This window comes from Agromyces sp. NPDC052230 (genome assembly GCF_040679595.1).
Taxonomy (GTDB): domain Bacteria; phylum Actinomycetota; class Actinomycetes; order Actinomycetales; family Microbacteriaceae; genus Agromyces.
On record NZ_JBFAVC010000002.1, the window covers coordinates 226,395 to 341,220 of the forward strand.

Below are 114,826 nucleotides of genomic sequence, written 5' to 3' on the forward strand. Positions count from 1 at the left end.
ATCGTGCAGAAGCGCGCCGTCGAGTTCGCCCGCCGCCTGGCCAAGCCCGTCATCGTGGCGACCCAGATGCTCGAGTCCATGATCCACAGCCCGGTACCGACGCGCGCCGAGACCTCGGATGTCGCGAACGCAGTGCTCGACGGCGCCGACGCCGTCATGCTCTCGGGTGAGACGAGCGTGGGGGAGTACCCCGTCGTCACCGTGGAGACCATGGCGCGCATCATCGAGTCGACCGAGAAGCACGGCCTCGAGCGCATCCCCGCGCTCGGCACCAAGCCGCGCACGCAGGCCGGCGCGATCACCCTCGCCGCCGTCGAGGTGGCCGACTTCGTGCAGGCGAAGTACCTCTGCGTCTTCACCGAGACGGGCGAGTCGGTCAGGCGGATGGCGCGCATCCGCTCGGTCATCCCGATCATCGCGTTCACCCCGTATCCCGCCATCCGGCGGCGCATGGCGTTGAACTGGGGCGTGGAGTCGTTCGTTGTGGCGCGGGTCACGCACACCGACCAGATGGTCGGCCAGGTCGACGAGGTGCTGGTGAAGACCGGCATGGCGGAGGCGGGCGAGAAGGTCGTCATCATCTCGGGTTCCCCTCCCGGAATCCCCGGCACCACCAACGACGTGCGCGTGCATGTCGTTGGCGAAGTGCTGTAGGCGCACCCCCGCGGCGCCGGCACGGAGCATCCCATGGAGATCGCGTTCGTCGGTGACGTGATGCTCGGCCGGCTCGTGGCGGAGGAGTTTCGACGACAGCCGCCCGAGTTCCCGTGGGGAGACACCCTTCCGCTGCTGCGGAAGGCCGACGTGCTCGTGGGCAACCTCGAGTTCGTGCTCGCCGACGACGGGCGCCCGTGGCCCGGCAAGACCTTCCACTTCCGTGCCGATCGCGAGGCCGTGCGCAGTCTCGAGGCTGCCGGGTTCTCGATCGTTTCGGTGGCGAACAACCACGTGCTCGATTTCGGCACGGATGCCGCACTGGAATCCCTCGAGACGCTCGCCGACCGCGGCATCCGCTTCTCGGGTGCCGGACCGGATGCCGCAGCGGCACGTCGCCCCGCGGTCCTCAGCCGCGACGGCATCACGATCGCGATGCTCGCCGTCACCGACAACGAACCCGGCTGGGAGGCCGGCGTCGACTCGCCCGGCGTGCGGTACCTGCCAATCGACCCTGACGACGCTCGCGCGCGCGAGCTGCTCGATGACGTCGCCCGCGAACGGGAGGCGGCCGACCTCGTCATCGTGTCGGCGCACTGGGGCGGCAACTGGGGCGTCGGCGTGCCGCGCAGCCACCGGCGATTCGCTCGCGCGCTCGTCGACGCGGGCGCCGATGTCGTGTTCGGGCACTCGCCGCACATCGTGCGCGGCGTGGAGGTCTACCGTGGCCGTCCCGTCCTCTACGGTGCCGGGGACTTCGTCGACGACTACGCGGTGGATCCCGTCGAGCGCAACGACCGCTCCTTCGTGTTCGTGCTGCGCACCGACGGTGCGGTGCCGGTCGAGCTGCGGCTGCATCCGACGGAGATCGTGGACTTCCACGCCCGCCGCGCCGGCCGGCATGCCGCCGAGATCGCACGCGAGATGGCGCGACGCTGCGCCGCGCTCGGCACACGAACCGTATGGGACGACGACGACGGATGCCTCGTCATCGCGATCGGGCACGGCTCGACGTGAACCAGTTCGGTGCCGGTGGTGGGGGTCGAACCCACACGCCCTTTCGGGCAAAGCATTTTGAGTGCTCCGCGTCTGCCATTCCGCCACACCGGCCAGAGGCCCTGCCAAGGATACCGTAGGCTTTCCTGCGTGACAGACAGCGAACAGACCCAGCCGGCGCCGCGCCGCGTCGTCGTGGCGGAGGATGAGTCGCTCATCCGCCTCGATATCGTCGAGATCCTGCGCGACAACGGCTACGAGGTCGTCGGCGAGGCCGGCGACGGCGAGACGGCGGTGGCGCTCGCGACCGAGCTGCGGCCCGACCTCGTCATCATGGACGTGAAGATGCCCCAGCTCGACGGCATCTCGGCGGCGGAGCGCCTCTCGAAGGGCCACATCGCGCCGGTGGTGCTCCTCACGGCGTTCAGCCAGAAGGAGCTCGTCGAGCGGGCCAGCGAGGCCGGCGCCCTCGCGTACGTGGTGAAGCCGTTCACCCCCAACGACCTGCTGCCCGCCATCGAGATCGCTCTCGCGAGGCACGCCCAGATCATCGCGCTCGAGGCCGAGGTCGGTGACCTCGTCGAGCGTTTCGAGACTCGCAAGCTCGTCGACCGGGCGAAGGGCCTCCTCAACGAGAAGATGGGCCTCACCGAGCCCGAGGCGTTCCGTTGGATCCAGAAGGCGTCGATGGACCGCCGCCTCACCATGAAGGACGTCTCCCAGGCGATCATCGAGCAGCTCGCGCCCAAGAAGTAGGACTTCCGTCCCTCCCTCGTTCCGGCTCCGTGGAATGATGTGCGTGTCCGGGCCACGCCGCCCGGCGACGGTCGAGTCGGGGGAGCACCCATGCCGGGCGATGCGCGGTCCACACTGGTCAGTCGGTTCGAGGAGCTGCGTCTCGGTGACGCTGCATCCGTCGGCGGAAAAGGTGCCAATCTCGGCGAGATGACCTCCGCCGGCCTGCCGATCCCCCCGGGATTCGTGGTCACGGCGGAGGCGTACCTCGAAGCCATCGACCACGCCGGGATCCGGCAGCAGCTGCTCGACGGGTTCCGCGAGGCCGCCGCTGGGGCCGACGATCCGGCGAGGCTGACGAGCTCCGCGGCCGCCCTTCGCGAGGCGGTGCGCGGTGTGCCGATCCCCGATGACGTGCGCGTCGCCATCCTCGGGGAGTACCACCGGCTCGGTGACCGCCTCGCGGTCGCCGTGCGGAGCTCCGCGACCTCGGAGGACGCCGAGGGCACGTCCTTCGCGGGCATGCACGAGACGTACAACAACGTCGTCGGCGACGAGGCCGTGCTCGACCGGCTCCGCGAGTGCTGGGCCTCGCTGTACGGCGATCGCGTCATCTCCTACCGAGCAAGCCAGGGGATGGACGAGGAGCCCGTGCTCGCCGTCGTCGTGCAGACGCAGATCATCTCCGACCGTTCGGGGGTGATGTTCACGATCGATCCGTCGACCGGCGCTCGCGACCACCTCGTCATCGAGGCGGCGCTCGGACTCGGCGAGGTCGTGGTCTCGGGTGCGGTCGAGCCCGACACGTACCTCGTCGCGAAGGACGGGCCGCGACTCCTCTCGGCGCGCGTCGGCCGGCAGACACATCGACTCGTTGCCGACGACGACGGCACGGTTCGCCGTGAGGATCTCGAGGCCGAGCGCGCCGACGCCCGCGTGCTCACCGACGCAGAAGTGCTCGAAGTCGCCGCGCTGGGCCTTCGGGTCGAAGCGCACTACGGCCAGCCGCAGGACACCGAATGGGCCTACTCGGGCGGGCGGCTCTTCATGCTCCAGTCCCGCCCGGTCACGACCCTCGGCGGCGGGCCGATGCCGGCCGAGGGAACCGATGCGACGGGAGCGGCAACCGCACCCGCCGGCACCGTGCTGCTGCGTGGGCTCGCCGCCGCCCCGGGGCGCGTCACCGGTCGCGTCCGGATCCTGCAGAGCCCGAGCGAGGGTGCGTCGCTGCAGAACGGCGAGATCCTCGTCGCGCCCATGACGAACCCCGACTGGGTCCCCACCATGCGCCGCGCCGCAGCGGTCGTCACCGACGGGGGCGGCATGACCTGCCACGCCGCGATCGTCGCCCGCGAGCTCGGGGTGCCCGCCATCGTCGGCGCCCGCACGGCGACGACCCTCCTGCGCGACGACGAGCTCGTCACGGTCGACGGGGCGAAGGGCGAGATCATCGAGGGCGCGGATGCCGCGGCATCCGGCCAGCCCGCAGGGCCGGCCATGGCCTCGGCCGTCGCCGCCCCTGCCGCACCCGAGCCGTTGGCGACCAAGCTGTACGTCAACCTCGCCATCGCCGAACGCGCGGAGGACACCGCTGCACTCGACGTCGACGGCGTCGGGCTGCTGCGCGCCGAATTCATGATCACGGATGCGCTCGGCGGCATGCATCCGCGCGAGATGCTCGCCCGCGGTCAGCGGGAGGAGTTCATCCGCCGCATGACGGAGTCGCTGCTGTCGGTGACGCGGGCCTTCGGGAGCCGGCCGGTGGTGTACCGCACCATCGACTTCCGCAGCAACGAGTTCCGCGGGCTCGAGGGTGGTGAGCGCTTCGAGCCGCAGGAGAACAACCCGATGATCGGCTATCGGGGCGCCTACCGCTACGTCAAGGAACCCGAGCTGTTCAACCTCGAGCTCGAGCTCCTCGCACGGGTGCGCGAGGAGACCCCGAACCTGCACATCATGCTGCCGTTCGTGCGCACCACCTGGGAGCTGGAGGCGTGCCTCGAGCTCATCGACGCGAGCCCGCTCGGCCGCCAGCGCGGACTGAAGCGCTGGGTCATGGCCGAAGTGCCGTCGATCGTCTACCGCATCCCCGAATATGCGGCCATGGGCATCGATGGCGTCTCGATCGGCTCGAACGACCTCACCCAGCTGATGCTCGGCGTCGACCGCGATTCCGAGATCTGCGCGGAACTGTTCGACGAGGCGGATGCCGCGGTGCTCGACGCGATCGAGCGCATCATCACGGCGTGCCGGTCGGCCGGCATCACCTCCTCGCTGTGCGGCCAGGCGCCCTCCAACAACCCGGCGTTCGCCGAACACCTCGTGCGGTACGGCATCGACTCGATCTCGGTGAATCCCGATGCCGCCGACCGCACCCGGCGGGTCGTGGCGGTCGCCGAGCGGCGCGTCCTGCTCGAGGCCGCACGTGGGAGCGCACGGGGCTGAGCAGGGGTCGGATGTCGCGGGGCACCCGTCGATCACCGTGGTTCGGGAACGGGCCATCCGTGTCTGTGGCCGCTTGTAGTCTTGGTGGGTGCCGGACCCAGACAAGCCCACCCTCCTCGTGATCGACGGCCATTCCCTGGCCTTTCGAGCCTTCTACGCCCTCCCCGTCGACAGCTTCTCCACGCGCGACGGGCAGCACACGAACGCCATCCACGGGTTCCTCTCGATGCTGCTGCTGCTCCTGCAGAACGAGAAGCCCACGCACCTCGCCGTCGCGTTCGACAAGTCGCGCGTCTCCTTCCGCACACGCGAATACGCGGAGTACAAGGGCAACCGAAGCGAGACGCCGGCCGAGTTCAAGGGCCAGGTGCCGCTCCTGCAGGACGCACTGCAGGCCATGAGCATCCGCACGCTCGAGATCGACGACTACGAGGCCGACGACATCCTCGCCACCCTGGCCAAGCGGGGCCAGGCCGAGGGGTACCGGGTGCTCCTCGTCTCGGGCGATCGCGACACCATCCAGCTCGTGAACGACGACGTCACGCTGCTCTACCCCAACACGCAGGGCGTCTCGCAACTGAAGCGCTACGACGTCGACGCGGTGGTCGAGCGGTACGGCATCCGTCCCGAGCAGTACCCCGATGTGGCGGCGCTCGTCGGTGAGACGAGCGACAACCTCACCGGCATCACGAAGGTCGGCGAGAAGACCGCGGTCAAGTGGCTCGGCCTCTACGGCGATCTCGACGGCATCATCGAGCATGCCGACGAGATCAAGGGCGTGGTGGGGCAGTACCTGCGCGATCAGAAGGAGAACGCGATCCGCAACCGGCGGCTCAACAAGCTCGTCACCGACGTCGAACTCGACGTGGTGCTCGACGAGCTTCGCGCGCAGCCGATCGACCTGGAGACGGTGCGGCCGCTCTTCGAGCGGCTCGAGTTCCGCACGCTGATGGAGCGGCTGACGAAGATCGCGGCGGGGGAGGCCGGGGTCGATGGCGCTGTGGCCGGTGCGACGGGCGCGACCGCCACGGCGACCGCCCTTCCGGCCGAGCCGGCTGCCGACGCACTCGTCGCGCCGACCCCGGCTCGCCTCGAGGGCGAGGAGCTCGGCGCCTGGCTCGAGCGCGCGAAGGCCGCCGAGCCCGCGGGGCTGGGTCTCAGCCTCGAGGTGTTCGGCGGTCGCGTCGTCGGCGCCGGCATTGCGACCTCGAGCGAGACGGTGCATCTCGTGTGGAAGACCGGCCGCCCCGAGCTCGCGCCGTTCGAGGCGTGGCTCGCGAGCGACGCCCCGAAGATCATGACCGACGCGAAGTCGCAGGTGAAGGCCCTCAGTCGCTCGGGGCTCACCTTCGACGGGCTCGTGGTCGACACCCTCATCGCCGGATGGCTCGTACGCCCCAACCTCACCGAGAAGACGCTCGCCGACCTCGTGTCCTTCCACCTCGGCGAGACCGTGCCCCAGGCCGATCCGACCCAGCTCCTTCCCGAGGAGGGCACCGACTCCGGCGCACCCGAGTACGCCTGGTACTCCCTCCGCCTCGCGCCCGTCGTGCTGCGGGCGCTCAGCGAGAGCTCGCGACGGCTGCTCGCCGAGATCGAGATGCCGCTCGTCCCGGTGCTCGCTGCCATGGAGCTCCGCGGCGTCACGGTCGACCATGAGGAGCTCGCCACCCTGTCGTCGGAGCTCGGCGAGCGTGCAGCGGCGCTCGCGGCATCCGCGTATGCCGAGATCGGCCGCGAGGTGAACCTGGGTTCGCCCAAGCAGCTGCAGGAGGTGCTCTTCGACCAGCTCGGCATGCCCAAGACGCGTGCCACGAAGACCGGCTACACCACCGACGCCAGCGCTCTCGCCGACCTGCAGGAGTCGAACCCGCACCCGTTCCTCGGATTCCTGCTCGAGCACCGCGACGTCACGAAGCTGCGCCAGATCGTCGAGTCGCTCGACAAGTCGATCGGCGCAGACGGCCGGATCCGTACGACGTACTGGCAGATCGGCGCCGCCACCGGCCGCATGTCCTCGAACGACCCCAACCTGCAGAACATCCCCATCCGCACCGAAGATGGTCGCCGCATCCGCAAGGCGTTCCGGCACGGACCCGAGTTCGCCGAGCTCCTCACGGCGGATTACTCGCAGATCGAGATGCGCATCATGGCGCATCTCTCGGGCGACCCGGGGCTCATCGAGGCGTTCAACGTCGGCGAAGACCTCCACCGGTTCGTCGGCGCCCGGGTGTTCGGGGTCGACCCGGCCGACGTGACACCACTCATGCGCACGAAGGTCAAGGCCATGTCGTACGGACTCGCCTACGGCCTCAGTGCCTTCGGCCTTTCGAAGCAGCTGCGCATCGAACGCGCCGAGGCGACCCAACTCATGCGCGAGTACTTCCAGCGGTTCGGCGCCGTCCGCGACTACCTCAGAGGCGTCGTCGAGCAGGCGAAGATCGACGGATACACCGAGACCATCTTCGGTCGACGCCGCCCGTTCCCCGACCTCGCGAGCCCCAACCGGGTGCTGCGTGAGAACGCGGAGCGCGCGGCGCTCAACTCCCCGATCCAGGGGTCGGCCGCCGACATCATGAAAGTCGCGATGGCGAACGTCGAAGCCGCCATCGCCGACCGCGGGCTCGAGAGCCGGATGCTGATGACCGTGCACGACGAGCTCATCTTCGAAGTGGCGCCTGGCGAGTCCGACTCGCTCGAGGCGATCGTTCGCGACCGGATGGCGCACGCGGCCGAGCTGCTCGTGCCGCTCGATGTGCAGCTCGGCCGCGGCGCCAACTGGGACGACGCGGCGCACTGAGCACGACGCATACGCGACGCGGCATCCGTTCGTCGATCGCCAGCAGGATCCCGACGACGCGCGTCGGTGGCGTGCCCTAGGCTCGCTCCCATGGCATCGAGTGAGCGCACCCCGACCGACGTCGACCGCATCGCCGAGCAGTGGGTCGACACGGCCGTCGAGCTGAACCCCACCCTCGGCACGTACATCGGCAGGAGGGAGGCCGACACCCGATTCGGCGACTACTCGCCCGAGGGGCTCGAACGCTCGGCCGAAGCGGTTCGACGCACGATCGCCGCGCTCGACGCGGCGACGCCGGCCGACGATGTCGACGTCGTCACCGTCGCCGACCTGCGCAGCCAGCTCGACCTCGATCTCGAGGCGCACGAGGCCCGACTCCCGCTCCGCGACCTCAACGTGATCGCGAGCCCCGCGCAGGAGCTGCGCGAGGTCTTCGACCTCATGGCCGCCGATGGCGCCGACGACTGGGCGATCATCTCGACGCGGCTGGGAGCGCTGCCCGCCGCGCTCGACGGCTACGTCGAGACGCTGAGACTCGGCATCCGGGAAGGCATCGTTCCGGCGAAGCGCCAGGTGCGTGAGGTGGCGGCCCAGGCCCACAAGCACGAGCGCAGCGACGGCTTCTTCGCCGAGTTCGTCGGCGGAGCTCCCGGAGACCTCCCCGGCGCCCTTCGGAGCGACCTCGACGCCGGCGCTGCGGCGGCCGGCGCAGCCTACGGGCGCCTCGCCGCATTCCTCGAGCAGGACCTGCTCCCCGTCGCCGGCGAGCACGACGGCGTCGGCCGCGACCATTACGCGCTCCAGTCGCGCCGGTTCCTCGGCGCCGTGATCGACCTCGACGAGACCTACGAGTGGGGCACCGAGGAGCTCGCTCGCATGGTCGCCGAGCAGGAGGCCATCGCGAAGGAGATCAAGCCCGGGGCATCCGTCGCCGAGGCCATCGCGTTCCTCGACGGCGACCCGACGCGCAAACTGCACGGCACCGACGCGCTGCAGCGGTGGATGCAGGAGACGAGCGACCGGGCGGTCGCGGAGCTCGGAGCCACGCACTTCGACATCCCCGCCGAGATCCGCACGCTGGAGTGCCTCATCGCCCCGACCCACGAGGGCGGCATCTACTACACCGGCCCCACCGACGACTTCAGTCGCCCGGGCCGCATGTGGTGGTCGGTGCCCGACGGCGTGACCGAGTTCGACACGTGGCGCGAGCTCACCACCGTCTACCACGAGGGCGTGCCGGGCCATCACCTGCAGATCGGGCAGGCGGTCGTGAATCGCGGCAGGCTCAACACCTGGCGGCGACAACTCGCCGGCACCTCGGGGCACGCAGAGGGCTGGGCGTTGTACGCCGAGCGGCTCATGCAGGAGCTCGGCTACCTCGACGACCCCGCCGATCGGCTCGGCATGCTCGACGGGCAGCGCATGCGAGCGGCACGCGTGGTGCTCGACATCGGGGTGCACCTCGGCAAGCAGCGACCCGACGGCGGCGGCGTCTGGACGGCAGAGTACGCGTACGAGTTCCTCCGCGAGAACGTCAACATGAATGACGGGTTCGTGCGCTTCGAGGTGAACCGGTACCTCGGCTGGCCCGGTCAGGCCCCGTCCTACAAGGTCGGCCAGCGCATCTGGGAGCAGTTGCGCGACGAGTTCCGGCGTCGCGAGGGCGACGCCTTCGACATCCGGGAGTTCCACCGCCGCGCGCTCGACCTGGGCGGCGTGGGGCTCGACACGCTGCGCACGGCGCTGCTCGGCTGAGCAGCGCCGTCGCGGCCGGCGGGCCAGGGGCGGGCATCCGCGCGGTTGCCGGACGCTCCGGCGTTCGGCTAGGATAGAGCGTCACTCGTGTGACATCCCTGTCCGCATGCCCATCGCGGAACCAACAACGCTCTACCAACGCGATGGGCTCGATTCTGTCCTTTACGGAGCATTCACTACATGACAACCGCAACGACCAAGGCGCCCAAGCAGGTCGCGATCAACGACATCGGATCTGCTGACGATTTCCTCGCCGCGGTCGAGAAGACTTTGAAGTTCTTCAACGACGGCGACCTCATCGAGGGCACCGTCGTGAAGATCGACCGCGACGAGGTCCTCCTCGACGTCGGCTACAAGACCGAGGGCGTCATCCCCTCGCGTGAGCTTTCCATCAAGCACGACGTCGACCCCAGCGAGGTCGTCGGCGTCGGCGACACCGTCGAGGCCCTCGTTCTCCAGAAGGAGGACAAGGAAGGCCGCCTCATCCTGTCGAAGAAGCGCGCTCAGTACGAGCGTGCATGGGGCGACGTGGAGAAGATCAAGGAAGCCGATGGCGTCGTGACCGGTACGGTCATCGAGGTCGTCAAGGGCGGCCTGATCGTCGACATCGGCCTTCGCGGCTTCCTCCCGGCCTCGCTCATCGAGCTCCGCCGCGTTCGCGACCTCACGCCGTACCTCGGCCAGGAGATCGAGGCGAAGATCCTCGAGCTCGACAAGAACCGCAACAACGTCGTGCTCTCGCGCCGTGCGCTGCTCGAGCAGACCCAGTCGGAGTCCCGCTCGACGTTCCTCGCGAACCTGCACCCGGGCCAGATCCGCAAGGGCGTCATCTCCTCGATCGTCAACTTCGGCGCGTTCGTGGACCTCGGTGGCGTCGACGGTCTCGTGCACGTCTCCGAGCTGTCGTGGAAGCACATCGAGCACGCCAGCGAGGTCGTCGAGGTCGGCCAGGAGGTCACTGTCGAGGTGCTCTCCGTCGAGCTCGACCGCGAGCGCGTCTCGCTGTCGCTCAAGGCGACGCAGGAGGACCCCTGGCAGGTCTTCGCTCGCACGCACGCCATCGGCCAGGTCACCCCGGGCAAGGTCACGAAGCTCGTTCCGTTCGGTGCGTTCGTTCGCGTCGCCGACGGCATCGAGGGCCTCGTGCACATCTCGGAGCTGTCGGGCCGTCACGTCGAGCTCGCCGAGCAGGTCGTCTCCGTCGGCGAGGAGGTCTTCGTCAAGGTCATCGACATCGACCTCGAGCGTCGCCGCATCTCGCTCTCGCTCAAGCAGGCCAACGAGGGCGTCGACCCCGAGGGCACCGAGTTCGACCCGGCGCTCTACGGCATGCTCACCGAGTACGACGAGCAGGGCAACTACAAGTACCCCGAGGGCTTCGACCCCGAGACCAACGAGTGGCGCGAGGGCTTCGAGTCCCAGCGCGAGAAGTGGGAGCAGGACTACGCTGCCGCCCAGGCTCGCTGGGAGGCGCACAAGAAGCAGGTCGCCCAGGCGAACGCTGCCGCCGTGGCCGACGACTCGTTCTCGGCCGGCGCTGCCTCGTTCTCGAGTGAGTCGACCGGTGCGGGCACCCTCGCCGACGACGCCTCGCTCGCGGCGCTGCGTGAGAAGCTCTCGAGCAACTGACGCACCCGCGCGGGTGATCGCGAACCGGAAGGCCGGCTCCCTCGGGAGCCGGCCTTCCGGCGTTCCGGCCGGAAGCCGGTGCCGATCACGAGGGCGGCGGGGCGCCGGCGGCGCGCCGCGTGCGCCGCCGGCGCACGAGCATGACGACGAGGACCGCGACGAGCGCGATGCCGAGAATCACGAACACGGGCGCGAGGAGCGCGGCGAACGCCAGCGTGAAGCTCCCGGCATCCTCGGCGGCGCTGGCCACCGGGCCCCCGATGCCTCCGGTCGCGGCGTTCAGGATCGGTCGCGCGGCGGCCTTGGCCAGGTGCATCCCGAGCGCGAGCACGACACCGACCGCCACGGGCACCCACTGCTGCGACGTGAAGAACGTTTCGGGGTCGGTCACGGCGACCGTCGACGCATCCACTCCCGAACCGAAGGCGATGCCGCCCGCTGTGGGACGGATGACCGTCTGCACGACGTCGTTGACCGAATCGAGGCCCGGCACCTTGTCGGCGACGAACTCGAACACGAGCAGTACCGCAAGGATGAGGAGCACCCATTCGTTCGAGAGCCACGCCCACGCCGGCGGCAGTTCGACGAGTTCGGTGAACCGGTCGAGCGCGCCGATGACGACGAGGGGGATCCAGGCGTTGAGGCCGGCCGCGAGGGCGAGTCCGGTCCCGGTCAGCAGTTCGAGCACGAGTCACCTCCGGCATCGGTGGCCTTCGGGTCGAGTTTCCCACGGATAGAGTGGAGGACGTGTATCTGATCGGTCTCACGGGCGGAATCGCCTCAGGCAAGTCCACGGTCGCGCGACGGCTCGTCGAGCACGGAGCGGTGCACATCGATGCCGACGAGTTGGCGCGTCGCGTCGTCGAGCCCGGCAAGCCCGCCCTCGCGAGGATCGTCGAGGAGTTCGGCGCCGAGGTGCTCCGACGAGACGGCACGCTCGATCGCGCGAAGCTCGGGGAGATCGTGTTCGGCGACGACGCGGCAAGAGCGAAGCTCAACGGCATCGTGCACCCCGCCGTCCGCGAGCTCACCGGCAAGATCATCGATCGCGCGGTCGCCGAAGACCCCGACGCCGTGATCGTGTACGACGTGCCGCTCCTCGTCGAGGCATCCGTGCCCGACGACCTGCAGTTCGATCTCATCGTGGTGACCAGCGCGCCCCGCCCCACGCAGGTGAAGCGCCTCGTCGAGGAGCGCGGGCTGGACGCGACTCAGGCGGAGGCTCGTGTGGACGCGCAGGTCGGCAACACCGAACGCCTCGCGATCGCCGACGTCGTGATCGATACCGACGCGTCGATGGCGCACACCATGAGCCAGACCGACGCGCTCTGGCACCGGATCAACCAGGAGCGCCGCTCGCGGGCCTGACGGTCGCCGCCTCGACCAGCACCCGTGCCACCGCCTTGGCTTCGGCGGCGGTGGCAGGGGAACCGGTGATCGGCGCGGTGACCATCGCCCCGTTCGCCACGATGTAGAGCCGCTCGGCGAGCGCATCCGCGTCGTCGGCGCTCAGTCCGAGCTCGTCGACGAGCCGGCGAAGCACGCTCCGGAAGGCGCGCTTGTGGTCGCGCACGGCTTCGGCGACGGGGGCGGCGTCATCACCGAGCTCGCCGAACGCGTTGACGAAGGCGCATCCGCGGAACGAGTCCTCGGCGAACCACTCGTGCAGCCAGTCGAAGACCGCGAGGACGCGTTCGGTGGGGGAGTCGCCCGATCGCGCGTCGAGGAATCGGCGAACGGATGCCGCGATGCCGGCGTCGCGGTCGCGCAGCGTGGCCTCCACGAGGTCGTCCTTCGAGCGGAAGGCACGGTAGACCCGCTTGAGCGGAACGCCGGACGCGGCCCGCACGGTGTCCATGCCGACGGCTTGGATGCCGTGCGCGTAGAACAGCTCGGACGCAGCGGCGACCAGCGAGGCCCGGTCGTCGTCGGCGTCGATCGCGGCGCCGCCGCGGGATGGATCGCTCACAGGCCCTCCTGGATCGCAGTTGCGGGAAAACGATCGTTCTCATACTATGGCATCTCGCCGGAGAACGTACGTTCTCCGAATCGCAACCCAACTTGGAGGACCTCTCATGTCGAAGGTGCGCTACCGCACAGCCGTGGTGGACGGCCACACGCTGGCCTACCGCGAGGCGGGCGACCCAGCCCTGCCGACCCTCGTGCTGCTGCACGGATTCCCGACGAGCTCGCACATGTTCCGCGGACTGCTCGACGAACTCGCGGACGAGTACCACCTCATCGCGCCCGATCACCTCGGCTTCGGAGCCAGCGACGCGCCCGACCGCGAGCGGTTCGACTACGGCTTCGAGCCGCTCACGCAGCTCACGCTCGGCCTGCTCGACCGCCTGGGCGTCGACCGGTTCGCGCTCTACGTGCAGGATTACGGCGCGCCCATCGGCTTCCGCATCGCGGCGCGGCATCCGGAGCGCGTCACCGCGATCATCACTCAGTCGGGCAATGCGTACGCCGACGGGTTCACGCCGTTCTGGGAGCCCCTGGTCGCGTACGCGAAGGCCCGGGCGGCCGGAGAGCAGCACGACGACACCGCGGTCCGTGCGCTGCTGACGATGGACGCCACGCACTGGCAGTACACCCACGGCGTGCCGGCCGACCGAATGGACCGGATCGCACCCGACACCTGGGTCCTCGATCAGGCGCACCTCGACCGGCTGGGCAACGCGGCCATCCAGCTCGACCTCTTCGCCGACTACCTGTTCAACCTCGACGAGTACCCGGCCTTCCACGAGTACTTCCGGAGCCACCGGCCGCCGCTGCTCGTCGCGTGGGGCCGGAACGATGAGATCTTCGGGCCCGACGGGGCGACGGCGTTCAGCCGCGATCTCCCCGACGCCGAGGTGCATCTCCTCGATGCCGGCCACTTCGCCCTCGAGACGCATCTCGAGGAGATGGTCGCGCTCATCCGGCCGTTCCTGCGATCGGCGCTCGCTGCTGCATGAGGACGCCGGAGTGTGAGCCGCGGATGTCCCGGCCGGGCGGTGGACCGTCCGGCCGGGGTGTCGGTGGGCGAACCTAGACTGGAACGCATGCAGGCCACGCGATCCGTACGCCCGTTCGAGGTGGTGAGCGAGTACCGACCCAGCGGCGACCAGCCCACCGCCATCGCCGAGCTCGCCGGGCGCATCAATGCCGGCGAGACCGACGTGGTCCTCCTCGGAGCCACCGGAACGGGCAAGTCCGCGACGACTGCCTGGCTCATCGAGCAGGTCCAGCGACCCACGCTGGTGCTCGCGCACAACAAGACGCTCGCCGCACAGCTCGCGACCGAGTTCCGCGAGCTCATGCCGAACAACGCCGTTGAGTACTTCGTCTCGTACTACGACTACTACCAGCCCGAGGCGTACGTGCCGCAGACCGACACCTTCATCGAGAAGGACTCGTCGATCAACGCCGAGGTCGAGCGGCTCCGCCACTCCACCACGAATTCGCTGCTCAGCCGGCGCGACGTCGTCGTGGTCTCCACGGTGTCGTGCATCTACGGCCTGGGCACGCCAGAGGAGTACCTGGCCGCGATGATGCCCTTGCAGGTGGGGCAGCGGGTCGATCGAGACTGGCTCATCCGCAAGTTCGTCTCGATGCAGTACCAGCGCAACGATGTCGACTTCTCTCGCGGCACGTTCCGGGTGCGCGGCGACACCATCGAGATCATCCCGATCTACGAGGAGCTCGCGATCCGCATCGAGATGTTCGGCGATGAGATCGAGGCGCTCTATTCGCTGCATCCGCTCACCGGCCAGGTGGTGGCCAAGCTCGACGCAGTGCCCGTGTTCCCGGGTTCGCATTACGTCGCCAGCACCGACGTCATGCAACGCGCGATCGGCACCATCCGGCTCGAGCTCGAGGAGCGCCTCGCCGAGCTCGAACGCGAGGGCAAGCTCCTCGAGGCGCAGCGCCTCCGCATGCGCACGACCTTCGACCTCGAGATGATGGAGCAGATCGGCTTCTGCTCGGGCATCGAGAACTACTCCCGGCACATCGACGGGCGCGCGCCGGGTGAGGCGCCGCACTGCCTGCTGGACTACTTCGCCGACGACTTCCTGGTCGTCATCGACGAGTCGCACGCGACGGTGCCGCAGATCGGAGCGATGTACGAGGGGGACTCCTCGCGCAAGCGCACGCTGGTGGAGCACGGGTTCCGGCTCCCGAGCGCCCTCGACAATCGCCCGCTGAAGTGGGACGAGTTCAAGGCCCGGGTCGGCCAGACGGTCTACCTCTCCGCAACGCCCGGCCGCTACGAGATGGGCATCGCCGACGGGGTGGTCGAGCAGATCATCCGTCCCACCGGCCTCGTCGACCCGCAGATCGTGGTGAAGCCCTCGAAGGGACAGATCGACGACCTGCTCGAGGAGATCCGGGTACGCGCCGAACGCGACGAGCGCGTGCTCGTCACGACACTCACCAAGCGCATGGCCGAGGAGCTCACCGACTTCCTCACCGAGGCGGGCGTGCGGGTGCGGTACCTCCACTCCGATGTCGACACCCTTCGACGGGTGGAGCTGCTGACCGAGCTGCGCGCGGGCGTCTATGACGTGCTCGTCGGCATCAACCTGCTGCGCGAGGGCCTCGACCTCCCCGAGGTGTCGCTCGTTGCGATCCTCGACGCCGACAAGGAGGGCTTCCTCCGATCGTCGACCTCGCTCATCCAGACCATCGGCCGCGCCGCCCGCAACGTGTCAGGCGAGGTGCACATGTACGCCGACGTCCTCACCGACTCGATGAAGTCGGCGATCGACGAGACGACACGGCGTCGAGACAAGCAGCTCGAGTACAACCGCGCCAACGGCATCGACCCGCAACCGCTGCGCAAGCGCATCGCCGACATCACCGAGGTGCTCGCCCGCGAGGAGGCCGACACGGCGCAGCTCCTCGCCGGCCGTGACGCGCGCAAGAAGGCGCCGGTGCCGAACCTGCGTCGCGAGGGCATCGCGGCGGCCGGCGCGAACGATCTCGAGGAGCTGATCCGCGACCTGAACGAGCAGATGCTCGAGGCGGCGGGCGAGCTGAAGTTCGAGCTCGCGGCCCGGCTCCGCGACGAGGTCTCCGAGCTGAAGCGCGAGCTTCGCCAGATGGAGAAGGCGGGTCACCTCGGCTGACGGATGCCTCGCGGTCGCGGCCGCCGACGTGCAGGCTGGGAATTCCACGGAATCGAACGTATGTTCGCTGAGAGCGCGCGCCGCCGCGGAACCCGTGTCGGTGGCGCTCTCTAGACTCGTAGAGTGCCAGTTTCACGTCTCGATGCCCATTCGCGCCTGAGTGTCCGCGGTGCTCGCGTGCACAACCTGCAGAATGTCGACGTCGAGATCCCGCGCGATGCGATGGTCGTGTTCACGGGCCTGTCGGGCTCGGGCAAGTCGTCGCTCGCGTTCGACACGATCTTCGCCGAGGGGCAGCGTCGGTACGTCGAATCCCTCTCGGCCTATGCCCGCCAGTTCCTCGGACAGGTCGATCGCCCCGACGTCGACTTCATCGAGGGGCTCAGCCCTGCGGTCTCCATCGATCAGAAGTCCACGAACCGCAACCCCCGTTCGACGGTCGGTACGATCACCGAGATCTACGACTACATGCGACTGCTCTGGGCACGCATCGGCGTGCCGCACTGCCCCGTGTGCGGTGAGCGCATCCAACGCCAGACGGTGCAGCAGATCGCCGACCAGCTCATGGAGCTGTCCGAGGGCACCCGCTACCAGGTGCTCAGCCCCGTCGTCTCGAAGAAGAAGGGCGAGTTCGTCGACCTGTTCCGCGAGCTGGCCGCCGGCGGCTACTCGCGCGCGATGGTCGACGGCGAGCTCATCCGCCTCGACGAGCCGCCGACGCTCAAGAAGCAGGTCAAGCACGACATCTCGGTGGTGGTCGACCGGCTCGTCGCCGGTCCCGACGTGCTCGGCCGACTCACCGACTCGCTCGAGACGGCGCTCCGACTCACCGACGGCCTCGTGCAGGTGAACTTCGTCGACGAATCCGGCCCCGAGGCCTGGGCGACGTTCTCCGAGAAGCTCTCCTGCCCGAATCAGCACCCCATCCAGCTCACCGAGATCGAACCGCGCACGTTCTCGTTCAACGCGCCGTTCGGAGCCTGCCCCGAGTGCTCGGGCCTCGGCACGAGGATGTCGGTCGACGAGGCGCTGCTCCTCGGCGACCCGACGCTCAGCATCGGCGAGGGCGTCATCATCCCGTGGACATCGCAGGGCAAGAGCCTCTACAACTACTACGAGAAGCTGCTCGACGGCCTCGCGCGCGACCTCGGGTTCTCGCTCGACACGCCATGGGAGGAGCTCGACGAGGCGGCACGCGACGCGGTGCTGCGCGGCGACAACTTCGAGGTCAAGGTGCGCTGGCGCAACCGCTACGGCCGCGAGATGAGCTACACCTCCGGCTTCGAGGGCGTGGTTCCGTACATCGAGCGCCAGTACGTCCAGGCCGAGACCGACGTACAGCGGGCGCGCTGGGCGGAGTACCTCCGCGAGGTGCCCTGCCCCGTCTGCCACGGCAAGCGGCTGAAGCCCGAGGTGCTCTCGGTGCTCATCCACGAACACAGCATCGCCGACGTGGGCCTGCTGAGCCTCACCGACGCACGGGCCTTCATGGACCGACTCGCGCTCACCGACCGCGAGCAGGCCATCGGCGCTCAGGTCCTGCGCGAGATCAAGGTGCGGCTCGACTTCCTCATCCGGGTCGGTCTGAGCTACCTCGACCTCGCCCGAGCAGCCGGCACGCTGTCGGGCGGCGAGGCGCAGCGCATCCGGCTGGCCACCCAGATCGGCTCGGGGCTCACCGGCGTGCTGTACGTGCTCGACGAGCCGAGCATCGGGCTGCACCAGCGCGACAACCGCCGCCTGATCGACACCCTGATCGCCCTGCGCGACCTCGGCAACACGCTCATCGTCGTCGAACACGATGAAGACACCATCCGCACCGCCGACTGGATCGTCGACATCGGCCCTGGCGCCGGCGTCAACGGCGGCACCGTCGTGCACTCGGGCAGCTACGCCGACCTCCTGAAGAACACGCGATCACTCACGGGCGACTACCTCTCGGGCCGCAAGGAGATCCCGCTTCCCGCACGTCGGCGATCCATCGACCCGCAGCGCGTGATCTCGGTGCAGGGCGCCGAGGCGAACAACCTGCGCGGCATCGACGTCGACTTCCCGCTCGGCACGTTCACCGCGGTCACGGGCGTCAGCGGCTCCGGCAAGTCCTCGCTCGTGAACGACATCCTCTACCGTGTGCTCGCCAACCGCCTGAACGGTGCGCGAAAGGTGCCGGGCAAGCACCGCCGAGTGACCGGCCTCGAGCAGCTCGACAAGGTCGTGCATGTCGACCAGGCGCCGATCGGTCGTACCCCGCGGTCGAACCCGGCGACCTACACGGGCGTCTTCGACCGCATCCGCACGCTCTTCTCCGAGACCACCGAGTCGAAGGCACGAGGCTACCTGCCCGGCCGGTTCAGCTTCAACGTCAAGGGCGGCCGGTGCGAGGCGTGTTCCGGCGACGGCACGATCAAGATCGAGATGAACTTCCTGCCCGACGTCTACGTGGCCTGCGAGGTGTGCGGCGGCAAGCGGTACAACCGCGAGACGCTGCAGGTGCACTACAAGGGCAAGAACATCGCCGAAGTGCTCGAGATGCCCATCAGCGAGGCGGCCGAGTTCTTCGAGCCGATCTCGGCGATCCACCGGTACCTGAAGACCCTCGTCGACGTCGGTCTCGGCTACGTGCAGCTCGGTCAGAGCGCGACCACGCTCTCCGGCGGCGAGGCGCAGCGGGTGAAGCTCGCCACCGAGCTGCAGCGACGGTCGAACGGCCGCAGCGTCTACGTGCTCGACGAGCCGACCACCGGGCTCCACTTCGAAGACGTCCGCAAGCTCCTGAAGGTGCTCGGCAAGCTCGTCGAGAAGGGCAACACCGTGATCGTGATCGAGCACAACCTCGACGTCATCAAGTCGGCCGACTGGATCATCGACCTCGGTCCCGAGGGTGGCTCCGGGGGCGGACAGCTCGTCGCGACGGGCACGCCCGAACAGGTCGCCCGCATCCCCGAGAGCCACACCGGCTACTTCCTGCGCGAGATCTTCGACGCGGCATCCGTGCACGCCGAGGTCGCCAGCTGAAGTCGATGAGCACAGCGTTACCGAAGAACGAGGGCGTTCCCTATCGCCCGAAGGCGGGGGAGATCCCCACCGCCCCGGGCGTCTATCGCTTCCGCGACGCCGAGCGACGCGTGCTGTACGTCGGCAAGGCGAAGAACCTGCGTTCGCGTCTGTCGAACTACTTCGCCCCCCTGCACACGCTGCACGAGCGCACGCGGCGAATGGTCACGAGCGCCGCCTCCGTGGAGTGGACCGTCGTCCGCACCGACGTCGAGGCGCTGAACCTCGAGATCACGTGGATCAACGAGCTCAAGCCGCCGTTCAACGTGCGGTTCAAAGACGACAAGTCGTATCCGTACCTCGTGGTCACCCTTGCCGACGAGGCTCCCCGTGCGATGGTCTCCCGTCGGCGCGGCATCCCGGGGGCGCGGTACTTCGGCCCGTATCCGAAGGTGTGGGCCGTGAACGAGACGCTCGACCTGCTCATCAAGCTGTTCCCCATCCGTACGTGCAAAGACAGTGACTATCGTCGTGCCATCGCCTCGGGCAAGCCGTGCTTCGCCGGCCAGATCGGACGGTGCTACGGCCCCTGCTCGGGCCGGGTCACGATCGAGGAGCATCGGGCCAACGTCGACCGGTTCGTGGCGTTCATGCAGAATCAGGACCCCCGGATCCTCGACGACCTCGAGCGCGAGATGCGTTCTGCGGCCTCCGTGCAGGACTACGAGACCGCCGCGCGTCGGCGCGACCAGCTGCAGGCGGCGAGGGCCTTCTTCGAGAAGAGCGCGATGGTGCTCGGCGACCGCGTCGACATCGATGTCTTCGGCATCGAGCACGACGAGCTCGCCGCCGCGGTGCAGCTGTTCGTCGTGCGAGGCGGCCGGGTGCGCGGCGTGCACACCTGGACCGTCGACAAGGAGCTCGACGTACCGCTCACGGAGCTGGTCGACTCGGTCGTGCAGAACGCCTACGTCGACGGGCTCAACCCGGCCCGCGAGGTCGTGGTACCCGAGCTTCCCGACGACGCCGAGGCGCTCGAGTCGTGGCTCGCCACGCTCGCCGGCCGAAAGGTGCGGCTCCGCGCCGCGCAGCGTGGCGACAAGGCGGCACTGCTCCAGACCGCGACCCAGAACGCCAAGCAGTCGTTGATGCTCTACAAGACCCGGCGCAGCGCCGACTTCACGACCCGCTCCCGCGCCCTCGAGGACATCCAGGAGGCGCTCGGCATGGCCGACGCCCCGCTGCGCATCGAGTGCTTCGACGTGTCGCATCTCAGCGGCACCAACATCGTCGCCTCCATGGTCGTCTTCGAAGACGGGCTGCCTCGCAAAGACGAGTACCGCCGGTTCACCATCCCGAAGTCGACCGACGACACCGACTCCATCCACCAGGTGCTCACGAGACGTCTCGCCTATCTCTCGCCCGGTCGGGCGGATGTCGCGTCGAATGGCGGTGGCACGGGCGCCGCAGCGCCGCGAGCCGACGAGACAGCCGCGCCATCCGAGATGCCCGAGACATCCGAGGCATCCGAGACGACAGAGGCATCCGAACGACGGAAGAAATTCGCCTACCGGCCGAACCTCCTCGTCGTCGACGGCGGCCAGCCGCAGGTCGCCGCGGCGGCCCGCGCCCTCGAGGAGTCGGGCGTCGACGGCATCTACCTGTGCGGCATCGCCAAGCGGCTCGAGGAGATCTGGACGCCCGAGGCCGACTTCCCGGTGATCCTGCCGCGCAACAGCGACGCGCTCTTCCTCTTCCAGCGCGTGCGCGACGAGGCGCACCGCTTCGCTATTGCACATCAGCGCCAGCGGCGCAAGCGGGACATCGGCACCGTTCTCTCGGAGATTCCCGGGCTCGGCCCCGCACGCGTCAAGGAGCTGCTGCGGCACTTCGGCTCCGTCGCCCGGCTGCGGGCGGCGAACGAGGACGAGATCGCTGAGGTCAAGGGCATCGGGCCGACCCTCGCGGGCACCGTGCACGGGCACCTGCACGCCGATCGCGCGCCGGTGCCCCGGTAGGCTGGAGTGTCGACGCGCGGAAGGGGGCCCGAGACGATGGCAGCCGAGGCTGAGCAGCAACAAGAGGTGCTCATCGTCACCGGGATGTCGGGCGCGGGCCGGTCGACCGTCGGCAACGCCCTCGAGGACCTCGGCTGGTACGTGGTCGACAACCTCCCGCCGCAGATGCTCCGTCCCCTCGTCGAGCTGGTGGAGCGGGCGGGCGCGTCACTGCCCCGCATCGCCGCCGTCGTCGACGTGCGCGGGCGCGATTTCTTCTCGGAGCTGCAGGACATCATCCAGGCGCTTCGCACGGGCATCAGCGTGCGGGTCGTCTTCCTCGACGCCACCGACGCGGTCCTCGTGCGTCGCTTCGAGTCCGTGCGCCGCCCGCACCCCCTGCAGGGCAACGGCACGATCCTCGACGGCATCGAGGCCGAGCGCACCCGCCTCACCGAGCTCCGCGAGTCGAGCGACATCGTCGTCGACACCTCCGACCTCAACATCCACCAGCTCGCAACCCTCATCACCGAGACCTTCGCCGAGGAGGGCCGCGCGGGACTCCAGGTGACCATCCTGAGCTTCGGATTCAAGTACGGACTCCCCGCCGACGCCGACCTCGTCGCCGACGCACGATTCCTGCCGAACCCGTTCTGGATCCCCGAACTGCGCCATCTGAGCGGCGAGGACGCCGCCGTCTCCGACTACGTGTTGAGCAGGCCGGGGGCGCGCGAGTTCATCGACGCGTACGCGACGGCGCTCGAACCGGTGCTGGCCGGCTACCAGCGGGAGAACAAGCGGCATGCGACGATCGCGGTCGGCTGCACCGGCGGCAAGCACCGATCGGTGGCGATCGTCCGCGAGCTCGCGAAGCGCCTCGATCAGATGCCCGGCGTGGTGGTGAACGTGAAGGATCGCGATCGGGGCCGCGAATGACGGCCTGGCGACACGATGACGAGTCGATCGACCGAGGAGAGGACGTGACGTGGCACTGACGGCCGACGTGAAAGAGGAGCTCGCGCGGGTCGAGGTGTCGAAGACGAGCGTTCGGGCAGCCGAGCTGGCCTCGGTGCTCCGATTCGCCGGAGGGCTGCACATCATCTCCGGGCGCATCGCGATCGAGGCCGAGGTCGACTCGCCCACGATCGCCCGGCGCGTGACGCGCGACCTCGGCGAGCTCTACGGCGTGCGGCCGGATGTCTCGGTCATCTCGCCCTCGGGCATCCGCCGCTCGAACCAGTACCTCGTGCGCGTGCTCGACGGCGGCGAGACCCTCGCACGGCAGACGGGCCTGCTCGATGCCCGTCGTCGTCCCGTGCGTGGACTGCCGAACAAGCTCACGACCGGCTCGCGCGACGATGTCGCCGCGGTCTGGCGGGGGGCGTTCCTCGCCCACGGCAGCCTCACCGACCCCGGCCGTTCGGCGGCGCTCGAGGTCACGTGCCCGGGCAACGAGACGGCCATGGCGCTCGTGGGCGCCGCCGGTCGCCTCGGCATCTCGGCGAAGGCGCGCGAGGTCCGCGGGGTGCACCGCGTCGTCATCCGCGACGGCGAGGCCATCAGCGCGATGCTCGCGCTCATGGGAGCGACCGACACGGTGCGCAACTGGGAGGAGCTCCGTCAGCGCCGCGAGGTGCGGGCCACGGCCAATCGCCTGGTCAACTTCGACGACGCCAACCTCCGTCGCTCCGCGCAGGCGGCGGTCGCGGCGTGCGCACGCGTCGAACGCGCAATGGAGCTGCTCGGTGACGACATCCCCGAGCACCTGCGCTACGCCGGTGAGCTCCGCCTGGCGCATCGCGACGCGAGCCTCGATGAGCTCGGCCACCACGCCGACCCGCCGATGACGAAAGACGCCGTCGCGGGCCGCATCCGCCGGCTCCTCGCAATGGCCGACAAGCGCGCGGTGGAACTGGGCGTTCCGGGCACCGAGGCGAGCCTCCCCGCCGACCTCGACGACGTCTGACGTCGCCCCTTCGAGCGAGCGGATGCCGCAGCATCCGCTGTCCTGCACGCCATGCGTCAACCCCATCGCTCCATTCGGGCCCGGGCATAGACTCGACCATGCAGCCGCGGAACACCGGGCAGGAGCTCGGCAGGCCCGGCATCTGACAAGGAGAAGCAATGGCTGACTACACCCTCCCCGATCTGCCCTACGACTACTCGGCGCTCCAGCCGGCGATCAGCGGCACGATCATGGAGCTGCACCATTCGAAGCACCACCAGGCCTACGTGACCGGTGCCAACACGGCCCTCGAACAGCTCGCCGAGGCGCGCGATTCGGGCAATCTCGCCAACGTCAACAAGCTCGAGAAGGACCTCGCGTTCAACCTCGGCGGCCACGTGAACCACTCGATCTTCTGGACCAACCTCTCGCCCGACGGCGGCGACAAGCCCACCGGCGATCTCGCCTCGGCGGTCGACGACCAGTTCGGGTCGTTCGACCAGTTCCAGGCCCACTTCACCGCGACCGCGCTCGGCGTGCAGGGCTCAGGGTGGGCGGTGCTCGCCTGGGATTCCATCGGGCAGCGGCTCATCGTGCTGCAGTTCTTCGACCAGCAGTCGAACATGCCCGCGGGCGTCGTGCCGCTCCTCATGCTCGACGTGTGGGAGCACGCCTACTACCTCGACTACAAGAACGTCCGGGCCGATTACGTGAAGGCGTTCTGGACCATCGTCAACTGGGAGAACGTGCAGCAGCGCCTCGCGAACGCACGCGAGAAGACCTCAGGGCTGCTGCTACTGTCATAGCGAGTGAGTCCCCGGGTGCATGCCCGGGGACGCACTCACGGCCCGATCAGCACCTTGCAAACGCGCTCTCGCGCTCGTTGAACAGGAGACTTCCGTGTCCGTCAAGATCGGCATCAACGGCTTCGGCCGCATCGGCCGCAACTACTTCCGCGCCGCCCTGGCCCAGGGCGCCGACCTCGAGATCGTCGCGGTGAACGACCTCACCGACAACAAGACCCTCGCTCACCTGCTGACGTTCGACTCCGTGCTCGGCCGTCTCGACGCGACGGTCGACTACGACGACGAGCACATCATCGTCGATGGCAAAGCGATCCGCGCCTTCGCGGAGCGCGACCCGGCGAACCTGCCCTGGGGCGAGCTCGGCGTCGACATCGTGATCGAGTCGACGGGCTTCTTCACGAAGGCCGCCGACGCACGCAAGCACCTCGACGCGGGTGCCAGGAAGGTCCTCATCTCGGCACCGGCCAAAGACGAGGACGCCACGTTCGTGATGGGGGTGAACGAGCAGACCTACGATCCCGAGAATCACCACATCATCTCGAACGCCTCGTGCACGACCAACTGCCTCGCACCCCTGGCGAAGGTGTTCAACGACGCGTTCGGCATCGAGCGTGGCCTCATGACGACGGTGCATGCGTACACGGCCGACCAGAACCTCCAGGACGGCCCTCACAAGGACCTCCGTCGGGCTCGCGCGGCCGCGATCAACATCGTCCCCACCACGACCGGTGCGGCGAAGGCCATCGGCCTCGTGCTTCCCGAGCTCGTCGGCAAGCTCGACGGGTTCGCGCTGCGCGTGCCGGTGCCCACGGGCTCGATCACCGACCTCACCGTCGTCTCATCGCGTCCGGTGACCGTCGACGAGGTGAAGGCCGCCTACCGGGCCGCGGCTGAGGGACCGATGGCGGGCATCCTCAAGTACAGCGAAGACGAGCTGGTGTCGAGCGACATCGTGTCCGACCCGTACTCCTGTATCTTCGACTCCGGGCTCACCCGGGTGATCGGCGACCAGGTGAAGCTGTCGGGGTGGTACGACAATGAATGGGGCTACTCCAACCGTCTCGTCGATCTGACCGAATACGTGGCCGAGCGCCTCTGAAACGAGTGAATGTGACCCTGCGAACGATCGCGTCCCTCGGTCCGCTCGCCGGCAAACGCGTCGTCGTCCGTTGTGACCTGAACGTGCCCCTCAAGGGCGAGGTCATCACGGACGACGGCCGTGTGCGGGCGTCGGTGCCGACCATCCAGGCCCTCACCGGCCAAGGAGCCCGCGTGATCGTGGTCTCCCATCTGGGCAGGCCAGAGGGCGCCCCCGACCCGAAGTACAGCCTTGCGCCCGTGGCGACGCGCCTGGGCGAGCTGCTGGAGGTGCCGGTCGCCTTCGCGTCCGACACCGTCGGTGCGGATGCCGCGGCCAAGGTCGAGGCGCTCGGCGACGGCGAGGTGCTCGTGCTCGAGAACCTCCGCTTCAACCCGGGCGAGACCTCGAAGAACGAGGCCGAACGCACCGCGTTCGCGGGCGAGCTCGCCGGATTCGCGGACGCCGTCGTCTCCGACGGCTTCGGCGTCGTGCACCGCAAGCAGGCGAGCGTCTTCGAGCTCGAGGAGCTGCGGCCGAGCGCGGCCGGGCTCCTCATCGCCTCGGAGCTCGACGTGCTCGACCGACTGACGGAGTCGCCCGAGCGGCCGTACACGGTCGTGCTCGGCGGGTCGAAGGTGTCTGACAAGCTCGGCGTCATCGCCCACCTGCTTCCGCGCGTCGACACCCTCCTGATCGGCGGCGGCATGCTGTTCACGTTCCTCGCCGCGCAGGGCCACAAGGTCGGGTCGAGCCTCCTCGAGGCCGACCAGATCGAGACGGTGAAGGGCTACCTCGCCGAGGCTGAGGAGCGCGGCGTCTCGATCGTGCTGCCCACCGATGTCGTGGTGGCCGCGTCGTTCTCGGCCGACGCCGCGCACGTCGTCACCGCGGCGGACGCCATCGAGGGGACGCCCTTCGGGGCATCCGGCCTCGGGCTCGACATCGGCCCCGAGACGGCGTCGGCGTTCGCCGCCCGCATCCGCGACTCCAAGACGGTCTTCTGGAACGGGCCCATGGGCGTCTTCGAGCTGCAGCCGTTCGCGGCGGGTACGCGCGCCGTCGCGGAGGCACTCACCGACGTCGACGGCCTCAGCGTCGTCGGCGGTGGCGATTCAGCCGCGGCCGTGCGCCAGCTCGGGTTCGCCGACGACGCATTCGGACACATCTCGACCGGCGGAGGCGCGAGCCTCGAGTTCCTCGAGGGTAAGAAGCTCCCCGGACTGGAGGTCCTCGGATGGCAGTGAAGCGCACCCCGTTCATCGCAGGCAACTGGAAGATGAACCTCGACCACCTGCAGGCGATCGCGTTCGTGCAGAAGCTCGCATGGGGCCTCGCCGACGCGAAGCACGACCTCGCCGATGCCGAGGTGGCCGTGTTCCCGCCGTTCACCGACCTCCGTTCGGTGCAGACCCTCGTGGCTGCCGACTCCCTGCCCATCGCGTTCGGCGCGCAGGATGTCTCGGCCCACGATTCGGGCGCCTACACGGGCGAGATCTCGGGCGCGTTCCTCGGGCAGCTCGGCTGCACCTACGTCATCATCGGCCACTCCGAACGGCGGACCCTGCACGCGGAGTCCGACGCCGACGTGAACGCGAAGGTGCTCGCCGCGCACCGGCACGGCCTCGTGCCCGTCGTGTGCGTGGGCGAGACGGCCGCAGATCTGGAGGCCCACGGCCCGAGCGCCGTGCCCGTCTCGCAGCTGCGTGCCGCGCTCGACGGGATCGACGGGTCGAAGGGCCTCGTCGTGGCGTACGAGCCGGTCTGGGCGATCGGTTCAGGTCAGGCGGCGACCCCCGAGCAGGCCGAGCAGGTCTGCGCCGCACTACGCGAGCTCATCGGCGAACTGCTCGGCGACGAGGTGGCCGCCGGCACGCGCATCCTCTACGGCGGTTCGGTGAAGGCGTCGAACATCGCGTCGTTCCTCCGCGAGCCGAACGTCGACGGTGCCCTCGTGGGCGGCGCCAGCCTCGACATCGACGAGTTCACGAGCATCGTCCGGTTCAAGAAGCACGTCGGCGCGTGACATCCGGTCGCTACCCGTGGAGAGTTCCCCGGGCGGCGGCTGACGTCCCGTTATACTGATTGACGGCTCGACCCACTGTGTCGTGCCCGGAAAGGTTCACCGTGGAGATTCTCCAGGTCGTCCTGCAGGTGTTGCTCGGTCTCACGAGCATCCTGCTGACACTGCTCATCCTGCTGCACAAGGGTCGCGGCGGCGGTCTGTCCGACATGTTCGGCGGCGGCGTCACGTCCAACCTCGGCGCGTCGGGCGTGGCGGAACGCAACCTGAATCGCATCACGATCATCCTCGGACTGGTGTGGGTGACGTGCATCGTGCTGCTCGGGCTCCTCACCAAGTTCGACGCAGGAATCTGACGGGAGAGACATGGCATCCGGAAACAGCGCCATCCGAGGCTCGCGTGTTGGCGCCGGCCCGATGGGAGAGCAGGATCGCGGCTTCCACGCCGACCGCGTCGCCGTGAGCTACTGGGACGCCCAGGGCAACGAGACGGTGCGCTACTTCGCGGCCAACCTGCCCGAAGAGGAGATCCCCGACATCATCGACAGCCCCTCCACCGGCCTGCCGGCCGGTCGCGACAAGGAGAACCCGCCGTCGGTGTCGAAGCTCGAGCCGTACAAGACGCACCTCGCCTACGTGAAGGAGCGCCGCACCGACGAAGAGGCCGCGGCACTCCTCGACGAGGCGCTCACGCAGCTGCGCGCCCGCCGCGGGCAGGCGGCACCGCAGGACTGACGTTCGAACCCACGGGTTCGAGAAGGGGGCCAGCCGTTCGGCTTGCCCCCTTCGTCGTCGATAGCGACGTCGTCGCCGACGGCGGCGGCGTCGCCGACGGCGGCGGCGAGCGCGGCTCGCCGACCCTCGGCTCAGTCGTCTCGCGTGATGAGTCCCTCGGGCACCTCGGCCGCGGCATCCGCATCGATGAAGAACACCGTGCGTCGGCGGCCCTTGATGCCGGCGACCGGCACCTCGTCGCGACTGGCTCCGGCGAGGGCGAGGCCGAGAGCCGACGCCTTGTCGGCGCCCGCCAGCACGAGCCAGACGCGCTGCGACGAGTTCAGCACCGGGCGCGTGAGGCTCAGGCGCTCGGGCGGAGGCTTCGGCGAGTTGCGCACCGGGATGACCGTGCGATCGGTCACCTGGATGTCCGAGCGGTGCGGGAAGAGCGAGGCGATGTGCCCGTCGGGGCCGACGCCGAGGAACGTGATGTCGAAGATCGGATGCGGGAGTCCGTCGACCCCGTGCTTCGAGAGTTCTGCCGCATACACGTCGACGGCCTCGTCGAGCGAGAGCCCGGCATCGGAGGCCGGGAACGGATGCACGTTCTCGTCGGGCACATCGAGGTCGTCGAGCAGCGCCTCCCGCGACTGACGGTCATTGCGGTCGACATCACCCGCGGGCACCCAGCGCTCGTCGCCCCACCAGAAGTGCACGCGCGACCAGTCGATGGAGGTGCGGGCGGGCGAAGCGGCGACGGACTCGAGCACGGCGGACCCCATGGAGCCGCCGGTGAGCACGACATGGGCGACGGCCTGCGCGTCGAGGATGTCGAGCATCTTCGTGATGAACCGCGCGGCGACCGAACTCGCCAACGACGCCTTGTCGGGATGGACGAGCACGCGTCGTTCACTGGTCATGCAGGGACTCCTTCGGCCTCCGTGGCATCGAGGAGCTCGAGACCCCTCGTGATCACCTCACCGTACAACTCATCGGGGTCGAGACGACGGAGTTCATCGGCGAGGCAGTCGCGGAGGCTGCGGCGGGGGAGTGCGAGGTCGTGCACCGGCTGTCCGGGCTGTCGGAGCGTGGCGATGCCGGGCACGTCGCGCACGAGTTCGATGGCGCCGCCCGCTCGCTCGAGGTGCACACCGTGGATGCCGTGCGATCCACCGTCGGCGCTGGTGAGCACGCACGTGCTGTACGCCTCGAGCTGCAGGCGCAGCCAGGCGGCCAGGAGGGTCGTCGACGGGGAGTCGATCGCGCCGGTCACCCGCACGGCGGTGACGGGTTCGTACGGCGGCTGGTCGAGCACCGCGGCGAGCTGCGCCCGCCAGAGCGTGAGCCTTGTCCAGGCGAAGTCGGCGTCGCCCGGTCGGTAGTTCTCGGCGAGGGCGTGCAAGGCGGCCTGCGGGTCGTTCTGCGTCGAGGCATCCGTGATCCGGCGGTGGGCGATGCGGCCGAGCGGTGCTTCGGCGGGGATGGCCGGGGCCCTGCCCGGCCACCACGTGACGACCGGAGCATCGGGAAGCAGCAGGCCCATCACCAGGCTCTCCTCGTCGAGCGCGGCGTCACCGCGCACTCGCAGCACGATCACCTCGCTCGCGCCCGCGTCGCCGCCGACGCGGATCTCCGCGTCGAGGCGCGATGCCGCGTCGGCCGGCTGGCCGGGGTCGGTCGAGACCACGATGACGCGCATCGGATGCTCCCGCGACGCGTCGTTCGCGGCCTCGATGGCCTCCTCTTCGCCACCGGCTGCCGTCGCGATCACGAGGGTCAGTACGCGCCCGAGGGCGACGACGCCGCCCTCCTCGCGGATCTTGACGAGTGTCTTCGAGATCTGGCTCGTGGTGGTGTGGGGCAGGTCGACGATCATGGGCGTCTCCAGCTTCGTCCGTCGCGGGCGAGCAGTTCGTCGGCTGAGGCCGGTCCCCAGGTGCCTGGCCGGTACTGCTGGGGGCGGCCCTGGGTGGCCCAGAACTCCTCGATGGGGTCGAGGATCTTCCAGGAGAGCTCGACCTCCTCCTGGCGCGGGAAGAGGGGCGGGTCGCCGAGGAGCACGTCGAGGATGAGCCGCTCGTACGCCTCGGGGCTCGCCTCGGTGAAGGCGTGGCCGTAGCCGAAGTCCATCGTGACGTCGCGTACCTGCATGCCCGCGCCCGGTACCTTCGAGCCGAACCGGATGGTCACGCCCTCGTCGGGCTGCACGCGGATCACGAGGGCGTTCTGGCCGAGCTCGGAGGTCTGGCTGTCGGCGAACACCTGCTGCGGAGCGCGCTTGAAGACCACGGCGATCTCGGTGACCCGCCGGCCGAGTCGCTTGCCGGCACGGAGGTAGAAGGGCACTCCCGCCCACCGCCGGGTGCCGATCGTGAGCTTCACGGCGGCGTACGTCTCGGTGGTGGAGTCGGGGTTCATGCCGTCCTCCTCGAGGAAGCCGACGACCTTCTCGCCGCCCTGCCATCCACCGGAGTACTGGCCGCGCGCGGTTCCGATCGCGAGGTCCTCGGGCAGCCGCACGGCCGCCAGGATCTTCTCCTTCTCGGCACGCAGGTCGCCGGCCTCGAACGAGATCGGTTCCTCCATCGCCGTGAGCGCGAGCAGCTGCAGGAGGTGGTTCTGGATGACGTCGCGCGCCGCACCGATGCCGTCGTAGTAGCCGGCACGACCGCCGACGCCGATGTCCTCGGCCATCGTGATCTGCACGTGGTCGACGTAGTTGGCGTTCCAGATGGGCTCGTAGAGCTGGTTCGCGAAGCGCAGCGCCAGGATGTTCTGGACGGTCTCCTTGCCGAGGTAGTGGTCGATGCGGAACACGGAGTCGGGCGGGAACACCGACGCGACCACGTCGTTCAGCTCGCGGGCCGACTGCAGGTCGGACCCGAACGGCTTCTCGATGACGACGCGTCGCCACTGGTCGCCGTGCTGCTCGGTCAGACCCGACCGCTTCAGCTGTTCGGTGACGAGTGGGAACGACTTGGGCGGGATCGACAGGTAGAACGCATGGTTGCCCATGGTGCCGCGTTCGCGATCGAGTTGCTCCACGACCGCGTGCAGGCGGTCGAACGCGTCGTCGTCGTCGAAGTCGCCCTGCACGAAGCGGATGCCCTGCGCCAGCTGCGTCCACACGTCCTCGCGGAACTCGGTGCGTGCGTACTGCTTGACCGAGTCGTGCACGACCTGCTCGAAGTCTTCATCGGCCCAGTCGCGGCGCGCGAAGCCCACGAGGGCGAAGCCCGGGGGCAGCAGCCCTCGGTTCGCCAGGTCGTAGACGGCCGGCATCAGCTTCTTGCGCGAGAGGTCGCCCGTCACGCCGAAGATGATGAGGCTCGAAGGTCCCGCGATGCGGTTGAGGCGGTAGTCCTTCGGAGAGCGCAGCGGGTTGTGCTGCGCGGTGATTGCTGCGGGAGCCATCGGGTCCTCCCTCGATCAGCCCACGGCGTCGAACAGCGTCGCGATGTTCGCGGCGGGGTCGGTCAGCGTGAGCGTCAGAACCGGGCGACCGTGCTCGGCGAGCACGCTCGCGTCGCCGGAGGCCTGAGCCGCGATGAGCTGGCCGAAGGTGAACGGCCGCGCGGGGATCTCGAGGTCGGTGACCGGGACCTCCGTGATCTGCAGGAACACGCCGACGGCCGGGCCGCCCTTGTGGAACTGGCCCGTCGAGTGCAGGAAGCGGGGACCCCACCCGAAGGTGACGGGCCGTCCGGCCCTGGCCGCCAGAGCCTCCCGCAGCTCGGCGAGCTGGGGGTGCGCGACGCGGTCGACGTACGCCTGCACCGAGAGGTAGCCGTCAGCCGGCAGTTCCTCGAGCAGCACGTCGATCGCGGACGCCAGGTCGCTGGACGCACCGATCACGTCGGGCGTTCCGCGCACCTCGATGCCGTCGGCAACGAACGCCGCGGGCGCGGGCTCGGGGCGGGCATCGAGCAGGCCGCGCGCGGCGATCTTCGCGGATTCCACGTCGGGCTGGTCGAACGGGTTGATGCCCAGCAGTCGGCCGGCCACGGCCGTGGCGTACTCCCAGACCAGGAGTTGCGCACCGAGGGTGCCTGAGACGCGGATCTCGCCCGACGCGTCGTCGACGAAGATCTCGTCGCCGGCGTCGTCGACGAGGCGCACCACCTGCACGTCGGCGAGGTCGGTTGCGAGTTCGGGGGCATCCGTGTCGAGGACGACGGGGAGGATGCCCCTGCCCTCCTTGCCCGTGGACTCGGCGATGAGCTGCTCGGCCCAGTCGCCCAACCCCACGATGTGGGTGCCGTCGGCGACGATGGCGAGCTTGTCGCGCAGGGGCGTCGTCGCGGCGATGGCCGCGCCGAGGATGAGGCCGGGGTTCTCCTCCGTGTCGGTGGCGAGCGACAGCTCGATCGTCTCGGCTTCATCGAGGATCTCCGAGATGTCGACGCCGGCGAGACCCGACGGCACGAGGCCGAAGGCCGTGAGCGCGGAGTACCGGCCGCCCACCGTGGGGTCGGCGTTGAACACTCGGTAGCCCGCGGCGCGAGCCGACTCGTCGAGCGGCGAACCGGGATCGGTGACGACGATGATGCGCGTCGTCGGGTCGATGCCGGCGTCGCGGAAGGCCTGCTCGTATACACGGCGCTGGCTGTCGGTCTCGACCGTCGAACCCGACTTCGACGAGACGACGAGCGCGCTCGATGCCAGTCGATCGGCGAGGGCGGCACGAACTTGGCCCGGCTCGGTTGAGTCGAGCACGGTGAGCCCGACCCGGGCCGTGCGGGTGAGGACCTCTGGTGCGAGCGAGGATCCGCCCATGCCGGCGAGTACGATGTGGTCGACGCCGTCGGCCTCGAGCTGCTCGCGGAGCGCCTCGATCTCGGCAACGAGGGGACGCGAGACGGCGACCGCCTCGGTCCATCCGAGGCGCTTGGCGGCCTCCTCCTCGGCGGCCGGACCCCAGAGCGAGGCGTCCTGGCCGGTGATGCCGCTGCCGACGAGATCGGCGACCAGCTGGGGCACGACCCGGCGGACGGCCTCGGCGGCGGCGCCGCTGACCGAGATGCGGAAGCTCATCGGGCCGCCTCCAGCGCGGCGCGCACGGTCTCGAGCAGTTCGCCCCACGAGACGATGAACTTGTCGACGCCCTCACGCTCGAGTAGGGCCGTGACGTCGTCGTAGTCGACGCCGACCCGGGCGAGCGCATCCAGGACCTCGCCGGCTTCGGCGTAGGCGCCGGTCACCGTGTCGCCGGTGATCTCTCCGTGGTCGAAGGTCGCCTCGAGCGTCTTCTCGGGCATCGTGTTGACGACCCCGGGGGCGACGAGCTCGGTCACGTAGAGCGTGTCGGGCAGCGATGGGTCTTTGACCCCGGTCGACGCCCAGAGCGGCCGCTGGCGGTTCGCGCCGGCCTCGAGGAGAGCGGTGGCCCGCTCGTCGGCGAACGTCTGCTCGTACAGCTCGTAGGCGAGCCGGGCGTTCGCGATGCCGCCCTTGCTCTTCAGGGCGAGTGCCTCGTCGGTGCCGATGGCCTCGAGCCGCTTGTCGATCTCGGTGTCCACGCGGGACACGAAGAACGAGGCCACGGAGTGGATCGTGGAGAGGTCGATGCCGGCGGCCTTCGCCTGCTCGAGACCGGCGAGGTACGCCTCGATGACCTGGCGGTAGCGCTCGAGGCTGAAGATGAGCGTGACGTTGACGCTGATGCCGGCCGCCGTCGCCGCGGTGATCGCGTCGAGCCCCCCGAGGGTCGCGGGGATCTTGACCATGACGTTCGGCCGGTCGACGGTCGCCCACAGTTCCTTCGCCTGGGCGATCGTGCCCGCGGTGTCGCTCGCAAGGCCCGGCGCGACCTCGATCGAGACGCGTCCGTCGAAACCGCCGGTCGCGTCGTACGTCGGCCGGAGCACGTCGGCGGCGGTGCGCACGTCGTCGGTGATGATCTCGAACACGGCCGGTTCGAGGTCGGTTCCTGCCTCGGCGAGCGCGTGCAGGTGCTCCTCGTAACCGTCGCCCTTCGCGAGGGCGGTGGCGAAGATGGTGGGGTTCGTCGTCACGCCGACGACGTTCCGCTCGGCGATGAGCCGCTCGAGGCCGCCCGAGACGAGGCGCTCACGCGACAGGTCGTCGAGCCAGATGCTCACGCCGGCTGCGGACAGCGCGGCGGTGGGGGAGGTGCTGGACATGGGATTGTCTCCTTCGTGCACGCGTCAGTTCGACGCGAGCGTCTCTTTCGCGGCGGCGACGACGGCTTCGGTCGTGATGCCGAACTCGCGGAACAGGGTCTTGTAGTCGGCGGAGGCGCCGAAGTGCTCGATCGACACGCTCCGGCCGCGATCGCCGACGTAGCGGTGCCACGAGAGTGCGACCCCGGCCTCGACCGACACGCGGGCGGTCACCGAGGCGGGCAGGACGGACTCGCGGTAGGCGGCATCCTGCTCCTCGAACCACTCGAGGCTCGGAGCCGAGACGACGCGCGCCTGGATGCCCTCGGCGGCGAGCGCCTCGCGGGCCGCGACGGCGAGCTGCACCTCGGATCCGGTGGCGATGAGGATGACCTCGGGGGTGCCCGATGGCGCCTCGGCGAGCACGTAGGCGCCGCGAGCGAGGCCCGCGGCCGAGGCGAGCGTGTCACCGGATGCCTCGCCGTCGCCACGCTCGAACACGGGGATGTTCTGGCGGGTGAGCGCGATGCCCGCGGGGGCGTCGCGACGCTTCAGGATCTCGAGCCAGGCCTGCGCCACCTCGTTCGCGTCGGCGGGCCGGACCACGGTGAAGCCGGGGATGGCGCGGAGCGTCGCGAGCTGCTCGATGGGCTGGTGGGTGGGGCCGTCTTCGCCCAGGGCGACGGAGTCGTGCGTCCACACGAAGATCGAGGGCACCTTCATGAGCGCCGCGAGTCGCACGGCGGGGCGCATGTAGTCGCTGAAGATGAGGAACGTGCCGCCGAACGCGCGGGTCTTGCCGTGCAGCACGATGCCGTTCACGATCGCGGCCATGGCGTGCTCGCGGATGCCGAAGTGCAGCACCCGACCGAAGCGGTCGCCGCTGAACTCGTGCGTGGAGTGCTCGGAGGGGATGAACGAGGGTGCGCCGTTGACGGTCGTGAGGTTCGACTCGGCGAGGTCGGCCGAGCCACCCCAGAACTCGGGCAGCACGCCGGCGAGCGCGTTGATGACCTTGCCGGATGCCGCGCGCGTCGAGACCTCCGTGCCGCCCTCGAAGCTCGGCAGCACCGACTCGACGCCATCGGGGAGTTCGCCGGCCTCGAGGCGGTCGAGCAGCGCCTTGCGCTCGGGGTTGGCCTCGGCCCAGGCGTCGAACGCGGTCTGCCATTCGGCTCGCGCGGCCGCACCGCGCTCGCCTGCGGCACGGGCGTGCTCGAGGACGTCGTCGGCGACCGCGAAGGTCTGCTCGGGGTCGAAGCCGAGTACCTCCTTGGTGGCGGCGAGTTCGTCGGCGCCGAGCGCGGAGCCGTGGACCTTGCCGGTGTTCTGTTTGCCGGGGCTCGGCCAGCCGATGATGGTCTTGAGGATGATGATCGAGGGCTTCGCGATCTCGCCCTTCGCGGCCTCGATGGCCCGGTGCAACTCGGCGACGTCCTCGACGTACTCGCCGGTCTTCTTCCAGTCGACGGTCTGCACGTGCCAGCCGTAGGCGGCGTAGCGTTCCGCGACGTTCTCGGTGAAGGCGATGTTCGTGTCGTCCTCGATCGAGATCTGGTTGGAGTCGTAGATCACGACGAGGTTGCCGAGTTGCTGGTGTCCGGCGAGCGACGAGGCCTCGCTCGTCACGCCCTCCTGCAGGTCGCCGTCGCTCGCGATGACGTAGACGAAGTGGTCGAAGGGGCTCGTGCCCGCCGCGGCGTCGGGATCGAAGAGGCCGCGTTCGAAGCGTGCGGCGTAGGCGAACCCGACCGCCGAGGCGAGGCCCTGCCCGAGCGGCCCGGTCGTGATCTCGACGCCGTCGGTGTGGCCGTACTCGGGGTGACCGGGCGTCTTCGAACCCCAGGTGCGGAGGGCCTTTAGGTCGTCGAGCTCGAGGCCGTCGCCGGCGAGGTAGAGCTGCACGTACTGCGTGAGCGAGGAGTGGCCGGCCGAGAGGATGAAGCGGTCGCGGCCGAGCCAGCCGTGGTCGACCGGGTCGCGGCGCATCACCTTCTGGAAGAGGAGGTACGCGGCGGGCGCGAGGCTCATCGCCGTGCCGGGGTGCCCGTTCCCGACCTTCTCGACGGCGTCGGCCGCGAGGACGCGCGCCGTGTCGACCGCGCGGTCGTCGATGGGTTCCCATTGCAGAGTTGCCACGAGCTGATGTTCCTTCCGATCGTGACGGCGTCGGGAACCGTCGGGCCCGACCCGCCGAGGAGAGTGCGGCGCATTCCGCCAGGCCCCGGAGTCGCCCGGGCACGTGTTCGAAGGACGCCCGGTAGGCCGAACCCGCGGAGCCGGGCGCGCATTCCTCAAGTATATGGATGCGGGTGCACTCTATGACGGGGCGTGACTCACATGCCACTCCGCGAGATGTGAGGAGGAAAGCGCCTTCCGCCAGCGGCGTCGGCGGGCATGACCTAGAATCGTGTGGGGTCGCGCGAGTCTGGTCGAAACGTGCCCGCGCCCGGAAGAGGAACGATGCAGGCAGCCGTACACACCCGTGAGTCGCGCCCACCCATGACGGTTCGGCGCAAGCTCGCCGCCTACGTCGCACTCACGAAACCCCGCGTCATCGAACTGCTGCTCGTCGTCACGGCGCCGACGATGATCCTCGCCCAGAACGGCCTACCCGACCTGTGGTTGCTCGTGGCCACGCTCATCGGCGGCGCCATGAGCGCGGGCTCGGCCGGCGCGTTCAACTGCTACATCGACCGCGACATCGACCGCGTCATGAAGCGCACGCAGGGGCGTCCGCTCGTCACCGGCGAGCTCACCGACCGCGAGGCCATCGTGTTCGCCTACGGCCTCGGTGCGGCATCCATCGTCTGGCTCTGGGTCTTCACCAACTGGCTCGCCGCGCTGCTCTCGCTCGCCGCGATCCTCCTGTACGTCGTGTTCTACAGCCTCATCCTCAAGCGCCGCACCGCGCAGAACATCGTCTGGGGCGGCATCGCGGGCTGCATGCCGGTGCTCATCGGCTGGGCGGCCGTGACCGAGAGTCTCACCTGGGCGCCGTTCATCCTGTTCCTCATCATCTTCCTCTGGACGCCGCCGCACTACTGGCCGCTGTCGATGAAGTACCGCGAGGACTATGCGGCGGCCGGCGTTCCCATGCTCGCCGTCGTGCGCGGCCGCGCCCAGGTCGGACTGCAGGTCATCCTCTACGCGTGGGCGACCGTGGCGTGCTCGCTCCTGCTGATCCCGGTCGCCGGAATGGGCCTCGTGTACTCGGCGGTGGCGTTCGTCACCGGCGGGTGGTTCATCTACGAGACGCACCGCCTCTACAACCTCGCCATCCGGCACGAGCAGATCTCGCCGATGCGCGTGTTCCACGGCTCGATCGTGTACCTCTCGCTGCTGTTCCTCGCGATCGGCGTCGACCCGCTGCTGCCGTTCTAGCCCCTGCGGCTCAGCGTTAAGGTTGTGCAGGAGAAGTGCGGTGGGAGTCCCTGTGAGACAGGGATAGGGCCCAATTTCCTGCACGAGCTGACGCGCTGACGAGCTGATCCAGCCGCGAGCTCAGTGGGCGGATGCCGCGGCAGCCGCCTTCTCGGTGGATGCGGCGGCGGCGACCGGGCGCTTCAACCGCAGCACGACCACGGTCATGGTCGCGGCCATGAGCGCCGCGAGCACCATGTGGATGCCGACCGCGAGCGGGGGCAGGCCGTTGCGGGCCTGGTACAGGCCGACGGCGATCTGCACGATCACCACCGCGAGGAGTGCGACGACCCAGCGGAGCGTCGGAAGCTGCTGCCGCCACGCGGCGACGAGCAGCACGAGGGTCAGCACGAACAGCGCGTACCCGGGCCACGCGTGCACGTGCTCGAGCAGCTCGGAGTCGAACCCGGTGCGGCCGGCGTTCGCATCGCCCGAGTGCGGCCCGGAGCCCGTGGTGAGGATGCCGAACACGATGGTGAGTGCGAGCACACCCGTGGTGGCGTGCGTGAGACCCGCGTACCATCCGGGCACCGCCCGCTCGCGAGGGCCGGCGGCGGCGTTCATGCGCACGATGAAGGCGGCGGCGACGCACACGAGCAGGAGCGACGAGACGTAGTGGAAGCCGACGATGAAGGGGTTCAGCCCCGTCCAGACCGTGATCCCGCCGACGATCGCCTGTGCGACCACGCCGAGTCCCACGATCAGCGACAGCGTGAACAGGTCACGACGCTGCGCGCGCATGCGCCACACGAGGATGAAGAGCAGCAGCGCCACGATTCCGACGACGCCCGTCATGAGCCGGTTCCCGAACTCGATCAGCGAGTGGTAGGTGAGTTCGTCGGTGGGCACGAGCGAGTCGGCCGTGCAGGTCGGCCAGGTGGGACATCCGAGCCCCGAACCGGTGAGGCGCACGGCCCCGCCGGTCGCGATGATGGTGGTCTGCGCGATGAGGGAGAGCCACGCGACGACCCGCACGCGGCGGTCGATACGGTCGGGAAGCCACTCGGTGAATCGATTCACGCTCATCGGTCCTGATCCCGGGTCGGACTGTGACGGCACTGGGAGTACGGCCCGGGCGTCGGTGCGACCCTATAGACTTGAAGGGTTGGCGATCCCGCGAGGCGCGCGTCGTGCGCGATGCGGGTACCACGCCATCTTAGGTTCGCACTGGAGCCACCCGCACATCATCACCCACTCACCGAGCACCTCGACTCGCGAGGGGAATGAGCCGGACTGATAGCCGGTAGCGCGGGAGGAAAGAGGAGAGCATGACGGACGTACTGATCGACCGCCCAGAACTGGAAGGGCTCGGCACGTACGAGTTCGGCTGGGCCGACTCCGATGTCGCCGGCGCATCCGCCAGGCGCGGCATCTCGCCCGAGGTGGTCGCCGACATCTCGAAGCTCAAGGATGAACCCGAGTGGATGCTCCAACGCCGCCAGCGCGCGCTGCAGCTCTTCGAGCGCAAGCCCATGCCGACGTGGGGCGCAGACCTCTCCGAGATCGACTTCGACAACATCAAGTACTTCGTCCGCTCGACTGAGAAGCAGGCCCAGACCTGGGAAGACCTGCCCGACGACATCAAGAACACCTACGAGCGCCTCGGCATCCCCGAGGCCGAGCGCCAGCGGCTCGTGTCAGGCGTGGCCGCGCAGTACGAGTCCGAGGTGGTCTACCACCAGATCAACGAGGAGCTCGAGAGCAAGGGTGTCATCTTCATGGACACCGACACGGCGCTGAAGGAGCACCCCGAGTTCTTCGAGGAGTACTTCGGCACCGTCATCCCCGCGGGCGACAACAAGTTCGCCGCATTGAACACGGCCGTCTGGTCGGGCGGCTCCTTCGTCTACGTGCCGCCAGGCGTGCACGTCGAGATCCCGCTGCAGGCCTACTTCCGCATCAACACCGAGAACATGGGCCAGTTCGAGCGCACGCTGATCATCGCCGACGAGGGCAGCTACGTGCACTACATCGAGGGCTGCACCGCCCCGATCTACAAGAGCGACTCGCTGCACTCGGCCGTGGTCGAGATCATCGTGAAGAAGAACGCCCGCGTTCGCTACACGACGATCCAGAACTGGTCGAACAACGTCTACAACCTCGTCACCAAGCGGGCCACCGCCGGCGAGGGCGCCACCATGGAGTGGGTCGACGGCAACATCGGCTCGAAGGTCACGATGAAGTACCCGTCGATCTTCCTCATGGGCGAGCACGCCAAGGGCGAGACCCTCTCGGTCGCCTTCGCGGGCCCGGGCCAGCACCAGGACGCCGGCGCCAAGATGATCCATATGGCGCCGTACACGCAGTCGTCGATCGTCTCGAAGTCGATCGCCCGCGGCGGCGGTCGCGCCGGCTACCGCGGCGAGGTTCGGGTCGACGCGAACGCGCACCACTCGGCGAACACCGTGCGTTGCGATGCGCTGCTCGTCGACACCATCTCCCGCTCCGACACCTACCCCGCGATCGACATCCGGGTCGACGACGTGCACCTCGGCCACGAGGCGACCGTCTCGAAGGTGAGCGAGGAGCAGCTGTTCTACCTCATGTCCCGGGGAATCGCCGAAGACGAAGCCATGGCCATGATCGTGCGCGGATTCATCGAACCCATCGCGCGCGAGCTGCCGATGGAGTACGCGATGGAACTCAACAAGCTCATCGAGATGGGCATGGAAGGCAGTGTCGGATGACCTTCCTCCTGACGTCGAAAGGTAGTGTCGGCTGAGCATGACCGTCGCAACGCAGAGCACCGCTATGCCCACAACCGAACAGCACGGCTTCCGTCCCCACTCCGACGGCGCCTTCGTGCCCGTACAGACGCGCTCCGAGCGGTTCCGCTCAGTGAACGTCGACGACTTCGAGCCGGTGAACGGCCGCGAGCACGAGTGGAAGTACTCGCCCGTCGCGGTGTTCGCCGACCTCACCTCGGGTGAGCTCGACGGCTCCCGCGTCGAGATCGAGTCGACGGATGTCACGGGCGTCGACGTCTCGTGGATCAGCCGCGACGACGCCCGCATCGGCCGGGCCGGCGTCCCCGAGGAACGCGCCGCCGCGAACGCCTGGAGCTCCTTCGCCGAGGCGCTGCTCGTCTCCGTCTCCGGCGAGGACGAGAAGACGGTCATGATCACCCGGCACGACCTCGGCAGCACGCCGCGCGCCGCGCACACGGTGATCGAGGCCGCCCCGAACAGCCGCGGCATGGTCGTGCTCGGCGGCACCGGCGAGGCGCGCCTCAGCGAGAATGTCGAGATCATCGTCGGCGAGGGGGCATCCCTCACGATCGTCTCCCTCCAGGAGTGGAGCGACGACGCGGTGCACCTGGCGAGCCACTTCGCGCGCCTCGGCCGCGACTCCTTCCTCAAACACATCGTCGTCTCGCTCGGCGGCAAGGTCGTGCGGGTCAACCCGTCCACGCACCTCGCCGAGCAGGGCTCCGACGTCGAGGCGCTCGGCCTCTACTTCGCCGACGCCGGCCAGCACCTCGAGCAACAGGTCTTCGTGCACCACGACGCTCCGCACACTCGCTCGCGGGTGACCTACAAGGGCGCCCTGCAGGGCGTGGGCGCGCGCACCGTCTGGGTCGGCGATGTGCTGATCGGCAACACGGCGGCCGGCACCGACAGCTACGAGCAGAACCGCAACCTCGTGCTCACCGACGGCACGCGTGCCGACTCGGTCCCGAACCTCGAGATCGAGACGGGCGACATCGAGGGCGCCGGTCACGCGAGCGCGACCGGCCGTTTCGACGACGAGCAGCTCTTCTACCTCATGGCGCGCGGCATTGCCGAATCGGAGGCGCGCCGCCTCGTCGTCCGCGGGTTCCTCACCGAAATCGTCCAGAAGATCGGCTCGCCCGAGCTCGAGGAGCGGCTGAACGCCGCGCTCGAGGCCGAGCTGCAGGGGAGCTGACGTGGCATCCGTACGTGTCTGTGCGATCGAGGACCTCGGCGTGAACGAAGCGGCCCGCTTCGTGCTCGACGGCGTGCCGATCGCCGTCGTGAAGGATGCCGCGGGCGAGATCTTCGCCATCGGCGACACCTGCACCCACGGCGACATCTCCCTCTCCGAGGGGTTCGTCGAGGATGACACGCTCGAGTGCTGGGCCCACGGCTCCAAGTTCTCCCTCAAGACGGGCAAGCCGCTGACGCTTCCCGCGTACGAGCCCGTCCCGGTCTACCAGGTCGAGCTCAAGGACGGCGACGTCCACATCGACCCCACGGTCAAGCTGACCGTCTGAATCATCCGCTCAGGCCTGCGCGGCCGGCAACCGAAAGAGATCACCCACCACCATGTCCGTACTCGAGATCAAGAACCTCCACGTCAACGTCGAGACCGACCAGGGCATCCGTGAGATCCTGCGCGGCGTCGACCTCACCATCAACGAGGGCGAGATCCACGCCGTCATGGGCCCGAACGGCTCCGGCAAGTCGACGCTCGCCTACACGATCGCCGGTCACCCCAAGTACAAGGTCACCGAGGGCCAGATCCTCCTCGACGGCGAGAACGTCCTCGACATGACCGTCGACGAGCGGGCCCGCGCAGGGCTCTTCCTCGCCATGCAGTACCCCGTCGAGATTCCCGGCGTGACGGTCACGAACTTCCTCCGCACCGCCAAGACCGCGATCGACGGCACCGCACCCTCGGTTCGCACGTGGGTCAAGGACGTGCGCCAGTCGATGACGAACCTCCGCATGGACTCGAACTTCGCCGAGCGCAACGTCAACGAGGGCTTCTCGGGCGGCGAGAAGAAGCGCAACGAGATCCTGCAGCTCGAGCTGCTGAAGCCCCGGTTCGCGGTGCTCGACGAGACCGATTCGGGCCTCGACGTCGACGCGCTGAAGATCGTCTCGGAGGGCGTGAACCGCGCCATGGAGAACACCGGCCTCGGCATCCTGCTGATCACGCACTACACGCGCATCCTCCGGTACATCCACCCCGACTTCGTGCACGTGTTCGTCGCCGGCCGGATCGCCGAGCAGGGCGGCCCCGAACTCGCCGACCGCCTCGAGGAAGAGGGCTACGACCGCTACCTCGAGACCGCGAAGTAGACTGACAACATGGTCACCTCACTCGCTCCCGAGCGCTACGACCAGGTCGAAGAAGCGCTGAAAGATGTCATGGACCCCGAGCTCGGGGTCAATATCGTCGACCTCGGGCTGATCTACGACCTCGGCTGGGACGACGAGAACGACGCGCTCATCATCCACATGACGCTCACGAGCGCCGGATGCCCCCTCACCGACGTGATCGAGGAGCAGACCGCCGAGGCGCTCGACGGCGTCGTCGACGCCTTCCGCATCAATTGGGTGTGGATGCCGCCGTGGGGTCCCGAGCGCATCACCGACGACGGCCGCGACATGATGCGCGCCCTCGGCTTCGCGATCTGAGCCTTCGCGATCTGAGCCTCACGATCTGAGCGTCGCAGCTCGCGCCGAACGACTCCGGATGCCCCGTGCCCACGCGCGGGGCATCCGCCGTCTCATCGTGCCAGGAGCCCGTTCCTCCTGAGCAACGGCTCGACGCTCGCGTCGCGCCCGCGGAAGGCGCGGTACGCCTCGAGCGGGTCGATGCTGCCGCCCGGCTCGAGCAGCATCCGTCGGAACCGTTCGCCGTTCTCGCGTGTCGCCCCGCCGTGCTCCTCGAACCACTCCATCGCGTCGGCGCCGGGCACCTCGCTCCACGTGTACGAGTAGTAGCCCGCGTCGTAGCCGCCGGCGAACACGTGCGCGAAGTAGGTGCTCGAGTAGCGCGGCGGCACGAGCGGGTGGTCGAGTCCGGCGGCCTCGAGCGTGCTGCGCTCGAAGGCGGCGACGTCGTCGATGACCGACGCGTCCTCCACGGTGAGACGGTGCCACGCCTGGTCGAGCACGGCCGCGGCGAGGTACTCGGCGGTGCCGAAGCCGGCGTTGAAGCCGCGCGCGGCGATGAGCCGGTCGACGAGCTGCCGCGGCATCCGCTCGCCCGTCTCGTGGTGCACGGCGTAGCCGTCGAGGATCTCGGGGCGGAGCATCCACAGCTCGTTCACCTGGCTCGGGAACTCGACGAAGTCCCGGAACACGTTCGTGCCGGCCTGCGACGGATAGCGCACCCGGGCGAGGAGGCCATGCAGCGCGTGGCCGAACTCATGGAACAGGGTCTCGGTCTCGTCGAAGGTGAGCAGCGTCGGCTCGCCCGCGCCGGGCTTCGGCACGTTGAGGTGGTTCACCACGACCGGGAGCGTGCCCTCGAGGTCGGATTGCTCGACGAGCGAGCTCATCCACGCACCGCCGCGCTTCGAATCCCGCGTGTACGCGTCGAAGACATAGAGCCCCACGGGCGCGCCGTCCTCCTCGAACACCTCGAACACGCGGGCATCGGGGTGATGCGCAACGAGGTCGTGTCGCTCCTCGAACCGGAGGCCGTAGAGCAGGGTCGCCGCGCGGAACACGCCGTCGAGGAGCACGCGGTCGAGCTCGAGGTACGGGCGGATGTCGCGGAGGTCGAGCTGGTGGCGCTCGGCACGCACCTGCTCGGCGAGGTAGGCCCAGTCGGATGCCTCGGGCGCACGAGCGTCGATCCGCTCCGCTCGCTCGGCGAGCTCGGCCGCCTCTCGCCCGACGTTGCGCATCGTCGGCGCGACCAGCGCGTCGAGGAGTGCGGCGACGGCGACGGGTGAGCCGGCGGTCTCGCCGGCCGTGACCGCCGAGGCGTGGTCGGCGAAGCCGAGGAGGAGGGCGCGCTCGGCTCTGAGACGCACGATCTCGAGCAGCGTGGACCGGGTGTCGTGCGCGCCGCCGCGGCATCCGCGAGCCCGGGATGCCGCGAAGAGGCGATCCCGCACGTCGGGTCGCTCGAGCGCGGCGATGGCGGGCTGCCCGGTCGGCAGGACCAGCGTGATCAACCACCCCGGCAGACCGCGAGCAGCGGCCGCCTCACGCGCGGAGGAGCGGGCGCCGGCGTCGAGACCGGTCAGCTCGGCCTCCTCGGTGAGGTGCAGCGCCAGGTCGTTCGTGTCGGCCAGGAGGTGCTGCCGGAACGCGGTCGTGAGCGAGGAGAGGCGCTCGTTGAGTGCGGCCAGCCGCGATCGGTCCTCGGCGTCGAGTGCGGCGCCGGCCAGGACGGCCTCACGATGCACGCGTTCGAGGAGATACGCCTGGTCGGGGTCGAGGTCCAGCGCATCTCGGGCGGACTGCAGCGCGTCGATGCGAGCGAAGAGGCGGGAATCCAGCCGGATCGCATCCCGGTGGGCGGCGAGCCGGGGCGCGAACTCGGTCTCGAGCGCATCGATGTCGGGGTTCGTGTCGGACGAGCTGGCATTCTCGAACACCGGCAACACTCGCCGCAGCAGCGCACCCGAGCGCTCGAGCGCCACCAGGGTGTTGTCGAAGGTGGGCTCGGCCGGGCTCGAGGCGATGGTCTCGACCTCGGCACGCTGCTCGGCCATGCCCGCCTCGATCGCGCTGCGGAAGTGCTCTGGTCGAATCAGCGCGAACAACGGCAGCCGGTCGGGGAGCGGGCTGGGCTCGAAGAACGGGTTCGACGGTTCGGTCACCCAGACCACGATAGGTCCTCCCACCCTTCCCGTGGCAGCGTCGGGGCTGGCCCGGCCATAAGCTCGGATGCATGCAGCCCGAGGACGAATCCATCGAGATCGCGCCCACCGAGGCGTACACGCACGGCCACCACGAGAGCGTGCTGCGGTCCCACTCATGGCGCACGGTCGAGAACTCGGCGGCCTACCTCGCGCCGCACCTGCGTGAGGGCATGCGGGTCCTCGACGTGGGGAGCGGCCCCGGCACCATCACGATCGACCTCGCTCGGCGCGTTCGACCGGGACTCGTGACGGGCATCGACGCCGTCGCGGACGTGGTCGAGCACGCGTCGGGCCTCGCCGCGAGTCAGCGCGTGGACAACGTCGAGTTCCTCGTCGGCGACGCCTACGCCCTGCCGTTCGCGAACGAGGCGTTCGACCTCGTGCACGCGCATCAGGTGCTGCAGCACCTCGCCAGGCCGATCGACGCGCTGCGCGAGTTCCGGCGGGTGCTGAAGCCCGGCGGGATGCTGGCGGTGCGCGAGGTCGACTACGGGGGAGTCATCTGGAGCCCGGCTTCCGCCGGTCTCACGCGCTGGCTCGGCCTCTATCACGACGTGCATGCGGGCAACGGCGGCGAACCCGATGCGGGCCGTCATCTGAAACGCTGGGTGCGCGAAGCGGGATTCGGCCGCCTCGAGACGAGCGGGTCGACGTACGTCTTCTCGAGCGACCTCGAGCGCGAGTGGTGGGGCGGCTCGTGGGCCGAGCGGGCGACCCGGTCGCAGTTCGCGGCCCACGCGATCGAGGCCGGGCACTCCAACCGCGACGAACTCGAACGCATCGCCGCGGCGTGGCGCGACTGGGCCGCAGATGAGGACGGCTGGCTCCTCATGCCGCACGCCGAGGTCATCGCCCGGGCGTGATCACCAGTCCTCGTCGGCGTCGTGCGCGTCGACGATCGCGTCGCTGACGCGCGTGCCGTCGTCGAGTTCGACGATGGGGCGGCCCTCGAGCCATGTGAGCGTCCAGTGGCGGCCCTCGGCGGGGCCGGGGTGCGCCGCCTCGGCGGCGGCGATGCGCGGACGAAGGTCGGCGGGAACGGAGGCCGGCGGTTCCGCGCCGAACTCCCATCGAGTGCCGAGTCGCATCATGCCTCCATCTCGTACATGACCCAGCTCGTACGCCGGGCCAGGTCGTCGTACAGGCGCTGCGCGTCGACGTTGTCGGCCGCGGTGATCCAACTCACCCCGCCGGCGCCGACCTCGATCGATCGTGCGTGCACGAACTCGATGAGCGAGCGCCCGACGCCGTTGCCGCGTGCGTCCTCGTTCACGTACAGGTCGTCGAGGAAGATGCCGCGCGTGGCGCGCAGGGTGTCGGGCACCACCCGGTACTGCGCAAGTCCCACGGGCGTGCCCTCGTCGTCGACCGCGAGCACCGCCTGCAACGGGTCGCTCTCGTCACGGATCCACGTCCACACGATGAGCGCTTTCGCGTCGTCGAGCTCGGTCTCGTAGAAGTCGCAGTACGCGGCGAACAGCGGCAGCCATCCGAAGAAGTCGTCATCGCCCGCCATGCGGATCTCGTGTGCCATCGTGTCTCCCTTACGGTGCCTCGAGCATGATGTCGCGGACGCCGAACTCCTCGGCCTCGGCGAACCCGAGTTCGGCGATGCGCCCCACGGCCCGCAGGTCGGACTCCGCCGACCCGAGCAGGGCGACCGCCGCCGCGGGGGCGGCGATCACGGCACTCGCCACGGGCGTCTTCTGCGAGGCCTTCGCGTCGGTCTTCGCGCGACGGATGCCGGTGAGTGCGAGGCTCGTGAGTTCGAGCAGCTCGACGCCGGCCTCACCACGCGCAGCGAGCTCCTCGACGTCGGGCCACGGTGCCACGTGCACCGAACCGTCGTGGGACCAGCGCCACGCCTCCTCGGTGGCGAACGGGATGACGGGCCCGAAGAGCCGGAGCAGCACGCCGAGCGCGGTCTTCAGCGCGGCGACGGCCGAGGCCTGCTCGGGGCTCGGGGCGCCGTACGCGCGCTCCTTGACGAGCTCGAGGTAGTCGTCGCAGAACGTCCAGAAGAACGTCTCGGTGACCTCGAGCGCGCGTGCGTGGTCGTATGACTCGTACGCGCGGGTGGCGCTCGCCACGACGTCGGCGAGCCCGGCGAGCATGCTTCGGTCGACGGGCACGCTGACCGGGGCATCCGCTCGGCCTTCGAAGCCGAGGATGAACTTCGCGGCGTTCAGCACCTTGATCGCGAGGCGCCGGCCGATCTTCACCTGCGTGGGGTTCTGCGGGTCGAAGGCCGCGTCCGTGCCGAGCCGCGAGGATGCCGCCCAGTACCGAACCGCGTCGGAGCCGTGCTGCTCGAGCAGGCCCGCGGGAGTCACGACGTTGCCCTTCGACTTCGACATCTTCTTGCGGTCGGGGTCGACGATGAAGCCCGAGATCGCCGCATTCGTCCACGGGACGGTGCCGTGCTCGAGCTCGGCCCGGAGCGCCGTCGAGAACAGCCACGTCCGGATGATGTCCTGCCCCTGCGGCCGCAGCGAGTACGGGAACACGAGGTCGAAGAGCTCGGGGTCACGCTCCCAGCCGGCGGCCAGCTGCGGGGTGAGCGAAGACGTGGCCCAGGTGTCCATGATGTCGTGCTCGCCGATGAAGCCGCCCGGTACGCCGCGTTGCGCCTCCTCGTAGCCCGGCGCCGTGGTCGACGACGGGTCGACCGGCAGCATCTCGCGCGTGGCGATGATGGGCTCATCGTGCACCGGGTTGCCGTCGGCGTCGAGCGGGTACCAGACGGGGATCGGCACCCCGAAGAAGCGCTGGCGCGAGATGAGCCAGTCGCCCGAGAGGCCGCCGACCCAGTTCTCGTAGCGAACACGCATGAATTCGGGATGCCAGTCGATCTCCCGGCCGCGTTCCACGAGGCGCTCGCGGAGCGACTCGTCGCGGGCGCCGTTCACGATGTACCACTGGCGCGTCGAGACGATCTCGAGCGGTCGGTCGCCCTTCTCGTAGAACTTCACCGGGTGCGTGATGGGCTTGGGGTCGCCGAGGAGATCGCCCGAGGCGCGGAGCTGATCGACCACGGCCTGCTTCGCCGAGTATGCGGTCTTGCCGGCGAGCTCGGCGAAGGCGGCGCGCCCCGAGTCGGACGTGATCGCCTCGGGCGCCTCGGCGATGATGCGACCGTCGAACCCGATGATCGCCCGGTTCGGCAGGTCGAGTTCGCGCCACCAGACGACGTCGGTGACGTCGCCGAACGTGCAGATCATGGCGATGCCGGTGCCCTTGTCCTTCTGGGCGAGATGGTGCGCCACGACCGGCACCTCGACGCCGAAGACGGGCGTCGTCACGGTCGTGCCGAACAGCGGCTGATACCGCTCGTCGTCGGGGTGCGCCACGAGCGCGACGCACGCCGGGATGAGCTCGGGACGGCTCGTCTCGATCTCGATGGTGCCGCCGTCGGGTCGATGGAAGTTCACGCGGTGATAGTGGCCCGCCTGCTCGCGGTCCTCGAGCTCGGCCTGCGCCACGGCGGTTCGGAACGTCACGTCCCACAGTGTCGGCGCCAGCGCCTGGTAGGCCTCGCCGCGCTCCACGTTCCGGATGAACGCGAGCTGCGACGTGAACAGCGCCTCGTCGGCGATGGTGCGGTACGTCTGCGTCCAGTCGACCGAGAGGCCGAGCGACCGCCACAGCGCCTCGAAGTGCTGCTCGTCCTCGGCCGTGAGCCGCTCGCAGAGCTCGATGAAGTTGCGGCGGCTGATCGGCACCTGATCGGCCGGCTTGATGGTCTTGCCCTCGGTGCCCTCGAACGGCGGCGTGAAGTCGGGCTCGTACGGCAGCGACGGGTCGCAGCGCACGCCGTAGTAGTTCTGCACTCGCCGCTCGGTGGGCAGTCCGTTGTCGTCCCAGCCCATGGGGTAGAACACGCACCGGCCGCGCATGCGCTGGTAGCGGGCCATCACGTCGGTGTGCGTGTACGAGAACACGTGTCCGATGTGCAACGAGCCCGACGCCGTCGGCGGCGGGGTGTCGATCGAGTAGATCGATTCACGAGTGGCCCCGGCGCGGTCGAACCGGTAGGTGCCGTCGGACTCCCAGACACCGCCCCACTTGGCTTCGAGACCTTCGAGCGCGGGCTTGTCGGGGATGCGGGCAGTGTCGGTCATGATGCTCCGGTTCGGTATGTGCGGCACCGAGTCCATGATGAGGTGCCTGAATATGCGATGTTCCAGAGTACCGGACCGGTCTGCGTGCCCGTCGACGAGGCCGGCCGCCGCAGGTGCCCGATGGGCAATGCCCGTTCCAAGGGCGGGAGGGGACGGCCGCGCGTCGCCGTTGACGACCACATCCGCGACGAGCGCTACCGCGTCAGGCGCGGCGAGTCGGCCACGAGTTGGGCGGTGTACGGATGTCCCGGATCGGCGAAGACCGCCTCGGTCGCGCCGGATTCGACGATGCGCCCGGAACGCATCACCGCGACGCGGTCACTCATGTGGCGGACGACGCCGAGGTCGTGCGAGATGAACAGCATCGTGAGGCCGCGTCGGCGTTGCAGGTGATCGAGCAGGTCGAGGATCTGCGCCTGGATCGTCACGTCGAGCGCAGAGACGGGTTCGTCGCAGATGAGCAGTTCGGGGTCGGCGGCGAGTGCGCGCGCGATCGCGACGCGCTGGCGCTGGCCGCCCGACAGGGACAACGGGCGTCGTTGGGCCACAGATGCCACGAGCCCGACCTGGTCGAGCATCTCCTCGACGCGCGGGGCACGACCGCCCGAGCGGGAACCGCCGGCCGATGACGCATCGGCGAGGATGCGTCCGACGCTCCAGCGCGGGTCGAATGAGCTGAGGGCGTCCTGGTAGATCGCGCCGATGCGGTGTCGCATCGGGCGGCGCTCGCGTTCGGGGCGGTCCGACCACGGCTCACCGTCGAGCAGCACGGCACCGGAGTCGGGGACGGCGAGCCCGAGTGCCAGACGCGCCACCGTCGTCTTGCCGGACCCGGACTCGCCGACGAGGCCGAGGGTCTCGCCGGCGTGGAGGGCGAGCGAGACGTCATCGACGGCGAGAAGTTGCCCGCCGGGTACGCGGAAGCCCTTCGAGACGCGGTCGAACCGGAGGAGCGGCGGTCGCCCGGGCGCGACGGAGTCGGATCCGGTCGAGGCATCGGGCCGCCGCGGCTCTGCGAGGGCGGGTGGCGCGGGCGGGGCGACGGACAGCACGGTGCCACGTGGACGGTCCGTGGGCACCGCCGCGATGAGGGCCCGCGTGTACGGTTCGCGCGGTGACCGCAGGACCTCCTCGGTGGTGCCCTCCTCGATCAGCTCACCGCGGCGGATCACGAGGATCCGGTCGGCGAGTCGGCCGACGACGGCGAGATCGTGGCTGATCAGCAGGATGCCCGTGCCGGCCGCGCGGATCTCGTCGAGCAACGACAGGATTCGCGCCTGCACGCTCACGTCGAGCGCGGTGGTGGGTTCATCGGCGATGAGGAGCGGTGGGTCGAGGGCGAGCGCCGACGCGATGAGCGCCCGTTGGCGGAGTCCACCCGAGAGCTCGCCGGAACGCCGACCGGCGGCGAACTCGGGATCGGGCATGCCGACGCGGGCGAGCAGCTCGAGTACGTGCGCGCGACGTGCGGCGGGGGGCATCCGCTGATGGATGCGCAGCGGGTCGTCGATCTCACGGCCGATGGGCCGGAGCGGGTCGAGCGAAACGAGCGCGTCCTGCAGGATCAGGCCGATCTGGCGGCCCCGCACGTCACGCCACGTGCGCTCGCTCGCGTCGCCGAGCTCCCGGCCGAGCACCTCGAGCCGGTCGGAGCGCGTCCGGGCGCCGGCACCGGCCATGCCGAGCAGGGCGCGCGCGGTCACGCTCTTGCCCGAGCCCGACTCGCCGACGATCGCGACGCATTCACCGGGAAGGATGCGGAGGGAGATCCCGCGTACCACGTCATCGCTGCCGAAGGCGACGCGGAGGCCCGCGACGTCGAGGAGCGGCATCCGTTCGCTCAATGCCCCTCCCGCCCGCGACGCGTCAGCGCTCGGCCGAGCATGGTCGTGGCGACCGTGGTGCCCACGATCATGAGACCCGGGAACACCGTCAGCCACGGCGCTGTCGGGAGGTACGTGCGACCTGCGGCCAGCATCGCCCCCCACTCCGCGGCAGGCGGCTGCGCACCCAGGCCGAGGTAGCTGAGCGCCGCCGCCCACACGATGGCCTGTCCGACCCCCAACGTCGCCAGCACGAAGAGCGGCACGAGCGCATTGGGCAGCAGGTGCCGGGCGAGGATGCGACCGGGGGAGTGGCCGAGCACCCGGGCGGCCTCGACATAGTGCGACGAGCGGATCCCGACGAGCTGCCCGCGGATGATGCGCGCATAGCCGGGCGCCGTCGACAGCCCGACCGCGATCGTCGCGGTCACCGGTCCGGGCCCCGCGACGACGATGACGAGCAGCGCGAGCAACAGCCCGGGAAATGCGAAGAGCACCTCGATCACGCGGTTGACCCCGAAGTCGAGCGCCCGCCCGCCGAAGCTCGCCAGCACGCCGAGCACGAGCCCGAGGGCGAGACCGATGAGGGTCGCAGAGACGCCGATGAGGAGCGACGTCGCGGTGCCCGCGATGACTCGGCTGTAGACGTCGCGACCTGATTCGTCCGTCCCGAACCAGTGGGCGAGCGACGGCGACTCGAAGGCCTCAGCGGCCGCGATCCGGTTCGGATCCTGGGTCCAGACGAGGAACGGCGCGATGGTGGCGACGGCCAGGAAGCCGACGAAGGCGGCGGCGAGCAGGGTGCCAGGACGCGGCATCCGTCGCCGGCGCGGGACCAGGTGGTCGGCGGATGCCTCGACCGTCGTCTGCCGCAGTTCGAGTTCGCTCATCGCGCGCCCTCCTGCCGCAGCCTCGGGTCGGCGAGGCGCGAGGCGACATCCGTGACGACGGTCATGACGACGTAGACCAGCGCCACGAGGAGCACGACACCGGTCACCACGGGCACGTCGCGCAGGGTGACGGCCTGCAGCAGCGTGCGGCCCAGTCCGGGCATCGCGAAGATCGTCTCGACCACGACGGCGCCCGAGAGGAGCCATCCGAGTGCCCACCCCGAGAGGCTGATCGCCGGGAGCGAGGCGTGCCGGATCGTGTGCCGGAGGCGGATTCCGGTCGTGCTCTCGCCGCGGGCGCGCGCCGACACCACGAACGGCTGCTGCATCGCGTCGAGGAGGCTCTCGCGCATGACCTGGGCGAGGAATCCCGCGAGCGGGATCGCCAGGGTGACGACGGGCAGCACGAGGCCCGCGGGCGTGCCCGTCGCGACGGGCGGGAACCAGCCGAGGCCTGTGCTGAAGATCGCGATGAGCACCGCGGCCAACCAGAAGTGGGGCAGTGCGGCCGCGGTGAGCTCGATGCCCTCGCCGACCGCGCCGGCCGTGCGACCCCGACCCGTCGACCAGAGCGAGAGGCCGAGGGCGAGGATCCATGCGACGAGGAGTGCGAGCACGGCCAGCAGCATCGTGCCGCCGAGCTGGGCGCCGAGCAGTTCGGCGACCGGCGTCCTGAGCGCGTAGGAGGTACCGAGATCGCCCGTGACGAGGCGCGCGAGCATGGCGAGGTACTGCACGATCAGCGGCTGGTCGAGTCCATAGTCGCGGCGCACCTGGTCGAGGGCCTCCTGGGACGCCTGGGAGCCCGGGCCGCCGAGGATCGCCTGGGCCGGATCACCGGGGATGAGCCGGATCGCGAAGAACGTCAGCGTCGCGACGGCCCACATGACGAAGACCGCTCCTGCGGCCAGCACGGCGACGCGGCGGAGGATGCCGCCGCGTCGCCGCCGGACGTCAGCCGGCGAGCCAGGCGTCATAGAAGGTCGGGGTCGAGACGGTCGGCATCGCGCGTGCGCCCTCGACGTCGGCATCCAGCAGGAAGCTGTTCTGCTGGTCGTAGAGCGGGAGCAGGTAGTACCCGCCGAGGATTCGCTCCTGTGCCTGCCGATAGAGGTCGGCGCGCGCCTCCTCGTCGCTCGTCGATGCGGCATCGGTGAGCAGGGAGTCGACCTCGGGGTCGTCGAGCTGCGCGAGGTTGGCGAAGTACCCGCTCGGGGCCGGCGTGATGCTGTCGGAGTGGTACAGGATGCGCAGCACGTCGGGTCCGACCTTCGTGTACGGGGCGCTCACGATCTCGTACTCGTGCGCGAACAGGGCGCCGTACCAGCTCGACAGGTCGAGCAGTTCGATCACGACGTCGAAGCCGGCCTGCTTCGCGGTCGCCTGCACCTGTTCGAACAGCGACTGCTCAGCGGGGATCGACTGGTTGGTGCTGACCGGGAAGCGCAGGGCGAGGCGCACACCGTCCTTCATGCGCACGCCGTCGGCGTCGCGCTCGGTCCATCCCGCCTCGTCGAGAAGCGTGTTCGCCGCGTCGAGGTCGGGTTCGAAGAGCGCCTCGTCGGAGTACGCGAGCTGCTCCGCCGAGGAGAGGGCCGAGTACGACCGTTCCGCGGTGCCGAAGAAGAGCGCCTCGATGCCGTCGTTCACCTCGACCGCGCGGATGAAGGCCTCGCGGACCCGCTCGTCGTCGAAGGGCGCCTGGCCCGAATTCAGTTCGATGCGGTTCGCGGCGCCGGGACGGGGTGCGTCGATCCACGTGAAGGCGTCGTCGCCCTCAGCGGCGGCGATGGTGTCGGGCTGCGGGTTGTCGATGACGTCGACCTGCCCGCCCTGGAGCGCCGCGTACCGCGACGCGGAATCGGGCACGAACCGCCACTCGATCGCCTCGAGGTAGGCGGGGCCGTCGTGGCCGGCGTCAGCGGGCGGTGAGCTGTAGTCGTCGTTCCGCACGAGGGCGACGTGGTCCTGCTTGACCCATCCGTCGACGATGAACGGGCCGGTGCCGACCGGCGCCTCGCAGTTCTCCTCCATGCCGCGGGCGATGCCCGCAGGCGACTGCATGGCGGTCCACGGCTGGCTGAGCGACTCGAGCAACGCGCTGTCGGGGGTGGTCAGCACGAACCGGGCCGTGAGGTCGTCCACGGCCTCCACCCGGTCGACCTTGCCCATCGCGAGGTAGCCGGTGGAGGACTGCGTGGCGGGGTCCTGCAGGTGCTCGACGTTGACCGCGACGGCCTCCGCGTCGAAGGGGGTGCCGTCGCTGAACGTCACGCCCTCGCGCAGGGTGAAGTCCCACGTGAGGCCGTCGTCCGAGGGCTCCCACGACTCGGCGAGCCATGGGATGATCTCGCCCGACTCGTCGCGCGAGACGAGCGACTCGAGGAACTGTCCGGCGAGGAGCGCCTGCGGGTAGTTGCCGCCGACGTGCGGGTCGAGGCAGGTCGGCTCGGCGTCGCCGCTCGCGTAGACGAGGGTGCCGCCCTCGATCGGGTCGCCGGATGCCTCGGGCTGGGGCGCCTGACAGCCGGCGAGCGTAACCGCCGTCACGATCGCGGTAGCGATGAGGCCGGTTCGCCGCCAGGGCGAGCGGATGGTCACGGGCGCAGCAGGCATCGAAGTCCTTGTGGGAGTGGTTGGGAATCGGGTTCGTCGTCGGAGCCCGCTTCATCCTGCCACCGCTCGAAAGAGGCGACAAGCGAGTTGTTCATGTTCAACTAGAACAATAGAATCAAGCCATGCGCATCAGCATCGATCCGACGCTTCCGACGCCGCTCTTCGAGCAGCTCGCCTCGGCCGTCCGCGCCGCGATCGTCGATGGTCGGGTGATCGGCGGCGAGCGGCTCCCCGCGGCGCGACGGCTCGCCGAGAGCCTGGGCGTCAACGTGCACACCGTGCTGCGCGGCTACCAGCTGCTCCGCGACGAGGGACTCATCGAGCTGCATCGTGGCCGCGGCGCGGTCGTCGCCACCCGGATCGGCGGTCGGAGCGCCCTCGCGGGCGCCATCCACGACCTCGTCGACGAGGCGAAGCTGCACGACCTCCCCGAGAGCGCGCTGCTCGCCCTCGTCGGCGAGGCCTTCCGCGCGACGCCGCCGGCACCCGGGATGCTGCGCACGCGGCCGACACGGTAGTCTGGAGGGCAACGACGCCGATCCGGCCATCACCGGGGAGTCTTCGGAAGAACGCGCAACGGATGTCACGAGGCATCCGTGCGTCAGTAGAACCGAACGGGGCAGGCCCGTCACAGCCCGAGCAAGAGCGGTCCCGGAGGTCTTCGGGGCAAGCGAGGTGGTACCGCGGCGGAGCTCGACGAGCGGCCGGCGTCCTCGCAGAGGCATCCGTCCCGCAAGGAGCGAGCGTGTACCCGCGCACCCCCGACGACCACGGCGTCGCCCCCTCTCCCGACTTCCCGGCCATCGAGCGCGACGTGCTCGCGTTCTGGAAGCAGGACGGCACCTTCCAGGCCTCCGTCGATCAGCGCGAAGGCGCGCCCGAGTGGGTGTTCTACGACGGCCCGCCGTTCGCCAACGGCCTGCCGCACTACGGGCACCTGCTGACGGGGTACGCCAAGGACCTCTTCCCGCGTTACCAGACCATGCGCGGCAGGCAGGTGCACCGCCGCTTCGGGTGGGACACCCACGGCCTGCCCGCCGAGCTCGAGGCGGAGCGCCAGCTCGGCATCACCGACAAGAGCCAGATCGAGGAGATGGGCATCGCGGCCTTCAACCAGGCCGCGCGCGACGCCGTGCTGCGGTACACGAAGGAGTGGGAGGAGTACGTCACCCGGCAGGCGCGCTGGGTCGACTTCGCCAACGACTACAAGACGCTCGACGTCACCTTCATGGAATCCGTGATCTGGGCGTTCAAGACCCTGCATGACAAGGGCCTCGCCTACGAGGGCTACCGCGTGCTGCCGTACTGCTGGCGCGACCAGACGCCGCTCTCGAACCACGAGCTGCGCATGGACGACGACGTCTACAAGAACGTCCAGGACCAGACCGTCACCGTCACGTTCCCGCTCGTCGGCGCGAAGGCCGAGTCGCTCGGGCTCACCGCTGTACGCGCGCTCGCGTGGACGACGACGCCGTGGACCCTGCCGACGAACTTCGCGCTCGCGGTGGGCCCCGACATCGAGTACGCGGTCGTGCCGGCCGGCCCGAACGGCACCCCCGACGCGACGGTGCTGCGCGAGAAGCTCGGCGGCGCGGCATCCGACACCGAGGTGCTCGGCGGCGAGTACCTGCTCGCCCGCGACCTCGTGGACGGCTACGCGAAGGAGCTCGGCTACGACTCGGCCGACGACGCGCGTGCCGCGATCTCGCGCACGCTGCGCGGCGCCGAGCTCGAGGACGTCGCCTACGACCGGCTCTTCGATTACTACGCCGACGTCGAGCGGTACGGACTCGAGAACGCGTGGCGCGTCGTCGTCGCCGACTACGTCACCACCGACGACGGCACGGGCATCGTGCACCAAGCCCCCGCGTACGGCGAGGAGGACCAGAGGATCGGCGAGGCGGCCGGCATCCCGGTCATCATCTCGCTTGACGAGGGCGGGCGTTTCCTGCCCGAGGTGACGGATGTCGCGGGCCTGCTCTGGAGCGACGCGAATCGTCCGCTCATCAACGTGCTGAAGGCCGAGGGCCGGCTGCTGCGCGAGGCGAGCTACGTGCACTCGTACCCCCACTGCTGGCGTTGCCGGAACCCGCTCATCTACCGGGCGGTGTCGAGCTGGTTCATCCGCGTGCCCGAGTTCCGCGACCGCATGGGCGAGCTCAACCAGGAGATCAACTGGGTGCCCGACAACGTGAAGGACGGCCAGTTCGGCAAGTGGGTCGCCGGCGCACGCGACTGGTCGATCAGCCGCAATCGGTACTGGGGTTCGCCGATCCCCGTGTGGAAGAGCGACGACCCGGCGTACCCGCGCATCGACGTGTACGGGTCGCTCGCCGAGCTCGAGCGCGACTTCGGACGCCTTCCGCAGAACACGGCGGGCCAGCCCGATCTGCACCGCCCGTACATCGACGAGCTCACCCGCCCGAACCCCGACGACCCCACGGGTCGCAGCACCATGCGGCGCATCCCCGACGTGCTCGACGTGTGGTTCGACTCGGGCTCGATGCCGTTCGCGCAGGTGCACTACCCGTTCGAGAACCAGGAGTGGTTCGACTCGCACAACCCCGCCGACTTCATCGTCGAGTACATCGGGCAGACGCGCGGCTGGTTCTACACGCTGCACGTGCTCTCGACGGCGCTGTTCGACCGACCGGCGTTCGAGAACGTCGTGAGTCACGGCATCGTACTCGGCAGCGACGGGCAGAAGATGTCGAAGTCGCTCCGCAACTATCCCGATGTCTCCGAGGTGTTCGACCGCGACGGCTCCGATGCGATGCGGTGGTTCCTGATGTCGAGCTCGGTGCTGCGCGGCGGCAACCTCGTCGTCACCGAGGAGGGCATCCGCGAGGGCGTGCGCCAGCTCATGCTGCCGCTCTGGAGCACGTGGTACTTCTTCTCCCTCTACGCCAACACGGCGCGCGAGGGCGGCTACGAGGCATCCCGCTCGACCTCCTCGAGCGACGTGCTCGACCGGTACCTGCTCGCGAAGCTGCGCGACCTCGTGGCCGCCGTCACGGCCGACCTCGACGACTTCGACTCGCCGCTGGCGGCGCAGAAGCTGCGCGACTTCGGCGACGTGCTCACGAACTGGTACGTGCGCCGTTCGCGCGACCGGTTCTGGACCGGCGTCGGCGACGACGGCTCGGGCACCGAGGCGTTCGACACCCTGTTCACCGTGCTCGAGACGCTCACCCGCCTCGCCGCCCCGCTGCTACCGCTCGTCACCGAGAAGGTCTGGCAAGGGCTCACCGGCGGTCGCAGCGTGCACCTGGCCGACTGGCCCGATGCGGCGGAGTTCCCGGCCGACGACGCCCTCGTCGCCGCCATGGACGCGGTGCGCGAGATCAGCGGCGCCACCCTCGCGCTCCGCAAGCAGGCGGGTCGGCGGGTGCGGCTGCCGCTCGCGAGCCTCACGGTCGTGACGACGGATGCCGCGACGCTGCGTCCGTTCGAGGGGATCCTCCGCGACGAACTCAACGTGAAGTCCATCGACCTCGTCGAGCTCGACGAGTCGAGCGCCGCGTCCTACGGCGTCACCAAGCGGCTCAGCGTCAACGCCCGCGCCGCAGGCCCCCGCCTCGGGAAGGGCGTGCAGCAGGCCATCCAGGCCGCGCGCGCCGGCGACTGGACCCTCGACGGCGAGACGGTCGTCGCGGGCGGGATCGCGCTCGTGCCGGGGGAATACGAGCTCGTGCTCGAGTCCGGCGGCTCCGGCGACGGTTCGAGTGCGCTGGCCCTGCTCCGCGACGGCGGGTTCGTGATCCTCGACACCGCCACGACGGCCGAGCTCGAGGCCGAGGGGCTCGCGCGCGACGTGGTGCGCGCCGTGCAGGACGCGCGCAAGGCTGCGGGGCTCGAGGTCGGGGACCGGATCCGACTGGCGCTCACGCTCGACGCCGAGGGCGCGGCCGCGGCATCCGCCCACCACACCCTCATCTCCCGCGAGACGCTCGCGGAATCACTCGACATCGAGACGGACGTCGACGTCTCGGGTGCGGCCGCGGCCCGCCCGGTCGGCGACGGCTCGTCGCTGCTCGTGGACCTGGAGAAGCTGTGACCGACGACGCATCCGACGCACCCCACGACTACGACGACGCGGAAGCGCGCGACGCCGCCGACGCCGTGTACGAGGCACTGATCACGCGCGTCGGCGAGGGATCTCCTCGGCCCCGGTTGGCACCCACCCGCCGCACGGTCGAGCTGCTCGGCGACCCGCACCGTGCGGCCCCCGTGATCCACATCACCGGCACGAACGGCAAGACGTCCACCGCCCGAATGATCGAGGCGATGCTGCGCGCCTCGGGCCTTCGCACCGGGCTGCTCACGAGTCCGCATCTCGAACGGTTCACGGAGCGCATCCGCATCGACGGAGCACCCATCTCGGATGAGGCCGTGGCACGCAACTGGGAGGAGATCCTCCCGTTCATCGCCATCGTCGACGCCGAACTCGAGCGTGCAGGCGAGGAGCCGCTCACGTTCTTCGAGGTGCTCACCGTGCTCGCGTTCGCGTGCTTCGCCGACGCGCCCGTCGACGTCGTCGTCCTCGAGGTCGGCATGGGCGGCGAATGGGACTCCACCAACGTCGCCGACGGGCAGGTCGCCGTCTTCACGCCGATCGATCTCGACCACCAGGCCCGCCTCGGCAACACCATCACCGAGATCGCCCGCACCAAGTCGGGCATCATCAAGCCCATGGCCGCGGTGATCACGGCGCGGCAGCCCGACGCGGCGCTGGCGGTGCTCGAGGAGGCCGCCGAGCTCACCGAGTCGAGCCTCGCCGTCGAGGGCGACGCATTCGACGTGCTCGAGTCACGGGTCGCGGTCGGCGGCCAGCTCGTGTCGGTGCGAGGGCTCGCGGGGGAGTACCGCGAGGTGCCGCTGCCGCTCCTCGGACGCCATCAGGCCGAGAACGCCGCGGTCGCCATCGCGGCCGTCGAGGCCTTCATCGGCGGCGGCGCGGTGCGGCTCGCCGATGAGGTCGTCGAGGGCGGCCTCGCCACCGTGACCTCGCCCGGCCGCTTGCAGACCATCGCGGCGGACCCCCTCATCATCGTCGACGCGGCACACAATCCGCATGGCGTGACCGCGTTGGTGGCGGCCCTCGAGGAGTACTTCGACCTCGACGAGCTCGTCATCGTGCTCGGCATGCTCGGCGACAAGGACGCGACCGGCATCGTCGACGTGCTCGCCGGCACGAACGCGTCGTTCATCGTCACGAAGCCCGACTCCGACCGAGCGCGCGACGTCGACGAGCTCGTCGCGCTCGTCGCCGCACGGGTCGGCGCCGAGCGCGTGCACGCCGTCGAACGGCTCGACGACGCGCTCGACGAGGCGCGCGCCTGGGCCGGCGAGGCGGCGAAGCGCGCCGTGGTCGTCACGGGTTCGATCGTGCTCGTGGGCGAGGCCATGGCGATCGCCGCCGACCGCGGATGGGGGCGCGCGTGAGCGACACGACCCCCCAGCCGGCGCCCGGTCCTGTGCGCACGGCGCGATCGGCGAAGCAGACGCTCGGTGCGATGGTGCTCGCGTTCGAGGTCATCGTGGTGTTCCTCGCGGCGCTCGTCATCTGGGGCCTCGCGCCCACCGAGAACAGCACGTTCGACCTGCCGCCATGGGTCGCCCTCGCCGCGGGCGGCGTGCTCATCGTCTGCCTCATCGTCACGATCGGCCTGCTGCGATTCTCGTGGGGCTTCATCGTGGGATGGGTGCTGCAGGTGCTGATCATCGCCGCCGGGTTCCTCAACCCGGCGATGTTCATCGTGGGCGCGATCTTCGGCGGCATGTGGTGGTACGGCATGATCGCGGGCGCCCGCATCGATCGAAACAGGACGGCGACCGCCGCTCCGGGGAAGGAACAGGAATGACCACCGCCATCGAGGAGACCCTCGTACTCGTGAAACCCGACGGGGTCGCGCGCAACCTGACCGGCGAGATCCTCCGTCGTATCGAGGCCAAGGGCTACACCCTCATCGACATCCGGATGCTCCAGGCCGACCGGGAGCTCCTCGCGAACCACTACGCCGAACACGAGGGCAAGCCCTTCTACGAGCCGCTCATCGAGTTCATGCAGTCGGGACCGACCGTCGCCGTGCGCGTCGCGGGCAACCGTGTGATCGAGGGCTTCCGCGTGCTCGCCGGCACCACCGACCCCACGACCGCGGCACCCGGCACCATCCGCGGCGACTTCGGTCGCGACTGGGGACTCAAGGTGCAGCAGAACCTCGTGCACGGATCCGACTCGGTCGAGTCGGCCGAGCGCGAACTCGCGCTCTGGTTCGACTGAGCGGATGCCGCGCCGGCCGGCCTATCGCCCGGCGCGCGCCCCGTCAGCGGAAGAGGTTGCCGATCTCGATGATCGCCAGCGGAATGGCGTTGAGCTGCAGCTGGGCGAGGATGATCACCACGACGTAGCAGACGACCGTCATGAGCGGGATCCACTTGAACCACTCCCCGGCGAGCCACTGCATACGTGCCGAAACTGGAATATGTCCTTCGCGAAGGTTGTGCAGCGTGACCGCGAGGAAGACGGGGATCGTCACGACCCAGGTGAGCATGCACCAGGGGCACAGCACGCCGAGCACGTAGATGCTCTGCGCGATGAGCCAGGCGACGAAGATGATCGCGCCGAGCACGCCGACGTTGAGGCCGAGCCAGAACCAGCGGGCGAACCGTGCCCCCGCGAGCATCGCGACGCCGATCGTGATGACGACGGGCCAGGTCATGAGGCCGATGAACGGGTTGGGGAACCCGAACAGCGCACCCTGCCACGAGCCGAGGTTGGTGCTGCAGCTGACGAGGATGCCGACGTTGCAGCTCGGCACGTGCCCCGGATCGGCCAGCACGAGCACCTTCTCGAGCGAGAGTTCGAAGGCGGCGAGGAGGCCGAGTGCCCCGGCAATGACGAGGAAGACCGCGAGTCCCGTGTGGCGGGACCGGCTGGGGGAGTCCGGCATGCACGTATTCTGGCACGCCGTTTCGACATGTCGCTGTGAGACCGTGCGATAATCGAAGCAGTCGTCCGGGCCGCGCCCGGCACGACGCCAATGAAGGCTTTGAGGATGCACCGCATCCGACTGAGCGGTCGTATGCACCGCGAGACGTGGCGACACAGGCATCCTGCCGGTCGCAGCAGTGAAGGATTGGCGGTTCCGCACACGGCGTGAACCGCTCGAGACGAGAACGGGAGACGGATGGCGCGGCCATCTCGACCCGTCGTAGGAGTGCACCAGAGATGGTGGAAGGCAACGACAACACCACGAACGATTCCGCAAGCGGCAACAGCGCACCGAGACGACGAGTGGGCCTCTTCAGCGCCCGTCGCGCGGGGCGCGGTCGCGTGACGGAGCCACGTTCCGAGGCGACCGACGAGTCGCCTGCGCCGAGGGAGCCCGAGGGGCCCGCCGAAGCGGTCGCCGCGGAGCCCGAGGCACCGACCGCCGAGGCGAGCACAACCGACGCGACGGTCGCCGACGCGTCGGCCCCCGAGGCGACGTTCAGCGACGAGGCGACGGGCGATCAGGCGACGGATGCCACGGCGCTCGAGCCGTCCGACGAGGCCCAGGCGGAGGCATCCGACGCCCCGGCGGAGCCGACGCCTGAGACCCCGGCGTCGCCGATCCCGGCTGCGCTCACCACCACCTCGCTGATCTTCCACGCGCCGCCCGTGTTCACGCCCGTCGAGGAGGCCGAGCGCGCAACCGACGACGAGGAGGCGTCGAGCGTCCGCCGTCGCTCCCGCCGCCGCAGCGGCGAGGAGAACCGGGCCGCCGGCGACGAGCCGGTGAACACGGTCGTCAAGGTGCGCAAACCCCGCGAGCCCGAGCTCATCACCGAGCCGCAGAAGGTCAAGGGCTCCACGCGACTCGAGGCGAAGAAGCAGCGCCGCCGCGACGGCCGCGACGCGGGTCGTCGCCGCGCGGTCATCACCGAGGCCGAGTTCCTCGCGCGCCGCGAGTCGGTCGATCGCCAGATGATCGTACGCGCGAAGGACGGCCGGATCCAGATCGGCGTCCTCGAAGACGGCGTGCTCGTCGAGCACTACGTGGCCCGAAACCAGGATGCGTCGCTCATCGGCAACGTCTACCTGGGTCGCGTGCAGAACGTGCTGCCGAGCATGGAGGCCGCGTTCGTCGACATCGGCCGCGGCCGCAACGCCGTGCTCTACTCGGGCGAGGTCGATTGGGACGCCGCCGCCGAGAACGGCGAGAAGAACCAGCCCCGCCGCATCGAGCTCGCGCTGAAGCCCGGCGACCGGGTGCTCGTGCAGGTCACGAAGGATCCCGTGGGCCACAAGGGCGCCCGGCTCACGAGCCAGGTGTCGCTGCCCGGCCGGTACCTCGTCTACGTGCCCAACGGGTCGATGAACGGGATCAGCCGCAAGCTGCCCGACACCGAGCGCGCGCGTCTGAAGAAGATCCTGAAGGAGGTGCTCCCCGAGAACGTCGGCGTCATCGTGCGCACGGCCGCCGAGGGCGCCACCGAGGAGCAGCTCACCCTCGACGTGAACCGCCTCATCGCGCAGTGGGCCGACATCTCGACGCAGCTCGAGAAGGTGCAGGCGCCCGCGCTCCTGCACTCGGAGCCCGACCTGCTCATCAAGATCGTGCGCGACGTCTTCAACGAGGACTTCCAGAAGATGATCATCGCGGGCGACGACGCGCGCGACACCATCGAGCGCTACCTCCGCGCGGTCGCGCCCGACCTGCTCGAGCGCGTCGAGGCGTACACGGGCGAGCGCGACGCGTTCGACGAGTTCCGCATCACGGAGCAGATCGAGAAGGCGCTCGACCGCAAGGTGTGGCTGCCGTCGGGCGGCTCGCTCGTCATCGACCGCACCGAGGCCATGACGGTCGTCGACGTCAACACGGGCAAGTTCGTCGGCTCGGGCGGCAACCTCGAGGAGACGGTCACCAAGAACAACCTCGAGGCGGCCGAGGAGATCGTGCGCCAGCTGCGGCTCCGCGACATCGGCGGCATCATCGTCGTCGACTTCATCGACATGGTGCTGGAGTCCAACCGCGACCTCGTGCTCCGGCGTCTCGTCGAGTGCCTCTCACGCGACCGCACGAAGCACCAGGTCGCCGAGGTCACGTCGCTCGGACTCGTGCAGATGACCCGCAAGAAGCTCGGGCTGGGCCTGCTCGAGTCGTTCAGCGAGCCCTGCGAGGTCTGCGCCGGGCGCGGGATCCTCGTGCACCACGAGCCGATCATGAAGCACCGTGCGCCGCAGCAGCCCGAGCGTGGTCGCGGTCGTGGCCGCGGCGGCCAGCAGCAGGCGTCCGCGCCCGAGCCCAAGGCGCACACCGGAACGCACGCGATCACCGAGGACGTCAAGCACGCGCTCGCGCAGATCGCCGCTTCGACGATCCCACACGCCGACCCCAGGCCGGCCGACCTGCCCGCCGCAGCGCGTGAGGCCGAGCGTGGAGCGGCACCCGCGCTGGTTCCGGCCGAGGCCGGCGACGCGGGCGCCGGAGAGTCGCAGCCGTCGGGTTCGGGCCGTCGACGCGGGCGCCATCGCCGCGTCACGCAGGAGCAGGGTGCTGCAGTCGAATCGGATGCCACGAGCACGCCGGTCGCACCCGAGGCACCCGTCGCCGCCGAGCGGTCTGCGCGCGACGACGCACCGGACGTGCCGATCGTCGAGCTCCCGCCGGTGATCCCCGCGGAGCGCAAGCGTCCGGTGCGCGTGGAAGACGCCGAGGTGCTCCTCGACTCCATGCTCGACGCGCTTCCCGCCCCCAAGAAGGCGGGCGAGGGCCGTGCCCGCAGTCGGCGGGTGTCGACGGCGGCGCTCAGCCCGGCCGGCGGTCCGCCGGTCATCACGCGTGCCGACGGCTCCTCGGCAGCGGCCGAGGAATCGCCTTCAGGACGATGACCGCGCGCGCCGCTCGCGCGGCGTGACCCGAAGTCCGCTGGCGGCGAGCCGGCGGACGAGCTCCCGTGGCGACACAGGCTCTGCGCCGGCGGCCACGAGCTCGTCGTATCGCTCGACGGGCACGTCGTAGTGGTCCAGGTCGAACCCACGTGGGGGAAGGCCGGCCCGCTCGGCGAAGGCCTGGAGCTCGTCGATCGACCGGTCGCTCACGAGATGCGCCCACACCGTGCCGTGCTTCGGCCAGAGTGGCGTGTCGATGAGCACCGTCATGTCGCCGATCCTACGCGCGAGGGCCCGCGAGACCCGCGGTTCGCGCGTTTGACCGGCCACGGGACATCCGTGTAAACTCGACCGTTGGTGCCACCGCTTATCCCGGTGTGCCCACACAGTTTTCTGGCAGACGACCCTCCTTCCCGCTGGGGTCTCGCGCGCAGTGACATCCCAGGCAGTGACATGCAAAGCTACGGAGCTCCGGCTCCCCAGAGATAGGTACGAGTAGTGGTTTACGCAGTAGTGCGCGCCGGCGGCCGGCAGGAGAAGGTCGAAGTCGGCACCATCGTGACGATGGACCGCATCAAGGCTGACAAGGACGGCAACGTCCAGCTCACCCCGGTGCTCTTCGTCGACGGCGAGAAGATCACCTCCGACGCCAAGTCGCTCGCGAAGATCACGGTCACGGCTGAGGTCCTGAACGACCTTCGCGGCCCCAAGATCGTGATCCAGAAGTTCAAGAACAAGACCGGCTACAAGAAGCGCCAGGGCCACCGTCAGGAGCTCACGCGCGTCAAGATCACCGGCATCAAGTAGCCCGCGGCTCGCAAGGAGAGAAGACATGGCACACAAAAAGGGAGCGAGCTCCACTCGCAACGGTCGTGACTCGAACGCCCAGCGCCTCGGCGTGAAGCGCTTCGGCGGCCAGGTCGTCGGCGCCGGCGAGATCATCGTCCGCCAGCGCGGCACGCACTTCCACCCGGGTGCGGGCGTCGGTCGCGGTGGCGACGACACCCTCTTCGCCCTCGAGGCGGGCGCCGTGCAGTTCGGCACCAAGGGCGGCCGCAAGGTCATCAACATTGTGGCGGCCGGCGAATAGTCGGTCGAGCGGTTTCGTGAGGGCGGGCTTCGGCTCGCCCTCACGCATTTCAGCTTGAGGAAGGATGCAGCATGGTCAGCTTCGTCGACGAGGTGACGCTGTTCGTGCGCGCCGGTCACGGCGGGAACGGCTGCGTCTCCGTACGCCGTGAGAAATTCAAGCCGCTCGGCGGCCCCGACGGGGGAAACGGCGGCCACGGTGGGGACATCGTGCTCGTCGCCGACCCGCAGGTCACGACCCTCCTCGCGTACCACGGACGCCCGCACCGCTCCTCGGCGAACGGCCAGCCCGGTATGGGCGACAACCGCTCCGGAGCGGCGGGGGAGACTCTCGAGCTTCCGGTGCCGGTCGGCACCGTCGTGAAGGATCCCGACGGCACCGAACTCGCCGACCTCGACGAGCCCGGCATGCGATTCATCGCCGCACCCGGCGGTCAGGGCGGCCTCGGCAACGCCGCGCTCGCCTCGACGAAGCGCAAGGCGCCCGGCTTCGCCCTGCTCGGTACCCCCGGGTTCGAGGGGGAAGTCAAGCTCGAGCTGAAGACGATCGCGGATGTCGCACTCGTCGGCTTCCCGTCGGCGGGCAAGTCGAGCCTCATCGCCGCGCTGTCGGCGGCCAGGCCGAAGATCGCCGACTACCCGTTCACCACGCTGCATCCGAACCTCGGCGTCGTGGAGGCGGGCGAGCACCGCTTCACCGTGGCCGACGTGCCCGGGCTCATCGAGGGCGCGAGTGAGGGCAAGGGGCTCGGGCTCGAGTTCCTGCGGCACGTGGAGCGCTGCTCGGCGCTGCTCCACGTCATCGACTGCGCCACCCTCGAGCCCGGTCGCGACCCGATCAGCGACCTCGAGGTCATCCTTCGCGAGCTGGCGGCGTACGAGGTCCCCGAAGGCCAGAAGCCCTTGCTCGAGCGTCCGCAGCTCGTCGCGCTCAACAAGATCGACGTGCCCGAGGCGCGGGATCTCGCCGAGCTCGTGCGAGCCGAGTTCGAGGCGCGCGGTTACCGCGTGTTCGAGATCTCGGCCGTGAGCCACGAGGGCCTGCGCCAGCTCGGATTCGCGCTCGGCGAGCTCGTCGACCGAGCGCGCGCCGAAGCGGCATCCGCACCCGCCGCGCCCCGCATCGTGATGCGCCCGAAGGCCGTCAACGAGGCGGACTTCGTGGTGCGCGCCGAGGGCGGCAGCTATGGCACGATCTACCGCGTGCTCGGCGCCAAGCCCGAGCGCTGGGTGGCGCAGACCGACTTCACGAACGACGAGGCCGTCGGCTTCCTCGCCGACCGGCTTGCCCGGCTCGGCGTCGAGAACGAGCTGGTGCGGGCAGGCGCCGACGCCGGCTCGACCGTCGTGATCGGCCCCGGCTCGGGCGTCGTGTTCGACTGGGAGCCGACCCTCACGTCGACCGCGGAGCTCGTCACGGCGCCGCGCGGCTCCGACTTCCGGCTCGACGAGGACCGCCGCGCCACGCGCGCCGAGCGGCGCAGCGAGTACCACGAGCGGATGGACGCGAAGGCCGAGGCCCGCGCCGAACTCGAACGCGAGCGCGAGGCGGGCATCTGGTCGGAGAACGAAGGCGAGGAGGACGAACGGTGACCCCGCGCACGCGGGCCGACATCCCGAACGCGACGCGCATCGTCGTGAAGGTCGGCTCGTCATCGATCAGCGGCGAGAACGCCGGGCAGATCGGTCCGCTCGTCGACGCCCTCGCCGGCGCCCACGAGCGCGGCACCGAAGTCGTGCTCGTCTCCTCGGGCGCCATCGCCACGGGCATGCCGTACCTTCGGCTCGACGAGCGTCCGACGGACCTCGCGACACAGCAGGCCGCGGCATCCGTCGGCCAGAACCTGCTCGTCTTCCGCTACCAGGACTCGCTCGACCGGTACGGCATCGTCGCCGGCCAGGTGCTGCTGACCGCGGGCGACCTCGAGCACGCGACGCCGCGCTCGAACGCGCAACGCGCCATGGACCGGCTGCTCGCGCTGCGCATCCTCCCGATCGTGAACGAGAACGACACGGTCGCGACGCACGAGATCCGCTTCGGCGACAACGACCGCCTGGCCGCGCTCGTCGCCGAGCTCATCGGCGCCGACCTGCTCGTCCTCCTCTCCGACGTCGATGCGCTCTACACGAAGCCCCCGCACCTCGAGGGCGCGGAACGCATCGCGCACGTGCCCTTCGGCGACGCGCTCGCGGGCGTCGAGATCGGCTCCATCGGTCGCGCCGGCGTCGGCACCGGGGGAGCGGAGACGAAGGTCTCCGCGGCCCGCATCGCCGCCGAGTCCGGGGCGGCCGTGCTCATCACGGCGACGACACTCGTTTCGGAGGCGCTCGCGGGCGAGGAGATCGGCACCTGGTTCGACGCCGGTCCGGGCCGTCACGCGACGACCGCCGACGCCATGCTCGCCTAGGCTGGAACCATGGAGCACCCCGACCTCGACACCGCGGTGATCGACGCTCGTCTGGCCGCCGCGAAGGACGCGTCCTACCGCCTCGCCCAGGCGACGACGGCCGAGAAGGATGCCGCGCTCGAACGCGTGGCCGACCTGCTTCGCGCCCGCACCGACGAGATCATCGCCGCGAACCGGCTCGACCTCGAGGCCGGCCGTGAGGCGGGCCTGGCGACGGGCCTGCTCGACCGGCTCACGCTCGACGAGCGGCGCGTCGGCGCCCTCGCCGACGCCGTGATCGAGGTCATCGCGCTCACCGACCCCATCGGCGAGACCGTCAGCGGGCGTTCCCTGCCGAATGGCGTTCGCATCGACCAGGTGCGCGTGCCCCTCGGCGTCGTCGGCGCCATCTACGAGGCCCGGCCGAACGTCACCATCGACATCGCCGTGCTCGCGCTGAAGAGCGGCAACGCCGTCGTACTGCGCGGCGGCACCGCGGCCGAGCAGACCAACCGCGTGCTCGTCGGCGTGCTCCGCGACGCGCTCGACTCGGTCGGCCTGCCCGCCGACGCCGTGCAGACGGTCGACGATTTCGGTCGCGCAGGCGCCCGGCACCTCATGCAGGCCCGCGACTACGTCGACGTGCTCATCCCGCGCGGCAGCGCGAACCTCATCCGCGCCGTGGTCGACGAGGCGAAGGTCCCCGTCATCGAGACCGGTGCCGGCGTCGTGCACATGTACCTCGACGCGAGCGCGCGCGAGGACTGGGCGGTCGAACTCGTGCACAACGCCAAGGTGCAGCGGCCGAGCGTCTGCAACGCCCTCGAGACCCTACTGGTGCACCGCGAGGCCGCGGAGCGGCTGCTTCCGTCGGTGCTCGACCGGCTCGAGGCATCCGGAGTCACCGTGCACGCCGACGAGCGGGTGCGGGCCCTTCGCCCAGAGGCCGTGCCGGTCACCGAGGAGGACTGGGCGACCGAGCACATGAGCCTCGACCTCTCGGTCGGCATCGTCGACTCGATGGACGATGCGCTCGAGCACATCCGCCGGTTCTCCACGAAGCACACCGAGTCGATCATCACGAACGACCTCGCGAACGCCGAACGGTTCCTCAACGAGGTCGACGCGGCCGCCGTCATGGTGAACGCGTCGACGAGGTTCACCGACGGCGCCGAGTTCGGCTTCGGCGCGGAGGTGGGCATCTCCACCCAGAAGCTGCATGCGAGAGGCCCCATGGGCCTGCCCGAGCTCACGAGCACCAAGTGGCTCGTGCGCGGCGCCGGACACGCGCGCGCCTGACCTCGCTAGAATGACACGAGCACGACCCGAAGGATTCGAAAGGAACGGCGAATGAGCCTCACGACCGCGGTGCTGACCGGCACGGTACTGACCGAGACGGTGCATGCGAGGGAACTCCCGATCGAATCCTGGATGTTCGGCGTGATCGCCCTCATCGGCTTCGCGGCCCTGGCCTTCGTCACGGCCTCCTATCGGGATGTCGCCAACCGTCACCGGTCGAAGGCCGAGGCTTACGCCCTCCGTCACGGCGGGGGCGAGCACGGCGGCCACTGAGCGGGTTCTCGCGTGACGACGCGCGTCCGGCGCCGACCTCGCATCGGCGTGATGGGCGGCACGTTCGACCCCATCCACCACGGGCACCTCGTCGCCGCGAGTGAGGTGGCGCAGTCGCACGACCTCGATGAGGTCGTCTTCGTCCCGACCGGCGCGACGACGTACAAGTCGCAGGTCACGCCGCCCGAGCATCGCTACCTCATGACCGTCATCGCGACGGCGTCGAACCCGCGGTTCACCGTGAGCCGGGTCGACATCGAGCGCAAGAAGCCGACGTTCACGATCGACACGCTCCGCGACATCCGGCGTGAGCGGCCCGACGCCGACCTGTACTTCATCACCGGAGCCGACGCCATCGCGCAGATCCTGTCGTGGAAGGACGTCGCGGAGCTCTGGGAACTCGCGCATTTCGTTGCTGTGAGTCGTCCGGGACATGTGCTGTCTGTTTCGGGATTACCCGAGCAGGACGTAAGCTTGTTGGAGGTTCCGGCACTTGCGATCTCGTCGACCGACTGCCGGGACAGGGTGCGCCGGGGCTTCCCGGTGTGGTACTTGGTGCCCGATGGGGTCGTCCAGTACATCTCCAAGCACCACCTCTATCGGAGTGTCGAATGACGTCGTCGCAGGAACCGCCGCTGACGCGCCGCGAGATGCGCGAGCGCGAACGTCTGCTGGCTCAGCAGGCCGAGTCGTCGACCCCGGATGCCGCTGCGGCACCCGCCGCCCCCGCGCCGTCGCCTCCCCAACAGGCGTACCCTCCGGCTGCCGCTCCGCAGCCCGCGCCAGTCGTACCGGCCTCGATTCCCCGGCCGGCGCCCGTGCAGCCCGCCGTCTCGCCGCACGCGCCCGCGTCAGCTCCCACGCCTCCTCCCGGGTACAACGCCCCGCGGCCGTCGGGCGGCTACGGCGACCAGGGCGCTCCGTTCGGTGGAGCGATCGCGGCGCCCCCGCCCCCGAATCCGTTCGCGCCGCGCCCTGAGCCCGTCGCGCCCGTCCCGCAGCGGGCGCAGGCTCCGGTTCCCGAGCCGACCACGCCAGAGCGCACGCTCACCCGGCGTGAACTGCGCGCGATGCTCGATGCGCACTCGGGCGAGGGTTTCGACGAGTTCGACTTCGACGACGAGCCCGTCGCCCAGGCGCCCTCGCCGGCACCCGCTGCGCCGCAGCAGGCCGCGCCGTTCCCGCCGCAGCCCGTGCCCATGCGGGCTCCCGCGCCGCATCAGGTGGCGGAGTCGGCCCTCGCCGACGAGCCGTTGGCCACACCGAAGCCCGTCGGACACTGGACCGATCAACTGCACGCTCCCGTCGAGCGGGCGGAGCCGTTCGACCAGCTCCTCTCCCGGGGCGGCATGAGCCACGGCGTGCCGACGACCACGAACGCACTGATCCTTCCCACGCTGCCCGACCACGGCCAGATGGGAGGCTCCATCGCCCAGAGCGGCGAGGTGATCGTGACGGGCTCGATCGACCTGCCGCGCAGCTTCGGTGCGACTGGCGCGCACCCGAGCCAGATCGACTCCTCCGATGTCGACCGGCTGTTCGATCAGGTGGAGGACAGCGCCGGCATGGGCGTGCCCGTCTCCGCCACCCGGGCGATCAGCACCCAGAGTGCCGCTCGCGCGATGATGGCGCCGCCGAAGAAGGAGGGCATGAACGTTCCGCTCGTGCTCGCCGTCACCGCCGGCGTGCTCGCGCTCGGCGTCGTCGCGACCCTCGTCATCGGGGCCGTCGCCGGGCTCTTCTGATCCGGGCCTCCGAATCCATCTCCGATCTCCGATTCCCCATCTCCGGAAGTGAGCGTATGACCGCATCCGACCAGGCACTCGACTCGCTCGCACTCGCCGTGCGTGCAGCCGACGCGAAGGGCGGCGAAGATCTCGTCGCCCTCGACGTGTCCGGGCCGCTGCCGTTCACCGACGTGTTCCTCCTCGTCACGGGCACGTCCGAGCGCAACGTGATCGCGATCGCCGACGAGATCGAAGACGTCATGCGGGACGCCGGCGCGAAGACGCTCCGGCGCGAGGGTCACTCCGGCGGGCGCTGGATCCTCCTCGACTTCGGCGACCTCGTGGTGCATGTCTTCCACCGCGAGGAGCGGCTCTACTACGGCCTCGAGCGCCTGTGGAGCGACTGCCCGGTCGTGCCGGTGGCCCCGTTACTGGCCGCCGGGAACTGACGTTCGGAGCAGTCGCCGGCTGAGGCTCGCTCGATTTCTTGCGAGGGCGCGCGCTGGTGTAAGCTCGTTTTGTTGCCCCGAAGCGGGGCGCACGGGTCTGTGGCGCAGCTGGTAGCGCACCTGCATGGCATGCAGGGGGTCAGGGGTTCGAGTCCCCTCAGATCCACCAAAACCCCTGATGAACGCGAAGTTCTCAGGGGTTCTTCCGGTTTACGAGACCCCTTGGCAGAAGGTCGGGTGCACATCACGCTGCGCTTCCGTCGGCTCGACGGCAGCGGCAAGCTCCGCGGCGGGCAAGCTCCAACGCGGCAGCACGTCGGTCGCTGATGTCCGCGATCGAGGAACCGGGCCGGTGCGGTGGCCGACTCGCGGCACCGAGCTTACGGCGGTGGCATGATGCCGAGGACAACCAACAGTGTGGGCACGAGCACCAGGACGCCGGCGAGGAGAATCGGCGCACCGAGAATGCCGACCGCGATCGGGATCGGCCGCCACATCGTGCGTCGAGAGTAGGAGACGGCCACGATACCGAAGCATGTTGCGAAGAAGAGAGTACCGAGCAGGTAGATGACGCCGGCTGCATCGATTTCGTCGGAACTTCCGGTGATCCCGGTCGCTATCGCGACAGCCTGGCCGACTGAGCCGAGCGCATAGATGACGAATGTCCCGAAAGCGCCCCAGAGCAGCAGCGTCATCACGTTCGGCGCGAACGCATTCGCCCGCTTGCTGACCGAGAGCATCAAGACCCCTGCTCCGAACACCTTGAGGATCACCACCAGCCAGTTCATGATGGTCAGGCCGGAGGCGTAGGCGGCCAGTGGCCCGTTCGCGAAGTGGTTCGTTCCCTCGAACATGACGTTCACCACCGCGAATGCGAGCAGCGCCAGCGTGCCAAGCACCGCCGTCAGTTTCGTGGTCGTCGATGCGGATCTCGGGCTACCTTCGGATCCGGAACCGACCTGGGACTGGACAGAAATCATGACTGTCCCTCGTTCGACTTCGATGAATGCACCCTTCGCGTCGTCATGCCGACCAGTCTGGGCCTCGGCGACACCTCGGCGCCTCACCCGAACGGGTGACCTTCGCGGAGAACGCTCAGCCGCCTGCTGGACGGTCGGGCTTCATCGTTCGTCACGGCGAGTCCGCAGCTCCGACGCAGTCGGATTCTGGAAGCCCGGGTTACGCTCGAGTGGTGGACCTTCGAGACATCCCCCTCATGACCATCGACGGCGACGCGACCTCGCTCGCCGAATACGACGACCAGGTCGTGATGGTGGTGAACGTCGCGTCCCGCTGCGGCCTCACGCCGCAGTACGAGAAGCTCGAGGCGCTGCAACGCGAGTACGGCGAGCGCGGGTTCACGGTGCTGGGCTTCCCCTGCAACCAGTTCGCCGGTCAGGAGCCGGGCGACGCCGACGACATCAAGGCGTTCTGCTCGATGACCTACGGCGTCTCGTTCCCGCTCATGGCCAAGGTGAAGGTCAACGGTCCGAAGCGGCATCCGCTCTACGACGAGCTCAGGAAGACACCGGATACCGCCGGCAGGGCCGGCCGCGTGACGTGGAACTTCGAGAAGTTCATCGTGCTGCCGTCGGGCGAGGTGCGCCGGTTCCGTCCGACGGTGCAGCCCGACGACCCGGCGATCATCGAGGTGATCGAAGGCGGGCTCCCCGAGGCCGCCGCGGCGTGAGCGCGATGGCGCCGCACGTCACGCGACGGTGAGCGAGGATGCTGGGCGCACCCGCGACACGGCGTCGGGCGCAGCGGTGAACCGCCCGGTGCGACCGTCGGACGTCACGTACTGCACGCGGATGCCGCGGCCGACGCGCGCGACCCGGGTGATCTCGTAGACCCCGCCGGTCACGCTGACCAAGGTGTCGCCCACGGCGAGCTCCCTCGTCTGCTTCAGAACGGCGGCTTCCATAGTGAGATCATCTCAGGACCCACCGACATCGATGAGCGGTAGCCCAGCCGCCGTGGACAGCTCCTCGGCGACGCGGCGAGGCGACGTGCGGGGAACGACGTGGCGGTCGCCCGCGACCGCGACCAACCGAGCCGACGCCCCGTTCGCGGCGACGAGCTGCCGGCACCATTCGTCTCGGGCGATCGGATCGCGCTCGCCCCGCACGACGATGGCGGGTACGGGGCATCCCCGCATGCGGTCGAGCGTCGGGTACCGCATCATCTCCCGAAGCACCTTCAGGTACCAGCGAACCCCGCCCCGGAGGTAGTCGCGGGCGACGAGCGCGTTCACGGCCATCGGTTCGCCCAGCGTGTCACGCAGGAGGTCGAGGGCCTGCTTCACGATCGAATCGCGGGCGGGATCCACGACGGGCCCCACCATCATGATCGTCGAGACCTGGTCGGGGCGGATCCTCGCGAGCTCGAGCACGACCTGCGTGCCCATCGAGTGCCCTGCGGCGACCACAGGCCAGGCATCGAGGCGATCGAGGATCTCGGCGAGGTCGGACGCGTACTGCTCGACGGGCACCGCGCGCGGCGGCCGCTGGGTCGACCCGAATCCCGCCAGGTCGACGTTCAACACCCGAAGGCCCGGTGGGAGCTCGCGTTGCACGGCGTCGAGCGACGAGTGCGTCATCCCGATGCCGTGCACGAGCAGCACGTTCGACGTTCCGGCGACCGCCTCGCCCGACTCATGGACGAGGTACTGCCGGTCTCCGACTCGCACCTCTCGCTCCGGCATCCCCCGACCCTAACTCCGCGGATCAGGTTGGGGCGAGGGCTTGCGCACGGCGCGCTTCCTTGACCGCCCCCCGAACGCGTCACAGAATGAGGGGACGATCCGAACGCAAGGGGTTCTGCGACATGAGCGACACGACCGCCCGCACCTCCGATCCGACCTACCCCGCCGCCGCGTACGGCGACACGGCGGTGTTCGGAGCCGAACCCGAGCACGCACGACCCGAGCCCGCACCCGAACCTGCGGCGAGCCGCTCGACGCCGTGGAGCCGTGACCTGCGCTTCATGCTGGTGGTGATCGTCGCCATCGTTGCCCTGTTCCTCGCATTCGCGCTCGTCGTGGCCTTCACGCCGAACGGAGCGGGCGTCAGTGCCCTCGCGGTCGTCGCCGCGCCGATCGCCACGATGGTCGCCGCGTACTACGGCATCTCGCTCGCGCTCCGGCAGGTCGCCGACGCGCGTCGCTCCGCCGAGGCCGCCGAGTCCCGAGCGCGAGCTGCGGAGTCGACCGCCCGCGAGTCCGACGCCTGGGCTGCCCAGATGGAGTCCGGCCTCCGCGTCGCCGTCGCCAAGCTCAAGGCCGACGGGCGCGACACGAGCGACGTGGAGCGCGCGGCGGGTACACCCGACCAGTTCTTCTAGATCGGCCCCTGCCTACAGGTCGGCGAGCAGCGACACCGGTCGCTCGATGCAGCGGGCGATGAACGTGAGGAACGCCGCTGCTTCGGCGCCGTCGCAGACCCGGTGATCGAATGAGAGCGTGAGCTCGGTCACCGTGCGCACCGCGAGGGCGCCATCGACGACCCAGGGGCGCTCGACGAGCCGGCCGATGCCGAGCATTCCGGCTTCGGGGTGGTTGATGATCGCCGCCGAACCGTCGACGCCGAGGGTGCCGTAGTTGTTCAGCGTGAACGTGCCGCCGGTGAGCGCGGTGGGCGGGAACGCGCCGGTGGCGGCCTCCTCGCTGCGTGCGCCGATCGCGTCTCGCAGTTCGCGCAGGCTCATCCGCTCGGCTCCGTGCACGACGGGCACGAGCAGCCCGCGCGGTGTCTGCGCGGCGATGCCGAGGTTCACGGCGCCGTGCATCACGAGCTCCTCGCGCTCGGCGTCGTAGCTCGAGTTGAGCAGCGGATGCCGTGCGAGTCCGGCGACGATGAACCGTGCCACGAGCGCGGTGACGCCGAATCGCTCGCCGGTGGCCTCCTGAAGCTGGCGGCGGGCGGCGAGGAGCTCGGTGGCGTCGACATCCACCCAGACGGTGGCCTCGGGGATCTCGCGGCGTGAACGTGAGAAGTGCGCGGCGGCGGCGCGGCCCATGCGGTCGAGCGGCACGCGGCGGTCGCCCTCGGCGGGCGCAGCGGATGCGGCGGATGCGGCGGATGCCGCAGCCGCACGTTCCGCCGTGGCCGGCTCTCCGGGTGCCGCGGCGACGGCCTCGGTCGCGGTTCCGGCGCCCTCGAGCTCGCGGAGGAACTCCTCGACGTCGCGGCGCATCACGAGATGATCGGGACCGGAGCCGTCGAGCTGGCTCGCGTCGAACCCGTGCTGTCGGGCGATGCGCCGCACGATGGGCGAGACGACGGGGGAGCGGCGCGAGGGGTCGAGCCGCGCCGGCTCGCGGGCGGGACCGGTCGCGATCGTGGTTCCCGTCGAAGAGCCGGATCCGCCGGCGCCGGCGCGCTTGCGCCCGAAGCGGGAGGGAGCCGAGGCGGCGCGCTTGGTCGCGCTCGAGGCGCGGGTTCCGTACCCGATGAGCACGGCACCCGATTCCTCGGTCGCGGCCTCGGTCGGAACCGCGACCCCGGGCTCGGCGGCGGCCTCGGCGGTGGCCACGGCCTCGGCCGCGGCATCCGTCGCCTGCTCGCCCTGCGGCGGAGTGACCTCGCCACTGCCCGCGGGGGCGAGCGTCATGAGCACCTGCCCCGCGTGCAGCACCTCGCCGACCTCGCCGCCGAGCGTCTCGACGACGCCCGCGAACGGCGTCGGCAGCTGTACGACGGACTTGGCCGACTCGAGCTCGACGACCGGCTGGTCGATGGCGACCTCGTCGCCGGGAGCGACGAGCCAGGCGACGATCTCGGCCTCGGTGAGGCCCTCGCCGAGGTCGGGCAGGATGAAGTCGCGGCCCATCAGTCGTCCCATTCCCAGGTGCCGAGCGCGGCGAGGATGCGGTCGGGCGTCGGCAGGAAGTGCTCCTCGAGCTTCGGCGACGGGTAGGGGATGTCGAACCCGGTGATCCGCAGCACCGGAGCGGCCAGGTGGTGGAAGTTCCGTTCGGTCACGCGTGCGGCGACCTCGGCGCCGTAGCCGCCGAACTGGGCGGCCTCGTGGATCACGGCGGCGCGGGAGGTCTTGCGCACGGATGCCCCGACCGTCTCGTCGTCGAACGGGGAGAGGCTGCGCAGGTCGACGACCTCGATCGACAGGCCCTCGGCCTCGGCGGCGTCGGCAGCCTCGAGTGCGGTGCGCACCGTGGGGCCGTAGCCGAGCAGGGTGACGTCGGTGCCCGCGCGCACGACGACCGCCCGGTCCATCGGCGCCGTCGTGACGGGCAGCGTGAGCGGCGCCTTCGACCAGTACCGGCTCTTCGGCTCCATGAACACCACGGGGTCGTCGCTGTCGATCGCCTCGCGGAGCATCGAGTAGGCGTCGGCGGGGTTCGACGGCATCACCACGGTGAGCCCGGGCGTGGCCGTCCAGTACGCCTCGGAGGAGTCGGAGTGGTGCTCGACGCCGCCGATCGCGCCGGCGCAGGGGATGCGCACCACCATCGGCAGGGTCATCCGGCCCTTGGTGCGGTTCCGCATCTTCGCGACGTGCGACACCATCTGCTCGAACGCGGGGTAGCTGAATGCGTCGAACTGCATCTCGACGACCGGGCGCATGCCGTACATGGCCATGCCGATGGCCGTGCCGACGATGCCCGACTCGGCGAGCGGGGAGTCCCAGATGCGTTCGTCGCCGAACTGCGCCTGCAGGCCGTCGGTCACGCGGAAGACCCCGCCGAGCGGGCCCACGTCCTCGCCGTACACGACCACGCGGTCATCGGCTGCCATGGCGTCGCGAAGCGCCGCGTTCAACGCGCCCGCCATCGTGAGCTGGGTGGGGGCGGATGCCGCGGGCGTCGCCTGCTCGGTGGTGGTCGCGGTCATCGGGCGGCCCCGGCGTGCTCACGGCCGGCGTGCGTGGCGGCCTCGGCGAGTTCGGCCTCGAGGTGGGCGCGCTGCTCGAGGAGCGCGGCGCGCGGGCGGGCGTACACGTGGTCGAAGAGCTCCAGCGGGTCGAGTTCCGCCTCGGAGGTCATGACCTCGCGGGTGTGCGCGGCGACCGACTCCGCGGCATCCGTGATCTCGGAACGCAGCGACTCGGTGAGCGCGCCCTCGGAGACGAGGTACTTCTCGAGCCGCTCGATGGGGTCGCGCCGCTTCCAGTGCTCGACGTCGCGGGCGCTGCGGTAGCGGGTGGGGTCGTCGGAGTTCGTGTGCGACTCGATGCGGTAGGTGAGGCCCTCGATGAGCGTCGGGCCGCCGCCCGAGCGGGCTCGCTCGACGGCCGCACGCGTCACCGCGTACATCGCCGCCACGTCATTGCCGTCGACGTGGTAGCCCGGCATGCCATAGCCGACGGCCTTGTCGGCCAGCGTCGCGGCACGTGTCTGGCGGGCCAGTGGCACGCTGATCGCGAACTGGTTGTTCTGCACGAGGAACACCGTGGGCGTCTGCCACACCGCTGCGAAGTTGAACGCCTCGTGCGCGTCGCCCTCGCTCGTGGCGCCGTCGCCGAGGTAGGTGATGGCCACGATGGGGTCGCGGCGCAGACGGGCCGCGTGCGACAGGCCCACGGCGTGCAGGGCCTGCGTCGCGAGCGGGGTGGCCTGCGAGGCGCACCGGTGGGCGTGCTGGTCGTAGCCGTTGTGCCAGTCGCCGCGGAAGGACTGCAGGATGTCGCCCGGGTCGATGCCGCGGGTCAGCAGCGCGATGCTGTCACGGTACGTCGGGAAGAACCAGTCCTGCGCCTCGATTGCGGAGATCGCGCCGATCTCGCACGCCTCCTGCCCGTAGGCCGAGGGATACGTCGCAAGCCGGCCCTGCTTGGTGAGGGCGGTCACCTGCACGTCGAAGCGACGCGCGACGACCATGCGCCGGTAGAGCTCGACGAGCGTGTCGGGCTCGGGAAGCTCGAACCCGCCGGCCGCGGCACCGTGCACGGCGTGGCCCGCGTTGTCGAGTAGCCGGATCGGCTTCTCGGAGGGGAGCGTTCGGACGCTGTGGTGCTCGACATTGAGGCTCATATTCCCAATGTTGCGCCTGCGCGAGCTCGCCCGCAGGGGGTCTCGACGAACCGTGAACGATCGGCTCGGTGGCGTGCAAAGGGTGGCCACCCGTCCACCCGGAACGGCCCTAGGCGCGCCAGATGTCCAGCGTCTGAGCGGGCGGATGTCCCTCCAACTCGGCGAGGATCAGGTGCGACCTGGTCGACACCACACCGGGCATGTCGTGGATGTCGCGCAGGATCGCCTGGCTGAGCTGCTCGTGGTCGGGTGCGCTCACCGTGAGGATGATGTCGATGTCGCCCGAGACGGCCTGCACCTTCTCGACGAAGGGGAGGGTCGCGAGCTTGGCGGCGATCTCCTCCCAGGAGACCTCGCCGATGCGCACGACGACGAGCGCTGAGATGTGCAGGCCGATCGCCTTGCGATCGATCTGCGCGCCGAAGCCGGTGATGACGCCGCGCTTCTGCAGCTGCTGCACCCGGTTGTGCGCGGCGGTGCGTGAGACGTGCACCCGCTCGGCCAGCGTGCGCACCGAGAGCCGCCCGTCGCGGCTCAGCTCGGCCACGATGCGCCGGTCGATGCTGTCGAGCGGCTCATGCCGGTGCGGTATCTGCTGGGTCATCGTCGTCCTCGTGGCTCAAGCTCAGCGTACCGGCTGCGGCGCCGCACACGACGGAGCGAGACATGCATCGGCGCATGCCGCACGACGCGCGGGAGCAGCGGCCACACCGCCGCGATGCCGGCGAGCCAGGCATCCGCGACCCGCTCGGCCCGCGGCGTCCACCGGAACCCGAACGCCCGCCGCAGGTCGGGCGGCAGCAGCGCGGCCGTGACGAGCCGCACGAGCGGGAGCAGCGCGATGGCCCCGAACGGCAGCGCGGATGCCCCGGACAGGAGCGTGCGGGCCACCGATCGAGCGTCGGCACCCACGTCGAGCCCGGCCAGGCGCTCGGCCCACCATGCCTCGAATTCGGCTCGCGTGGCGGGCCAGCCGGCCCGGCCGGCCTGAAGGTGGAAGCCGAGGGGAGCATAGCCGCGCACGACCGCGTCGGCGGTGGCGACGTCGATCGGGCCCCAGAGCCGCTCGTGCAGCCGCAGCGCCACCCAGAGCAACGTCGACGCCACCCACCGTTGGGCGTCGGGGTCGAACGCGTTGTACGCGGACTGCCCGTCGCCGGCCGCGCCGCGCACCGGGGCGTGCCGTGCGTTCACCGAACGGACCGCCGCTGCGATCACGTCGTCGTCGCCGAATCCGACGGCGTACACGTAGTCGAGCGTGCCGAGCAGGCGGTCGAGCGGGCGGTCGCGGAACCCGCTGTGCCGGGCCACCCCACGGGCGACACGGGGGTCGGCGAGCTGCAGCAGGATGGCCGCGCCGCCGCCGAGGAGGAGTACGCCCTCGGCGCCGTGCCGCCGGAAGACCTCGCGCTCGTCATCGTGTGGCATCAGTACCAGTTGTACGCCTCCGAGTGCGCCCACGCACCGCAGGGCGTCCCGTACCGCGCCGAGATGTACGAGAGGCCCCAATCGATCTGGGTGGCGGCGTTGGTGCGCCAGTCCGAGCCGGCACTGGCCATCTTGCTGCCCGGCAGCGACTGGGGGATGCCGTAGGCGCCGCTGGATCGGTTGTACGCGTCGGCGCGCCATCCCGACTCGCGCGTCCAGAGCAGGTCGAGGCAGCGGAACTGCTCGGAGCCCCATCCGTAGGCTGCCATGCGGCTGGCGGCATACGCCTTCGCCGCCCCCCGATCGACGAGCACGCCGGGTGGGGGAGCCCCACCGCCGCCACCACCGCCACCGCCACCGCCACCGCCACGCGAGGGGGCTGGGGCTGCCGCGGCAGCGGCGTCGCGCGCGGCCTGCTCGCGCGCGGCCTGCTCGCGGGCCGCCTGCTCGCCGATGCGGAACTGCCGCTCGAGCTCGACCGAACGGTCGCGCAGGCTCGCCAACTGGGCGTAGAGCGTGTCGAGCGTCGCCCGCTGCTCGGCGACGCGCGCTTCGGCGGCCTGATGCGCAGCCTCCGCAGCCTCTGACGCGTCCGCGGCCGCGCCCGCGAGACGAGTGCGTTCCCGCTCGGCGACATCCGCCTGCGCACTCAGCGCCTGCGCATCGGCGCGAGCGGCTTTCGCCCGTGCGGCGACGCCCCCGTAGATGTTCGCGAGTTGCACCGCCCGGGAGAGGCCTGCGAGCAGATCCTTCTCGCGGCGGTCGAAGAGCAGCCGCAGCGTGACATCCGCTCCACCCGAACGTGCGAGCACGGCACTCACCCGGCCGAGCTGCGCGCCCGTTTCCGCCGCTCGCTCTGCTGCGCCAGCCGCCGCGGCGCGAAGCGTGCCGGCTCGGTCTTCGGCATCGGCACGTGCCGCCTCGGCGTCCGCCGACACGGCCGCCGCCTCGACGGCCGCATCGCCGAGCCGACCGGACTCCGCTTCGAGCTCGTCGACGAACGCCGTGATGCGGGTCGCCTCGGCCTCGCGTGTCGCGACATCCGCCTTCGCCGCCTCCACCTCGTCCCAGCTCGGGTACTCGGCGGCGGACGTGGGCCCGACCGGCACGACGAGCGTCACGGCGAGCACGATCGATGCACCGATGACCCCCACCCTGCTTCGCACGACCACCCCTCTCGAGCGCGGCGAGTCTACCCACGGTGCTGCTCGGCGCTGCGCGGGACACGCAGCGTAGACTCGTGCGGGTGCGTGCGAAGCGAGTGGCCGCGCTGCCGTTCCTGGTCGCGGCGGTGCTCCTCGTCGCGACCGCCTGCGGAAGCGCAGCCCCGACCGCGCCAACGAGGAGCCCGACCCCGAGCCCGACCGCCTCCACGCCGACACCGACGCCCGAGGCCTCGACGGCCGACTGGGTCGACGAGCGGATGTCGCAGCTCACGGCCGTGCAGAAGGCGACCGTGCTGCTCATGCTGCACGCCCCCGGTACCGATCCCGCGCCGTTGCGGGCCTACGTCGATGCCGGCGTCTCCGGTCTCATCCTGATGGGCGACAACATCCCGGGCAGCCCGGCCGAGCTCACCGCGCTCACCGGGGCCACGCAGGCGGATCCCGAAGCCCCGGTGCTCATGGGTATCGACGAGGAGGGCGGCGAGGTGCAGCGCCTGCCGTGGGACGACGCCGCGAGCGCGGAGGCACTGCGTGCCCAGCCGGCCGTCGCGAGCCGTGACGCGTTCGCGCTGCGTGCGTCGATGCTGGCGCAGGTGGGCGTCTCGGTCAACTTCGGCATCGTGGCGGATGTCACGGCCGACGCCGAGTCGTTCATCGCGGGTCGCGTGCTCGGCACCGACCCGAACGGCGCCGCCGAGCGCGTCGCCGCCGCGGTCTCGGGGGAGCAGGGCACGGTGTTCTCGACGCTCAAGCACTTCCCCGGCCACGGCGCCGCCCCGGGCGACTCCCACTCGAGTGTTCCCGCCGCGCCACTCACCATCGACGAGTGGCGTGCCGGCCCGTCGATCCCGTTCGATGCGGGCATCGATGCGGGCGCCGAGCTCGTGATGACCGGGCATCTCACCTATCCGGCGGTCGACCCTGCCCCCGCGTCCTTGTCGCCCGAGTGGCACCGGATCCTGCGGGAGGAGCTCGGCTTCGAGGGTGTGGTGGTGACCGACGACATGCTCATGCTGCAGCACAACGGCCTGCCCGAGTATGCCGATCCCGGCGAGAACGCGGTGCGCGCGATCGCGGCGGGCGCCGATCTCCTGCTCTACGTGCTGCCGGCCGACCCGTCGGAGTTCGGCATCTCGATCGACGGGCTGGCCGCCTCGATCGTCGCCGCGGTGCAGTCGGGGCGCATCACCGAGCGCCGCCTCGACGAGGCCGTGGCGCGCGTGCTGACGCTCCGGCGGTCGCTCGTCTCCTGACTCGGGGAACACTCAGACCGAAGTCATGCGATTCCGGGAATAGGCGGAGAGATCTATGCGTTTGCATTCGTGTGGCCGCACTGGCCGCACCGACATCCCTACAACGGAGAGAACCAGTACTATGACGAGCACCGCCATCAGGACCGAGATTCCCGGTTACCGCGTCGGCACCTGGACCATCGACAACGCGCACAGCGAGGTCGGCTTCAGCATCCGCCACATCATGATCAGCAAGGTGAAGGGCAAGTTCGAGCGATTCGACGCCACCTTCGTGACCGCCGAGAACCCCCTCGAGTCCAGCGTGACGGCGTCCGCCGAGGTCGCCTCGATCACCACCAACGAGCCGAACCGCGACGCGCACCTGCGCACCGGCGACTTCTTCGAGGCCGAGACGTACCCGACCATCGACTTCGTGTCGACGGGCGTTCGCGTGGACGGCGGCGACTTCAAGGTGGACGGCGACCTCACCATCCGCGGCATCACCAAGCCGGTCACGTTCGACTTCGAGTTCGGCGGCTTCGGTGGCGACCCCTACGGCAACTACAAGGGTGGCGCCACGGCCAAGACCGTCATCAACCGTGAGGACTTCGGCCTCACCTACAACGCGGCGCTCGAGACCGGTGGCATGCTCCTCGGCGACAAGGTGACCATCACCCTCGAGCTGCAGGCCTCGCTTCAGCAGTAATCGTTGCGACCCGAGAACGGGCGGTGCCGTCGATCGGCGCCGCCCGTTCCGTCGTTCCGGCGACCGTGACGCTGCCGAGCTCGTCGCCCCAGAAGCGGGCCCAGGCGCGAAGCGACGACGTGAACGTGGCCGGGTCGAGACCGGATGCCGCATCGAATCCGTCGAGCACCACGGATGACCTCTTCCGCCCCTGGCCCCGACGCCACGTGCCGACGACCCGGCCACCGGCCACGAGGATCGGTTGCAAGACGCCGTTGCCGCCCGGGATCACTCGTGCGGCATGCACCGGATCGCAGACGGCGTCGCGATCGGCGTACCCGAGGAAGTACTCGTCGAACGGCGCGAGGGCGATCGCGCCCGCCGCGCGCGGCGCACGGGCCGCGGGATCGGCCGGCCACCCGGCATCCGCTGCGACGAACCGCTCGTCATCGAAGGCGACGACGGCACCGTCGGCCGCCGCTCGGGCGCGGCGCGCGTCGCCGAGCGTCAGTCCGGTCCACCAGGCGAAGTCCTGCACGGTCGCGGGGCCGTGACCCGCGATGTACGCCCCGAACAGGCGGGCGAGGGTCTCCTCGCGGTCCTCGGCGACGGCAGGGCCGGGGGCCCACTCGTCGAGCAGCACGAGTCGCTGCCCGCGCCCCTCGATCGGACCCCAGCAGATGACGGCGTCGCGGGCCAGCCACGCGATCAGGTGGTATCCGCGCTGCCCGGTCGTGGCGACACCGGCGGCCTCCCACGCCGCCTGCAGTTCGTCGCGCGAGCGGGACGCGCCCCCGGCGAGTTCAGCCTCGGCGATGGTACGGGCGCGCCGATACGTCGCCTCGTCGAGCTCGAGCTGCCGGTGGCGCGCCACGGACTGCTGCAGGATGCGCGGGGCGGTGATCGCGAGGATCGGCCGGAGCCGGTCGATGGGCAGCAGGTGGAGCGTGCCGCGCATCGGCCACGAACGCACGATCTCACGTGCGTCGATCGCGGCATCCACGTCGGCCGCGACCGACCCGGGAACGCGCGCGCCGAGCACCCACTTCGCGGCAGCGAAGTCCTGCGCCTGGACGGCACCGAGCCGGCGGACGGCATCGGCGACCGTGGGGTGACCGCGGCGGAGGCCGTGCGACTCGAGACGGGCTGCGCGCAGTCGCGCGCTCGGGGGCGGCTTCGGCATGGTCCGAGTCTGCCGGATGCCGCCGACACCGGTGGCGGAGCATGGCCACGCGTGGAGGTTGGCGTTCGACGAGCGGGATAGACTGGGAGGCTGTGCCCGTCGGCACGCTCCCACACCGTCATCAGCCCGGAGGATTCCCGTGCTCGCCGTCCATGATCTCGAGATCCGCATCGGCGCGCGCGTGCTCATGGAGCACGTGAACTTCCGCGTCAGCGACGGCGACAAGATCGGCCTCGTGGGTCGCAACGGGGCCGGCAAGACGACCCTCACCAAGACGCTCGCGGGCGAGACGCTGCCGACCGGCGGACGCATCGACCGCACGGGCGAGATCGGGTACCTCCCGCAGGACCCGCGCTCAGGTGATCCCGAGATGCTCGCGCGCACGCGCATCCTCGACGCGCGCGGCCTGGGCTCGCTCGTGCTCGGCATGCACGAGGCATCCGTCGCCATGGCCAGCGACGACGACGCCGTCGCCGAACGCGCGATGCGCAAGTACGGCAACCTCACCGACCGCTTCACCGCGCTCGGCGGGTACGCCGCCGAGGCCGAGGCCGCGTCGATCGCGTCGAACCTCAACCTGCCCGACCGCATCCTCGACCAGCCGCTGAAGACCCTCTCGGGCGGCCAGCGCCGGCGCATCGAGCTGGCCCGCATCCTCTTCTCCGACGCCGACACGATGATCCTCGACGAGCCGACGAACCACCTCGACGCCGACTCGGTGGTGTGGCTCCGCGAGTTCCTCAAGGGCTACAAGGGCGGCGTGATCGTGATCAGCCACGACGTCGAGCTCGTCGGCGAGGTCGTGAACCGCGTGTTCTACCTCGACGCGAACCGCTCGGTCATCGACATCTACAACATGGGCTGGAAGCACTACCAGCGCCAGCGCGCCGCCGACGAGGAGCGCCGCAAGAAGGAACGTGCCAACGCCGAGAAGAAGGCGGGCGTACTCCAACTGCAGGCCGCGAAGTTCGGCGCGAAGGCGTCGAAGGCCGCCGCGGCGCACCAGATGGTGGCCCGAGCCGAGAAGCTCCTCGCCGGACTCGAGGAGGTGCGCGCCGTCGACCGGGTGGCGAAGCTGCGCTTCCCGACACCGGCACCGTGCGGGCGCACGCCGCTCACGGCGAGCGACCTGTCGAAGAGCTACGGGTCGCTCGAGATCTTCGCCGCGGTCGACCTCGCGATCGACCGGGGATCGAAGGTCGTCATCATCGGCCTCAACGGCGCCGGCAAGACCACGCTCCTGCGCATCCTCGCGGGCGTCGACCGTCCTGACACGGGTGTGGTGGAAGCGGGGCACGGCCTCCGCGTCGGCTACTACGCGCAGGAGCACGAGACGCTCGACGTGAAGCGCAGCGTGCTGCAGAACATGGTGAGCGCCTCACCGAACCTCACCGAAACCGAGGCGCGCAAGGTGCTCGGCTCCTTCCTCTTCACGGGTGACGACGTGCACAAGCCGGCCGGCGTGCTCTCGGGCGGTGAGAAGACCCGTCTCGCGCTCGCGATGATCGTGGTGTCGGGCGCGAACGTGCTGCTGCTCGATGAGCCGACGAACAACCTCGATCCCGCGAGCCGGGCCGAGATCCTCGACGCGCTCGCGCACTACGAGGGTTCGGTCGTGCTCGTCTCGCACGACCCCGGTGCGGTCGAGGCGCTCAACCCCGAGCGCGTGCTCATCATGCCCGACGGCACCGAAGACCACTGGAGCCGCGAGTACCAGGAGCTCATCGAGCTGGCCTGAACTACCGCGGTGGCGCGATGCTCTACCGACGGTCGAGCACCTCGTCCTCGACATCGGCATCCCTGCGCTCGCGCGGCGGCCTGCGGGACTGGCGCGGCGCCTCCGGCGCGTCGGGCGAAGCGGATGCCTCCGCGAGCGCGCGTCGTTCCTGGTTCGCGGCCCAGCCGAGTCCGATGAACGCCATCAGCGCGAACACGAACCACTGCAGCGCGTAGGAGAGGTGCGGCCCCTCGTCGCGGATGGGACGCGGAGCCGCGAGCGGCGGCTCGGAGGCATCCGCCCCCGGCTGCACCAGGACGCCGTACGCCCCCGTATAGGCAGGCTCGCCGACGCGCTCGGCCAGCTCGGGGAGGTCGATGGTCGCGAACTCGTTGCCCGTCGACGTACGTCCGGCGATGCGTCCCTCGCCGGCCTTCAGTCGCGCCTCGACCTCGACCTGACCCGCGGGCGGCGCGGCGTACTCGCCCGGCCGTCCATCGGAGCCCTGTGCGATCCAGCCGCGGTCGACCATGAACACGGTGCCGTCGTCGAGGCGGATGGGCGTGATGACCTCGAAGCCCGAACTGCCGCCGAACGGGCGGTTGCGCACGACGATCTCCTCGTCGGCGAGGTACTCGCCCTCGAGCGCGACGACGAGCCAGCGCTGGTCGATGTCGAACGCGGCGGGATCGGGGAGTGCCTCCGCGACGGGCACGGCCTCGGCGTCGTAGTTCGCGTCGATGCGGGCGACCTCGGCGAGCGCCTCGGCGCGACGGTTCAGCTGCCATGTTCCGAGCGCCGAGCTGGCGATGGCGAACACGACGACGAGTGCGAGGTAGCCGGCCCAACGCCGCGACCTCAGGAAGGACCAGCTGTTCACGTGCCGGCCTCCACGTCGGCATCGGTCTCGGTGGGGTCGAATCGAGTGACGCGCACTGGGAACGAGCGGGCCTCGAGGAACCCCTGCAGGTAGTCGACGTGCTCGTCGCACGCGAGCCACGTCTTCCACCGGTCGCCGGCGTGGATGCGCGGGTTCTGCCAGTCGATGCGCCACGCGGCTCCTGAGCGGCATGCAGCGCGCGAACATACTCCCTGGGCGGCGTCCGCCCCGATGCCGCCGATCACGCGGCACCGCGATCGTGGTCGGTTCCCCCGTCGTCGGATGCCGCGGGAGGCGTGCCGCCGCCGGACTCACCGGCGCCCGGGGCGGGGGGAGTCACCCGCACGATACCGCCGGGGCGCAGCACGGTGTCCCGCGATGACGTGTTCACGTTCGCGAGCACGACCGCGACGTAGGGCAGGAAGACCGCGCCCGCCGCGAAGATCACGAGCCACCAGCCCTGCGCGAACAGCATGGCGAAGATGCACAGGACGCGGATCGTCATCGCGATCGTGTACTTGATCATGCGCGCGCGTCGCTCCGCTTCCGGCGAAGGCGGCAGCGAAGTGATCGTCTGGTGCTGCTTCATCGTGGACGCCGTGGGTCGAGCGGCACTCCTCACCCTCAAGCCTACGTCCGTCTGGGGTCGACGGATGCCCCGATCGGCGAGCCTCTATGCTGAAACGGGCCCACGGGCCAAGCCGGTCCCGGCGCCCACCCGCACCGCAGAAACGGAGTCCAGCATGACGACGAGCCGCACCGTCCTCGTGACCGGAGGCAACCGGGGAATCGGGCACGCGATCGCCCGCGAGTTCCTCGCCCAGGGCCACCGGGTGGCGGTCACCGCTCGGTCGGGCGAGGGCCCGGAGGGCTCGCTCACGGTGCGAGCGGATGTCACGGATGCGGCATCCGTCGACCAGGCCTTCACCGAGGTGGAGGCGGCGCTCGGCCCAGTGGAGGTCGTCGTGGCGAACGCCGGCATCACGCGCGACACGCTCCTCATGCGCATGAGCGAGGACGACTTCACGAGCGTCGTCGACACGAACCTCACCGGGGCGTTCCGGGTGGTGAAGCGCGCCTCGAAGGGCATGCTCAAGGCCCGGTTCGGACGCATCGTGCTGATCTCGAGCGTCGTCGGGCTCTACGGTTCGGCCGGCCAGGTGAACTACTCGTCATCGAAGGCCGGCCTCGTGGGCATGGCACGCTCCCTCACGCGTGAGCTGGGCGCCCGCAACATCACCGCCAACGTCGTCGCGCCGGGATTCATCGAGACCGACATGACCGACGAACTCCCCGAGGCGCAGCAGGCGGAGTACCTGAAGAGCATTCCGCTCGCCCGCTTCGCGTCGCCCGACGAGGTCGCGAAGGTCGTCGCGTGGCTCGCGGGCGACGATGCCGGCTACATCTCGGGCGCGGTCATCCCGGTCGACGGCGGCCTCGGGATGGGGCACTAGCCGCGGCACTCCTCACCCGGCCGCTACCGGTCGACGCGCGTCACCCAGTACTCGGTGTCGGGCGTCGGCGGCGTGTTGAACCTCGCATTCGGGAGGAACAGGCCGTCGCCGTACCTGGCGACTGTGGTCGGGATGTCGAACTCGGGGCCCGTCAGCGTGTCGACCAGCCGGCCCGAGAAGCCCTGCGCCGCCATCTCGAACACCGCCACCTGGTTCAGCTGGTTCTGCACCACGTACAGCGTGCGACCGAGCACGAGCAGTCCGTCGCCGTTCGGGACCTGCGCGCCGCCGAGGTCGACCGCGATCGCCTCGCCGGAGGCTGGATCCACCCGGAAGAGCGTGCCGGTCGATGACTGCACGACGAACAGCGCGCGACGGTCGGGGGTCATGGCGATGCCGTTCGCGTTGAAGCCCGGCTGCTGCACCCAGTCGCCGGTGAGCGGAACGGTGAGCACGTCGGACTGGTCGGGAAGTTCGCCTGACGGGCCGATGGGCAGGAAGTACAGCTGCGCCTGCATGCTGTCGGTGAACCAGGCACCGTCCTTGGTGAGCACCACGTCGTTGACGAACGTCGTGCCGGTCGTGAGTTGGTAGGTCGCGAGGATGTCGCCACTGGCGGCATCGACCACGCGCGCGGTGCCCGATGGACCACCCGCCACGAAGAGCCGATCGTGCTGGTCGATCTTGAGCCCGACCGACGGAGTCCCGGGTCCCTCGCTGATGATCTCGCCCGTACCGGTGTGCAGGTCGGCCGCGTAGATGTCGCCATCGGCGAGCGAGCCGACGTAGGCGATGCCGCGCGGATCGATCGCGATGCCCTCGGGCCGGAACCCGTCGGGGAGTTCGATGAGGTCCTCGACCTGACCGCCGCCCGGTGGCGAGTTCGCGGCCTGGGCGGCTCCCGCCGCCGAGGCGACGAGGAGGCCGGCGAGTGCGGCGGCGGAGAATGCACGTGCGACCAGGCGTCCGGACATGGGGCACATGCTACGACGGCCGCGCCGATGCGGCCAGACCCCGGAGCCGAACTCGCCTGCAGCCTTCGACGCGGCGGGCGTCAGCCCCGCAGGCCGAGGAGCGCCAGCACCTGGCTCAGATCTGGGCGGTCGATCGCGACATCCGCTCGCTCGCGCACGACGGGCTTCGCGCAGAACGCGACGCCGAGCGCGGCCCGGCCGAGCATCTCGAGGTCGTTCGCGCCGTCGCCCACCGCAACCGTGCGGTCGTGACGGATGCCGCTCGCCTCCGCCCACTCGTCGAGTGACGTCGCCTTCGCGTGCGCGTCCACGATGGGGCCGTCGACCCGGCCGGTGAGCCGGCCGCCGGCTACCTCGAGGCGGTTGGCACGGCAGAAGTCGAGGCCGAGGCGCGTCGCGAGCGGATCGAGCAACTCGTGGAATCCGCCCGAGACCACGCCGACGTGCCCGCCCGCGGCGTGCACGCCGTCGATGAGCTCCTGCACGCCCGGCGTGGGCGTCATCTGCAGCCGGACCCGCTCGAACGCGGCGACGTCGAGCCCCTCGAGGGTCGCGACACGTTCGCGGAGGCTTGCCGCGAAGTCGAGCTCGCCGCGCATGGCGCGCTCCGTCACGGCCGCGACGAGCTCGAGGCCGCCCGCGGCATCCGCCAGCAGCTCGATGGCCTCCTCGCGGATGAGCGTGGAGTCGGCGTCGAGCACGACGAGGGGGCCGCTCGCGCGGCCGCGTTCACCGCCCGTCACGCCGCGGACCGAACCCTCGAACCCTTGCCGACGACCGTGATGCCGCTGTCGGTGACGATGAAGCCGCGCGCCAGGTCTTCGGCGCGGTCGACGCCGATGCGCGCGCCCGTCTCGACGACGACCTCCTTGTCGAGGATCGCGCGCTGCACCGTTGCCCCAGCGTCGATGCGGGCGCGATCGAACAGGATCGAGTCGGAGACGTGCGCCCCCGAACCGACGATCGCCCAAGGCCCGAGCACGCTGCGCTCGACGTGCGCGCCCGAGATGACCGAGCCGAGCGAGACGATCGAGTCGATGACGGTGCCGAGGGTGCCGCGCGCGTCGCGCGTGAACTTGGCCGGCGGCGAGTTGAGCTGCTGGCTGAAGATCGGCCACTCCCGGTTGTAGAGGTTGAACACCGGGAGCACCGAGATGAGGTCCTGGTGGGCCTCGAAGAACGAGTCGATGGTTCCCACGTCGCGCCAGTAGTAGCGGTCGCGGTCGGTCGAACCTGGCACGTCGTTGCGTTTGAGGTCGTACACGCCTGCCGCCCCCTCGTTGACGAACGCGGGGATGATGTCGCCGCCCATGTCGTGGCTCGAATCGGCACGCTCGCCGTCGCGGAGCACGGCATCGATGAGCGCGTCCGCATCGAAGACGTAGTTGCCCATCGAGGCGAGCACCTCGTGTGGCGCATCGGGCAGGCCCACCGGCTCCTTCGGCTTCTCGAGGAAGCGGTGGATGCGGTCGGGCTGCTTCGGGTCGACCTCGATGACGCCGAACTGGTCGGCGAGGGTGATGGGCTGGCGGATCGCAGCGACCGTCGCGGCGAGCCCCGACTCGATGTGTGCGTCGATCATCTGCGCGAAGTCCATGCGGTACACGTGGTCGGCGCCGACCACCACGATGATGTCGGGCTGCTCGTCGTAGATGAGGTTGAGGCTCTGCAGGATCGCGTCGGCCGATCCCGAGAACCAGCGTTTGCCGAGGCGTTGCTGTGCGGGCACCGACGCCACGTACGAGTTGAGCAGGGGGCCCATGCGCCAGGTCTGCGAGACGTGCCGGTCGAGGCTGTGCGACTTGTACTGCGTGAGCACGACGATCTGCCGAAGCCCCGAGTTGAGCAGGTTCGAGAGGGCGAAGTCGACGAGTCGGTACTGCCCACCGAACGGCACCGCGGGCTTCGCGCGGTCCTCGGTGAGGGGCATGAGGCGCTTCCCCTCGCCGCCGGCGAGCACGATGCCGAAAACCTTGCGCGTGGCCATGCGTCCCAGCGTAGTCAGAGGTGGCCGATGGCGTGGGTCGAAGTCGGGGCATGACGATGGGGTTGACGGATGCCGCTGCGCTAGCGTTGCTGCATGCGCGTCGACCTGCTCACCCGCGAGTATCCACCCGAGGTGTACGGCGGAGCGGGGGTGCACGTCGCCGAGCTCGTGCGAGCGCTGCGGCGTGACCTCGAGGTCTCCGTGCGCTGCTTCGGCGCACCGCGCGACGAACCCGGCACGTTCGCGTACCCGACGCCGTCGGAGTTCTCGGGCCGGAACGCCGCGCTCGGCACCATGGGCGTCGACCTGCTCATGGCGGGTGATGTCGCGGGGTCCGACGTGGTGCACTCGCACACGTGGTACGCGAACTTCGCCGGCTTCACCGCGAAGCGCCTGCACGACATCCCGCACGTGGTCACCGCGCACAGCCTCGAACCCCTCCGTCCGTGGAAGGCCGAGCAGCTCGGCGGCGGCTACCGGCTCTCGTCGTGGGTCGAGCGCACGGCTTTCGAGGATGCGGACGCCGTGATCGCCGTGAGCGACGGCATGCGACGCGACATCCTGCGCGCCTACCCGGCGATCGACCCCGCCCACGTCGAGGTCGTCTACAACGGCATCGACCTCGTCGACTGGCGGCCGAACCACGACTCCGACACCGCCCGGGCACTGGGACTCGACCCCGACCGGCCGTCGGTCATCTTCGTCGGACGGATCACCCGGCAGAAGGGCCTGCCGTACCTCCTGCGGGCGGCGCGGCTGCTGCCCGACGACGTGCAGCTCGTGCTCTGCGCCGGGGCTCCCGACACCGAGGAGATCATGCGCGAGGTCACGGGCCTCGTCGAGGAGCTGCGCGCCGAGCGCGACGGCGTGATCTGGATCGACCGCCACCTCCCGCGTGCCGAGCTCACGGCACTGCTGACCTCGGCCACGACGTTCGTCTGCCCGTCGGTGTACGAGCCGCTCGGCATCGTGAACCTCGAGGCGATGGCCTGCGGTGCGCCCGTGGTGGGCACCGCGACAGGCGGCATTCCAGAAGTCATCAAGGACGGCGAGACCGGGGTGCTCGTGCCGATCGCGCAGGCCGACGACGGCACCGGGACTCCGCTCGACCCCGACGCCTTCGTCGCGGATCTCGCCGCGGCGCTCACGCGCGTGGTGAGCGACCCGGCCGCGGCGCGCGCCATGGGGGAGGCGGGCCGACGTCGCGCGGAGACGCACTTCGCCTGGGATGCGATCGCCGCGCGCACCCGCGAGGTCTACGATCGCGTGATCGCACGATGACCGCCGCACACAGCCTGGCGGTTCCCACGGGGTCGCCGTCGGGCGCGCGGGGTGCCGCTCCGCATCCCGATAGCATTGGTGACATGGCGAGCACGGTTCTGGCGTTCAACGATGTGTCGGTGGTCCGAGACGGCAATGCGATCCTCGACTCCATCACGTGGACCGTCGGATCCGACGAGCGCTGGGTCATCCTCGGGCCGAACGGGGCCGGCAAGACCACGCTGCTCCAGATCGCGGCCGCGGCGATGCATCCGACCAAGGGCACCGCCGACGTGCTGCAGGAGGCGCTCGGCAAGGTCGACGTCTTCGAGCTGCGGCCGATGATCGGCTTCGCATCCACCGCCATGGCACGCAAGATCCCGCGCAACGAGTCGGTGCTCGACACCGTGCTCACGGCGGCCTACTCGGTCACCGGCCGGTGGAACGAGGAGTACGAGGAGATCGACCTCCGTCGTGCCAACCGCGTGCTGAAGGAGTGGGGTCTCGAGGGCTTCGCGGAGCGCCGCTTCGGGAGCCTCTCCGACGGTGAGCAGAAGCGCGTGCAGATCGCGCGCTCGGTGATGACCGATCCCGAGCTCCTGCTGCTCGATGAGCCGGCCGCCAGCCTCGACCTCGGTGCGCGCGAGGAGCTCGTCGGCCTCCTCGGAGGCTACGCCTCCTCGCCCGCGTCGCCCGCGATCATCATGGTCACGCACCACGTCGAGGAGATCCCGCCGGGCTTCACGCACGCGATGCTCCTCGCGCACGGCAGGATCGTCGAGGCCGGCCCCATCGCCGAGGCGCTCACGTCGGAGTCGCTGACCGAGACGTTCGGCATCCCGATCGAGCTCACCGAGCACGACCGGCGTTACGTCGCGCGGTCCGCCGCTGCCTGACGTGCGACAGCGTCGGTTCTGCTAGAATCGGTAGCTGGCCCGCGGGCCACCATGCTTTCCTGCCACGCGCATGTGCTCGTGGGTGGGATTCCCGAACATCATCCGATCAGCAAGGAAGTCTCCATGAAGACCGACATCCACCCCCAGTACAACGCCGTCGTCTTCCGCGACCTCGCTTCGGGCGCCACGTTCCTCACCCGCTCGACGGTCTCGAGCGACAAGACGATCGAGCTCGACGGCGAGACGTACCCCGTCATCGACGTCGAGATCTCGTCGGAGTCGCACCCGTTCTACACGGGCAAGCAGCGCATCATGGACTCGGCCGGCCGCGTCGAGAAGTTCAACCAGCGCTTCAAGAACTTCGGCAAGAACTAACTGCCACGCTTGGGAGGGCCCCGCCATTCGGCGGGGCCCTCTCGGTGTCCGGGGGCGACTTACGATGGACCCTGACCCCGCTCTTGCGCCCGCCGATGGAGGCAACGTTGGCCCCAGATGCATCGCCGTCACTGAACCAGTCGCTGAAGGTGCTGGGAAGGGACCCGCGGTATCAGCTCATCTCCGCGTGGGTCGCGATCGTGTTTTCGCCCTTCTTCATCTTCATCTTCTGGGTGATCGCCCAGGTGATGTCGCCGTGGTTCTGGGTACTGTTCGCCGCCGCCGTGTTGAACTTCGCGTACAACATCTGGCTCGTCGTGAAGTATCGGCGTGTGTTTCGGCGGGAGACTCCGACCGAGGAGCGTTTACACGCCGAGTAACTTCGGCAAGTAAACACCTGCCACTCGAAGGGCGAGCGACTCCGGTCGCTCGCCCTTCATCGTGCCCGGGCACGGCGTCGCGAAAACAGGAGCCCGCAGCAGCTGCAGGAGCATCCGGGATGTTTCCCCAGCCGCCGCGGCGTGTCCCCATGCTTTCGCGCTCGGCCGCGAAGGGTGTGGTGCGGATGCCGCGGCAGCGAGGGCGCGTCAGCGCACCGGCCACGCGCCCGACGTCGTGAATTCGGGCTCGCCGTTGGCGCGGCGCCACGCCTGGTAGCTCTCGGCCTGCTCGCGGCACCAGTCGACCTGGCGGGCGTGCAGGTCGGCCACGGCGATGGCGGCGAGCTCGGGGTAGGCGCGTGCGATCGCCTGCGCGACCCGGCCCGCGGCAACGGCATCGGCGCCGGCGTCGTGGGCGTTCGGCAGCAAGACACCGTAGTGCGCGGCCGTGGCGGTGAGCGTGCGCTTGCCGCGCCGGTACCGGTCGACGGCCTTGTCGATGACGAGCGGGTCGATGACGGGGCCGGGTCCGGGCAGGGGAGTGTGGCCGTAGCGTTCGGCCTCGCGGGCGAGCACGGAGAGGTCGTAGGCGGCGTTGTATGCCACGATCGGGAGGCCCCTCGTCGCGGCATCCGTCAATGCCTCGATGATCTCGGCGACCGCGATGGCGGCAACCTGGCCCTCGAGCCGTGCCCGCTCGGTGGTCACCCCGTGGATGAGCGAGGCCGCCGTGGGGATCTCGACGCCCGGATCGACGATCCACTCGCGTCGTTCGAGCACTTCGCCGCCGAAGCCGATCACGCCCACGTGCGCCGTGACGATGCGGCAGGTATCGACGTCGATGCCCGTGGTCTCGAGGTCGAAGACGGCGAGGGTGTTCGCCCAGTGGGCGCGCGGGGGGACATCCATGGTCGAAGGCTATGGGCGGCCACCGTCAGGGAGGGTGAACCGACCGCGTGTGGCGTGGCATCCGGTGCCGGAAGCGCCGTGGGCGTTCAGGGGGCTCGCCATAGAATGGCGGTGATGATCGCCTCCCCGTACGCCGAGCAGCTCGCTCGCATCCCGGTTCGCGGGCACCGTGTCGACGTCGGCGGAACCGAGACCGCGTGGTGGGAATACGGTGCTGCGGATGCCCCGGTGCTCGTGCTCGTGCACGGGTTCCGCGGCGACCACCACGGCCTCGAGCCCGTCGTCGCGCAACTGCCCGGGTTCCGCATCGTCTCGCCCGACCTTCCCGGCTTCGGCGAGACGGCCACCTTCGAAGGCCGCCCGCACGACATCGAGGCGTACGCCGCGTGGCTCGCCGCGTTCGTCGTCGCCGTCGGCATCACCGGCCCCTACGTCCTGCTCGGGCACTCATTCGGCTCGATCGTGGCCGCGGCCGCCGTCGCCCGCGGCCTCGCACCTGAGCGGCTCGTGCTCGTGAACCCGATCGGCGCCCCGGCGCTCGAGGGGCCTCGCGGCGTGATGACCCGCCTCGCGGTGCTCTACTACCGCACCGCGGCGGCGCTGCCCCAACGCGCAGGGTTCGCGCTCCTGCGCAACGGCGCCATCGTGCGCGTCATGAGCGTCACCATGGCGAAGACGAGGTCGAAGACGCTCCGGCGCTGGATCCACGACCAGCACGACCGCTACTTCTCCGCGTTCGGCGACCGCGATGCGGTGCTCGAGGCGTTCCGCGCGTCGGTGAGCCACGACGTCAGCGAGTACGCGCGCGACATCCGCGTGCCCACGCTGCTCGTGGCGGCCGAGCGCGACGACGTCACGCCCATCGAGGCGCAGCGGAGTCTCGTCACGCTCTTCCCCGACGCGAAGCTCGAGGTCATCCCCGAGGTCGGACACCTGATCCACTACGAGACGCCGGGCGACGCCGCGGCGCGCATCCTGCGGTTCCTGCGCTCCGGAGCGCGGGCGTGAGGATCGTCGTCGACTGCCGCTACGTCCGCATCGGGCACCACGACGGCATCAGCCGATTCACGGCGGGCATCGTCACCGAGCTCGGCAGGCGGCATCCACTCACCATGCTCATCAGCGACCACCGCCAGCTCGAGATGCTGCCGCAACTGCCGTGGCAGCTGGTGAGCTCGCCCACGAGCATCCGCGAGCCCCTCGTGGCTCTGCGTGTGCGGAAGCTCCGCCCCGACCTCGTGTTCTCGCCCATGCAGACCATGGGCTCATGGGGCCGCGACTACAAGCTGCTGCTCACCGTGCACGACCTCATCTACTACGAGAACCGCACGCCCCCACGCGACCTGCCGGCGCCCGTTCGCCTGCTCTGGCGGCTCTACCACCTCGCCTGGTGGCCGCAGCGGATGCTCCTCAATCGCGCCGACGCGGTCGTCACCGTGTCCGAGACCACCGCCGCACTCATCCGCGAGCACCACCTCACCGAACGGCCCATCGCGGTCGTGCCGAACGCCGCCGACGACCTCGGCACGCCGGCGCTGCCTCGGGTGCGCCCAGAGGGCAAGCGGCTCGTATACATGGGCTCGTACATGCCATACAAGAACGTCGACACGCTCGTGCGTGCCGTCGCCGCCCTGCCCGACCACGAGCTGCACCTCGCCAGTCGCATCAGTCGCGAAGAACGCGAGCGGCTCACGCGGCTCGCTCCGCAGGCGCGGCTCGTCTTCCACGACGGGGTGACGGATGCCGCATACGCCGAGCTGCTCCTCGGTGCGACGGCGCTCGTACACGCGTCGCGCGCCGAGGGATTCGGCATCCCGCTCGTCGAGGCCATGCGGCTCGGCACGCCCGTCGTCGTGAGCGACATCCCGATCTTCCGCGAGATCGGCGGACACGCGGCGATGTACTTCGACGCCGAGAACCCCGAATCGCTCGTCGGCGCACTGTGGGCGCTCGAGCGCGACGGGGAGTGGGAGCGGCGCTCCGCGGCATCCGTCGAGGTGGCTGCGAAGTACAACTGGGCGACCTCGGCCGAGAAGCTGCTCGACCTCATGCGGCGCACCGTAGGACCAGGCGGCCGACGCCGCCGGGGACGCCGGGGTCGCGCGCGCGGCTGACCGCGGTGACCTCGCTCGAGCTCAGTGCAGCGAGTCCGCAATCGCGGTGAGCGTCTCGCCGGCACCGCCGTCGATCTTCACCGTGGCGCGGCCGTCGGCCTTCGTCACCCCGCGGTTCACCACGATGATCGGCATGCGACGCCGGCGGGCGAGTTCGATGAGGCGGATCCCCGAGTTCACGACGAGCGACGAACCGGCCACGAGCAGGGTGTCGGCACCGCGCACGAGGGAGGCGGCCGAGTGGAACGTGTCGGTCGGCACGAACTCGCCGAAGAACACGACATCGGGCTTCAGGATGCCGCCGCACACCGTGCACGCGGGAATCGCCATCGACTCGACGTCGTCGACCTCGACGTCGCCGTCGGGGGAGGGCCGGATCGCCATGTCGAGATCGACGAGTGGGTTCAGCTCGGCGAGGCGGTCGGCGATGGCCTGCCGGGCGTAGTGCTGGCCGCACGTGAGGCAGCGCACACGGTCCATGCCGCCGTGCAGCTCGACCACGTGGCGGCTGCCGGCACGACGATGCAGGCCGTCGACGTTCTGGGTGACGACGCCCGGCACGACTCCCCGCGACTCGAGGCGGGCGAGGGCGCGGTGCGCCGAGTTCGGCTTCGCCGCGGCGAAGTTGCGCCAACCGAGGTGACTGCCCGCCCAGTAGCGCTTGCGGGCCGTCTCCGATGCCAGGAAGGTCTGGAACGTCATGGGCGTGCGCACGGGCGCGCCCTCGCCGCGGTAGTCGGGGATGCCCGAGTCGGTCGAGACACCGGCGCCCGTGAGCACGGCGACCTGTGCACCGCGCATGAACGAGACGGCGGTGTCGAGCAGGTCGTCGGTCAGCAGCGGAGCTTCCAGGCCAGATGCCATGTGGATCTCCCTTCGGAGTGTTCCCCAGTGTAAACGCGTCGGTTTACCAGTTTGTTTCGCGCACTGGCAGGCTGGAGGGGAGGAGACCCATGCACATCGAACGAGTCCGCGACGCGGCATCCGACGAGGTGGCCGATTACGCCCGGCTCACCGACGTCTCACTCCGCAGCGCGCACGAGCCGGCCGCAGGGCTGTACATCGCCGAGTCGGCGAAGGTGATCCGCCGCGCGATCCGCGCGGGACACCGGCCGCGTTCGGTGCTCATGGAGGAGAAGTGGCTGGCCGGGCTCGAATCCGAGCTCGCGCCGTTCGAGATTCCGGTGCACCTCGCCGACCCCGACCAGCTCGAGGCGATCACCGGCTACCGGGTGCATCGCGGCGCGCTCGCGGCGTTCGAGCGACCGCTGCTGCCCGACCCGGCCGAGCTGCTGGCGGGTGCGCGACGCGTCGTGGTGCTCGAGGATATCGTCGACCACACGAACGTGGGGGCGATCTTCCGCAGTGTCGCCGCGCTCGGCGCGGATGCGGTCTTCGTGAGTCCGCGTTGCGCCGACCCGCTGTATCGCCGCAGCGTGCGGGTCAGCATGGGCACCGTGTTCCAGGTGCCGTGGACGCGTCTGCCCGAGTGGCCCGAGGCGGCACGGATGCTGCACGGCCACGACTTCTCGATCGCCGCGCTCGCCCTCGCCGCCGACGCCGTGTCGCTCCGCGACCTCGCGACCGATCCGCCCGAGCGGCTCGCGCTCGTGTTCGGGGCCGAGGGAGACGGTCTCAGCGGCCTGGCGCTGGCCGCCGCCGACCGGGTGGTCACGATCCCGATGGCGCATGGCGTCGACTCGCTCAACGTCGCGGCCGCGGCCGCGGTGGTGCTGTACGCCCTCGCCGTCGACGAGGAGCCGGCCGTCGAGGAGGAGCGCGCTCATGTCTGAGCGGGACCCGCGCACCGACCGCGCGAAGGTGTACCGCCGCCGCCGCATCGTCGTGTTCAGTGCGCTCGCCGTCGTGCTCGCCGTGATCGTGAGCGGCGTGATCTACACGGCGAACGCGCTCGGTGCGCCCGTGCCGGTCGCCGCACCGCAGGTCACCGATCCGGCGCCGGTCGCCGCGCCGCCGCAGCAGCTCGCGTTGCCCGGGTTCGGCAGCTACGCCGTCGGCGCCGTCGGGTTCGAGGGGCTGCTCGCCGCCGGCGATGAGGGGGCATCCGTTCCCATCGCGAGCATCACGAAGGTCGTCACCGCGCTCGTCGTGCTCGAGGCGCACCCGATCGCCCCCGGCGAGGGCGGACCGGAGCTCACCTACACGGCGGCCGACGTCGACATCTACTGGGACATGGTCGCCCAGAACGGCTCGGTCGCGCCCGTCGTCGCCGGCTCATCGCTGACGCTCCGCGAGAGCCTCGAGGCGATGATGCTTCCGTCGGGCAACAACTACGCGATCTCGGTCGCGAACTGGGCGCTCGGCTCGGTCGACGCGACCGTCGAACGCGGGAACGCCTGGCTCGCCGAGCACGGGCTCCAGTCCACGCGCGTCGTCGACACGAGCGGACTCTCCCTCGACAACGTGTCGACCGCCGCCGACCTCGTGAAGCTCGGCCAGCTCGCGCTCACCGACCCCGTGCTCGCCGAGATCGTCGCGACGCCGGCCGTCGACATCCCCGAGCTCGGCACCCTGAAGAACTCGAACAAGCTCCTCGGCAGCCACGGCGTCGACGGCATCAAGACCGGTACGACGGATGACGCGGCGAACCTGCTCTTCTCGGCCGACGTGCCGGTCGGCTCCACGTCGGTGACGATCGTCGGCGTGCTGCTGGGCGGGCAGACGCACGCGGTGCTGAACGACGCCATCGCGGCGCTCCTCGACTCGATCACGCCCGGCTTCCACGAGGTCGCGCCGCTCGAGGCAGGCCAGGTCCTCGCCGAGTACGCCACCCCGTGGGGCGACACCGCTCGGGCACGCACGACGGGCGGGGCATCCGTCGTCGTCTGGAACGACACCCCGGTCGACGTGGAGGTGCAGGCCCAGCCGGTGACGCTGGCCTCGCGTGGCGCCGAGGTCGGCACCGCCATCGTGCGCGCCGGCACGCAGGAGATCACCGTGCCGCTCGTGCTCGATGCGACGCTCGACGACCCGGGCGCGTGGTGGCGCCTCACCAACCCGGGCGCGTTCGACGCCGCACGGGTCGCTCAGTCGGGCAGCGAGTAGGGGCCGGCGGCGGGCCGCTTCGCCGACACGAAGTCACCCGACGACTGGTGGCGGATGCGCCGCAGCACCCACGGCACGAGGTACTCGCGCGCCCACGACAGGTCTTCGACGCGAGCCTGGCGCCACGTGCTGGTGGGAAGCGGCTCGGGCTTCATGGGCTCCAGGTCGTTCGCGACGTTGAGGGCGGCGAGCACCATGCGCGCGACCGTGTGGTGGCCGAGCGTGTTGAGGTGCAGGCGGTCGGGCGCCCACATGCGCTGGTCCTGGATCTCGGTGAGGGCCCACTGGTCGGCGACGATGCAGTCGTACTTGCCGGCGATCGTGCGCAGGTTCTCGTTGTAGATGGCGACCTTGCCGCGGATGCCGCGGAAGACGGGGGAGAAGCCCACATCGACGCCCGTGAACAGCACGATCGTCGCGTGGTTGCGGGAGAGCCGCTCGATCGCGGACTCGAAGCGCGCCGCGATCTCGTCGGGGTCGGTGCGCGGGCGGATGACGTCGTTGCCACCCGCGGAGATGGTGATGAGGTCGGGACGCAACTCGAGGGCGGGCTCCAGCTGCTCGTCGATGATCTGCTGGATCAGTCGGCCGCGGATGGCGAGGTTCGCATAGGCGAAGTCCTCGGTGCCCTGCGAGAGCACTTCGGCGACGCGATCGGCCCAGCCGCGGTGGCCGCCGGGGACACCTGGCTCGGGGTCGCCGATGCCCTCGGTGAACGAGTCGCCGATGGCGACATAGCGCGACCAGGGATGCTGCTGCGTGACCATGCGTCCATTGTGCCGGGTTGTGGGGTGCGTCGGGGACGGGTACCGCGCAGCCGGTTCGAGGATGTCCGAGCCCTCCGCTACGCTCGGATCCAGTGAGCACCGCGACCCCCTCCGGCCACCTGCCGGGCACGTCGGCCGCCGAGCACCTCCCGCCCTCGTTCCCCGCGCGCGCACCGTGGGGAACGGCGAGCAAGCTCCGTGCGTGGCAGGCCGAAGCCCTCGAACAGTACCTCGCTGAGATGCCCCGCGACTTCCTCGCGGCCGCCACGCCCGGCGCCGGCAAGACGACCTTCGCGCTGCGGCTCGCGGCCGACCTGCGGGCACGGCGGGTCGTCGACCGCATCACGGTCGTCGCCCCCACCGACCACCTCAAACGGCAGTGGGCGGATGCCGCGGCGCGCGCCGGCATCCGACTCGATCCCGGGTTCCGGAACGCGCACGGGCAGACCGCGCGGCACTTCCACGGTGTCGCGGTGACCTACGCCCAGGTCGCGATGCGGCCCGCCCTCCACCGCGAGCTCACGCTCTCGGGGCGCACCCTCGTCATCCTCGACGAGGTGCATCACGGCGGCGATGCGCTCTCGTGGGGCGATGCGATCCGCGAGGCGTTCGAGCCCGCGACGAAGCGGCTGTCGCTCACCGGCACGCCGTTCCGCTCCGACACGGCGCCCATCCCGTTCGTGCGCTACGAACCCGACGCGCAGGGCGTGCGCATCTCGAAGACCGACTACGACTACGGCTACGGCCGGGCCCTCGCCGACGGTGTGGTGCGCCCCGTGCTCTTCATGGTCTACGCCGGCCACATGCGCTGGCGCACGAGAGCCGGCGACGAGATGGAGGCGAAGCTCGGCGAGGACAACACGAAGGACATCACGTCCTCGGCGTGGCGAACCGCGCTCGAGCCGACCGGCGAGTGGATCCCGGCGGTACTCGCATCGGCCGATCGCCGTCTCACCGAGGTGCGACACGGCATCCCCGACGCGGGCGGCCTCGTGATCGCGACCGACCAGTCGATGGCGCGCGCGTACGCCCAGATCCTCGAGGGCATCTGCGGCGAACCCGTGACCGTCGTGCTCTCCGACGAGAAGGAGGCGAGCGCGCGCATCGAGGAGTTCTCGGGCAACACGCGCAGGTGGATGGTCGCGGTGCGGATGGTCTCCGAGGGCGTCGACGTGCCCCGCCTCGCGGTCGGCGTGTACGCCACCAGCGCGTCGACGCCGCTGTTCTTCGCCCAGGCGATCGGCCGCTTCGTACGAGCCCGCCGACGCGGCGAGACCGCGTCGGTGTTCCTCCCCAATGTGCCGACCCTCATGAACCTCGCGTCGCAGCTCGAGCTCGAGCGCGACCACGCCCTCGATCGTCGCAGCGGCGACAACGACGACGACGGGCTCGACGACAGCCTGCTCGAGTCCGCGAACCGCGAGGAGCGCGCCTCCGAAGAAGCGGGCCTCGGCACCTGGGAGGCCATCGGGTCGGATGCCTCGTTCGATCGCGTGCTCTACGACGGCACCGAGTTCGGCACCCTCGCCGAGCCCGGGAGCGACGAGGAGTACGACTTCCTCGGCATTCCCGGCATCCTCGAACCCGAGCAGGTGTCGGAGCTCCTCCGCCACCGGCAGGCACGGCAGGCGCGTCGGGCCGGGGACCGGCGCAAGCACGTGCTCGAGCAGGAGGACGAGCGCCCCGAACCGGTCGCCCTCTACCGCACGCTCAAGGAGCAGCGTTCCCTCCTCAACAGCCTCGTCGGGCTCTGGGCGCGCCAGACCGGCGAGCCGCACTCGCAGGTGCACGCCGAACTGCGCCGCGTGTGCGGTGGCCCGGCCGTCGCGCAGGCCACGGTCACGCAGTTGCAGGCACGCATCGAGTTCCTCCGCAAGCGGCTCGGGAGCCGCTGACGGCACGGGCGTCGGATGCCGCGGCGACCACCCCGCGACATCCGCTCGTGTGCGAACATGTCCGTCATGGACCGCCGCACTCGCGTGCTCGTCGTCGCCATCGTCGTCTCGTTCATCGCGTTCCTCGACGGCGCGATCATCAACGTGGCACTGCCCGCCATCGCCGCGGAGCTGGGCGGCGGGCTCATGCTGCAGCAGTGGGCTGTGGACGCGTACCTCTTGACGCTCGGTGCGCTCATCCTGCTCGCGGGATCCCTCTCCGACTCGTTCGGACGGCTGCGCATCATCCGCATCGGGCTCTACGGCTTCGCGGCGACGTCCGTGCTCTGCGCCGTCGCACCCGACGGAGTGGTGCTCGTGATCGCCCGCGGGCTGCAGGGCGCTGCCGGTGCCTTGCTCGTGCCGAGTTCGCTCGCCCTCATCATCTCCACGTTCCCGCAGTCCGAGCAGGGTCGGGCGATCGGACGGTGGACGGCGTGGACCACGGCGGCCTTCCTCGTGGGGCCGCTCTTCGGGGGCGCCCTCGTCGACCTGGTGTCGTGGCGACTGGTGTTCTGGATCAACGTGTTGCCCATCGCGATCGTGCTCCTCGTCATGCACGCGCTCGGTCGCGATCCAGCCAACCCCGATCGTGCGCGCATCGATTGGGTCGGTGCCGCGTTGGGCGTCGTCGGCCTGGGCGGCACGGTGTTCGCGCTCATCGAGAGCGGTCGGCTCGGGTGGGCGTCGGCCGGGGTGATCCTGCCGCTCGTGGTGGGCATCGTGGCCCTCGGCGTGTTCGTCTGGTGGGAGCGGCGGGCACCGCATCCCATGTTGCCGCTCAACCTGTTCGCAGCGCGCAACTTCGCGGCGGGAAACCTCGCGACGCTCTTCATCTATGCGTCGATCGCGCTGGGGTCATTCGTCATGACGATCTTCCTGCAGGAGACCGGCGGGTTCTCGGCGACCCTCGCCGGTCTGGCGACCCTGCCGCCGACCGTCATCCTCGTGCTCCTCGGTGCCTGGTTCGGAACCCTCTCGACGCGATTCGGGCCGCGCATCTTCATGACCGCCGGGCCGATCATCATGGCGGCCGGGTACCTCCTCACCGTCTCGGTGCAGCCCGAACTGAACTACTGGGTGCACTTCCTCCCCGGTGTGCTGGTGGTGGGGCTCGGCTTGGCGGTGACGGTGGCGCCACTGACATCGGCGATCCTCGCTGCGGTCGATCCGGCTCGAGCGGGCATCGGGTCCGCCGTGAACAACGCCGTCGCGCGCATTGCGGGACTCGTGGCGATCGCGAGTATCGGTGTGATCGCCGGAGCACAGCTCGATGTCGACGGGTACCGACGCGCAGCCATCGTGGTGGCGGCGTCCCTCGCGGTCGGTGGGGTGATCTCGTGGATCGGGATCCGGAATCCGCCGCTGACCACGGCATCGGGCAGTGCCGCGGACGCGGGAGCAGGAGCTTCGCCGGCGGACGGCGCGTCGACCGAGACGTCCGCGCCCCCGCGCGCCGAGTGACTCAGGCGGCGTGGGAGGCGCGCGAACCGTCGCCTGTCTGCTCCGCAGCATCGAGGGCGGCCATGAGATCGGCGGTGAGGTCCTCGACATGCTCGAGTCCCACCGAGATCCGCACGATGCCGGCCCCCGGCTTCGCGTCGCCTTCGACCGGGCGGTGGGTGAGCGAGGCCGGATGCTGCACGAGCGAGTCCACGCCGCCGAGCGAGACCGCGTGCGTCACGAGCTCGCACGACTCGGTGAAGCGCGCCGCGGCCTCGTAGCCACCGACGAGATCGATGGCGATGATCGAGCCGGGCCCCTCGAGCTGGCTGCCGACGAGTCTCGCCGGGTCCTGCCCGGGCAGGCCCGGGTAGTGCACCCGCGCGACGGCCGGGTGGGCGAGCAGGCGTTCGGCGAGCACGCGCGCGGTCTCCTGCTGGGCACGCACACGCACGGGCAGCGTGCGGAGTCCACGGTGCAGGAGGTATGCGCCCATCGGGTGCAGCAGGCCGCCGGTGAGGGCGCGCACCCGCCGGAGCCGCTCCACCCACGCCTGGTCGCCGGCCACGACGCCGCCGACCACGTCGCCGTGACCGCCGAGGTACTTCGTCGCGCTGTGCAGCACGAGGGTCGCGCCGTGCTCGGCCGGCCGCTGCAGGACCGGCGTCGCGAAGGTGTTGTCGACGAGCAGGGGCACATCACCTGCGGCATCCGCGACGCGGCGAAGATCGACGAGCTCGAGGGTCGGGTTCGCGGGGGTCTCGACGATGACGAGCCCGGTGTCGGCCTCGATGGCGTCGGCGATGCCGTCGGCGTCGGTCCAGGTGACGCGCGTGCCGAGCAGTCCGCTCTCGAGCACGTGGTCGCTGCCACCGTAGAGCGGGCGCATGGCAACGACGTGCGGGCGTCCGGCCGCGACGGTCGCGATGAGGGTCGCCGAGAGCGCGGCCATTCCGCTCGCGAACGCGACGGCACCCTCGGTGCCCTCGAGACCCGCGAGGGCCTCCTCGAACCGCGCGACACCGGGCTGCCACAGCCGCTGGTACACGGCGGATCGCCCCTCGCCGAGATCGTGGCCGGTGGCGAGCTCCTCGTAGGAGAGGCCCCCGGTCTCCACCGATCCGAGCGGATTGGTGGTGGAGAAGTCGATCACGGGAACATGGGAGCCGCTCTCGCGCACCCCGGACATACCGCCGTGGACGGCGCGGGTCTCGAACTTGGACGACGATGTCTGCATCTCTCGAATGAAGCAGAATGCATCATGAACGGCAACTCGGTGTGAAGATTCGATGCGATAGAGTCGGAATCTCGAAGCATCTGCATCTCGACCTCAATACCGGGAGACCCTCCGATGGCGCAACGAGCCGAACTCGACCGTGTCGACCGTGCCCTGCTCCAGGCGCTGTCGACGAATGCCCGGGCTTCGGGTGCCGCCCTCGCCGCCGAGGTCGGGGTCGCGGAGTCGACGGTGTCGCTCCGACTCCGTCGGCTGCAGAGCCTCGGCACCATCCGCGGGTACCGTGTCGACGTCGACCTCGCGTCGCTCGGGGTCTCGCTGCAGGCGCTCATCGCGGTGCGGCTCGCGAAGCACGATCGCAGCGAGATCGACGCCTTCCGGTCGCAGGTGCCGCACCTGCCCGGCGTGCTCGGGGTGTTCCACATGGCCGGCGCCGACGACTACCTCCTGCACGTCGCCGCACGTGACGCCGAGGAGCTGCGGGAGTTCGTGCTGGCGCATCTCACGGGACATCCGGCGGTCGCACACACCGAGACGAACCTCATCTTCGAGCACGCCGACGGCGACGGCTGGAACAAGCTCGTCGGCTGAACGGGATCAGGCGAGCGTGGCGCCGAAGGCGAGGCCGAGCAGGTAGGTGACCGCGGCCGCGCCGAGTCCGATGCCGAGCTGGCGGAGCGCGCGCTTCAGCGGCGACGCACCCGAGAGCACGCCGACGATCGCGCCCGTCGCGAGCAGCGCGATGCCGACCAGGACGGTCGCCGTGATGACGGCGGCGGTACCGCTCAGGCCGAAGATCCACGGCAGCACCGGGATCAGCGCGCCCGACGCGAAGAAGCAGAAGCTCGACACGGCAGCGGCGATCCCCGTGCCGACCGCTTCGTCGTCATGCTCGGAGACGGCGAGGGCATCGGTCGCCGCATGCCGGCCGGCCGCCTGCACGCGTGCCACGACGAGCGCCGCGTGCTCCTGCGCCTCCTGCAGGCCCATGCCGCGGGCGCGGTAGACGAGCGCGAGTTCATTGGCGTCGATGTCGAGGTCGACGAGCGCCTCCCTCGCGGTCGGGTCGGGGGCGGATGCCTCGAGCAGCTCGCGCTGGGACCGTACCGACACGTACTCTCCAGCGCCCATGGAGAGCGCCCCGGCGAGGAGGCCCGCGATGCCCGTGAACAGCACGACCGGCGCGGGCACGCCCGTGGCGCCGATGCCGAGCACGAGCGCGAGGTTCGAGACGAGACCGTCGTTCGCGCCGAACACCGCCGCGCGGAACGTGCCCGCCAGGCGTCGCCGACCCCGGGCGGCGAGCCCGCGAACGACCTCGCCGTGGATGCGCTCGTCGGCGACCATGGCCGCGGTCGCGTCGGGATCGCCGGCGTAGGGCGATCGCGACTCGGCGCGTTGGGCGAGCGCGAGCACGAAGATCGTGCCGAAGCGGCGGGCGAGCGCACCCAGCATGCGGGTGCGGAGGTCGGCGCGCGGCACCTCCGAATCATCGCCGCCGAGGAGCCCGAGCCAGTGCGCCTCGTGCCGACCCTCCGCGGCGGCCAGCGCGAGGAGGATCTCGCGTTCCTCTCCGTCGCGTCGTGCAGCCAGCTCACGGTAGACCGCCGCCTCCGCACGCTCGTCGGCGAGGTACCGGCGCCACCTGGCACGCTCGCCGGCGTTGCCCGGCCGCTCGTCGTGGTTGTTCATCCTGCTCCACTTTTCCCCGGGAGCGGCGGACGCCCGCAGGTTTCGCTCCCGCTCCGTCACGTCATCGCCGCCTGCGCGGCCGTCAGCAACCATAGCGGCGTGCCACGAGGCATCCGCTCGATTCGCTGCGATTGGCAGCATTTCGGAGCGCCGAAGCGGTGGCGGCGCCGATGCGGCGCTCAGTGCTCCTGCGGCGCCGTGACGAAGTCGATGAGCTCTTCGACACGCCCGAGGAGGGCGGGCTCGAGGTCTCCGTAGCCGCGGACCCGGCCGAGGATGTGCTGCCACGCGCGCGCGATGTCGGCCTGCTCGGCGTGCGGCCACCCGAATGCCTCGCACACGCCGTGCTTCCACTCCGTGCCCCGCGGGATGACCGGCCACGCGTCGCGTCCGAGGCGAGCGGGCTTCACGGCCTGCCAGATGTCGATGAACGGATGTCCCACCACGAGCACGTGGCGTCCGTGCGGGCCGAGGGCCACCGCGTCGGCGATGCGCTGCTCCTTCGAGCCGGGCACCAGGTGGTCGACGAGGATGCCCGCGCGCCGCCCGGGGCCCGGACGGAACTCGTCGAGCTGCGCCTCCAGCACGTCGACGCCCTCGAGGTACTCGACCACGACGCCCTCGATGCGGAGGTCGGCGCCCCACACCTTCTCGACGAGCTCGGCATCATGCCGGCCCTCGACGAAGATGCGGCTCGGCAACGCGACGCGAGCCGGGGCGGCCTCGACGGCGAACGATCCCGATGCGGTGCGGGCCCTCACCGTCGGTGCCTTCGGAACCGGACGCACGAGCTCGATGGCCTCGCCGTCGATGAGGAAGCCGTGCCCGAGCGGGAAGAGCCGTTTGCGTCCGAGTCGGTCCTCGAGCACCACGTGCTGCTTGTCGAGGCCCACGACGGCGCCGACGTACCCGTCGCCCGCGAGCTCGACGACGAGGTCGCGCTCGGCCTCGACTTTCGGGATGGTGCGTCGTCCGCGCGCCCGCCAGTCGCCGGCGAGCGCGTCATCCCCGTAGCGATCGGGTCCGTTGGGGTCGTGGGTCGTGATCGGCACCGGATGAGGCTAACCGAGCAGGACGAGCATCGCTCGGCGACACGACCACGGCTCCGATTCGAGGGGCGGATTCAGGATGCCGCCGGTAGTCCGCGCCGCCGGCGGGTGAGCAGCAGCGTCCATGCCGCTCCGGCGAACGCGATGGTGGCACCGACCGCGAAGGCCCAGGGGATCCCGAAGGGTCCGGCGATGAAGCCGAGCGCGATCGGGCCGAGGCCCAGCCCCAGGTCGACGGCCGCACTCGCCGTGCCGGATGCCGCGCCGCGCTGGCTCGGCGTCGCGGTCGAGAAGATCGCGGCGAAGAAGGCCGGCGTGCTGAAGGCGACGCCGACGGCCATCACGGCGACCCCGATGAGGAAGCCTGCCGGAGCCTGCCAGATCGCCGTGAGGCCGAGTCCGAGTCCGATGACGCTGAGCGATGCAGCGCCGAGCGAGAGCGACGGCAGACGGTCGGGGACGCGGGCGAAGGCGATCCGGCACACCACGACGACACCGCCGTAGACCAGCAGGCCGGTGCTGAGTTGGCCCAGGCCGACCTGGGCGGCGTAGAGCGAGGCGAAGGCGAGGAAGCCGCCCGTGGCGATCAGGCTCGTGAGGAATCCGATCGAGATCGGCACGGCCTCGCGGTGGATGATCGGATGCCGCGGCTCGTCGGCCGCGCGTTCCGCCCGGGTCTCTCCGATGATGAGCGACAGCGCTGCTGCGACCGCGGCGAGCACCGCGGCGCCGATCCACGCGGCGGCGAATCCCCAGGTTCTGACGAGCAGCTCACCGAGTACGGGTCCGAGCGCGAACCCGAGGTACAGGCCGAGCGAGTTGTACGACAGCGCCTCGCCGAGCCGGTTGGGCGGGGCGAGGTCGGCGAGTGCGGCGAACCCGGCGACGAAGAATGCCGCCTCGGCGACGCCCGCGAGGAGTCGGAGGGCGATGACGGGGAGCAGCGCGTCGGCCGTCGGCATGAGCGCGAGGCACGCGGCCGCCAGCAACGCGCCACCGAGGAGCAGGGGCCGCCGGCCGTACACGTCGGCGAGTCGTCCCGCGATCGGTCGGAGCACGAGCGCGGAGACGGCGAAGACGCCGAACGCGATTCCGGCTCCGATCTCGTCGCCGCCGACGGGCCCGGTCACGTAGAGGGGAAGCGCGAAGATCGCCACCCCGACGGCCGTGAAGTAGGCGAGATCGGCGACGCCGAGGGCGATGAACGGCGCTGTGAAGAGGCGCTCGGTGGGCGGACGCCGCGAGTCGCCGGCTGCGGTGGATCGACTCCGACCCATTCGCTCATGGTATGCCCGGGTCTGTCGCCGGAGGGGGCGAGCACGATGGACCGCGGTGCGGGTTGCGGCCCTAGTCCTTCTTCTGGCTCTCGCCCTGGCCTTCGCCTTGCCCCTGACCCTCGCCCTTGCCCTTGTTCCCCTCGTCCTTCTTCTCTTCCTTCTTGTCGGACTCGCCCTTCTTGTCTGACTCGTCCTTCGTATTGCTCTCTCCGCCACTGCCCTGGTTCTGCAGCTGGTTGATCTGCTCCTGAAGGCGCGCCTGTTCCTCGAGGAGCCGCTGCTGCTCGACCTCGGTCGCTGCGGCGGCGATGGCGACCTCGAGGTCGAGGCGCACCCGCTCCATGGCGAGCGCGATCGTGTCGAACCGCTGCTGGTCGACCTTGCCCGCCCTGCGGGCCTCGGAGAGCTCCGTCGCCATGACCTCGAGCCCGGCGAGGGCCCCGTGCCAGTCGCCGGCGGCGCTTGCCGCACTGATCACGACGATGTGCTCGCGCAACTCCTGCGCGGTGTCCTGGTCGTAGGCGGGCGACGCGCATGCGGAGAGCGACAGCGTGAAGACCAACGCCGCTGCGGCAAGCACCTGTGTACGCATGTCACCCCCCAAGGTCCACTCACGATACGTAGACAGCGGGGTGAAGCTGAAGCGGGTTGACAGCGCGGAATTCGGAGTCGGGTCACCGGAAGTCGCGCGACTTGGCGGGTGCCGACATCATGAGGCGCTCGAACCTGTCGGCGACGAGGTTCGTCACTCCCTCGGGGGAGCGCTCGAGGATGCCGCGCACGATCATCGCGGGTGCCTCGCGCGCCACCCGTCGGTACCGGTTCCACACTCCGACCCCGGCGATGACGTTGAGCGTGCCCGACTCGTCCTCCAGGTTCAGGAAGGTGATGCCACTCGCCGTTGCCGGCCGCTGCCGGTGCGTGACAACCCCACCGACCTCGATGCGCCGACCGCTCTCGAGGTCGCGCAGTCGGTCGATGCGCACGGCGCCGCGCTCGTCGAGCCCTTCCCGGATGTGCCGCACCGGGTGGTCGTCAGGCGAGATGCCCGTGGCCCACAGGTCGTAGATCACCTGCTCGGCGTCGGTGAGCATCGGCAGGAGCGGCGGCTGCACGACGACGACCGATCCGGCGAGGTACTCCTCGCGGTCCTGTGCGGCCTCGCCGGCGAGCCAGAGCGCCTCGCGACGCTGCAGGCCGAACCCGTCGAAGGCGCCGGCCGCGGCGAGCGCCTCGAGCTGCTCGGCGTTCAGCCCGGCACGCCGGGCGACGTCGGCCATGTCTCGATACGGCCCGCGTGCCTCGCGTTCGGCGACGATGCGCTCGGCCACGGCCGTGCCGATGGAGGAGACGTCGGCGAGTCCGAGCCGCACCGCGAACGCGCCGTCGCGGCGGTGCTCCGCCGACCGGTCGGGCGCGTCGCGGTGGAAGGCGCCGATGGGCGGCTGCACGGGATCGATGCACGTGGCCATGCCGGTCGGCTCGCGCCATCCGCTGAGAGCGCTGTCGTCGACCCGACCGCCGTCACCGGATGCCGCGCCGACCGCCTCGAGGCCGGCACTCACGCCCGACCGCAGGATGTCGGGACGGAGCACCTCGACGCCGTGACGGCGTGCGTCGGCCGTGAGCGTCTGCGGGGAGTAGAAGCCCATCGGCTGGGCGCGCAGGAGCGCGGCGAGGAACGCGGCGGGGTAGTGAAGCTTCAGCCAGGAACTCGCGTAGACGAGCAGCCCGAAGCTCAGGGCGTGGCTCTCGGCGAAGCCGAAGTTCGCGAACGCCTCGATCTTCTCGTAGATGGAGTCGGCCACGTCGAGTGCGATGCCGTTCTCGGCCATGCCGGCGTAGAGCTTCGAGCGGAGCCGTTCGATCTTCTCGATTCCGCGCTTGGAGCCCATCGCCCGGCGCAGCAGGTCGGCGTCGGCCGCACTGCAGTTGCCCACGGCGACGGCCATCTGCATGAGCTGCTCCTGGAAGAGCGGCACGCCGAGGGTGCGCGCGAGTACGGGTTCGAGCTTCGGATGCAGGTAGCTCACGGGCTCCTCACCCGTGCGCCGTCGGATGTACGGATGCACCGCGCCGCCCTGCACCGGACCGGGGCGGATGAGGGCGATCTCGACGACGAGGTCGTAGAAGCAGCGGGGCTTCAGGCGGGGGAGCGTGCCCATCTGCGCGCGCGATTCGACCTGGAACACTCCGATCGAGTCGGCACGGCAGAGCATGTCGTAGACCGCCTCCTCCTCCTTCGGGATCGTCGCGAGCTCCCATTCCTCGCCGGTGTGCTCGCGCACGAGATCGAACGTGTACTGCAGTGCCGCGAGCATGCCGAGGCCGAGCAGGTCGAACTTCACGAGACCCATCCACGCGCAGTCGTCTTTATCCCACTGCAGCACCGTGCGGTTCTCCATGCGGGCGTGCTCGATGGGACACACCTCGCCGACGGGCCGGTCGGTGAGCACCATGCCGCCCGAGTGGATGCCGAGGTGCCGGGGGAAGGTCAGCAGCTGCTCGGCGAGTTCGACCACGGGCTCGGGGATGTCGTGATCATCGGTCGACACCACGGCGCCCCAGCGCTCGACCTGGCGCGACCACGCGTCCTGCTGCCCGGTGGAGTAGCCGAGCGCCTTCGCCATGTCGCGCACAGCGGCCTTCGGACGATAGCTGATGACGTTCGCGACCTGCGCCGCATTCATGCGCCCGTACTTCCCGTAGACGTACTGGATGATCTCCTCGCGGCGGTCGGAGTCGAAGTCCACGTCGATGTCGGGCTCCTCGTCGCGCAGCGCCGAGAGGAACCGCTCGAACGGCAGGTCGAAGAAGATCGAGTCGACCGCGGTGATGTCGAGCACGTAGCAGACCGCCGAGTTCGCCGCCGACCCCCGGCCCTGGCACAGGATGCCGCGACTGCGCGCCTCGCGCACGAGGTCGTACACGATGAGGAAGTAGCCGGGGAAGTCCTTCTGCTCGATGATGTCGAGCTCGCGCGCGAGGCGCTCGCGAACGTGGTCGGGCAGGCCCGGGTAGCGCTTCGCGGCGCCGGTCCACACGAGTTCTCGCAGCCAGGTCATGGGCGTGTGGCCGTCGGGCACCTCCTGGCGGGGCAGGCGGGGACGGGCACTGCGGAGTCGGAACCCGAGCTCGCCGGCGAGCGTCACCGACCGTGCGACCGCGCCGGGGTACCGCTCGAAGCGTCGCATCATCTCGGCGCCCGAGCGCAGGTGCAGGCCGTCGGAGGCCGGGAGCCAGCCGTCGAGCTCGTCGAGCGACCGGCGTGCCCGCACGGCCGCAAGTGCCGAGGCGAGCCGGTGCTCGCCCGGGGTGGCATAGTGCACGGCATTCGTCGCGAGGAGCGGCAGTCGGGCGCGCGCGGCGAGCTCCGCGAGGGCGTCGTTGGCGTCCTGGTCGAGCGGATGCCCGTGGTCGAACAGCTCCACGACGACGTGGTCGCGGCCGAAGAGCGCGACGAGGCGGTCGAGCTCGCGCCACGCGGCATCCGGCCCGCCCTGCGTGAGCGCACGCCGCACGGCGCCCTTGCGGCATCCGGTCGGCACGACCCACTCACCGCCGGAACGTTCGGCGAGCTCCTCGACCGAGTAGACCGGTCGCCCCTTCTCTCCGCCCGTGAGCTGCCCCGCGGTGATGGCGCTCGCGAGCCGGTGGTAGCCCTCCTCGCCGTGCGCGAGCACGAGCAGGTGCTCGCCCTCGGGGTCGGCGACGCCCATCTGCGGCTCGCTCAGCCCGAGCGAGAGCTCGGTGCCGAAGACCGTCGCGAGGTCGGGGAAGCTCTCAGCGGCCTCGGCGAAGCGCACGATGCCGTAGAAGCCGTCGTGGTCGGTGACGGCGAGCCCCGAGAGGCCGAGCCGGTGCGCCTCCTCGACGAGCTGCTCGGGTGTCGAGGCGCCGTCGAGGAAGCTGAACGTCGAATGCGCGTGCAGCTCGGCGTAGGGCACGATCGGCCCGGCCGGCGCTTCGAGCCCTTCGGATGGACGGTACGGATGCCGCTTCCGGCTCCAGGCCGGGCTGTCGCCGCCGTCGGCGATGACGGACGGCCCGCCAGGCCGCCGCCGGTCGGAGAGCTTGCGTTCGAGCTCCGACCACGGGATGCCGGGGTTGTTCCAGCCCATCAATCACACCCAGCCCATCAGTCGTACCTCGCCTCGGCCCACCAGCCGTCGCGGTCGCGCACGAGGAGCCACGCGCAGCCGTCGTCGTCGACGATCTGGAACCGGTGCACGCGCTTGGCGTGCTCGGCGTCCCACCAGCGTTCGACCACGGGCCATGGGCCGGCCCACGCGCGAACGGGCGCCGCCTCGCCGCCGCCCACGGCGAACCCCTCGGGCGTCGCCGAGATCGCCCCGCGATCGTCGATCGTGACGATGGCGCCGCGCGCGTCGAGAAGCGCGATCGGCAGCCGTTCGCGGAAGACGCTCGCGGGCGCGAGGGCGGGCAGGCTGCCCGGCCACGGCGCGTCGCTCGTGCGTTCGGGCGGCCGATCGCCCCACGGCACGAGCACCTGCCGGTCGGCGAGCATGCGGCCGCCGCCGATCGCGGGGGTCACGACGGCCTCGTGCCCGAGCATGCTCTGCACGCGAGTGAGCCCGTGATGCACGCGTTCGTCGGGACCACCGCCCCAGAGCCCCTCCTCGTGATTGCCCGTGGAGTCGATGCGCTCGGGAATGACGCGCAGCCGCACGATGGGGGAGTCGAGGCCCGCATCGGCGGCGCCCGTGCCCTGCAGCTGCCAGCGGACCCGGTCGATGACGTCGGCCGGGGTGAACCAGCGCGGGTGCAGCCAGCTTCGGCTCGAGTGCCCGCCGCGTTCGTCGTCGAGGTCGATGCGCAGGCCCGTGCACACGAGTCGCACGGCGCGCAGGCGCTCGATGAACTCCTCGGCACCCACCCGGAACGCGAACGCGAGCTGGTCGATGCGGTCGAGCGGGGGTTCGAAGTGCTGCTCGGCCTCGAACTCGGGCGGCGGCGTGCGGGCGATGACGCGGGCCTGCTCGCGCCCGGCGGCGCGGTCGTGCGCGAAGGCGCCGGCCGCGCCGAACCGGCGCCGCACGTCGGCGGTGGGCAGGGCGGCGAACTCGCCGAGCGTGCGCACGCCGAGCCGGTTCAGCAGGGTGGCCGTGCGCGGGTCGACCACGAGCGCGACCGGCAGCGGCGCGATGAAGGCGGCGGATGCCCCGGGCGGCACGACGCCGATGGGCGACTCGCCCGTGGCGCGTGCCGCCTGCTCGGCCGCGAACGGCCCGTCGGCGACGCCGACCCGGGCACCCGGCACCCCGTGCTCGGCGACCGTGGCGAGGAGGGCCGACGCCGCGGCATCCTCGCTGCCGTAGTAGCGGGCGGGACCACGTGCGCGCATGGCGAGCGTGC

Annotated in this window: 104 protein-coding genes and 2 tRNA genes (2 of these 106 only partly in view); 60 read left to right on the top strand and 46 right to left on the bottom strand. The window is 70.2% G+C overall.

The features are described 5' to 3' along the window. A protein-coding gene (gene pyk, locus AB0K73_RS06295; RefSeq protein WP_360511726.1) for a pyruvate kinase crosses the window boundary here: on the top strand, window positions 1–654 show its final stretch. Its footprint begins 762 nt before the window's first position; only the last 654 of its 1,416 coding nucleotides appear in the window; its start codon lies off the left edge, out of view; its stop codon occupies window positions 652–654. A gap of 33 nt (window positions 655–687) precedes the next feature. Beyond that, the gene (locus AB0K73_RS06300; protein ID WP_360511728.1) at window positions 688–1,671 is read left to right on the top strand and encodes a CapA family protein; all 984 of its coding nucleotides are present in this window, start codon (window positions 688–690) and stop codon (window positions 1,669–1,671) included. 10 nt (window positions 1,672–1,681) lie between these two features. On the opposite strand, the gene AB0K73_RS06305 is transcribed toward AB0K73_RS06300, so the two are convergent. After that, window positions 1,682–1,764: transfer RNA gene (locus AB0K73_RS06305), tRNA-Leu, on the bottom strand. A gap of 36 nt (window positions 1,765–1,800) precedes the next feature. On the opposite strand from AB0K73_RS06305, the gene AB0K73_RS06310 reads away from it, so the two are divergent. The 5 genes from AB0K73_RS06310 (at window position 1,801) to rpsA (ending at window position 11,014) form a co-directional block, all read left to right on the top strand. Continuing rightward, window positions 1,801–2,406: a response regulator gene (locus AB0K73_RS06310; protein WP_130352818.1), complete on the top strand. Its 606-nt coding sequence runs from the start codon at window positions 1,801–1,803 to the stop codon at window positions 2,404–2,406. A gap of 90 nt (window positions 2,407–2,496) precedes the next feature. Continuing rightward, window positions 2,497–4,830, top strand: coding sequence for a phosphoenolpyruvate synthase (gene ppsA / locus AB0K73_RS06315; protein ID WP_360511730.1), 2,334 nt, complete (start codon window positions 2,497–2,499; stop codon window positions 4,828–4,830). Between the two features lie 88 nt (window positions 4,831–4,918). Beyond that, complete coding sequence (gene polA, locus AB0K73_RS06320; protein WP_360511732.1) at window positions 4,919–7,630, top strand: DNA polymerase I; 2,712 nt, start codon at window positions 4,919–4,921, stop codon at window positions 7,628–7,630. A gap of 90 nt (window positions 7,631–7,720) precedes the next feature. Beyond that, entirely contained in the window at window positions 7,721–9,385 is a 1,665-nt protein-coding gene (locus AB0K73_RS06325; protein ID WP_360511734.1) for a DUF885 domain-containing protein, read from the top strand. A 180-nt stretch (window positions 9,386–9,565) separates the two neighbouring features. Continuing rightward, window positions 9,566–11,014 carry a 30S ribosomal protein S1 gene (gene rpsA, locus AB0K73_RS06330; RefSeq protein WP_360511736.1) on the top strand — a complete coding sequence of 483 codons (1,449 nt, stop codon included), beginning with the start codon at window positions 9,566–9,568 and terminating at the stop codon, window positions 11,012–11,014. Between the two features lie 85 nt (window positions 11,015–11,099). Here rpsA and AB0K73_RS06335 read toward each other — a convergent pair whose 3' ends face one another. Next, window positions 11,100–11,702 carry a DUF4126 domain-containing protein gene (locus AB0K73_RS06335; RefSeq protein ID WP_360511738.1) on the bottom strand — a complete coding sequence of 201 codons (603 nt, stop codon included), beginning with the start codon at window positions 11,700–11,702 and terminating at the stop codon, window positions 11,100–11,102. Between the two features lie 59 nt (window positions 11,703–11,761). Between AB0K73_RS06335 and coaE the strand changes: the two genes are divergently transcribed. Continuing rightward, window positions 11,762–12,382 carry a dephospho-CoA kinase gene (coaE, locus tag AB0K73_RS06340; RefSeq protein ID WP_360511740.1) on the top strand — a complete coding sequence of 207 codons (621 nt, stop codon included), beginning with the start codon at window positions 11,762–11,764 and terminating at the stop codon, window positions 12,380–12,382. Here coaE and AB0K73_RS06345 read toward each other — a convergent pair. After that, on the bottom strand, window positions 12,354–12,983 hold the full coding sequence (locus AB0K73_RS06345) for a TetR/AcrR family transcriptional regulator (RefSeq protein WP_360511742.1): 630 nt from the start codon (window positions 12,981–12,983) through the stop codon (window positions 12,354–12,356). The genes coaE and AB0K73_RS06345 overlap by 29 nt on opposite strands. A 106-nt stretch (window positions 12,984–13,089) precedes the next feature. Between AB0K73_RS06345 and AB0K73_RS06350 the strand changes: the two genes are divergently transcribed. The 12 genes from AB0K73_RS06350 to AB0K73_RS06405 all read left to right on the top strand — a co-directional run bounded on the left by AB0K73_RS06350 (window position 13,090) and on the right by AB0K73_RS06405 (window position 27,706). Continuing rightward, on the top strand, window positions 13,090–13,974 hold the full coding sequence (locus AB0K73_RS06350; RefSeq protein ID WP_360511744.1) for an alpha/beta hydrolase: 885 nt from the start codon (window positions 13,090–13,092) through the stop codon (window positions 13,972–13,974). 87 nt (window positions 13,975–14,061) lie between these two features. Then, a complete protein-coding gene (gene uvrB / locus AB0K73_RS06355) occupies window positions 14,062–16,128 on the top strand; it encodes an excinuclease ABC subunit UvrB (RefSeq protein ID WP_360511746.1) in 2,067 nt (688 codons plus the stop codon). Between the two features lie 123 nt (window positions 16,129–16,251). After that, entirely contained in the window at window positions 16,252–19,143 is a 2,892-nt protein-coding gene (gene uvrA, locus AB0K73_RS06360; protein ID WP_360511748.1) for an excinuclease ABC subunit UvrA, read from the top strand. A gap of 5 nt (window positions 19,144–19,148) precedes the next feature. Next, on the top strand, window positions 19,149–21,140 hold the full coding sequence (gene uvrC, locus AB0K73_RS06365; protein ID WP_360511750.1) for an excinuclease ABC subunit UvrC: 1,992 nt from the start codon (window positions 19,149–19,151) through the stop codon (window positions 21,138–21,140). Between the two features lie 36 nt (window positions 21,141–21,176). Further along, window positions 21,177–22,055, top strand: coding sequence for an RNase adapter RapZ (gene rapZ, locus AB0K73_RS06370; protein ID WP_360511752.1), 879 nt, complete (start codon window positions 21,177–21,179; stop codon window positions 22,053–22,055). A gap of 49 nt (window positions 22,056–22,104) precedes the next feature. Continuing rightward, complete coding sequence (gene whiA, locus AB0K73_RS06375; protein ID WP_360511754.1) at window positions 22,105–23,085, top strand: DNA-binding protein WhiA; 981 nt, start codon at window positions 22,105–22,107, stop codon at window positions 23,083–23,085. Window positions 23,086–23,243: 158 nt separating this feature from the next. Further along, window positions 23,244–23,870: a superoxide dismutase gene (locus AB0K73_RS06380; RefSeq protein ID WP_360511756.1), complete on the top strand. Its 627-nt coding sequence runs from the start codon at window positions 23,244–23,246 to the stop codon at window positions 23,868–23,870. A gap of 94 nt (window positions 23,871–23,964) precedes the next feature. Beyond that, window positions 23,965–24,969 (top strand): type I glyceraldehyde-3-phosphate dehydrogenase, encoded by a 1,005-nt coding sequence (gene gap, locus AB0K73_RS06385; protein WP_360511758.1) that lies wholly within the window; start codon window positions 23,965–23,967, stop codon window positions 24,967–24,969. A gap of 11 nt (window positions 24,970–24,980) precedes the next feature. Then, window positions 24,981–26,195, top strand: a complete 1,215-nt coding sequence (locus AB0K73_RS06390) for a phosphoglycerate kinase (protein WP_360511760.1) — start codon at window positions 24,981–24,983, stop codon at window positions 26,193–26,195. Continuing rightward, entirely contained in the window at window positions 26,186–26,974 is a 789-nt protein-coding gene (gene tpiA / locus AB0K73_RS06395; RefSeq protein WP_360511762.1) for a triose-phosphate isomerase, read from the top strand. The genes AB0K73_RS06390 and tpiA overlap by 10 nt, the downstream gene beginning before the upstream one ends. Before the next feature lie 101 nt (window positions 26,975–27,075). After that, the gene (secG, locus tag AB0K73_RS06400) at window positions 27,076–27,327 is read left to right on the top strand and encodes a preprotein translocase subunit SecG (RefSeq protein ID WP_360511764.1); all 252 of its coding nucleotides are present in this window, start codon (window positions 27,076–27,078) and stop codon (window positions 27,325–27,327) included. Window positions 27,328–27,337: 10 nt separating this feature from the next. Next, window positions 27,338–27,706: an RNA polymerase-binding protein RbpA gene (locus AB0K73_RS06405; RefSeq protein WP_360511766.1), complete on the top strand. Its 369-nt coding sequence runs from the start codon at window positions 27,338–27,340 to the stop codon at window positions 27,704–27,706. A 131-nt stretch (window positions 27,707–27,837) separates the two neighbouring features. Here AB0K73_RS06405 and pgl read toward each other — a convergent pair whose 3' ends face one another. The 6 genes from pgl to tkt are packed head-to-tail and all read right to left on the bottom strand — an operon-like array spanning window position 27,838 to window position 35,949. Further along, window positions 27,838–28,608: a 6-phosphogluconolactonase gene (gene pgl / locus AB0K73_RS06410; protein ID WP_360511768.1), complete on the bottom strand. Its 771-nt coding sequence runs from the start codon at window positions 28,606–28,608 to the stop codon at window positions 27,838–27,840. Beyond that, a complete protein-coding gene (locus AB0K73_RS06415) occupies window positions 28,605–29,564 on the bottom strand; it encodes a glucose-6-phosphate dehydrogenase assembly protein OpcA (protein WP_360511770.1) in 960 nt (319 codons plus the stop codon). Before AB0K73_RS06415 ends, pgl begins: the two co-directional genes overlap by 4 nt. Next, window positions 29,561–31,102: a glucose-6-phosphate dehydrogenase gene (zwf, locus tag AB0K73_RS06420; RefSeq protein ID WP_360511772.1), complete on the bottom strand. Its 1,542-nt coding sequence runs from the start codon at window positions 31,100–31,102 to the stop codon at window positions 29,561–29,563. Before zwf ends, AB0K73_RS06415 begins: the two co-directional genes overlap by 4 nt. Before the next feature lie 15 nt (window positions 31,103–31,117). Beyond that, window positions 31,118–32,722, bottom strand: a complete 1,605-nt coding sequence (locus tag AB0K73_RS06425) for a glucose-6-phosphate isomerase (RefSeq protein WP_360511774.1) — start codon at window positions 32,720–32,722, stop codon at window positions 31,118–31,120. Next, the gene (gene tal, locus AB0K73_RS06430) at window positions 32,719–33,831 is read right to left on the bottom strand and encodes a transaldolase (RefSeq protein ID WP_360511776.1); all 1,113 of its coding nucleotides are present in this window, start codon (window positions 33,829–33,831) and stop codon (window positions 32,719–32,721) included. The genes AB0K73_RS06425 and tal overlap by 4 nt, the downstream gene beginning before the upstream one ends. Before the next feature lie 24 nt (window positions 33,832–33,855). Next, window positions 33,856–35,949, bottom strand: a complete 2,094-nt coding sequence (gene tkt, locus AB0K73_RS06435) for a transketolase (RefSeq protein ID WP_360511778.1) — start codon at window positions 35,947–35,949, stop codon at window positions 33,856–33,858. A 324-nt stretch (window positions 35,950–36,273) separates the two neighbouring features. Here tkt and AB0K73_RS06440 point away from each other — a divergent pair, with 324 nt between their 5' ends. Next, complete coding sequence (locus AB0K73_RS06440; RefSeq protein ID WP_360511780.1) at window positions 36,274–37,194, top strand: heme o synthase; 921 nt, start codon at window positions 36,274–36,276, stop codon at window positions 37,192–37,194. A 120-nt stretch (window positions 37,195–37,314) separates the two neighbouring features. Here the strand turns inward: AB0K73_RS06440 and AB0K73_RS06445 are convergent, their stop codons facing one another. Continuing rightward, window positions 37,315–38,259: a COX15/CtaA family protein gene (locus AB0K73_RS06445; RefSeq protein WP_360511782.1), complete on the bottom strand. Its 945-nt coding sequence runs from the start codon at window positions 38,257–38,259 to the stop codon at window positions 37,315–37,317. 242 nt (window positions 38,260–38,501) lie between these two features. On the opposite strand from AB0K73_RS06445, the gene sufB reads away from it, so the two are divergent. From sufB to AB0K73_RS06470, 5 genes are all read left to right on the top strand, one after another. Then, window positions 38,502–39,920, top strand: a complete 1,419-nt coding sequence (gene sufB / locus AB0K73_RS06450; RefSeq protein WP_360511784.1) for a Fe-S cluster assembly protein SufB — start codon at window positions 38,502–38,504, stop codon at window positions 39,918–39,920. A gap of 64 nt (window positions 39,921–39,984) precedes the next feature. Then, complete coding sequence (gene sufD / locus AB0K73_RS06455; protein WP_360511786.1) at window positions 39,985–41,139, top strand: Fe-S cluster assembly protein SufD; 1,155 nt, start codon at window positions 39,985–39,987, stop codon at window positions 41,137–41,139. A 1-nt stretch (window position 41,140) separates the two neighbouring features. After that, window positions 41,141–41,467 (top strand): non-heme iron oxygenase ferredoxin subunit, encoded by a 327-nt coding sequence (locus AB0K73_RS06460; RefSeq protein ID WP_360511788.1) that lies wholly within the window; start codon window positions 41,141–41,143, stop codon window positions 41,465–41,467. A gap of 52 nt (window positions 41,468–41,519) precedes the next feature. Next, window positions 41,520–42,278 (top strand): Fe-S cluster assembly ATPase SufC, encoded by a 759-nt coding sequence (gene sufC, locus AB0K73_RS06465; RefSeq protein ID WP_360511790.1) that lies wholly within the window; start codon window positions 41,520–41,522, stop codon window positions 42,276–42,278. Between the two features lie 9 nt (window positions 42,279–42,287). After that, window positions 42,288–42,617 (top strand): metal-sulfur cluster assembly factor, encoded by a 330-nt coding sequence (locus AB0K73_RS06470; RefSeq protein ID WP_360511792.1) that lies wholly within the window; start codon window positions 42,288–42,290, stop codon window positions 42,615–42,617. A 92-nt stretch (window positions 42,618–42,709) separates the two neighbouring features. Here AB0K73_RS06470 and AB0K73_RS06475 read toward each other — a convergent pair whose 3' ends face one another. Then, window positions 42,710–44,761, bottom strand: coding sequence for a M3 family metallopeptidase (locus tag AB0K73_RS06475; protein WP_360511794.1), 2,052 nt, complete (start codon window positions 44,759–44,761; stop codon window positions 42,710–42,712). Between the two features lie 71 nt (window positions 44,762–44,832). Between AB0K73_RS06475 and AB0K73_RS06480 the strand changes: the two genes are divergently transcribed. Further along, complete coding sequence (locus AB0K73_RS06480; protein WP_360511796.1) at window positions 44,833–45,666, top strand: methyltransferase domain-containing protein; 834 nt, start codon at window positions 44,833–44,835, stop codon at window positions 45,664–45,666. Here the strand turns inward: AB0K73_RS06480 and AB0K73_RS06485 are convergent, their stop codons facing one another. The 7 genes from AB0K73_RS06485 to AB0K73_RS06515 all read right to left on the bottom strand — a co-directional run bounded on the left by AB0K73_RS06485 (window position 45,667) and on the right by AB0K73_RS06515 (window position 54,253). Then, window positions 45,667–45,894, bottom strand: a complete 228-nt coding sequence (locus tag AB0K73_RS06485) for a hypothetical protein (RefSeq protein ID WP_360511798.1) — start codon at window positions 45,892–45,894, stop codon at window positions 45,667–45,669. Beyond that, window positions 45,891–46,337 carry a GNAT family N-acetyltransferase gene (locus AB0K73_RS06490; RefSeq protein ID WP_360511800.1) on the bottom strand — a complete coding sequence of 149 codons (447 nt, stop codon included), beginning with the start codon at window positions 46,335–46,337 and terminating at the stop codon, window positions 45,891–45,893. Before AB0K73_RS06490 ends, AB0K73_RS06485 begins: the two co-directional genes overlap by 4 nt. A gap of 10 nt (window positions 46,338–46,347) precedes the next feature. Then, window positions 46,348–48,924 (bottom strand): valine--tRNA ligase, encoded by a 2,577-nt coding sequence (gene valS / locus AB0K73_RS06495; RefSeq protein WP_360511802.1) that lies wholly within the window; start codon window positions 48,922–48,924, stop codon window positions 46,348–46,350. Between the two features lie 194 nt (window positions 48,925–49,118). Then, on the bottom strand, window positions 49,119–50,756 hold the full coding sequence (locus AB0K73_RS06500) for an ABC transporter ATP-binding protein (RefSeq protein ID WP_360511804.1): 1,638 nt from the start codon (window positions 50,754–50,756) through the stop codon (window positions 49,119–49,121). A gap of 8 nt (window positions 50,757–50,764) precedes the next feature. Then, complete coding sequence (locus AB0K73_RS06505) at window positions 50,765–51,637, bottom strand: ABC transporter permease (protein WP_360511806.1); 873 nt, start codon at window positions 51,635–51,637, stop codon at window positions 50,765–50,767. Further along, window positions 51,634–52,551, bottom strand: coding sequence for an ABC transporter permease (locus AB0K73_RS06510; protein WP_360511808.1), 918 nt, complete (start codon window positions 52,549–52,551; stop codon window positions 51,634–51,636). Before AB0K73_RS06510 ends, AB0K73_RS06505 begins: the two co-directional genes overlap by 4 nt. Window positions 52,552–52,591: 40 nt before the next feature. Then, on the bottom strand, window positions 52,592–54,253 hold the full coding sequence (locus AB0K73_RS06515; protein WP_360511810.1) for an ABC transporter substrate-binding protein: 1,662 nt from the start codon (window positions 54,251–54,253) through the stop codon (window positions 52,592–52,594). Between the two features lie 122 nt (window positions 54,254–54,375). On the opposite strand from AB0K73_RS06515, the gene AB0K73_RS06520 reads away from it, so the two are divergent. The 5 genes from AB0K73_RS06520 (at window position 54,376) to ndk (ending at window position 60,536) form a co-directional block, all read left to right on the top strand. Further along, the gene (locus tag AB0K73_RS06520) at window positions 54,376–54,771 is read left to right on the top strand and encodes a GntR family transcriptional regulator (RefSeq protein ID WP_360511812.1); all 396 of its coding nucleotides are present in this window, start codon (window positions 54,376–54,378) and stop codon (window positions 54,769–54,771) included. A gap of 227 nt (window positions 54,772–54,998) precedes the next feature. Then, complete coding sequence (gene ileS, locus AB0K73_RS06525; protein WP_360511814.1) at window positions 54,999–58,310, top strand: isoleucine--tRNA ligase; 3,312 nt, start codon at window positions 54,999–55,001, stop codon at window positions 58,308–58,310. Further along, on the top strand, window positions 58,307–59,698 hold the full coding sequence (locus AB0K73_RS06530; RefSeq protein WP_360511817.1) for a folylpolyglutamate synthase/dihydrofolate synthase family protein: 1,392 nt from the start codon (window positions 58,307–58,309) through the stop codon (window positions 59,696–59,698). Before ileS ends, AB0K73_RS06530 begins: the two co-directional genes overlap by 4 nt. Beyond that, window positions 59,695–60,117 (top strand): DUF4233 domain-containing protein, encoded by a 423-nt coding sequence (locus AB0K73_RS06535; RefSeq protein WP_360511818.1) that lies wholly within the window; start codon window positions 59,695–59,697, stop codon window positions 60,115–60,117. The genes AB0K73_RS06530 and AB0K73_RS06535 overlap by 4 nt, the downstream gene beginning before the upstream one ends. Next, on the top strand, window positions 60,114–60,536 hold the full coding sequence (gene ndk, locus AB0K73_RS06540) for a nucleoside-diphosphate kinase (RefSeq protein WP_360511820.1): 423 nt from the start codon (window positions 60,114–60,116) through the stop codon (window positions 60,534–60,536). The genes AB0K73_RS06535 and ndk overlap by 4 nt, the downstream gene beginning before the upstream one ends. 43 nt (window positions 60,537–60,579) lie before the next feature. Here ndk and AB0K73_RS06545 read toward each other — a convergent pair whose 3' ends face one another. Further along, complete coding sequence (locus tag AB0K73_RS06545; RefSeq protein ID WP_360511822.1) at window positions 60,580–61,206, bottom strand: vitamin K epoxide reductase family protein; 627 nt, start codon at window positions 61,204–61,206, stop codon at window positions 60,580–60,582. A 278-nt stretch (window positions 61,207–61,484) separates the two neighbouring features. On the opposite strand from AB0K73_RS06545, the gene AB0K73_RS06550 reads away from it, so the two are divergent. After that, complete coding sequence (locus AB0K73_RS06550) at window positions 61,485–64,130, top strand: Rne/Rng family ribonuclease (RefSeq protein WP_360511824.1); 2,646 nt, start codon at window positions 61,485–61,487, stop codon at window positions 64,128–64,130. Here the strand turns inward: AB0K73_RS06550 and AB0K73_RS06555 are convergent. After that, window positions 64,119–64,400 (bottom strand): DUF4031 domain-containing protein, encoded by a 282-nt coding sequence (locus AB0K73_RS06555; protein ID WP_360511826.1) that lies wholly within the window; start codon window positions 64,398–64,400, stop codon window positions 64,119–64,121. The two genes, AB0K73_RS06550 and AB0K73_RS06555, sit on opposite strands and share 12 nt — an antisense overlap. Window positions 64,401–64,628: 228 nt before the next feature. On the opposite strand from AB0K73_RS06555, the gene rplU reads away from it, so the two are divergent. The 10 genes from rplU (at window position 64,629) to AB0K73_RS06605 (ending at window position 71,523) form a co-directional block, all read left to right on the top strand. Continuing rightward, window positions 64,629–64,937 carry a 50S ribosomal protein L21 gene (rplU, locus tag AB0K73_RS06560; RefSeq protein ID WP_360511828.1) on the top strand — a complete coding sequence of 103 codons (309 nt, stop codon included), beginning with the start codon at window positions 64,629–64,631 and terminating at the stop codon, window positions 64,935–64,937. A gap of 25 nt (window positions 64,938–64,962) precedes the next feature. Further along, entirely contained in the window at window positions 64,963–65,220 is a 258-nt protein-coding gene (gene rpmA, locus AB0K73_RS06565) for a 50S ribosomal protein L27 (protein ID WP_360511830.1), read from the top strand. A gap of 71 nt (window positions 65,221–65,291) precedes the next feature. Then, the gene (obgE, locus tag AB0K73_RS06570) at window positions 65,292–66,812 is read left to right on the top strand and encodes a GTPase ObgE (RefSeq protein WP_360511832.1); all 1,521 of its coding nucleotides are present in this window, start codon (window positions 65,292–65,294) and stop codon (window positions 66,810–66,812) included. Continuing rightward, complete coding sequence (proB, locus tag AB0K73_RS06575) at window positions 66,809–67,627, top strand: glutamate 5-kinase (RefSeq protein WP_360511834.1); 819 nt, start codon at window positions 66,809–66,811, stop codon at window positions 67,625–67,627. Before obgE ends, proB begins: the two co-directional genes overlap by 4 nt. Window positions 67,628–67,636: 9 nt before the next feature. Continuing rightward, entirely contained in the window at window positions 67,637–68,905 is a 1,269-nt protein-coding gene (locus AB0K73_RS06580; RefSeq protein ID WP_360511836.1) for a glutamate-5-semialdehyde dehydrogenase, read from the top strand. 51 nt (window positions 68,906–68,956) lie between these two features. Then, window positions 68,957–69,178: a hypothetical protein gene (locus AB0K73_RS06585; protein WP_360511838.1), complete on the top strand. Its 222-nt coding sequence runs from the start codon at window positions 68,957–68,959 to the stop codon at window positions 69,176–69,178. Window positions 69,179–69,190: 12 nt separating this feature from the next. Beyond that, window positions 69,191–69,793 (top strand): nicotinate-nucleotide adenylyltransferase, encoded by a 603-nt coding sequence (nadD, locus tag AB0K73_RS06590; protein ID WP_360511840.1) that lies wholly within the window; start codon window positions 69,191–69,193, stop codon window positions 69,791–69,793. Further along, on the top strand, window positions 69,790–70,923 hold the full coding sequence (locus AB0K73_RS06595; protein WP_360511842.1) for a hypothetical protein: 1,134 nt from the start codon (window positions 69,790–69,792) through the stop codon (window positions 70,921–70,923). The genes nadD and AB0K73_RS06595 overlap by 4 nt, the downstream gene beginning before the upstream one ends. A gap of 56 nt (window positions 70,924–70,979) precedes the next feature. Continuing rightward, entirely contained in the window at window positions 70,980–71,354 is a 375-nt protein-coding gene (gene rsfS / locus AB0K73_RS06600) for a ribosome silencing factor (protein WP_360511844.1), read from the top strand. 93 nt (window positions 71,355–71,447) lie between these two features. Beyond that, window positions 71,448–71,523, top strand: a tRNA-Ala gene (locus AB0K73_RS06605). 211 nt (window positions 71,524–71,734) lie between these two features. On the opposite strand, the gene AB0K73_RS06610 is transcribed toward AB0K73_RS06605, so the two are convergent. Continuing rightward, complete coding sequence (locus tag AB0K73_RS06610) at window positions 71,735–72,334, bottom strand: hypothetical protein (protein WP_360511846.1); 600 nt, start codon at window positions 72,332–72,334, stop codon at window positions 71,735–71,737. A gap of 212 nt (window positions 72,335–72,546) precedes the next feature. On the opposite strand from AB0K73_RS06610, the gene AB0K73_RS06615 reads away from it, so the two are divergent. After that, window positions 72,547–73,044 (top strand): glutathione peroxidase, encoded by a 498-nt coding sequence (locus AB0K73_RS06615; protein ID WP_360511848.1) that lies wholly within the window; start codon window positions 72,547–72,549, stop codon window positions 73,042–73,044. An 18-nt stretch (window positions 73,045–73,062) separates the two neighbouring features. On the opposite strand, the gene AB0K73_RS06620 is transcribed toward AB0K73_RS06615, so the two are convergent. Both AB0K73_RS06620 and AB0K73_RS06625 read right to left on the bottom strand, forming a co-directional pair. Beyond that, the gene (locus AB0K73_RS06620) at window positions 73,063–73,278 is read right to left on the bottom strand and encodes a hypothetical protein (RefSeq protein ID WP_360511850.1); all 216 of its coding nucleotides are present in this window, start codon (window positions 73,276–73,278) and stop codon (window positions 73,063–73,065) included. A gap of 12 nt (window positions 73,279–73,290) precedes the next feature. Further along, complete coding sequence (locus tag AB0K73_RS06625; RefSeq protein ID WP_360511852.1) at window positions 73,291–74,058, bottom strand: alpha/beta hydrolase; 768 nt, start codon at window positions 74,056–74,058, stop codon at window positions 73,291–73,293. 122 nt (window positions 74,059–74,180) lie between these two features. Here AB0K73_RS06625 and AB0K73_RS06630 point away from each other — a divergent pair, with 122 nt between their 5' ends. Then, on the top strand, window positions 74,181–74,696 hold the full coding sequence (locus AB0K73_RS06630) for a hypothetical protein (protein ID WP_360511854.1): 516 nt from the start codon (window positions 74,181–74,183) through the stop codon (window positions 74,694–74,696). 12 nt (window positions 74,697–74,708) lie between these two features. Here AB0K73_RS06630 and AB0K73_RS06635 read toward each other — a convergent pair whose 3' ends face one another. From AB0K73_RS06635 to AB0K73_RS06660, 6 genes are all read right to left on the bottom strand, one after another. Further along, on the bottom strand, window positions 74,709–76,184 hold the full coding sequence (locus tag AB0K73_RS06635) for a dihydrolipoamide acetyltransferase family protein (RefSeq protein ID WP_360511856.1): 1,476 nt from the start codon (window positions 76,182–76,184) through the stop codon (window positions 74,709–74,711). Continuing rightward, window positions 76,184–77,206: an alpha-ketoacid dehydrogenase subunit beta gene (locus AB0K73_RS06640; RefSeq protein ID WP_360511858.1), complete on the bottom strand. Its 1,023-nt coding sequence runs from the start codon at window positions 77,204–77,206 to the stop codon at window positions 76,184–76,186. The genes AB0K73_RS06635 and AB0K73_RS06640 overlap by 1 nt, the downstream gene beginning before the upstream one ends. Then, on the bottom strand, window positions 77,203–78,345 hold the full coding sequence (pdhA, locus tag AB0K73_RS06645; protein WP_360511860.1) for a pyruvate dehydrogenase (acetyl-transferring) E1 component subunit alpha: 1,143 nt from the start codon (window positions 78,343–78,345) through the stop codon (window positions 77,203–77,205). The genes AB0K73_RS06640 and pdhA overlap by 4 nt, the downstream gene beginning before the upstream one ends. A gap of 109 nt (window positions 78,346–78,454) precedes the next feature. Continuing rightward, entirely contained in the window at window positions 78,455–78,949 is a 495-nt protein-coding gene (locus AB0K73_RS06650; protein WP_360511862.1) for an Lrp/AsnC family transcriptional regulator, read from the bottom strand. After that, window positions 78,946–79,773 carry an oxygenase MpaB family protein gene (locus AB0K73_RS06655; protein WP_360511865.1) on the bottom strand — a complete coding sequence of 276 codons (828 nt, stop codon included), beginning with the start codon at window positions 79,771–79,773 and terminating at the stop codon, window positions 78,946–78,948. The genes AB0K73_RS06650 and AB0K73_RS06655 overlap by 4 nt, the downstream gene beginning before the upstream one ends. After that, window positions 79,773–80,939: a hypothetical protein gene (locus AB0K73_RS06660; protein ID WP_360511868.1), complete on the bottom strand. Its 1,167-nt coding sequence runs from the start codon at window positions 80,937–80,939 to the stop codon at window positions 79,773–79,775. Before AB0K73_RS06660 ends, AB0K73_RS06655 begins: the two co-directional genes overlap by 1 nt. Window positions 80,940–81,019: 80 nt before the next feature. Here AB0K73_RS06660 and AB0K73_RS06665 point away from each other — a divergent pair, with 80 nt between their 5' ends. Together AB0K73_RS06665 and AB0K73_RS06670 are read left to right on the top strand one after the other, a co-directional pair. After that, window positions 81,020–82,192 carry a glycoside hydrolase family 3 N-terminal domain-containing protein gene (locus AB0K73_RS06665; RefSeq protein ID WP_360511870.1) on the top strand — a complete coding sequence of 391 codons (1,173 nt, stop codon included), beginning with the start codon at window positions 81,020–81,022 and terminating at the stop codon, window positions 82,190–82,192. Window positions 82,193–82,313: 121 nt separating this feature from the next. Beyond that, complete coding sequence (locus AB0K73_RS06670; RefSeq protein ID WP_360511872.1) at window positions 82,314–82,877, top strand: YceI family protein; 564 nt, start codon at window positions 82,314–82,316, stop codon at window positions 82,875–82,877. On the opposite strand, the gene AB0K73_RS06675 is transcribed toward AB0K73_RS06670, so the two are convergent. Further along, complete coding sequence (locus tag AB0K73_RS06675; RefSeq protein WP_360511874.1) at window positions 82,843–84,039, bottom strand: winged helix DNA-binding domain-containing protein; 1,197 nt, start codon at window positions 84,037–84,039, stop codon at window positions 82,843–82,845. The two genes, AB0K73_RS06670 and AB0K73_RS06675, sit on opposite strands and share 35 nt — an antisense overlap. Before the next feature lie 139 nt (window positions 84,040–84,178). Between AB0K73_RS06675 and AB0K73_RS06680 the strand changes: the two genes are divergently transcribed. After that, on the top strand, window positions 84,179–85,777 hold the full coding sequence (locus AB0K73_RS06680) for an ABC-F family ATP-binding cassette domain-containing protein (protein ID WP_360511876.1): 1,599 nt from the start codon (window positions 84,179–84,181) through the stop codon (window positions 85,775–85,777). Window positions 85,778–85,799: 22 nt separating this feature from the next. On the opposite strand, the gene AB0K73_RS06685 is transcribed toward AB0K73_RS06680, so the two are convergent. The 3 genes from AB0K73_RS06685 to AB0K73_RS06695 are packed head-to-tail and all read right to left on the bottom strand — an operon-like array spanning window position 85,800 to window position 87,225. Next, window positions 85,800–86,636, bottom strand: coding sequence for an SURF1 family protein (locus AB0K73_RS06685; protein ID WP_360511878.1), 837 nt, complete (start codon window positions 86,634–86,636; stop codon window positions 85,800–85,802). Next, window positions 86,633–86,881, bottom strand: a complete 249-nt coding sequence (locus AB0K73_RS06690; protein ID WP_360511880.1) for a hypothetical protein — start codon at window positions 86,879–86,881, stop codon at window positions 86,633–86,635. Before AB0K73_RS06690 ends, AB0K73_RS06685 begins: the two co-directional genes overlap by 4 nt. Next, on the bottom strand, window positions 86,878–87,225 hold the full coding sequence (locus AB0K73_RS06695) for a DUF3099 domain-containing protein (RefSeq protein ID WP_360511882.1): 348 nt from the start codon (window positions 87,223–87,225) through the stop codon (window positions 86,878–86,880). Before AB0K73_RS06695 ends, AB0K73_RS06690 begins: the two co-directional genes overlap by 4 nt. A 154-nt stretch (window positions 87,226–87,379) precedes the next feature. Here AB0K73_RS06695 and AB0K73_RS06700 point away from each other — a divergent pair, with 154 nt between their 5' ends. Then, on the top strand, window positions 87,380–88,090 hold the full coding sequence (locus tag AB0K73_RS06700) for a beta-ketoacyl-ACP reductase (protein ID WP_360511884.1): 711 nt from the start codon (window positions 87,380–87,382) through the stop codon (window positions 88,088–88,090). A gap of 23 nt (window positions 88,091–88,113) precedes the next feature. Here AB0K73_RS06700 and AB0K73_RS06705 read toward each other — a convergent pair whose 3' ends face one another. The 3 genes from AB0K73_RS06705 to AB0K73_RS06715 all read right to left on the bottom strand — a co-directional run bounded on the left by AB0K73_RS06705 (window position 88,114) and on the right by AB0K73_RS06715 (window position 91,051). Further along, window positions 88,114–89,064: a hypothetical protein gene (locus tag AB0K73_RS06705; RefSeq protein WP_360511886.1), complete on the bottom strand. Its 951-nt coding sequence runs from the start codon at window positions 89,062–89,064 to the stop codon at window positions 88,114–88,116. An 80-nt stretch (window positions 89,065–89,144) separates the two neighbouring features. Further along, window positions 89,145–89,807 (bottom strand): phosphoserine phosphatase SerB, encoded by a 663-nt coding sequence (gene serB / locus AB0K73_RS06710; RefSeq protein ID WP_360511888.1) that lies wholly within the window; start codon window positions 89,805–89,807, stop codon window positions 89,145–89,147. After that, window positions 89,804–91,051 carry a glucose-1-phosphate adenylyltransferase gene (locus AB0K73_RS06715; RefSeq protein ID WP_360511890.1) on the bottom strand — a complete coding sequence of 416 codons (1,248 nt, stop codon included), beginning with the start codon at window positions 91,049–91,051 and terminating at the stop codon, window positions 89,804–89,806. Before AB0K73_RS06715 ends, serB begins: the two co-directional genes overlap by 4 nt. 93 nt (window positions 91,052–91,144) lie before the next feature. Between AB0K73_RS06715 and glgA the strand changes: the two genes are divergently transcribed. From glgA to AB0K73_RS06735, 4 genes are all read left to right on the top strand, one after another. Next, window positions 91,145–92,332: a glycogen synthase gene (gene glgA / locus AB0K73_RS06720; RefSeq protein ID WP_360511892.1), complete on the top strand. Its 1,188-nt coding sequence runs from the start codon at window positions 91,145–91,147 to the stop codon at window positions 92,330–92,332. An 83-nt stretch (window positions 92,333–92,415) separates the two neighbouring features. Next, complete coding sequence (locus tag AB0K73_RS06725) at window positions 92,416–93,207, top strand: ABC transporter ATP-binding protein (protein WP_360511894.1); 792 nt, start codon at window positions 92,416–92,418, stop codon at window positions 93,205–93,207. 123 nt (window positions 93,208–93,330) lie between these two features. Continuing rightward, window positions 93,331–93,582, top strand: a complete 252-nt coding sequence (locus AB0K73_RS06730; RefSeq protein ID WP_360511896.1) for a type B 50S ribosomal protein L31 — start codon at window positions 93,331–93,333, stop codon at window positions 93,580–93,582. Window positions 93,583–93,689: 107 nt separating this feature from the next. Then, on the top strand, window positions 93,690–93,962 hold the full coding sequence (locus AB0K73_RS06735) for a hypothetical protein (RefSeq protein WP_360511898.1): 273 nt from the start codon (window positions 93,690–93,692) through the stop codon (window positions 93,960–93,962). Between the two features lie 207 nt (window positions 93,963–94,169). Here AB0K73_RS06735 and AB0K73_RS06740 read toward each other — a convergent pair whose 3' ends face one another. Then, on the bottom strand, window positions 94,170–94,871 hold the full coding sequence (locus tag AB0K73_RS06740; protein ID WP_360511900.1) for an exonuclease domain-containing protein: 702 nt from the start codon (window positions 94,869–94,871) through the stop codon (window positions 94,170–94,172). A gap of 111 nt (window positions 94,872–94,982) precedes the next feature. Here AB0K73_RS06740 and AB0K73_RS06745 point away from each other — a divergent pair, with 111 nt between their 5' ends. Both AB0K73_RS06745 and AB0K73_RS06750 read left to right on the top strand, forming a co-directional pair. Further along, window positions 94,983–95,879, top strand: a complete 897-nt coding sequence (locus tag AB0K73_RS06745) for an alpha/beta hydrolase (protein ID WP_360511902.1) — start codon at window positions 94,983–94,985, stop codon at window positions 95,877–95,879. Beyond that, on the top strand, window positions 95,876–96,985 hold the full coding sequence (locus tag AB0K73_RS06750) for a glycosyltransferase family 1 protein (RefSeq protein WP_360511904.1): 1,110 nt from the start codon (window positions 95,876–95,878) through the stop codon (window positions 96,983–96,985). The genes AB0K73_RS06745 and AB0K73_RS06750 overlap by 4 nt, the downstream gene beginning before the upstream one ends. 21 nt (window positions 96,986–97,006) lie before the next feature. Here the strand turns inward: AB0K73_RS06750 and AB0K73_RS06755 are convergent, their stop codons facing one another. Then, entirely contained in the window at window positions 97,007–97,849 is an 843-nt protein-coding gene (locus tag AB0K73_RS06755; protein WP_360511906.1) for an NAD-dependent protein deacetylase, read from the bottom strand. Window positions 97,850–97,938: 89 nt separating this feature from the next. Here AB0K73_RS06755 and AB0K73_RS06760 point away from each other — a divergent pair, with 89 nt between their 5' ends. Together AB0K73_RS06760 and AB0K73_RS06765 are read left to right on the top strand one after the other, a co-directional pair. Then, window positions 97,939–98,778 carry an RNA methyltransferase gene (locus AB0K73_RS06760; RefSeq protein ID WP_360511908.1) on the top strand — a complete coding sequence of 280 codons (840 nt, stop codon included), beginning with the start codon at window positions 97,939–97,941 and terminating at the stop codon, window positions 98,776–98,778. After that, window positions 98,771–100,051, top strand: coding sequence for a serine hydrolase (locus AB0K73_RS06765; RefSeq protein ID WP_360511910.1), 1,281 nt, complete (start codon window positions 98,771–98,773; stop codon window positions 100,049–100,051). Before AB0K73_RS06760 ends, AB0K73_RS06765 begins: the two co-directional genes overlap by 8 nt. On the opposite strand, the gene AB0K73_RS06770 is transcribed toward AB0K73_RS06765, so the two are convergent. Continuing rightward, the gene (locus AB0K73_RS06770; protein WP_360511912.1) at window positions 100,033–100,818 is read right to left on the bottom strand and encodes an SGNH/GDSL hydrolase family protein; all 786 of its coding nucleotides are present in this window, start codon (window positions 100,816–100,818) and stop codon (window positions 100,033–100,035) included. The two genes, AB0K73_RS06765 and AB0K73_RS06770, sit on opposite strands and share 19 nt — an antisense overlap. A 92-nt stretch (window positions 100,819–100,910) precedes the next feature. Here AB0K73_RS06770 and AB0K73_RS06775 point away from each other — a divergent pair, with 92 nt between their 5' ends. Both AB0K73_RS06775 and AB0K73_RS06780 read left to right on the top strand, forming a co-directional pair. Beyond that, window positions 100,911–102,713, top strand: coding sequence for a DEAD/DEAH box helicase (locus AB0K73_RS06775; protein ID WP_360511914.1), 1,803 nt, complete (start codon window positions 100,911–100,913; stop codon window positions 102,711–102,713). Between the two features lie 66 nt (window positions 102,714–102,779). Next, window positions 102,780–104,216, top strand: a complete 1,437-nt coding sequence (locus AB0K73_RS06780) for an MFS transporter (RefSeq protein WP_360511917.1) — start codon at window positions 102,780–102,782, stop codon at window positions 104,214–104,216. Between the two features lies 1 nt (window position 104,217). Here the strand turns inward: AB0K73_RS06780 and AB0K73_RS06785 are convergent, their stop codons facing one another. Further along, window positions 104,218–105,432 (bottom strand): aminotransferase class I/II-fold pyridoxal phosphate-dependent enzyme, encoded by a 1,215-nt coding sequence (locus AB0K73_RS06785; protein WP_360511919.1) that lies wholly within the window; start codon window positions 105,430–105,432, stop codon window positions 104,218–104,220. A gap of 114 nt (window positions 105,433–105,546) precedes the next feature. Between AB0K73_RS06785 and AB0K73_RS06790 the strand changes: the two genes are divergently transcribed. Continuing rightward, a complete protein-coding gene (locus AB0K73_RS06790; protein WP_360511921.1) occupies window positions 105,547–106,023 on the top strand; it encodes an Lrp/AsnC family transcriptional regulator in 477 nt (158 codons plus the stop codon). Window positions 106,024–106,029: 6 nt separating this feature from the next. Here the strand turns inward: AB0K73_RS06790 and AB0K73_RS06795 are convergent, their stop codons facing one another. From AB0K73_RS06795 to AB0K73_RS06820, 6 genes are all read right to left on the bottom strand, one after another. Beyond that, entirely contained in the window at window positions 106,030–107,124 is a 1,095-nt protein-coding gene (locus AB0K73_RS06795; RefSeq protein WP_360511923.1) for a VIT1/CCC1 family protein, read from the bottom strand. Window positions 107,125–107,303: 179 nt separating this feature from the next. Beyond that, entirely contained in the window at window positions 107,304–108,176 is an 873-nt protein-coding gene (locus tag AB0K73_RS06800) for a DUF3097 domain-containing protein (RefSeq protein ID WP_360511925.1), read from the bottom strand. A gap of 71 nt (window positions 108,177–108,247) precedes the next feature. After that, window positions 108,248–109,450, bottom strand: a complete 1,203-nt coding sequence (locus tag AB0K73_RS06805) for an MFS transporter (protein WP_360511927.1) — start codon at window positions 109,448–109,450, stop codon at window positions 108,248–108,250. A gap of 70 nt (window positions 109,451–109,520) precedes the next feature. Next, window positions 109,521–110,042 (bottom strand): hypothetical protein, encoded by a 522-nt coding sequence (locus AB0K73_RS06810; RefSeq protein WP_360511929.1) that lies wholly within the window; start codon window positions 110,040–110,042, stop codon window positions 109,521–109,523. A gap of 82 nt (window positions 110,043–110,124) precedes the next feature. Next, window positions 110,125–113,571 carry an error-prone DNA polymerase gene (locus tag AB0K73_RS06815; RefSeq protein WP_360511931.1) on the bottom strand — a complete coding sequence of 1,149 codons (3,447 nt, stop codon included), beginning with the start codon at window positions 113,569–113,571 and terminating at the stop codon, window positions 110,125–110,127. Window positions 113,572–113,588: 17 nt separating this feature from the next. Further along, window positions 113,589–114,826, bottom strand: partial view of a DNA polymerase Y family protein gene (locus AB0K73_RS06820; protein WP_360511933.1) — the 3' portion only. The gene runs 307 nt beyond the window's last position; 1,238 of the gene's 1,545 nt are visible here — the last part of the coding sequence; its start codon lies off the right edge, out of view — the gene reads right to left on this strand; the stop codon is at window positions 113,589–113,591.

Coding starts and splice junctions, on each gene's coding strand:
- AB0K73_RS06300 (WP_360511728.1), top strand. CDS start 688: ATGGAGATCGCGTTCGTCGGTGACGTGATGCTCGGCCGGCTCGTGGCG.
- ppsA (WP_360511730.1), top strand. CDS start 2,497: ATGCCGGGCGATGCGCGGTCCACACTGGTCAGTCGGTTCGAGGAGCTG.
- AB0K73_RS06325 (WP_360511734.1), top strand. CDS start 7,721: ATGGCATCGAGTGAGCGCACCCCGACCGACGTCGACCGCATCGCCGAG.
- rpsA (WP_360511736.1), top strand. CDS start 9,566: ATGACAACCGCAACGACCAAGGCGCCCAAGCAGGTCGCGATCAACGAC.
- AB0K73_RS06350 (WP_360511744.1), top strand. CDS start 13,090: ATGTCGAAGGTGCGCTACCGCACAGCCGTGGTGGACGGCCACACGCTG.
- uvrB (WP_360511746.1), top strand. CDS start 14,062: ATGCAGGCCACGCGATCCGTACGCCCGTTCGAGGTGGTGAGCGAGTAC.
- uvrC (WP_360511750.1), top strand. CDS start 19,149: ATGAGCACAGCGTTACCGAAGAACGAGGGCGTTCCCTATCGCCCGAAG.
- rapZ (WP_360511752.1), top strand. CDS start 21,177: ATGGCAGCCGAGGCTGAGCAGCAACAAGAGGTGCTCATCGTCACCGGG.
- AB0K73_RS06380 (WP_360511756.1), top strand. CDS start 23,244: ATGGCTGACTACACCCTCCCCGATCTGCCCTACGACTACTCGGCGCTC.
- tpiA (WP_360511762.1), top strand. CDS start 26,186: ATGGCAGTGAAGCGCACCCCGTTCATCGCAGGCAACTGGAAGATGAAC.
- AB0K73_RS06405 (WP_360511766.1), top strand. CDS start 27,338: ATGGCATCCGGAAACAGCGCCATCCGAGGCTCGCGTGTTGGCGCCGGC.
- pgl (WP_360511768.1), bottom strand. CDS start 28,608: ATGACCAGTGAACGACGCGTGCTCGTCCATCCCGACAAGGCGTCGTTG.
- AB0K73_RS06415 (WP_360511770.1), bottom strand. CDS start 29,564: ATGATCGTCGACCTGCCCCACACCACCACGAGCCAGATCTCGAAGACA.
- zwf (WP_360511772.1), bottom strand. CDS start 31,102: ATGGCTCCCGCAGCAATCACCGCGCAGCACAACCCGCTGCGCTCTCCG.
- AB0K73_RS06425 (WP_360511774.1), bottom strand. CDS start 32,722: ATGAGCTTCCGCATCTCGGTCAGCGGCGCCGCCGCCGAGGCCGTCCGC.
- tal (WP_360511776.1), bottom strand. CDS start 33,831: ATGTCCAGCACCTCCCCCACCGCCGCGCTGTCCGCAGCCGGCGTGAGC.
- AB0K73_RS06440 (WP_360511780.1), top strand. CDS start 36,274: ATGCAGGCAGCCGTACACACCCGTGAGTCGCGCCCACCCATGACGGTT.
- AB0K73_RS06445 (WP_360511782.1), bottom strand. CDS start 38,259: ATGAGCGTGAATCGATTCACCGAGTGGCTTCCCGACCGTATCGACCGC.
- sufB (WP_360511784.1), top strand. CDS start 38,502: ATGACGGACGTACTGATCGACCGCCCAGAACTGGAAGGGCTCGGCACG.
- sufD (WP_360511786.1), top strand. CDS start 39,985: ATGCCCACAACCGAACAGCACGGCTTCCGTCCCCACTCCGACGGCGCC.
- sufC (WP_360511790.1), top strand. CDS start 41,520: ATGTCCGTACTCGAGATCAAGAACCTCCACGTCAACGTCGAGACCGAC.
- AB0K73_RS06470 (WP_360511792.1), top strand. CDS start 42,288: ATGGTCACCTCACTCGCTCCCGAGCGCTACGACCAGGTCGAAGAAGCG.
- AB0K73_RS06480 (WP_360511796.1), top strand. CDS start 44,833: ATGCAGCCCGAGGACGAATCCATCGAGATCGCGCCCACCGAGGCGTAC.
- AB0K73_RS06485 (WP_360511798.1), bottom strand. CDS start 45,894: ATGATGCGACTCGGCACTCGATGGGAGTTCGGCGCGGAACCGCCGGCC.
- AB0K73_RS06490 (WP_360511800.1), bottom strand. CDS start 46,337: ATGGCACACGAGATCCGCATGGCGGGCGATGACGACTTCTTCGGATGG.
- valS (WP_360511802.1), bottom strand. CDS start 48,924: ATGACCGACACTGCCCGCATCCCCGACAAGCCCGCGCTCGAAGGTCTC.
- AB0K73_RS06500 (WP_360511804.1), bottom strand. CDS start 50,756: ATGCCGCTCCTCGACGTCGCGGGCCTCCGCGTCGCCTTCGGCAGCGAT.
- AB0K73_RS06505 (WP_360511806.1), bottom strand. CDS start 51,637: ATGAGCGAACTCGAACTGCGGCAGACGACGGTCGAGGCATCCGCCGAC.
- AB0K73_RS06515 (WP_360511810.1), bottom strand. CDS start 54,253: ATGCCTGCTGCGCCCGTGACCATCCGCTCGCCCTGGCGGCGAACCGGC.
- AB0K73_RS06520 (WP_360511812.1), top strand. CDS start 54,376: ATGCGCATCAGCATCGATCCGACGCTTCCGACGCCGCTCTTCGAGCAG.
- ndk (WP_360511820.1), top strand. CDS start 60,114: ATGACCACCGCCATCGAGGAGACCCTCGTACTCGTGAAACCCGACGGG.
- AB0K73_RS06545 (WP_360511822.1), bottom strand. CDS start 61,206: ATGCCGGACTCCCCCAGCCGGTCCCGCCACACGGGACTCGCGGTCTTC.
- AB0K73_RS06550 (WP_360511824.1), top strand. CDS start 61,485: ATGGTGGAAGGCAACGACAACACCACGAACGATTCCGCAAGCGGCAAC.
- AB0K73_RS06555 (WP_360511826.1), bottom strand. CDS start 64,400: ATGACGGTGCTCATCGACACGCCACTCTGGCCGAAGCACGGCACGGTG.
- rpmA (WP_360511830.1), top strand. CDS start 64,963: ATGGCACACAAAAAGGGAGCGAGCTCCACTCGCAACGGTCGTGACTCG.
- obgE (WP_360511832.1), top strand. CDS start 65,292: ATGGTCAGCTTCGTCGACGAGGTGACGCTGTTCGTGCGCGCCGGTCAC.
- AB0K73_RS06580 (WP_360511836.1), top strand. CDS start 67,637: ATGGAGCACCCCGACCTCGACACCGCGGTGATCGACGCTCGTCTGGCC.
- AB0K73_RS06585 (WP_360511838.1), top strand. CDS start 68,957: ATGAGCCTCACGACCGCGGTGCTGACCGGCACGGTACTGACCGAGACG.
- AB0K73_RS06595 (WP_360511842.1), top strand. CDS start 69,790: ATGACGTCGTCGCAGGAACCGCCGCTGACGCGCCGCGAGATGCGCGAG.
- rsfS (WP_360511844.1), top strand. CDS start 70,980: ATGACCGCATCCGACCAGGCACTCGACTCGCTCGCACTCGCCGTGCGT.
- AB0K73_RS06610 (WP_360511846.1), bottom strand. CDS start 72,334: ATGATTTCTGTCCAGTCCCAGGTCGGTTCCGGATCCGAAGGTAGCCCG.
- AB0K73_RS06620 (WP_360511850.1), bottom strand. CDS start 73,278: ATGGAAGCCGCCGTTCTGAAGCAGACGAGGGAGCTCGCCGTGGGCGAC.
- AB0K73_RS06625 (WP_360511852.1), bottom strand. CDS start 74,058: ATGCCGGAGCGAGAGGTGCGAGTCGGAGACCGGCAGTACCTCGTCCAT.
- AB0K73_RS06630 (WP_360511854.1), top strand. CDS start 74,181: ATGAGCGACACGACCGCCCGCACCTCCGATCCGACCTACCCCGCCGCC.
- AB0K73_RS06635 (WP_360511856.1), bottom strand. CDS start 76,184: ATGGGCCGCGACTTCATCCTGCCCGACCTCGGCGAGGGCCTCACCGAG.
- AB0K73_RS06640 (WP_360511858.1), bottom strand. CDS start 77,206: ATGACCGCGACCACCACCGAGCAGGCGACGCCCGCGGCATCCGCCCCC.
- pdhA (WP_360511860.1), bottom strand. CDS start 78,345: ATGAGCCTCAATGTCGAGCACCACAGCGTCCGAACGCTCCCCTCCGAG.
- AB0K73_RS06650 (WP_360511862.1), bottom strand. CDS start 78,949: ATGACCCAGCAGATACCGCACCGGCATGAGCCGCTCGACAGCATCGAC.
- AB0K73_RS06655 (WP_360511865.1), bottom strand. CDS start 79,773: ATGCCACACGATGACGAGCGCGAGGTCTTCCGGCGGCACGGCGCCGAG.
- AB0K73_RS06670 (WP_360511872.1), top strand. CDS start 82,314: ATGACGAGCACCGCCATCAGGACCGAGATTCCCGGTTACCGCGTCGGC.
- AB0K73_RS06675 (WP_360511874.1), bottom strand. CDS start 84,039: ATGCCGAAGCCGCCCCCGAGCGCGCGACTGCGCGCAGCCCGTCTCGAG.
- AB0K73_RS06695 (WP_360511882.1), bottom strand. CDS start 87,225: ATGAAGCAGCACCAGACGATCACTTCGCTGCCGCCTTCGCCGGAAGCG.
- AB0K73_RS06700 (WP_360511884.1), top strand. CDS start 87,380: ATGACGACGAGCCGCACCGTCCTCGTGACCGGAGGCAACCGGGGAATC.
- AB0K73_RS06705 (WP_360511886.1), bottom strand. CDS start 89,064: ATGTCCGGACGCCTGGTCGCACGTGCATTCTCCGCCGCCGCACTCGCC.
- AB0K73_RS06715 (WP_360511890.1), bottom strand. CDS start 91,051: ATGGCCACGCGCAAGGTTTTCGGCATCGTGCTCGCCGGCGGCGAGGGG.
- glgA (WP_360511892.1), top strand. CDS start 91,145: ATGCGCGTCGACCTGCTCACCCGCGAGTATCCACCCGAGGTGTACGGC.
- AB0K73_RS06725 (WP_360511894.1), top strand. CDS start 92,416: ATGGCGAGCACGGTTCTGGCGTTCAACGATGTGTCGGTGGTCCGAGAC.
- AB0K73_RS06730 (WP_360511896.1), top strand. CDS start 93,331: ATGAAGACCGACATCCACCCCCAGTACAACGCCGTCGTCTTCCGCGAC.
- AB0K73_RS06740 (WP_360511900.1), bottom strand. CDS start 94,871: ATGGATGTCCCCCCGCGCGCCCACTGGGCGAACACCCTCGCCGTCTTC.
- AB0K73_RS06755 (WP_360511906.1), bottom strand. CDS start 97,849: ATGGCATCTGGCCTGGAAGCTCCGCTGCTGACCGACGACCTGCTCGAC.
- AB0K73_RS06760 (WP_360511908.1), top strand. CDS start 97,939: ATGCACATCGAACGAGTCCGCGACGCGGCATCCGACGAGGTGGCCGAT.
- AB0K73_RS06765 (WP_360511910.1), top strand. CDS start 98,771: ATGTCTGAGCGGGACCCGCGCACCGACCGCGCGAAGGTGTACCGCCGC.
- AB0K73_RS06770 (WP_360511912.1), bottom strand. CDS start 100,818: ATGGTCACGCAGCAGCATCCCTGGTCGCGCTATGTCGCCATCGGCGAC.
- AB0K73_RS06780 (WP_360511917.1), top strand. CDS start 102,780: ATGGACCGCCGCACTCGCGTGCTCGTCGTCGCCATCGTCGTCTCGTTC.
- AB0K73_RS06785 (WP_360511919.1), bottom strand. CDS start 105,432: ATGCAGACATCGTCGTCCAAGTTCGAGACCCGCGCCGTCCACGGCGGT.
- AB0K73_RS06790 (WP_360511921.1), top strand. CDS start 105,547: ATGGCGCAACGAGCCGAACTCGACCGTGTCGACCGTGCCCTGCTCCAG.
- AB0K73_RS06795 (WP_360511923.1), bottom strand. CDS start 107,124: ATGAACAACCACGACGAGCGGCCGGGCAACGCCGGCGAGCGTGCCAGG.
- AB0K73_RS06805 (WP_360511927.1), bottom strand. CDS start 109,450: ATGGGTCGGAGTCGATCCACCGCAGCCGGCGACTCGCGGCGTCCGCCC.
- AB0K73_RS06810 (WP_360511929.1), bottom strand. CDS start 110,042: ATGCGTACACAGGTGCTTGCCGCAGCGGCGTTGGTCTTCACGCTGTCG.
- AB0K73_RS06815 (WP_360511931.1), bottom strand. CDS start 113,571: ATGGGCTGGAACAACCCCGGCATCCCGTGGTCGGAGCTCGAACGCAAG.